The 115,343-nt window shown below is 62.1% G+C and carries 79 protein-coding genes and 1 pseudogene (2 of these 80 only partly in view); 35 read left to right on the plus strand and 45 right to left on the minus strand.

Annotated features, from left to right (window positions below):
- The 3 genes from HV796_RS04030 to HV796_RS04040 form a co-directional block, all read left to right on the plus strand.
- Nucleotides 1–272, plus strand: partial view of a hypothetical protein gene (locus HV796_RS04030; protein WP_175225164.1) — the 3' portion only. 43 nt of this gene lie to the left of the window's left edge; only the last 272 of its 315 coding nucleotides appear in the window; its start codon lies off the left edge, out of view; the stop codon is at nt 270–272.
- A gap of 129 nt (nt 273–401) precedes the next feature.
- Nucleotides 402–773, plus strand: a complete 372-nt coding sequence (locus HV796_RS04035; protein ID WP_175225165.1) for a YciI family protein — start codon at nt 402–404, stop codon at nt 771–773.
- Nucleotides 770–2,038 carry an RNA polymerase sigma factor gene (locus HV796_RS04040; RefSeq protein WP_175225166.1) on the plus strand — a complete coding sequence of 423 codons (1,269 nt, stop codon included), beginning with the start codon at nt 770–772 and terminating at the stop codon, nt 2,036–2,038. Before HV796_RS04035 ends, HV796_RS04040 begins: the two co-directional genes overlap by 4 nt.
- 167 nt (nt 2,039–2,205) lie before the next feature.
- Here the strand turns inward: HV796_RS04040 and HV796_RS04045 are convergent, their stop codons facing one another.
- From HV796_RS04045 to HV796_RS04065, 5 genes are all read right to left on the minus strand, one after another.
- Entirely contained in the window at nt 2,206–3,594 is a 1,389-nt protein-coding gene (locus HV796_RS04045; protein ID WP_175225167.1) for a PAS domain-containing sensor histidine kinase, read from the minus strand.
- Between the two features lie 468 nt (nt 3,595–4,062).
- Nucleotides 4,063–5,988 (minus strand): potassium transporter Kup, encoded by a 1,926-nt coding sequence (locus HV796_RS04050; protein ID WP_175225168.1) that lies wholly within the window; start codon nt 5,986–5,988, stop codon nt 4,063–4,065.
- A gap of 242 nt (nt 5,989–6,230) precedes the next feature.
- Complete coding sequence (locus tag HV796_RS04055; protein ID WP_175225169.1) at nt 6,231–7,760, minus strand: DHA2 family efflux MFS transporter permease subunit; 1,530 nt, start codon at nt 7,758–7,760, stop codon at nt 6,231–6,233.
- A complete protein-coding gene (locus HV796_RS04060) occupies nt 7,757–8,929 on the minus strand; it encodes an HlyD/EmrA/EmrK family protein (RefSeq protein ID WP_246355674.1) in 1,173 nt (390 codons plus the stop codon). The genes HV796_RS04055 and HV796_RS04060 overlap by 4 nt, the downstream gene beginning before the upstream one ends.
- Nucleotides 8,922–10,388 (minus strand): efflux transporter outer membrane subunit, encoded by a 1,467-nt coding sequence (locus HV796_RS04065; protein WP_175225170.1) that lies wholly within the window; start codon nt 10,386–10,388, stop codon nt 8,922–8,924. Before HV796_RS04065 ends, HV796_RS04060 begins: the two co-directional genes overlap by 8 nt.
- Before the next feature lie 330 nt (nt 10,389–10,718).
- On the opposite strand from HV796_RS04065, the gene HV796_RS04070 reads away from it, so the two are divergent.
- Complete coding sequence (locus HV796_RS04070) at nt 10,719–11,687, plus strand: AraC family transcriptional regulator (protein ID WP_175225171.1); 969 nt, start codon at nt 10,719–10,721, stop codon at nt 11,685–11,687.
- 148 nt (nt 11,688–11,835) lie between these two features.
- Here the strand turns inward: HV796_RS04070 and HV796_RS04075 are convergent, their stop codons facing one another.
- The 6 genes from HV796_RS04075 to HV796_RS04100 form a co-directional block, all read right to left on the minus strand.
- The gene (locus HV796_RS04075) at nt 11,836–12,894 is read right to left on the minus strand and encodes an ABC transporter ATP-binding protein (RefSeq protein ID WP_175225172.1); all 1,059 of its coding nucleotides are present in this window, start codon (nt 12,892–12,894) and stop codon (nt 11,836–11,838) included.
- Nucleotides 12,891–14,549, minus strand: coding sequence for an ABC transporter permease (locus tag HV796_RS04080; protein WP_175225173.1), 1,659 nt, complete (start codon nt 14,547–14,549; stop codon nt 12,891–12,893). Before HV796_RS04080 ends, HV796_RS04075 begins: the two co-directional genes overlap by 4 nt.
- Nucleotides 14,550–14,561: 12 nt before the next feature.
- Complete coding sequence (locus HV796_RS04085; protein WP_246355690.1) at nt 14,562–15,518, minus strand: iron ABC transporter substrate-binding protein; 957 nt, start codon at nt 15,516–15,518, stop codon at nt 14,562–14,564.
- A gap of 129 nt (nt 15,519–15,647) precedes the next feature.
- A complete protein-coding gene (gene efeB, locus HV796_RS04090; RefSeq protein WP_175225175.1) occupies nt 15,648–16,931 on the minus strand; it encodes an iron uptake transporter deferrochelatase/peroxidase subunit in 1,284 nt (427 codons plus the stop codon).
- Between the two features lie 45 nt (nt 16,932–16,976).
- Nucleotides 16,977–18,134 carry an NHL repeat-containing protein gene (locus HV796_RS04095; RefSeq protein WP_175225176.1) on the minus strand — a complete coding sequence of 386 codons (1,158 nt, stop codon included), beginning with the start codon at nt 18,132–18,134 and terminating at the stop codon, nt 16,977–16,979.
- Between the two features lie 111 nt (nt 18,135–18,245).
- Entirely contained in the window at nt 18,246–19,733 is a 1,488-nt protein-coding gene (locus tag HV796_RS04100; RefSeq protein WP_175225177.1) for a carbohydrate porin, read from the minus strand.
- A 534-nt stretch (nt 19,734–20,267) separates the two neighbouring features.
- On the opposite strand from HV796_RS04100, the gene HV796_RS04105 reads away from it, so the two are divergent.
- The 5 genes from HV796_RS04105 (at nt 20,268) to HV796_RS04125 (ending at nt 26,832) form a co-directional block, all read left to right on the plus strand.
- Entirely contained in the window at nt 20,268–20,486 is a 219-nt protein-coding gene (locus HV796_RS04105) for a hypothetical protein (protein WP_175225178.1), read from the plus strand.
- Nucleotides 20,487–21,022: 536 nt separating this feature from the next.
- Nucleotides 21,023–24,670, plus strand: a complete 3,648-nt coding sequence (locus tag HV796_RS04110; protein WP_175225179.1) for an autotransporter outer membrane beta-barrel domain-containing protein — start codon at nt 21,023–21,025, stop codon at nt 24,668–24,670.
- A 246-nt stretch (nt 24,671–24,916) separates the two neighbouring features.
- Nucleotides 24,917–25,171 (plus strand): BufA1 family periplasmic bufferin-type metallophore, encoded by a 255-nt coding sequence (locus HV796_RS04115; RefSeq protein ID WP_175225180.1) that lies wholly within the window; start codon nt 24,917–24,919, stop codon nt 25,169–25,171.
- Between the two features lie 23 nt (nt 25,172–25,194).
- A complete protein-coding gene (gene bufB / locus HV796_RS04120) occupies nt 25,195–26,058 on the plus strand; it encodes an MNIO family bufferin maturase (protein WP_246355675.1) in 864 nt (287 codons plus the stop codon).
- A 3-nt stretch (nt 26,059–26,061) separates the two neighbouring features.
- Nucleotides 26,062–26,832, plus strand: coding sequence for an HvfC/BufC N-terminal domain-containing protein (locus tag HV796_RS04125; RefSeq protein WP_175225181.1), 771 nt, complete (start codon nt 26,062–26,064; stop codon nt 26,830–26,832).
- A 5-nt stretch (nt 26,833–26,837) separates the two neighbouring features.
- Here HV796_RS04125 and HV796_RS04130 read toward each other — a convergent pair whose 3' ends face one another.
- The 4 genes from HV796_RS04130 to HV796_RS04145 form a co-directional block, all read right to left on the minus strand.
- Nucleotides 26,838–28,337, minus strand: coding sequence for a PepSY-associated TM helix domain-containing protein (locus HV796_RS04130; RefSeq protein WP_175225182.1), 1,500 nt, complete (start codon nt 28,335–28,337; stop codon nt 26,838–26,840).
- 76 nt (nt 28,338–28,413) lie between these two features.
- On the minus strand, nt 28,414–30,855 hold the full coding sequence (locus HV796_RS04135) for a TonB-dependent receptor (RefSeq protein ID WP_175225183.1): 2,442 nt from the start codon (nt 30,853–30,855) through the stop codon (nt 28,414–28,416).
- A gap of 91 nt (nt 30,856–30,946) precedes the next feature.
- Entirely contained in the window at nt 30,947–31,324 is a 378-nt protein-coding gene (locus tag HV796_RS04140; RefSeq protein ID WP_175225184.1) for a DUF2946 domain-containing protein, read from the minus strand.
- Nucleotides 31,325–31,627: 303 nt separating this feature from the next.
- Nucleotides 31,628–32,023 carry a nuclear transport factor 2 family protein gene (locus tag HV796_RS04145; RefSeq protein WP_175225185.1) on the minus strand — a complete coding sequence of 132 codons (396 nt, stop codon included), beginning with the start codon at nt 32,021–32,023 and terminating at the stop codon, nt 31,628–31,630.
- A gap of 523 nt (nt 32,024–32,546) precedes the next feature.
- Between HV796_RS04145 and HV796_RS04150 the strand changes: the two genes are divergently transcribed.
- Nucleotides 32,547–33,719, plus strand: a complete 1,173-nt coding sequence (locus HV796_RS04150) for a porin (protein WP_175225186.1) — start codon at nt 32,547–32,549, stop codon at nt 33,717–33,719.
- Nucleotides 33,720–34,708: 989 nt separating this feature from the next.
- Here HV796_RS04150 and HV796_RS04155 read toward each other — a convergent pair.
- Both HV796_RS04155 and HV796_RS43990 read right to left on the minus strand, forming a co-directional pair.
- Nucleotides 34,709–34,996, minus strand: a complete 288-nt coding sequence (locus HV796_RS04155) for a barstar family protein (RefSeq protein WP_175225187.1) — start codon at nt 34,994–34,996, stop codon at nt 34,709–34,711.
- Nucleotides 34,997–34,999: 3 nt separating this feature from the next.
- Nucleotides 35,000–36,553, minus strand: a complete 1,554-nt coding sequence (locus HV796_RS43990) for a ribonuclease domain-containing protein (protein ID WP_246355676.1) — start codon at nt 36,551–36,553, stop codon at nt 35,000–35,002.
- A gap of 45 nt (nt 36,554–36,598) precedes the next feature.
- Between HV796_RS43990 and HV796_RS04170 the strand changes: the two genes are divergently transcribed.
- Nucleotides 36,599–36,694, plus strand: a complete 96-nt coding sequence (locus HV796_RS04170) for a SymE family type I addiction module toxin (protein ID WP_281369757.1) — start codon at nt 36,599–36,601, stop codon at nt 36,692–36,694.
- 862 nt (nt 36,695–37,556) lie between these two features.
- On the opposite strand, the gene HV796_RS45360 is transcribed toward HV796_RS04170, so the two are convergent.
- The 5 genes from HV796_RS45360 to HV796_RS04195 all read right to left on the minus strand — a co-directional run bounded on the left by HV796_RS45360 (nt 37,557) and on the right by HV796_RS04195 (nt 51,031).
- Nucleotides 37,557–37,766: a hemagglutinin repeat-containing protein gene (locus HV796_RS45360; RefSeq protein ID WP_175225289.1), complete on the minus strand. Its 210-nt coding sequence runs from the start codon at nt 37,764–37,766 to the stop codon at nt 37,557–37,559.
- Between the two features lie 69 nt (nt 37,767–37,835).
- Nucleotides 37,836–38,126: a barstar family protein gene (locus HV796_RS04180; RefSeq protein WP_175225188.1), complete on the minus strand. Its 291-nt coding sequence runs from the start codon at nt 38,124–38,126 to the stop codon at nt 37,836–37,838.
- 1 nt (nt 38,127) lies between these two features.
- A complete protein-coding gene (locus HV796_RS04185; protein WP_175225189.1) occupies nt 38,128–47,949 on the minus strand; it encodes a two-partner secretion domain-containing protein in 9,822 nt (3,273 codons plus the stop codon).
- A complete protein-coding gene (locus tag HV796_RS04190) occupies nt 47,946–49,664 on the minus strand; it encodes a ShlB/FhaC/HecB family hemolysin secretion/activation protein (RefSeq protein WP_377693027.1) in 1,719 nt (572 codons plus the stop codon). The genes HV796_RS04185 and HV796_RS04190 overlap by 4 nt, the downstream gene beginning before the upstream one ends.
- A 437-nt stretch (nt 49,665–50,101) precedes the next feature.
- Nucleotides 50,102–51,031, minus strand: coding sequence for an AraC family transcriptional regulator (locus tag HV796_RS04195; RefSeq protein WP_175225191.1), 930 nt, complete (start codon nt 51,029–51,031; stop codon nt 50,102–50,104).
- A 95-nt stretch (nt 51,032–51,126) separates the two neighbouring features.
- On the opposite strand from HV796_RS04195, the gene HV796_RS04200 reads away from it, so the two are divergent.
- On the plus strand, nt 51,127–51,879 hold the full coding sequence (locus HV796_RS04200; RefSeq protein WP_175225192.1) for an SDR family oxidoreductase: 753 nt from the start codon (nt 51,127–51,129) through the stop codon (nt 51,877–51,879).
- A 168-nt stretch (nt 51,880–52,047) separates the two neighbouring features.
- On the plus strand, nt 52,048–52,662 hold the full coding sequence (locus tag HV796_RS04205; protein ID WP_175225193.1) for a uracil-DNA glycosylase family protein: 615 nt from the start codon (nt 52,048–52,050) through the stop codon (nt 52,660–52,662).
- A gap of 18 nt (nt 52,663–52,680) precedes the next feature.
- Here HV796_RS04205 and HV796_RS04210 read toward each other — a convergent pair whose 3' ends face one another.
- The 4 genes from HV796_RS04210 to HV796_RS04225 all read right to left on the minus strand — a co-directional run bounded on the left by HV796_RS04210 (nt 52,681) and on the right by HV796_RS04225 (nt 57,103).
- A complete protein-coding gene (locus tag HV796_RS04210; protein WP_175225194.1) occupies nt 52,681–53,298 on the minus strand; it encodes a hypothetical protein in 618 nt (205 codons plus the stop codon).
- A gap of 70 nt (nt 53,299–53,368) precedes the next feature.
- Nucleotides 53,369–54,622: a cytochrome-c peroxidase gene (locus tag HV796_RS04215; RefSeq protein WP_175225195.1), complete on the minus strand. Its 1,254-nt coding sequence runs from the start codon at nt 54,620–54,622 to the stop codon at nt 53,369–53,371.
- 97 nt (nt 54,623–54,719) lie between these two features.
- Nucleotides 54,720–56,708: an alkaline phosphatase family protein gene (locus HV796_RS04220; RefSeq protein WP_175225196.1), complete on the minus strand. Its 1,989-nt coding sequence runs from the start codon at nt 56,706–56,708 to the stop codon at nt 54,720–54,722.
- Nucleotides 56,709–56,866: 158 nt separating this feature from the next.
- On the minus strand, nt 56,867–57,103 hold the full coding sequence (locus HV796_RS04225) for a hypothetical protein (RefSeq protein WP_175225197.1): 237 nt from the start codon (nt 57,101–57,103) through the stop codon (nt 56,867–56,869).
- 19 nt (nt 57,104–57,122) lie between these two features.
- On the opposite strand from HV796_RS04225, the gene HV796_RS04230 reads away from it, so the two are divergent.
- Nucleotides 57,123–57,800, plus strand: a complete 678-nt coding sequence (locus tag HV796_RS04230; protein WP_175225198.1) for a hypothetical protein — start codon at nt 57,123–57,125, stop codon at nt 57,798–57,800.
- 79 nt (nt 57,801–57,879) lie between these two features.
- Here the strand turns inward: HV796_RS04230 and HV796_RS04235 are convergent, their stop codons facing one another.
- Nucleotides 57,880–58,785, minus strand: a complete 906-nt coding sequence (locus tag HV796_RS04235; RefSeq protein WP_175225199.1) for a 2OG-Fe(II) oxygenase — start codon at nt 58,783–58,785, stop codon at nt 57,880–57,882.
- Nucleotides 58,786–58,864: 79 nt separating this feature from the next.
- Nucleotides 58,865–60,877, minus strand: coding sequence for an alkaline phosphatase D family protein (locus HV796_RS04240; protein WP_175225200.1), 2,013 nt, complete (start codon nt 60,875–60,877; stop codon nt 58,865–58,867).
- Between the two features lie 489 nt (nt 60,878–61,366).
- On the opposite strand from HV796_RS04240, the gene HV796_RS04245 reads away from it, so the two are divergent.
- The gene (locus HV796_RS04245; RefSeq protein ID WP_175225201.1) at nt 61,367–63,580 is read left to right on the plus strand and encodes a glycoside hydrolase family 31 protein; all 2,214 of its coding nucleotides are present in this window, start codon (nt 61,367–61,369) and stop codon (nt 63,578–63,580) included.
- Nucleotides 63,581–63,661: 81 nt separating this feature from the next.
- Here the strand turns inward: HV796_RS04245 and HV796_RS04250 are convergent, their stop codons facing one another.
- A complete protein-coding gene (locus tag HV796_RS04250; protein ID WP_175225202.1) occupies nt 63,662–64,408 on the minus strand; it encodes a hypothetical protein in 747 nt (248 codons plus the stop codon).
- A gap of 239 nt (nt 64,409–64,647) precedes the next feature.
- Between HV796_RS04250 and HV796_RS04255 the strand changes: the two genes are divergently transcribed.
- Nucleotides 64,648–64,965: a hypothetical protein gene (locus HV796_RS04255; protein ID WP_175225203.1), complete on the plus strand. Its 318-nt coding sequence runs from the start codon at nt 64,648–64,650 to the stop codon at nt 64,963–64,965.
- A gap of 171 nt (nt 64,966–65,136) precedes the next feature.
- On the opposite strand, the gene HV796_RS04260 is transcribed toward HV796_RS04255, so the two are convergent.
- Nucleotides 65,137–65,940, minus strand: coding sequence for an alpha/beta fold hydrolase (locus HV796_RS04260; RefSeq protein WP_175225204.1), 804 nt, complete (start codon nt 65,938–65,940; stop codon nt 65,137–65,139).
- Nucleotides 65,941–66,085: 145 nt separating this feature from the next.
- On the opposite strand from HV796_RS04260, the gene HV796_RS04265 reads away from it, so the two are divergent.
- Nucleotides 66,086–66,979: a LysR family transcriptional regulator gene (locus tag HV796_RS04265; protein ID WP_175225205.1), complete on the plus strand. Its 894-nt coding sequence runs from the start codon at nt 66,086–66,088 to the stop codon at nt 66,977–66,979.
- 100 nt (nt 66,980–67,079) lie between these two features.
- Here HV796_RS04265 and HV796_RS04270 read toward each other — a convergent pair whose 3' ends face one another.
- From HV796_RS04270 to HV796_RS04290, 5 genes and pseudogenes are all read right to left on the minus strand, one after another.
- A complete protein-coding gene (locus HV796_RS04270; protein WP_175225206.1) occupies nt 67,080–67,217 on the minus strand; it encodes a hypothetical protein in 138 nt (45 codons plus the stop codon).
- Between the two features lie 216 nt (nt 67,218–67,433).
- On the minus strand, nt 67,434–67,637 hold the full coding sequence (locus HV796_RS04275; protein WP_010109085.1) for a cold-shock protein: 204 nt from the start codon (nt 67,635–67,637) through the stop codon (nt 67,434–67,436).
- 208 nt (nt 67,638–67,845) lie between these two features.
- Nucleotides 67,846–69,468 (minus strand): NAD(P)/FAD-dependent oxidoreductase, encoded by a 1,623-nt coding sequence (locus HV796_RS04280; RefSeq protein ID WP_175225207.1) that lies wholly within the window; start codon nt 69,466–69,468, stop codon nt 67,846–67,848.
- A 581-nt stretch (nt 69,469–70,049) separates the two neighbouring features.
- Nucleotides 70,050–71,006 carry a glycoside hydrolase family 16 protein gene (locus tag HV796_RS04285; RefSeq protein WP_175225208.1) on the minus strand — a complete coding sequence of 319 codons (957 nt, stop codon included), beginning with the start codon at nt 71,004–71,006 and terminating at the stop codon, nt 70,050–70,052.
- Between the two features lie 88 nt (nt 71,007–71,094).
- Nucleotides 71,095–71,337 (minus strand): annotated as a pseudogene (locus HV796_RS04290) (helix-turn-helix domain-containing protein); the annotation flags it as partial.
- Nucleotides 71,338–71,719: 382 nt separating this feature from the next.
- Here HV796_RS04290 and HV796_RS04300 point away from each other — a divergent pair.
- Together HV796_RS04300 and HV796_RS04305 are read left to right on the plus strand one after the other, a co-directional pair.
- Entirely contained in the window at nt 71,720–77,248 is a 5,529-nt protein-coding gene (locus HV796_RS04300; RefSeq protein ID WP_175225209.1) for a trifunctional serine/threonine-protein kinase/ATP-binding protein/sensor histidine kinase, read from the plus strand.
- 246 nt (nt 77,249–77,494) lie between these two features.
- Complete coding sequence (locus HV796_RS04305) at nt 77,495–83,050, plus strand: AAA family ATPase (RefSeq protein WP_246355679.1); 5,556 nt, start codon at nt 77,495–77,497, stop codon at nt 83,048–83,050.
- 31 nt (nt 83,051–83,081) lie between these two features.
- On the opposite strand, the gene HV796_RS04310 is transcribed toward HV796_RS04305, so the two are convergent.
- Nucleotides 83,082–83,375 (minus strand): ArsR/SmtB family transcription factor, encoded by a 294-nt coding sequence (locus HV796_RS04310; RefSeq protein WP_175225291.1) that lies wholly within the window; start codon nt 83,373–83,375, stop codon nt 83,082–83,084.
- Between the two features lie 124 nt (nt 83,376–83,499).
- Nucleotides 83,500–83,676, minus strand: coding sequence for a hypothetical protein (locus HV796_RS44000; protein WP_246355681.1), 177 nt, complete (start codon nt 83,674–83,676; stop codon nt 83,500–83,502).
- Nucleotides 83,677–83,679: 3 nt separating this feature from the next.
- Between HV796_RS44000 and HV796_RS04315 the strand changes: the two genes are divergently transcribed.
- Nucleotides 83,680–84,555 carry a cation diffusion facilitator family transporter gene (locus HV796_RS04315; protein WP_281369759.1) on the plus strand — a complete coding sequence of 292 codons (876 nt, stop codon included), beginning with the start codon at nt 83,680–83,682 and terminating at the stop codon, nt 84,553–84,555.
- A 97-nt stretch (nt 84,556–84,652) separates the two neighbouring features.
- On the opposite strand, the gene cadR is transcribed toward HV796_RS04315, so the two are convergent.
- Nucleotides 84,653–85,081 (minus strand): Cd(II)/Pb(II)-responsive transcriptional regulator, encoded by a 429-nt coding sequence (gene cadR / locus HV796_RS04320; protein WP_175225211.1) that lies wholly within the window; start codon nt 85,079–85,081, stop codon nt 84,653–84,655.
- A gap of 78 nt (nt 85,082–85,159) precedes the next feature.
- On the opposite strand from cadR, the gene HV796_RS04325 reads away from it, so the two are divergent.
- From HV796_RS04325 to HV796_RS04375, 11 genes are all read left to right on the plus strand, one after another.
- Nucleotides 85,160–87,412, plus strand: a complete 2,253-nt coding sequence (locus HV796_RS04325) for a heavy metal translocating P-type ATPase (protein ID WP_175225212.1) — start codon at nt 85,160–85,162, stop codon at nt 87,410–87,412.
- Between the two features lie 96 nt (nt 87,413–87,508).
- On the plus strand, nt 87,509–88,831 hold the full coding sequence (locus HV796_RS04330; protein ID WP_175225213.1) for a TolC family protein: 1,323 nt from the start codon (nt 87,509–87,511) through the stop codon (nt 88,829–88,831).
- Nucleotides 88,832–88,842: 11 nt separating this feature from the next.
- Complete coding sequence (locus HV796_RS04335; protein WP_175225214.1) at nt 88,843–90,315, plus strand: efflux RND transporter periplasmic adaptor subunit; 1,473 nt, start codon at nt 88,843–88,845, stop codon at nt 90,313–90,315.
- Nucleotides 90,316–90,378: 63 nt separating this feature from the next.
- Nucleotides 90,379–93,618, plus strand: a complete 3,240-nt coding sequence (locus HV796_RS04340; RefSeq protein WP_175225215.1) for an efflux RND transporter permease subunit — start codon at nt 90,379–90,381, stop codon at nt 93,616–93,618.
- Nucleotides 93,606–94,292: a heavy metal response regulator transcription factor IrlR gene (gene irlR, locus HV796_RS04345; protein ID WP_175225216.1), complete on the plus strand. Its 687-nt coding sequence runs from the start codon at nt 93,606–93,608 to the stop codon at nt 94,290–94,292. The genes HV796_RS04340 and irlR overlap by 13 nt, the downstream gene beginning before the upstream one ends.
- On the plus strand, nt 94,286–95,692 hold the full coding sequence (locus HV796_RS04350; protein ID WP_175225217.1) for a heavy metal sensor histidine kinase: 1,407 nt from the start codon (nt 94,286–94,288) through the stop codon (nt 95,690–95,692). The genes irlR and HV796_RS04350 overlap by 7 nt, the downstream gene beginning before the upstream one ends.
- Before the next feature lie 124 nt (nt 95,693–95,816).
- Nucleotides 95,817–96,539, plus strand: coding sequence for a hypothetical protein (locus HV796_RS04355; protein WP_175225218.1), 723 nt, complete (start codon nt 95,817–95,819; stop codon nt 96,537–96,539).
- A 173-nt stretch (nt 96,540–96,712) separates the two neighbouring features.
- Nucleotides 96,713–97,507, plus strand: coding sequence for a DUF3348 domain-containing protein (locus HV796_RS04360; RefSeq protein WP_281369756.1), 795 nt, complete (start codon nt 96,713–96,715; stop codon nt 97,505–97,507).
- A gap of 23 nt (nt 97,508–97,530) precedes the next feature.
- On the plus strand, nt 97,531–99,642 hold the full coding sequence (locus HV796_RS04365; protein ID WP_175225219.1) for a DUF802 domain-containing protein: 2,112 nt from the start codon (nt 97,531–97,533) through the stop codon (nt 99,640–99,642).
- Entirely contained in the window at nt 99,639–100,286 is a 648-nt protein-coding gene (locus HV796_RS04370; RefSeq protein ID WP_175225220.1) for an OmpA family protein, read from the plus strand. Before HV796_RS04365 ends, HV796_RS04370 begins: the two co-directional genes overlap by 4 nt.
- On the plus strand, nt 100,279–100,989 hold the full coding sequence (locus tag HV796_RS04375; RefSeq protein ID WP_175225221.1) for a DUF2894 domain-containing protein: 711 nt from the start codon (nt 100,279–100,281) through the stop codon (nt 100,987–100,989). Before HV796_RS04370 ends, HV796_RS04375 begins: the two co-directional genes overlap by 8 nt.
- Nucleotides 100,990–101,100: 111 nt before the next feature.
- Here the strand turns inward: HV796_RS04375 and HV796_RS04380 are convergent, their stop codons facing one another.
- Complete coding sequence (locus HV796_RS04380; RefSeq protein ID WP_175225222.1) at nt 101,101–105,867, minus strand: chemotaxis protein CheB; 4,767 nt, start codon at nt 105,865–105,867, stop codon at nt 101,101–101,103.
- A gap of 282 nt (nt 105,868–106,149) precedes the next feature.
- Here HV796_RS04380 and HV796_RS04385 point away from each other — a divergent pair, with 282 nt between their 5' ends.
- Nucleotides 106,150–108,048: an ABC transporter ATP-binding protein gene (locus tag HV796_RS04385; RefSeq protein WP_175225223.1), complete on the plus strand. Its 1,899-nt coding sequence runs from the start codon at nt 106,150–106,152 to the stop codon at nt 108,046–108,048.
- Nucleotides 108,049–108,119: 71 nt separating this feature from the next.
- Here HV796_RS04385 and HV796_RS04390 read toward each other — a convergent pair whose 3' ends face one another.
- The 5 genes from HV796_RS04390 to HV796_RS04410 all read right to left on the minus strand — a co-directional run bounded on the left by HV796_RS04390 (nt 108,120) and on the right by HV796_RS04410 (nt 113,160).
- A complete protein-coding gene (locus tag HV796_RS04390; protein WP_175225224.1) occupies nt 108,120–108,992 on the minus strand; it encodes a phosphoribulokinase in 873 nt (290 codons plus the stop codon).
- Nucleotides 108,993–109,062: 70 nt separating this feature from the next.
- Entirely contained in the window at nt 109,063–110,166 is a 1,104-nt protein-coding gene (locus HV796_RS04395; protein ID WP_175225225.1) for a class 1 fructose-bisphosphatase, read from the minus strand.
- Between the two features lie 9 nt (nt 110,167–110,175).
- Nucleotides 110,176–111,171, minus strand: coding sequence for a CbbX protein (gene cbbX / locus HV796_RS04400; protein WP_175225226.1), 996 nt, complete (start codon nt 111,169–111,171; stop codon nt 110,176–110,178).
- A 44-nt stretch (nt 111,172–111,215) separates the two neighbouring features.
- A complete protein-coding gene (locus HV796_RS04405; protein WP_175225227.1) occupies nt 111,216–111,632 on the minus strand; it encodes a ribulose bisphosphate carboxylase small subunit in 417 nt (138 codons plus the stop codon).
- Between the two features lie 34 nt (nt 111,633–111,666).
- Nucleotides 111,667–113,160 (minus strand): form I ribulose bisphosphate carboxylase large subunit, encoded by a 1,494-nt coding sequence (locus tag HV796_RS04410; protein WP_175225228.1) that lies wholly within the window; start codon nt 113,158–113,160, stop codon nt 111,667–111,669.
- Between the two features lie 362 nt (nt 113,161–113,522).
- Here HV796_RS04410 and pqqA point away from each other — a divergent pair, with 362 nt between their 5' ends.
- The 3 genes from pqqA to HV796_RS04425 all read left to right on the plus strand — a co-directional run bounded on the left by pqqA (nt 113,523) and on the right by HV796_RS04425 (nt 115,203).
- Nucleotides 113,523–113,597 (plus strand): pyrroloquinoline quinone precursor peptide PqqA, encoded by a 75-nt coding sequence (gene pqqA / locus HV796_RS04415; protein ID WP_075161304.1) that lies wholly within the window; start codon nt 113,523–113,525, stop codon nt 113,595–113,597.
- 146 nt (nt 113,598–113,743) lie between these two features.
- Nucleotides 113,744–114,391 carry a DUF447 domain-containing protein gene (locus HV796_RS04420; protein ID WP_175225229.1) on the plus strand — a complete coding sequence of 216 codons (648 nt, stop codon included), beginning with the start codon at nt 113,744–113,746 and terminating at the stop codon, nt 114,389–114,391.
- Between the two features lie 113 nt (nt 114,392–114,504).
- Nucleotides 114,505–115,203, plus strand: a complete 699-nt coding sequence (locus HV796_RS04425) for a (5-formylfuran-3-yl)methyl phosphate synthase (RefSeq protein WP_175225230.1) — start codon at nt 114,505–114,507, stop codon at nt 115,201–115,203.
- A gap of 44 nt (nt 115,204–115,247) precedes the next feature.
- Here HV796_RS04425 and HV796_RS04430 read toward each other — a convergent pair whose 3' ends face one another.
- Nucleotides 115,248–115,343, minus strand: partial view of an amino acid kinase family protein gene (locus HV796_RS04430; RefSeq protein WP_175225231.1) — the 3' portion only. 495 nt of this gene lie beyond the right edge of the window; 96 of the gene's 591 nt are visible here — the last part of the coding sequence; the start codon falls outside the window, past its right edge; the stop codon is at nt 115,248–115,250.

Below are 115,343 nucleotides of genomic sequence, written 5' to 3' on the forward strand. Positions count from 1 at the left end.
CGCTCCCGCTTGCTGGCTGTGCGACTGGCGGCGGCACGCAGACCGGCGCGCACACGCATCTGAGCGCCACGCAATGCAGCGACCTCACAGCGGTCAGGAACGGCGCACCGACCACACGCGAGCTCAACAAGAGCGAATTGGCGGCGCTCGGGGAAGCGGGTTACCACCCGGCATTGGGCTTCGATCCGTACTATCCGGCTAATCTGCAGGCGGCGCAGCGCCAGGTCGATCTCTGGTATCAGGCAGAATGCCCGCAGGCGCAGTCCCATTGATGCGCACTGCGTACGCCCGCCCGTGCGCGACTTTATTTGACGCCACCTGTCCGTCCGCATACGGCCCGCGCGTCATTGTGATGGCGGTCCGATTTCATCACCCGCCTCAACCTTATGACGGAGGCTCATATGCAATACCTTTTGATGATCTATTCGGAAGAAAACGGCTGGAACAAGATGACCGACAGCGAGCGGCAGCAAGGCGTCGCCGCGTACCAGGCGTACACCGAATCGTTGAAAAAGGCAGGCGCGCTAGTGGGCGCCGACCGGCTGCAGCACACCAGCACGGCCACCACGGTGCGGCTCGTCGACGGCAAGCCGCAGGTGCTTGACGGACCGTATTCCGATTCGAAGGAGCAGCTTGCCGGCTACTACCTGATCGACGTGCCCAATCTGGATGCGGCGATCGCGTGGGCGGCGCGTTGTCCCGGCGCGGGGCACGGCATCATGGAAGTGCGCCCGGTCTGGACCGCCCCGTACGATGCGCCATCCGTTGCATGAGTCGGTCCGGCGGCGGCCGTGATGCGGACGGCGCCGCGCATTCGATAGCCGAGGCAGTCGCGCGCCGCAGTTACGGCAAGCTCGTCGCGCTGCTGGCGATGCGCACGCGCGACCTGGCCGCGGCCGAGGATGCGCTCGCCGACGCATTTGCGGCCGCGCTCGCGGACTGGCCGGCGCGCGGCTGCCCCGCGAACCCTGAAGCGTGGCTGATGACGGTTGCGCGCCGCCGCGCGATCGATGGCGCGCGTCATCGCCGTGTCGGCGACGTCGTGGCGAACCAGCTCGCGATCCTCGCCGACGAGATCGACGAGCGTGACGCAGGCGCGTTGCCCGACCGACGGCTTGCGCTGCTATTCGCGTGCACGCACCCGGCGCTCGAAGCCGCGATTCGCACGCCGCTGATGCTGCAGGCGGTGTTGGGACTCGAAGCGAAGACGATCGCATCCGCGTTCCTGATGTCGCCTGCCGCGATGAGCAAACGCCTTGTGCGGGCGAAGAACAAGATTCGCGAAGCGGGCATTCCGTTTAGCGTGCCCGAGCGCGAGGAGTTACCCGGCCGGCTCGCGGCGGTACTGGAAGCGGTCTATGCGGCGTATGCGGAAGGTTGGACCGACCCGGTCGGCAGCGATACCGAGCGCCGCGATCTCGCCGGCGAGGCACTGTTTCTTGCACATATGCTCGCGGAACTGCTGCCCGAGGAGCCAGAGGCGCTGGGTCTGTTGGCGCTGATGCTGTACGCGCAGGCGCGACGCGATGCCCGACGCAATGCGGCCGGCGACTACGTGCCGCTGTCCGCTCAGGATCCGTCGACCTGGAACGCGCCCATGATCGACACAGCCAACGCGCTGCTGCGGCACGCGAACGCCTTCAATGCGATCGGACGCTTTCAGCTCGAGGCCGCGCTGCAGTCGGCGCACGTGCACCGCTGCCAGACGCGTCGCCCGAACTGGGATGAGATCGTGCAGCTGTACGATGCGTTGTTCACGATTGCAGCAACGCCCGTGGTCGCGGTGAACCGCGCGCTCGCGGTAGCGGAACGGGACGGCCCGCAAGCGGCGCTCGACGCGCTCGAGTCGTATGCGGACGATCCACGGCTGGCCGACTACCAACCCTACTGGGCCGCGCGCGCGGATCTGCTGGCGCGTGCAGGCGCGACGGCCAAAGCGCTCGACGCGTACGATCTCGCGATCGGCCTCGAGCGCGACCCGGCCGTGCGCCGGTTCCTGCAGCGCAAGCGTATGGATCTGTCATCGTCGGCCAGATGACCTTTTGCAACATGCAAGGGCTTTAGAACATGTTCTGTTCCGAAGCTTCGAGTCGCAGGAGCCACAGACGGGACCCAGATTCAGATAGTGGCGCATGCAGGCTTGAGCGAGCGACTTCAACGCATCGGCCTCCTTTAACACGGACCTGATGCTTGCGTCCGAGCGTTTTAAAGCGCGCCGTCGTGCGCGCCAATCGCCGGCACACTAAACTCGACTGTCACACCGTGTTCTGTATTGTTCCTGATCCGGATTTCGCCCCCATGCGACTGGACGATTGCCTGACAGATCGACAGCCCCACTCCCATGCCTTCGGGCTTGGTCGTGAAGAACGGTTCGAAGAGCCGCTCTGCATCGTTCGGTGCGATGCCCGCTCCCGAATCGCACACGGCGACGAGCACTTCGCCCGCCTCACCGCGACGCGACTCGATAACCAGTTCTCGTGCGCGGTTGGCTACCGCAGCCATCGCCTGAAGACCGTTCATCACCAGATTGATCGTCACCTGCGCGAGTTGCACCGGGTCGCCAAGCACAGGCGGCAGATCGGGATCGAGCCTTGTCTTCAGCGTTGCCTGATGATTCAGGAGTTCGCGATGGACGAGCGGGATGACGTCCCTGATCACGTCGTTGATCGCGAGGCTCGTCACCTGTAACGGCTTTCGCTTCGTCATTGCGCGGACGTGCCGGATAATCTCGGTTGCGCGCCGACATTCGGCACCAATATGCTGCAACGAAGACAACGCCTCATTGATGTTGGGCGAGTCACGATTCAGCCACCTTAAACCGGCTGAGCTCTCGGCGCCGATCGCGGCGATCGGCTGGCCCAACTCGTGCGCAATTGAGGTCCCCAATTCACCGATCGTCGTGAAGCGGGTCCCATGTCCCACCGCGTCTTCGTTTCGCTTGCGTTCAGTGATATTGGTGCTGGTCTCGAGGATGGCAGTCGGCACGCCCTGCTTGACACACAGTATCGAACAACGCGTCGCGGTTGCGACGACCGAGCCGTTCTTCGTTGCATGAACGACTTCGCCTTCCCAATAGCCGCTTTCAAGCAAAGTCTGCTTGATCTGCTCGAAGTCGATCGGATAGCGCGAGCGCAATAGCGAATGTGACATCTCGCCCAACGCTTCGTCCGCTTTCCATCCAAAGATCGCTTCCGCGCCACGATTCCAGTAGCTAATCGTGTCATCCATGCCGCGCACCATCACACTGTCATGCGTGAGATCGAGTAGCTGTGCTTGCTGTCGATGAATTGCCCCAAGTCGGCGCACGTGGTTCACGAGCCAGCTCACGATTGACGAGCTGGCGAAAAACGCGATCAGCGCCCAGAAGTCCGATGCGATGTCGACACGAAAGCTGAAGACGGGTGTAGCAAAGAAATAATCGAGGCTGCCGATCGCAATCACCGGGAGCAGGATCGTCGAAACGAAGTGGCCAAATAATGACAACAGGACGATTTCGGTCATACAGATCGACGCCGCAACCATCATGTTCGCCCCGAACCGGAAGCTGAGCCATGTAGAAAGCACAAGGAGTGCACCGCCGACGGCGGTCAGCATGAAAGCCGTCCGATACACTCGCACGAGTCGCTCTGCCATCGCACTCGAATTCATCGCGCGAGGCAGAGGGTTCGCCACACGATCATCCATTCGGTCCCCACCCGGTGACGCCGGCGCGACGGCTCGGCGAGATCAGTCAGGATCACACGTGAGGGTATTTAACGTCCATAGGGGTAACGCCAAAACACGCGCGCGGCTCACAGGGTGAGGCCGCCGCGGTCCGCCCCGTCTGGTTCCTCAGAAGAAAAACGTACGACGCCCGGGCTTGCTGCCGGATTTGTTGCCGGCTTGGTTGCCGGATTTGTCGCCTAATCGAAAGCGAGCTTCGGGCATGTGACCTCGCGATTTTATTTTGATTTTGACACTCGTGTCCAATTCGCGTCCGACGCCCGCTGAAACCCAACCGACGTCGCGTGGCGGTCACCACGAATGCGATCGCCCCGCGTTTTGCCGCCCGCACACGACCCGCTAAAGCTCCACCCGCGCGCCGACCTCAAACACCCGGTTAGCCGGCAGCTTGAAGTATGCAGCGATATTACCGACGTTGTGCAGCATCATCGCGAACAGACGTTCGCGCCACAACGCCATCCCGCGGCCCGGCCTCGGCACCACCGTCGCACGACTCAGGAACCACGACGTGGTCGACAGATCGAATGTCAACCCGTCCGCGCTGCACTCGGTGAGCGCGCACGGCAGATCGACTTCGTCCTTGAACCCATAGGTAATCGTCACGTGGTAGCAGCCGGCGCATAGCGGCCGCACCTTCAGGCGCTTGCTGGTGGGCACCCATGGCACTTCGCACGTGACCACCGTCAGGAATAACACGCGTTCATGCAGCACCTGGTTATGGACCAGATTGTTGACAAGCGCATGGGGCACGGCATCCGGGTTCGGCGTCAGGAATATTGCCGTACCGCTCACCCGCAACGGCGCGCGCGCAAGCAGCGACGTCATGTACGATTCGAGGGGGGTCCTGCCGGCGCGCGCGCGTGCTTCGGCCATCATCATGTCCCAGCCGCGCCCCCAGGTCGCCATGATCGTGAACATCACTGCGCCGATCGCGAGGGGAAACCAGCCGCCTGCGGCAATCTTCAGCAGGTTCGCGGAGAAAAACGTCGCGTCGATCACAAAGAAGAACACCGTCGCGCACACCGCCAGCAACCAGTTGTAATGCCATGCGTACCTGACGACAAAGAACGTGAGGAACGTCGTGATCAGCATCGTGCCGGTGACCGCGATGCCGTATGCGGCGCCGAGCGCGGTCGACGAGCCGAAGCCGAGCACCGCAGCGACCACCGCCGCGAGCAGCCCCCAGTTGATGCCCGGCAGGTAGATCTGGCCAATTTCGTGCTCGGACGTGTGAACGACATTCATCCGCGGCAGAAAAGACAACTGCATCGCCTGCTTCGCCATCGAGTACGTACCGGAAATCACGGCCTGCGATGCGATGACCGTGGCGACCGTCGCCAGCACGATCATCGGGAACAACGCCCAGTCCGGAAAGAGGTGATAAAACGGGTTCTGCATGGCGCCGGGATGGGCCAGCAAAAGTGCCCCTTGACCGAAGTAATTGAAAACGAGCGACGGGAACACAATGCCGAACCATGTGAGGCGAATCGGCCGTTTGCCAAAGTGACCCATGTCCGCATAGAGCGCTTCGGCACCGGTCAACGACAGCACGACCGCGCCGAGCGCAACAAAGGCGAGCAAGCGGTGATGCAGACAAAAGCCGAGCCCTTGCAGCGGATTAAGTGCAACCAGAATGACGGGTGCCGCAGCGATATTGACGAGCCCTGCGACGCCGATCACCACGAACCACAACACCATCACGGGCCCAAACGCCGCGCCGATACCGCTCGTGCCACGTCGCTGCATGATGAACAGCACGATCAGCGCCGCCAGCGTCACGGGAATCACGTAGGTTTTTAGCGCGGGGGCCGCGACCTCGAGACCTTCGACGGCACTCAGCACCGAAATCGCCGGCGTGATCACGCTGTCCCCGAAGAAGAGCGCCGCCCCCATCACACCGACCACAAGCAGCGTGCGACGCAGCCGCGGCCGTCCCGCGACCGACGAAGCCGCCAGTGCGAGCAGCGCCATGATGCCGCCTTCGCCGTGATTGTTCGCACGCAGGACCAGCGTCACGTACTTGAGCGAGACGAGCACCATCAGCGACCAGAAGATCAGCGAGACGATGCCGACGATATTGAATGCGTTAAGCGGCAGCCCATTGTCAGGATCGAACACCGTCGACAGCGTGTAGAGCGGGCTCGTGCCGATGTCGCCGTAGACTACGCCGAGCGCAGCCAGCGCAAGCGCGGGCAGCGCAGGGCGGCGCGGGCCGGGTACGCCGACGTGGTGAGCGCCGGGGGCCGCGGATGCGAAATGTCCCATGTCTCGCTCCTGATTCTGTCGCAACGCAGCAAAGCGACCGCAATGGGCCATGGCGCCGCTGCGCGCGGTCTTTCGTCTCTTATCGGGGCGCGATCCGGGAATCGCCAGCTTGCCGGTCGATCGCGTCTTTGCACCTGGCGTCTATGAGAGTATAGGAAGTGCCGGCCGAAAAAGCCGTTTAAAGACATGCGCACTGGGCCAGTAGCGAAAGACTCTTCGATTCGCAACGCCCACCGATCGGCTTAACGCGTCATTTGCGGCGATCTGGCAAGCCACACGATAACGATGGTCAGCGCAAAGCCGATAGACGAGAGGAAAAAGAAGTCATTGAGCGAAAGCATGTCGGCCTGCACCACCAGTTGATGCCAGATCAACGCACTCGACTCGGCATCGCTAAAGCCGCCTTGATGGAGCGTGCCGACTGCGGCGCTAAGCCCGTCGTGGAAAGGCGTCAACGTATCGACGAGCTTGTTCTGATAGAAACGCGAGCGCTGATCCCAGAACGTTTGCGCGAGTGATGCGATGACACTGCCCGACAGCATCCGGATCGCGGTCTGCAATCCCGATGCCGCGGCGACCCGTTCCGGCGGAAGTCCCGCGAGTGACAGCGTGACGAGCGGCGTCAGAAAGAATCCGATGCCGATTCCTTGCACGAGACAGGTGAGTGCGATCGTGTTCGCGCCTACCTCGGTTGTCATCGACGCGCGCCACCACGCGACAAGCGCCCATGCGATGAACGCGAGAGTCGCGAACAGACGGGCGTCGCGCTTTTGCACCCACTTGCCGAGCAGTGGCGCGAGCAGGATGCCGAACAGGCCCATCGGCGCGGTAACGAGTCCGGCCCATATCGCGTTGTAGCCCATATCCGTCTGCAGCCAGAGCGGAATGAGCACAAGCGCGCCGAAAAAGAGGCCGAAGCCGACCGCGACCGCGATCGTGCCCATCGTGAAGTTCCGGTATGCGAACAAACGCAGATCGACGATCGGATGCTTCTCGCCCAGCTCCCAGACGACGAGAAAGATGAAGCCGAACAAAGACAGGATTGCAGTCGCGCAAATCACGGGCGACGAGAACCAGTCGAGAACGCGCCCACGGTCCACCGTGATCTGCAGACAGCCGATCGCAATCGCGAGAAAGATCAACCCGATGAAATCGACCGGCAGCTTCATTGACGGCGTATCGCGTCCCTTGAACAGCGCGGCGGTCGCGACGACGACGAACAGACCGACCGGCGCATTCACAAGGAAGATCCAGCGCCAGTTGTAATCGTCGGTCAACCAGCCGCCGAGAACGGGGCCGGCAACCGGACCCGCCATAATCGTCATCGCCCACACGGAAACGGCTAGCGCGCGCCTGTTGGCAGGAAACATCGCGACCAGCAACGCCTGACTAAGCGGCACGATCGGCCCCGACACCATGCCCTGCAGAACGCGCGCGGCAAGCAACGATTCGAAGTTTGGCGCAACACCGCACATCACGGACGCGACCGTAAACGCCGCGACGGACATGACAAAGAGGCGCAACTGTCCGAACCGGCGCGACAGCCAGCCGGTCAGCGGAATGCAGATCGAATTGGCGACCGCGAAAAAGGTAATGGCCCATTCGCCGATTTCCGCGCTCACGCCGAGATTCCCGGAGATCGTCGGAATCGACACGTTGGCGATCGTTACGTCGACGACCGCCATAAACGAGCCCAGGCTAACCGCGACCGAGCTGATAACGAGCGCTGGACCTTTTAGCGGCTCGATCGGCTGCAGGCCAGCGCGCGTCATCTTTGTGCTCCCGTGCTGTCGGCCAAGGCGCTCGCCGCGCGCTGATCGGCGGTTCTTTGCTCGTCCTCATAGAGGGACGTGCGCTCGACTGTGAGCGGGCGCCCGAGGTCCTTGCCGGAAGGACAGGTGCGGGTATCGACTTCGACTTCGGTCGACATGCCGATGCGCAACGGGTGCTTCGCAATCTCGTGGGGATCGAGCAGGATGCGCACCGGCACGCGTTGCACCACCTTGATCCAGTTGCCGGTCGCGTTTTGCGCGGGCAGCAGCGAGAATGCGGCGCCGCTGCCCGCCTCGATATCGACCACGGTTCCGTGATACGTCGCGCGACTGCCGTACACGTCCGCGGTGACGATTGCGGTCTGGCCCGGGCACATGCCGTCGAGCTCGACCTCCTTGAAGTTCGCCTCCACCCACAGCTGATCGAGCGGAACGACGGCCATCAGCCGGTCGCCGACCGCGACACGCTTGCCCAGCTGCACACTGCGCTGCGCGACCATGCCGGACACCGGCGAGCGGATCGTGGTCCGTTCGAGCGCCAGCGAAGCCGCGCGAACGCGCGCGAGCGCCGCTTGCACATCCGGATGATGATCGACATCCGTTCCGCGGACCTGCGCCAGCGCGTCGGCATGCGTCTGCAGTGCGGCATCGTAGGCCGCCTGCGCTGCCTTCACCGCATCGCCGGCGTGGCGTGCCTCCTCTTCCGTCACCGCCCCCTGTGCGGCAATGCCCTGACGCGCGCGCAGGTCCGCTTTCGCGCGGTCCAGTTCCGTCCGGCGCAGTTCGACTAACGCCGCGGTTTGCGCCTCCAGCGCGAACAGGCCGCGTACATGCCGCACAGTCCGCGCCAATTCGGCTTGCGCGGCGTCGAGTGCGATGCGCGCATCGTTCGGATCGATTTCGACAAGCGTCTGGCCGGCCTGCACGCGATCCGGGTTGTCGGCAAAGATGGCCGTGACCGAGCCGGCCGTCTGCGGTGTGATCGACACGACGTGTCCATTCACATAGGCGTCGTCCGTCGAGCGGATCGTCGCGGGATAGAGCACGCGCGACGCGCCCCATGCGGCGGCCGCGACGATCAACGCACCGCTGAGCGCCATCATCCGGCGGCGGCGCGTCGGCTTGGCGGGCGCGGCGCGCGCCGCAGTCAAAGTCGTGTCATCAGTCATGGTTAGGCTGTACAGAAGCGACAGAAAGAGAGGGCACCCATGCGCCACCGAGCGCGCGAATCAGCGCAATCTGGGCCACGGCGACTTCGCCATCGGCGTCAGTTGCACGTCGTTGCGCGACGAGCCGTGCCGTCTCGGCCGCGAGCAGATCGCCGGTGTCCGACAGGCCGCTGTGCTGCCGCACTTGCTGCAGATCGACGATATGCGCCCAATGGCGAGCCGCCGTTTGCGCTTCCTGCTGATGCTCGCGCGCGGCCTTGACCACAGCGATACCATCCGCGACCTGTTGAAGCGCAGTGACAATCGTCGCGTTGTAGGCGCTCACCGCCTCGTCATAGTCGGCGACGCGGCCTTTGAGGTTGGCCCGCAAGCGCCCGCCTTCGAAAATCGGCAGCGTGACGGCAGGACCCGCGCCCGCCGCCGTGCTGCTCGCGCGCAGCAGGTAGCCGATGCCGAGACTCTGGAGGCCGGCAAAGGCGACGAGATTCACGTCCGGATAAAACGCGGCCTTCGCCACGCCGATTTCATTTGCCGCAGCTTCGACGGCACGGCGGCGCGCGGCCACATCGGGTCGATAGCCGAGCAGCGTCGCCGGCACCGCCGAGAGCGGCGCGGGATCGGCCAGCGCGTGAAGCGCCGGGCGTGCGAGCGTATCGGCGAAAGCGGGCGTCTTGCCGAGCAGCGCCGCGATCTCGTGACGCTGCTGCGCGATCTGAGCGTCGTAGCGCGCAATGTCGGCGCGCGTCTGCGTCAGCGCATCGCGGGCGGCGACAGCGTCCATGTCGGTCGAGAGTCCAGCCGTGCGGCGCACCTGCAGCCGATGCACGACGCCGTTGCGCTGGGCGAGTCCCTGTAGGGCGACGTCGCGCAAACGGTACGCGGTATCGAGCTTGAGCCACGCCGACGCGATCGCGATCCGGAGCACGAGCTTTGCGTCGTCTGCCTCGAATACGGCGACGTCGACCCGCAGCCGCGCGGCATCAGCGGACTGGCGCCACTTCCTCCAGAAGTCGAGGTGGTAGACAAGGCTGGCGTCGATCAATCCTTCGCTGCCGTAATTGCCGGCATAGGGCGCGGGGTACAGGTAATGCGCCGGAAAGTGGTCGACCTCGGCCGATGCGGCGCCGTCGATGCTGGGCAGAAGATTCGAAGCCGCGACAGCGCTTGCGGCGCTCGCTTCGCGCACGCGCGATTCGACGATCTGAAGCGAGAGTGCATCCTGATCGGCAAGATCCATCAATGCTTCGAGCTGCTCATCGCCAAAAACGGACCACCACTGTTGTGCGACCGTACCGGCATGGGCTGCATCCGCGGCATGGGTGATTTCCTGGCCGGGGTCGAGGGTGGCGAGATCGTACATTGCGTGTGACGGTTGCATGTCATTGCCACTCGCGCAGCCGGCGAGCACCGTGACGATCGTCGCGCTCAGCATGATGGCCGCCAGCGGGCGGTGAAGCATGGCCCGTTTCCATGGCGACGGTAAAAATGAGGGATTGATTTCGGGCTTGCGGAGCACGACGGTTGGTTCAGTGAAGGAGAGGAAAGCGCTAGTTAGTCGAGCGCTTGTTTTGCACGGGCGCGATGCTGCTTCGAGGACTTGAAAACTTACGATCGAACCTGACTGGAGTGTACAAACCAGGTTGCCGCGTGCGTTGACCGTACCGTGCGAGCAGATATGCCGCGGGTTGCAGGTACAAGCCGATTCTTGCGATGTTTCGCGTGCCGGTCAGGGAATAAACCAGTCTTGCCGCGTGTTTCTATATATTGGGTATCAACCAGAGAACCGATCATGCAGACTCATTGCATCAAGAGCACCGGCAACAGCGCGCTCGACAATCTTCGATGGTCCGACGCGATGTCGAACCGCTTCGGCCTGCATTGCGAAACGAATGGCGCGCAGGCAAGCCATGGTTTCGTCACGCAATGGCGCGCGGGGCAGCTGAAGGTCAGCGACGTCCAACTCGCGTGGCAAAGCGTGTCGCCGGTCATGCAACGCAGCCCTGCATGGAACGGCGACTATCTGCTGTTCAAGCAGGTCGAAACCGGCTCCCTGACCATCGAGCAGAACGGCAACACGCGGCACGTCGACGCCGGGGGCGTCGTACTCGTCGATCCCGCGCGTGCGTTCAGCGAGCATTTTCGCGAAGCGACCCGTTTGATCGTACTTCGTATTCCGAAGAAAGCGCTGCGCGAGCGTGGCGCACGCTATACGCTGCATGACGTGCATGTGCCTGATCGCTCATCGGCCGACGTCCAGGCAGTGCGCGACTACATATCGGTTGCCGCGCGTCACGCCGGCACGGTCAGCACGCGAATGCTCAACCGTTTCGGCGAGCAGTGCCTCGACTTCGTCGACATCGTGACAGGCGAGACGCCGGATATCGCAGAGGCCCGCCGCGCCACGCTGATGTTGCGCGCGCGACAGACCATTACGCGGTTGATCGGCGACGTCGATCTGGATGTCGCGAAGATCGCGGAACAGCTCAACGTATCCGCGAATTACCTGAGCCGTGTGTTTCGTGCAGAAGGTTTGACGCCGATGGGCTACGTATGGTCGCGGCGTCTCGAACTCGCGGCGCGGCTGCTCGCCGAAACGCCGAACGGTCAGCTATTGTCGAAGGAAATCGCGTTCCGCTGCGGTTTCTCGAACGCGTCACACTTTTGCCGCGCGTTCAAGCGGCGCTATGGCGTCGCGCCGTTCGCGTTCGCGCAGCATGCGAGTAACGGCGCATCGTCCGCCCCGTCATCGCTCAATTGAGCAGGACTCCGCTAGCTTTGCTGGGCCGCACGGACAAGCAATAGGGTTAATGCGGGGCTAATGCGGGGTTAATGCGGGGCTAATGCGAGCGGACGAACTGCCTGCTGGCAGGCGCACCAATCGGTTTTTCCGCCAGCGCGGACGCACACTAGCCGGCCGAATACGCCAACGCGTCACCGTCGACGATCACCCTCAATTGTTCGCCTAAACGCGGCGCCCGGTGCCCGGGCACGCTCGACGAAATACTGACCGGCGTCGCGCCGTTCGTCCGAAGATGGACGCTCGCATAGGGCCCATTGAATTTGACATCGGTGACGAGCGCTTCATGTGCGCAGCCGGGTCGATCGCGCATGTCGTCGGCAGCGCAGATGCGGATTTGCTCCGGTCGAAGCATCACATCGACAGGCCCGTCGGCAACCGGATGCAGCAGTTTCAACGCGCCCAGCGCACAGTCCGCGAAGCCTCGGCGCGCGACCCCTGGCAGCAGCACCGCATCGCCCACGAACATCGCCAGTTCGCGAGTCGCAGGTTCACGATAGATCGTCTGCGGCGAGGCGGTTTGCACGAGTCTGCCTTGCCACAGTACCGCCACTTCGTGTCCGAGCGAGAGCGCCTCCCTCTGGTCATGCGTGACCAGCACGGCCGTCGCGCCCGCCGCGCGCAGCGCGTTGGCTACCGCTTCGCGCGTTTCGACCCGCAGTGCCGCGTCGAGCGACGAGAACGGCTCGTCGAGCATCACGAGGTTTGGCGCCGGCGCCAGCGCGCGGGCGAGCGCAACGCGCTGCTGTTGACCGCCGGACAGTTGCTGCGGCGCGCGTTGTGCATAGTCGGCAGGCAAGCCGACGAGGTCAAGCAGTTCCTCGACGCGCCGGTGCGCGCGCCGCTCGCCGCGCGGCAACCCGAACACGATGTTATCGGCAACCGACAGATGCGGGAACAGTGCGCCCTCCTGCGGCACATAGCCGATTCTGCGCTGCTCGGTCGGCAGGTGCAGACTGTCGCTCGCCGCGCGCCGACCGTCGATTTCAACGGTGCCGCGATCGGCGCGTTCAAAGCCGCATAACACGCGCAACAGGGTTGTCTTGCCGCTGCCGGACGGCCCAAGCAGCGCGAGCAGCGTGCCGCGTTCGACGGTCAGGTCGATGCCGTGCAGCACCGGCTGGCCGTCGAAGGATTTACAGAGCCCACGAATCAGCAGTTTGCTCATGACGGCCGGTGAGTCGGTCGAAAAGCGACAGGGCTTCGATATCGGCCGTTTTCAAGCAGTGCCGAGCGCCCAAGAAAGGCGAACAGCAGACCGGACGCGCACAGCGAAATGCCCGTCATCGTCAGCGCATAAGGGGCGGCTGCCGCGAACGCGAGTGTTGACGTGTTAGCCCAGACCTGCGTCGCGAGCGTGCGCGTGTCGATCGGCGAAAGCAACAGCGTCGCGTTCAGCTCGGTGACGACGGAAATGAAGACCAGCGCCGCCGCCGCGCCGAGTCCGGGCGCGGCGAGCGGCAGTTGCACGCGCAACAGCGTCTGCGCAGGCCCGAGTCCGAGCGCGCGCGCGGTCTCCCCGAGGCGTTCCTGTGATTGCATCAGCGCGGCACGAACGCTAACGAGCGCAAGCGGCAGAAACAGAATCGCATACGCGAGGATCAGTAACGTCAAGCCTTGGTAGAGCGGCCGCAACGCATGGACGGCAAGCGATACGATCGCGAGCGCGACGACCAGACCCGGTACGCCCTGCGCGAGAAAAACCGTCCGCTCGAGCGTGGTCGCGAGCCGCCCAGGATAGCGCGCAAGCAGGAACGCGAGCGGCAGCGCGATCAGTGTCGTCACCAGCGCAGCAGCAAGACCGAAGCCAACCGACGACAACGTCGCGCCGAACAGCCGCTGCGGCGATACCTCGGCAGGCGTGACCGCCGCCGCGCCGTGCTGGGTCAGCCAGTAGCCGATCATGCCGAGCGGCACGCCCAGTGTAACGATCGTCAACGCGATGAAGCCGGCCGCAACAACCCAGCGCCAACGCCCCAGTTCGTAGCGCAGCGCGGAGCGGCGCGCGCCGCGATCGACACGGTCGTAGCGCGCGCTACCTCGGACACGAAACTCGAGCGCGAGACACACGAGGCACAGCCCGATCAGCAGACAGGCGAGCAGCGACGCACCGCCGTTGTCGAAGCTCGTGCGGTATTCCGCGTAGATCTCAGTCGTGAAGGTGCGAAAGCGCAGCATCTGGAATGCGCCGAATTCCGACAGCACGCCTAGCGCGACCAATAGCATTCCGCCTAGCAGCGCGGGACGCAATTGCGGCAGCACGACGCGCCCGAACGTGGCCCAGCGGCCGCAACCGAGCGCGCGTGCGCTTTCCTCGAGCGCGGGATCCATCCCGCGCAGCGCAGCCGCAACAGGCAAATAGACAAGGGGGAAATACGCGGACGTGATGACGAGCAATGCGCCCGCGAAATCCTGCAGATCGAGACTGATCGATACCCACGCGTAGCTCGACACGAAGGCGGGCATCGCGAGCGGCGCGGCCGTGAGCACCGCCCACGCACCGCGCCCGGGCAGATGCGTGCGTTCGACGAACCACGCGGCCGCGGTGCCGACAATCGCTGATGCGAGCGTTACGCTGACCGTGATCAGCAACGTATTGCACAGCAGTTCGCCGACCAGCGGCCGGAACACCAGTTCGACCGCATCGGCGAACCCGAACGTCGCAGCGCGATAGAACGTGAACGCGAGCGGCAGCAGCACGAGCAGCGCGCTCACGCTAGCGGCGGCCAGCAGGCCGCGCGGCGCGTGCCGCGCGGCACGCGCCGGCGGGTTCGCGGGCGGCGCAGCAGCCATTGCATCGACGATGTCGGTCGCGTCACTCATCTCGGTCTTGCGCTAAAGCAGTCCTGCCTGGCGCAGCAGTTTGCCGGCTTTGCTGTCGTCGCCCAACTGTTCGACGCCGATCGACGGCGGCTGCAATTCGTTGAACGGTTTGAGCAGCGGGTCGGGCGCCACGCCCGCGTGCAGCGGATATTCATAGCTGATGTGGCTGTTCGCGATCAAGGTTTGTGCACGTTCGCTAACGAGGTATTTCAGAAACTGTTGTGCACCGTCCGCATTGTGCGCGCTCTTCATGACCGCCGCGCCCGACACGTTCACGAGTGCACCGAGATCGCCGTTGCCGAAGTGATAGATCGCACTGCGCGTCGCGCTGTCGCCGAGCTGCGTGTGCAGACGCGCCCAGTAATAGTTGTTGATCACGCCGGTCGCGACACCGCCGCGATTGACCGCCGCCACCACGCCCTCGTCGTCGTCGAAGATCTGCGCGTTCGCTTTGAGGCCCTTGAGCCAGTCGAGTGTTTGCGCCTCGCCCTTGACCGCAATCAACGCGCTGACCAGCGGCAGAAAATCCGCATCGCTTGGCGCGATGCCGACGCGGCCCTTCCACGCGGGGCTGGCCAGATCGAGGATCGATTGCGGAAGCTGCGCCGGCCGAAGCTTGGCCGTGTTGTACGCGAGCACGCTTTCTCGCGCGGTCACGCCGACCCAGTCGCCGGACGGAGAGTTATAGCGCGCGGGAATCGCGGCGAGCGTCGCGGCGTCCACTTTGCCGAGCAGCCCTTTTTCTTCGAGCAGCATCAGTTCCGGCGAATTTTCGGTGAAGTACACGTCGGCCGGCGATGCGGTACCTTCCGCGATCAGTTGCGCGGCAAGCGCCGGGCCTTCGCCGTTGCGGACCTTCACCGAGATGCCGGTCTGCTTTTCAAAATCCTTGGCGAGCAGGTCGACTACCTGCTCGTGCTGGGCGTTGTAAACCGTAATCGACGCCGCATGGACACTCATCGAAACCATCGCCACGACCAGCGTCAGCGCCTGCGGCAACCGACGCAGCGCTCTTTGCCACGCACGCTCCATGAGCCCTGCTCCCCTTGAGGTTGTGTGAATGTGCGTTCGCGCATGCGGCGCGAACGCGAACCGGCGTTATGCGTCGAACAGCCCCGCGCCGACGAACGAACCTTCGCGCACGCCAGGCGGAACCGCGAAGATCGCGCTGCCGATATGCGTCGTGAACTGGTTCATCATGTCGAACTTCGCCAGCCTTGCGTTGATCGGGATAAAGCCGGTACGCGGGTCCGACTGATGCGCGATAAAGATCAGCCCCGCGTCGTACTCGGTTTCCTGGCGCCACGGCGGCCAGCGTTCGACGTAGAAGTTCGTGCCGTCGTTGTACGAATACGAGCGGCGCAGAATCTGTGCGCCGTCATTCGTCGCCTGATTGGACAGGCGCACGTGCGCATTTTCGGCGACAACCGGGTTGCCGTCCTTGTCCTGCGCGCCCAGATCGAGCGCGTCGAATTCGTTTTTCCGGCCGATCGGCGCACCGCTATATTTGTGCCGGCCGAATACCTGCTCCTGGAAGCCGAGTTCCATCCGGTCCCAATGCTCGAGCGTGATGCGGATGCGGCGAACCACCGTGTAGGTCCCGCCGTGCATCCACGCTGCGTCGTCGCCGTTTGCCCAGACGAACTGGTTCATCTGCGCTGCGCTCCTGGTTGACGGGTTGTTCGTGCCGTCCTTGAAACCCATCAGATTGCGCGGCGTCTGCCCCTTCTGTCCGGACAGAAAGCCCGCTTGCCCCCAGCGCATCTGGATCGCGCCGTAGCCCATGCGCGCCAGTTGACGCACCGCATGAAACGCGACTTGCGGATCGTTCGCGCAGGCCTGAATAAAGAGGTCGCCACCGGTTTTCTCGGCGACCAGCTGCTCGCCGTTAAAGCGCGGCAGATCGACGAGCGCGGCGGGCCGTTTGCTCGCAAGGCCGTAGCGGTCCTTACCGTCCTGGGTCGCGAACAGACCCGGTCCAAAGCCGAACGTGACGGTAAGCGCGGCCGGGCCGACGCCTAGCGTATCGGCGGAATCGACCGCGGTCTTGTCATCCGGCGTGTCCAGCATGCCGGCCGGCTTGCCTTGCGTCATCTGCGCGGCGGCGCGCGTCCAATCGCGCAACAGCGCGATCACATCGTCGCGTTGCTCGGTCTTCAGGTCGAACGCGGCGACATACGTGTGGCTCTGCTGCGGCGTGACGACGCCCGCCTGATGCGCGCCATAGAAAGGCTCGATCTGCGCCAGCGGATCGTCGGTATGGGGGCGCGTCAGCGCCGCCTGCGCGCCGCCGGTCGCCGCAAAGCCCGCAGCCGCGACGCCGCCCGCTTTCAGGAAACCGCGCCGGCCCGGACTCGAAGGCTGGGATGGGTCATTTTTCATGTTGCCTCCTGCTTTTTTCCATTGCTTCGACGACGTATCGCTTGATCACTTTGCGAGCACCAGCGTATTCACGTCGTCCTGCACGTAATAGAAGCCGTCGCCTTCCGGCGTCATCGCGATACCGAACAGATCGCCATTGCCAGGCGGCGTCTGCGCCTTGTCGGTATCGATCCAGCGCGCGTAGAGCTGCTTGCCGGTTTCGGGAATGACTTCGACGACCTGGCCGTTCAGTGCGTTCGTCACCAGCAGATGACCGTTGGGGCCGGTCGTCATCGCGAGCGGACGATGCAACAACCCGTCCGCAGTGAGCTGCCGGCCGACGCCGGCACTCGTATCGCGCGTCAGCGGCTCGTCGATTTCGTTGATCCGATTGCCGATCGCGTCGGACACGTACAGCAGCTTCTGGTCCGCGGACAGCGCAAGTCCGGTCGGCCCGATCAGGAACACGCCCTTGTCCGCCTGCGCGCCGAAGCCGCTGCCCACCACGGTTTCCTTTTTGACGGCCGGCGGCTGGCCCTGCGGGATGTCGAGGTCGAGCCGCAATACGGTTGCCTGCTTGAACACCGGCGGCGGATTGCCGTCCGGACCGCCGACGCCGAAGCCCGCCATGCTGATGAACAGGGTCGCGCTGCTGCCGTTGTCCACGACGGCCATATTGCCCCATGGGTCGTTGATGTTCGGGCTGCTGATCGTCTTTACGATCTTGCCTTGCGGATCGAGCACGACGAGACAGCCGGCGCCTTTCGTGGTGGTGGTGCCGTCGTTGCTCGGCGTGCTGCCCACGATTACCCAACCCGATTTCAGCATCGTCATCGCGGTCGACAGGCCCACACCGCCCGGGCACTCCTTCAGGTCGCGCGGGATCTGCGCGAACAGCGTCATCTGTTTCGTATCCGGGTGATAGTCGACGATCGTGCTGCCTGTCCCCTGAAGGTTGGCCGCGTTGTTGAAGTTGTCGACCAGCACGTCGCCTTGTTTGATCGTGCCGGCCGATACCGGCGCAACCGAGATCGCATACGGATTCTGGTCGCCATTGTCGGGCACGGTATTGATCAGCGTCGTATTACGATGCAGCGTCTCGAGAAAACCCTGCGGCTCGGCGTAAGCCGAGCACGCGACGGTGAGCGCGATCGCCCCCGCCACAAGCGCGCCGAATGTGCGCGGGCGCTGTTTCGGTCCGCTCGCGTGACCTTTGAAGGCCATCCTTTCCAGCAGGGACGCAGTGCGCGGAGCTTGGTTTGACGTCATGATGGGGTGCTTCCATGTAATCGGTAAATGGCGCGCAGGCTGATGGGACCCAAGTGGCGTATCGACTCAGAACGTGATGTTGGTCCGCACGCCGATCACGAACGTGTTGCGCAGCGGCTGTGTCGGATCGACCGGATTCTGCCCCGCGCCGGCATTGAACGTGTACTGCGCGTCGGCCTGCATTTGCCACCATGGCGTCACCTGGTAGATGTAGGTCGCTTCCAGCGCGGTTTCGCTCGTGCGTACGCCGTAAGGGCTGTCGAGAAACGCACGCGTGTCCAGATCGAGGTCGTGCACGTGACTGCCGATCTTGATGTAGGTCGCGGCAATGCCGACGCTGTCGTTATCGCGCCCCTTGAACGGTGCCTTGAGCACGACACCAAGGTTGGCGGAAACGCTGACCAGGTTGCGGTCCCCCGGCGCCCCCATCACGCGCGCGAACACGCCAACGCTACGCGGCTCGTCCGGATCAGGACGCCACACCATCTGATCGGCGACTGCGTAGAAGCTGTAGTTGCCGGCATGTGTCTCCGGAATGCCAGTGGAATTCGGATTCGCGAGCGACAGCCCCGTGTTGTCGAAGCGCTGATCGTTGAAGTGCTCGTTGTTGTACCAGACACCGATCTTGTAAGTACCCGGCAACCGGTTGCTGTCCGCGGTCACCATTTCACCCTCGGCGGGCTGATTCAGTGCGTACTGCAGTTCGCCGATAAAAAGCGTGCCGTTATGCAGATTGAAGTTCGTGCCACTGTTGTTAAGCGCGTTGTTACCGATCGGATCGCCGTCGAAGACGCCGGCCAACGCGGTCAGCGTGGGCGTGATCTGACCGCGCACGCGCACGCCCAGCGCGGACAGCGGATACGCGGGGCCGCCCCCCGGCATGTCGTACGTCGGCAACGCGGGCCAGCCGAACATCGTGTTGATGAACGTCGCCCCGTACTGGGTGGTCATGAACTCCTGGTCGAGACTCTGCTGGCCGACCTTCACGTCGACGCGCTTGTTCAGGAACGACTGCTGATACCACAGTTCCCATAGCCGCGTTGCACCCTCAGCCTCAATGCCGCTCGCGGTATTCAGCGTGCCCAGGCGATCCGCGCTCAGGTTGCGTCCGTGAATCTGCAGCGCACTGATGTTGAACTGGCCGCCGGGCAAGCCGAAGGCTTTTTGCGTATCGATTCCGACTGTGGCGGTCGTGAGGCCGTCGTAGGCGCCGCCACGCGACAGCCCACCTCGCAGGTTCGCCAGGTATTCGCTGGTCTCAGTCAGTTGAAATGTCACGCCGTACTTGCCAAGCCACGGACGGAGTCCACCCATATCGCCGAGCATATTTTGCCGTGTCCAGAGACCGGTCCAGAATCCCGTCGGTTCGGCCTGAATACTCAAGTCGGCCTCGGGCGCTTCCGGTTGCGCGTCGACATTGACCGGGGGCGTTGCACGCGCCTGGTTCGCGCCAAGCGCCGCAGCGGCGATGCAGATTGCTATCGCTGCCTTGTACGCGCACAGAACCTGTTGCCTCAAACGCGCAGCAACGTCGACCGGTCGAATGGCTCCCATTCAGTTTCCTTAGTTATTCTATGAATCGGCAATGTGAACCGTCTGCGGACTTGCACCTTCCCGCACGTCCGCAGGTCGACGTCATCCATGCTTCCCATGACGCGGATATTACGCGTTCGTCATTTTTCGATCAAGAGAATGCGAATGATTCGCATAATCCTTACTGAAAAAAAGCCATTTATTACGTACACCTTTCTATTAATTCGTCGGCGTAATTGTCGTGAATGCTTTTCTGTGCAACGGGGGAGCGGCCAGTCAACCCTGCGAGCGGATACCGCGATAGAAATCGCGCGAGTGCCCTGCAGGCAACCATCGGCTCATGGTGGGAGGGCCATACGTGCTAATCCTTCAGAAGCGCACGGGGGCAAATGCGAAGCGGCAGAGGCTGCGCCGCTAATCGTCGTTGGGACGAAGCTGGAACGTGTTTCGAATCGCACAGAGACCTGATGTCCTTAACGCCTACGGCGATGCACATGCAGGTGTCTGCCTCAAGTACAAAACCCGGATCAAGCGTCGACGATATTGTGTTCAGCCTTGGCGTACTGGCAGGATGCTCGATACGGCATTTCGATCAACATTCGCGCGTGGAGACTCGAAGGCGAATTCCGACTTGTGTACCAGTCGGATAGTTTTAATCCCGACCTCGATACAAACCCCAGCGCGATGAAATACGACTTTGCGGCGTTGGACGGCATCCTATTCCGCATCCCCATGCCCGCGACAAACCACATCAAGATCATCGAGTGGAAGTGAAAAAACGAGCGTCGCGCCAAGAGTTTCAGCGCGGGACGGCTCGTGACCGGTCACTACATCATGCAGGAGGCATGTACCCTGATCCAATGGAACATCTATCCGCATAAATGCGATTGATTTTGAGGAATACACCCCACTGCTTTGCTTATTGCAATAAAAAATCCCATAGTGCCAGAGAATCAACTCTTCTCATTTCATTATATTTTTGTTTTGGCAACACATAATACAAGAAAGCGCCTATTTATGTGATTGTTTGCTGACCGTGGGTATGATCAGTATGCTCGATGAACGTATTTTCATTTGCATGCGTTTAAACATCCGTACTCTGTGTCGGGCATCCCACGATCACCACCCGTCCCAAACTGTCCGGATGCATCGCCGCGGGATATGTCGCGATGCGTTCAGCATATCGAGCATCATCAATGCATCACGCCCGGCTTGACAGCGATGCAACCGGGCGTAGCGGCGTCAAGGCAAAACTGCATCAGTTGTCCTGAATACATATCGCGTAGTTTCTTCTTGTGGGAGCTACAGCAATGCAAACGACCCAAAGCCGTCTGTACTCGCCGCACGCCCAGCCCCATTTCGCAAAGCTACGGACGATGCCACCCGGCAGCGTCCGCCCGTTCCACGCGCTAGCGCTGATTCTTCCCGCAACCGACGCCATAGCCAATTCGACAGTTGACCCAAACCCGGCGGACAGCGCCATCGTTGCTGAAGCGGGGGTAACTGCAGGGGTCAGCGGTGCAACGCGCGCCCCACACAGGGGGCGCGGCACGACGATCAGCAACGCTGTCTGGACGGTGCTATTCGACCCAAGCCTCGAACCGACATCAGGCGCCCTTAACCTGCGGCTCACGACAGCCAATCCATGCGTACGCATCCTGTCGACCAGTTCGTTGGCCGCGTCACTGTTGCTCGGCTCCGGCAGCAATTCTGCGTTTGCGGCCGATGAATGCGGTGCGGCGAGCGGCAATCCGCCAAGCGTAACGTGCACCAGCGCGGGCAACCCATACGGAAGCGGGATTCTTTATAACGTTGGTGCTCCGGGCCTTACGCTGAATGCCCAGGGTATAGCGATGGACAGCATGAGCAACGTGGGACCGGGCGGGCTCGTCGTGACAGAGACCGGTACGAGCACCGGCCCGGTCACGATCAACCTCACCGGGACCAATAGCATCAAGGCACTCACCTCGCTTGCAACTTATGGAATCGGCGTTACGCAGGCGATCGGGGTCGCTTCGGTCAGCGACGTCACTGTCAATGCGACGGCAAACATCAACGTAACCGGTCTGGAGGATGTCAGAGGGGTCTTCGTCAACAACGGAGTGCCGAACAGCGCCGCTAATCTAAGCATTGTCTTTAAAGGTGACGTCCAGATCCAGGCTAATACAACAGCGGCAGGAGTACATGCGAGATCAGCTTCAGGCGCCGGCAACGTCAGTGTTGATGTGAGCGGTAATGTCACGGGCGCGATCCAGATTGCCAGAGGAGGGCTAGTCGGAATTTTTGCCGAGCCCAACGTTCTCGGTGGCACCGGCAATGCGACGGTCAACTATCACAGTGGCACCCTCACCATCACGGGACCAGGAAGCAACGGCATTTACGCGTTTAACCGGGGATCGGGCTCCGCGGATCTGACCACTGATCCAGGCACAGTGGTGGTCGTTACTGGCGGACCCGGCGAGAGCCCGGGGTCGGCAATCTCGGCGCAATCCTGGGAAGGTCTTGCCGCCGACGGCGCATCGGTTGTGGCGACCGTCGCTTCGCAAATCCTGCACATCGGAGAAACCGGCGACCCTCGCGCCGCTATCAAAGCCTACAGCGGCCAGGATGCACCGATCACGGTGACGTACACGGGGCCGGGCATGACCACCGAGGGTGACAATGGCATGGGCATTTTCGCGCAGTCCGGTCGTGGCACGGTGTTGATCAACTCCTCCGGTCCGATTACGACCAGCGGCGCGACATCATTCGGAATCCGGGCTGACAGCGGCACCTTGTCAAGGGCTGTCCTGCCGGCGAACCCGCAACAGGACCCGCCGGACGTGACCGGTGGGCTAACCGGGCCGTCCGGCATCGGCGGCACGGTGACGGTGAATGCGACCGCGCCGATCAAAACATCAGGTATCGAATCCCACGGCATCTGGGCGACCTCGGCGACCGGTGCGGTGAATGTCACCGCAACAAGCGTGACGACAACGGGCGAGTTTACTTCCGGCATCGCGGCAAACGGTGCGTCGACCACGGTGACCGTCGCTTCCGGCGGAACCGTGATGGGCGGCTGGCAACCGGGCATGAGCGGCGTCGGTCCTTCGACGGGTCTGCCCGCGGCCGGCGTTGTGCTCGGTTCGAGCGTTGGCCCCGCGGTGCTGATTAATAACGGCACCATCGGGGCGCTTTCCGACCGCGTGGTGTCTGGTGATCCGCAGATTGTCAACAACGGCAGCATGACGGGATTTGTTCAACTGACGACCGGCGTGAACAGCTTCGTCAACAATGGCACCTTCAATCTGCGTAACTTCGCCGACACCAACGGCGATGGCGTACGGGACACCTTACGGGTAGCCGGCTCCGACCTGGGTTCAGGGACCAACAACGCGTTCACGAACAACGGCATCGTCGCGCTGCAGCCCAATCCCTCTGGTGCGACGACATTCGACACCACCGGGCAATATCTGCCTCTCGGCAACACCGCCAACGCAATGGCCGTCAACGGGCCGGTGCAGGGCCAGATTCTCGGCGTGAAGACCTTTATCAATAGCGGCACGATTGATCTACAGGCGAATCCCGTTGCGGGCGATGTACTCGTGATCTCGGGCGGACATACGCCGGGAACGAATGGCGGTGGCCAGTTCGTTTCCAACGGCGGACTGCTTCGGGTCGACACGGTTCTGAATGCGGGCGGCGCGGCCACCCGGTCGGATACGCTGGTTGTGGACGGTACAGCGGTCGGCGCCAACGGGGCAACGAAGATTGCCGTGCAGAATGTCGGCGGCCAAGGCGCCCTCACCGCCAACAACGGGATCATGGTTGTGCAGGTGCTGGATCCATCGCGCTCGGCAAACGGCGCATTTTCTCTGGCTGGGCGCGCTGTGGCGGGCGCGTACGAATATCAACTGCTCCAGGGGGGCGTACAGGATCCGGACGGCAATTGGTATCTGCGCTCGGAGCAGACTCCACCGCCTAACCCTGAGCCCGGCCCCGAGCCCACTCCGCCCGAACCGCTGTACCGGCCGGAAGTTGCGGCTTACCTGGCCAACCAGCACCTGGCCGGCCAGATGTTCGTGGAAAGCCTGCACGACCGGCTGGGCGAACCGCAGTATGTCGAAGGACAAGGCTTCGACCCGCAACAGGACAAACCTCGTTCAGTCTGGCTGCGCGTGGTGGGGAACTGGGAAGGAAGCCACAGTCAGGACAACAACTTCCAGATCAGCAGCGACACCTTTCTGCTCGAGGGCGGCGCCGAACTCGCCAAATGGAAGGTGCTGAGCGAAGCCGACCGGATTCACGCGGGCTTAACGTTCACCTACGGTTATTCCCACAGCGACGCGAGTGCAGCGGGTAACCCCGCAAGCGCGCGTGGCATCGTGGAAGGGTACATCGTGGGCGCATACGGCACCTGGTTCCAGAATGACAAGGACAAGCTCGGTGCCTATGTCGACACCTGGGTCAAGTACGGTTGGTTCAACAACCAGGTGCAGGGCGACGAGTTGCCCACCGTGAAGTACGATGCCCATGGTTGGGCGATTTCCGGTGAACTGGGTTACGCGGTGCTGTTGCCCCATGATTGGGTGGTCGAACCGCAAGGACAGATCATCTACGTGGGCTACAACGAAAACAACATCACCGAGCAGAATGGCACCAATGTTACCGGTGCGAACTCAAACGGTGTGATTACGCGGCTGGGCGTGCGGACCGACCGAACGTTCATCCGCGACGATGGCCGCAAGGTGCAGCCTTATGTCACGCTGAACTGGTGGCATACGACCGCCAATAGCAGCGTCTCATTCAACCAGTTACCGATTGGCAGTCTCTATCCGGCCAACCGGTATGAGGTGAAACTGGGACTTAACACGGATCTCGGCAAAGGCTGGACCGGCTGGGCCAATGTGGCCGGGGCATGGGGTGAGCAAAGCTACCACGACTACACTGCCCGCGTCGGCGCGAAATACACCTGGTAGCGCGCGAGTACACCCGTTTCCCTGGGTCAACCTCGACTCGCCGAAAAGGGAACACTGGACTCACAGCGACGATGGCTTCGATGTAAAGTAAATAGGCTGGTGCTGTTCAAAAGCCACATTCGGTTGAATGCATGGGTAGCGAATGGGCCAGCATGAAGCTATGTTGTTGCATGTCGGACAGGAAGCCCGTTGATGCCGTTGCCTATCGACGGCTTCGGGATGTCCGCACAAACCGGAGACCGCAGCATGAAACAGGACATCGCACGCCAGGTACTCGTCGCAGCCGCCCTGGCAAGCCTTTCCGTCGTAACGACGCAAACCGCGCACGCCGAAAAGAAGGTTCAATGCTATGGCATCGCCAAAGCAGGACAGAACGATTGCGCGAGCAAGACGGGCGTACATGGCTGCGCAGGAGAAGCGAAGGTCGACTACGACAAGGGCGATTTCAGGAACGTGCCTGAAGGCACCTGCAAGAAGCTGGGCGGCACGGTGGGCGATTGACTCGCATTCGACACGTTGCAACCGTGAAAGCGCTTCTGAATGAACGCAACGTATTCGCTGAACCGGCGGGTGTCGGCGTCGGACTGCGGCACACGCACTACGCCGATTTTCTTGCAGCCGTGCCCGCGGTCGATTGGGTCGAAGTGCATAGCGAAAACTACTTCGGCGACGGCGGATACGATCTTCATGTGCTGGAGACGGTCAGGCATGATCTTCCCGTCAGCCTTCATGGTGTCGGGCTGGGCCTCGGTTCGGCGACGCCGCTGGACACCGTGCATGTCGGCAAGCTCAAGCGCCTTGCCGACCGTATCTGTCCGGCGCTGGTGTCCGAGCACCTTTGCTGGAACGAAGCGACGTCCGGCTATCTCAACGACCTGCTGCCGTTGCCTCTGACCGACGGGGCGCTCGATCATCTGCGCGTGCGGGTCGATACACTTCAGGAAGCGCTCGCACGCCCCATCCTGCTTGAAAACGTGTCGGCCTATGTTCGATTCGAATCCGACCAGTACGGCGAAACGGCCTTTCTCGCCGAGCTTGCGCGTCGCACGGGCTGTGGCGTGCTGCTGGATATCAACAACCTCTACGTCAATCAACGCAATCACGGAGAGGATGCGATCAGCGCGATGAATGCGCTCCCACCACATGTTGTCGGTGAAATTCATCTTGCAGGACATAGCGTGACCGATATCGCGGTCATCGACGATCATGGTTCCCGCGTGACAGCGGACGTCTGGACACTGTACGAATACGCGCTGCGGCGTTTCGGTCATCGTCCCACCCTGATTGAATGGGACACCCACATACCGCCGTTTGCGGACTTGCTGGGTGAAGCGAACAAGGCGCGCGAGCATCAAGCTCGCCTTATGGACTTGAATCAGGGACCGTGATCGGTGAAGGCGCCACTCGACGACATTCAACAGCGTTTCGCCGATGCGATGCGCGACCCGGACAACGAGTCTTCAGTAGTCGGGCAGCTTTCGACAAGCGCGGACATCGCAGCGCGGCGCCTGGACGTGTACCGCGGTAACGCCCAGGCACATTGGCGCGTCGCGCTGGCAGACGCCTATCCTGTGTTGCGGGCGCTGACGGGCGAAACGTATTTTTCGGCACTTGCGCGCGCCTATGTCCGCGTATTTCCATCGCGTAGCGGCGATCTGAACCAGTTCGGAGCAAAACTGGCTGCATTCATTTCGGACTGGGAACGGAATTCACGCTACGACTATTTCGGGGACGTAGCGCGGCTCGAGTGGGCCGTTCATACCGCGTGGTACGCCGCCGACGCGATGGCGCTCAGCGCGCAACAGTGGCAGCAAACCAGCAGCGAAAGACTGCTCGCCAACAGGCTCGCAGTGCATCCGGCCTGCGCCGCGATGCACTCGCGTCACGCCATTGCGGACATCTGGCGTGCGCACCAGGCTAACGGAACCCCTCCCGAACGTATCGATAGGCCGGTGTGGATACTCGTCGTGCGGCCACACTGGCGGCCTTTCGTAGTCGATCAAAGCCGCGCGGCACACGAGGCATTCATCGCGTTGCAAGGCGGCCGGACATTGAACGAGGCAATCGACATCGCCTTGGGTGTTGATCCCTGTTTCGATATCTCAACGCAACTGAAAAGCTGGATCGAGGTTAGCGCAATCACCGGCTTAGCGACACGATAAAAAGCTCACGGTGGCGAAGTGCGGCGGCATCTGACGCACAGTGTGCGGTCGACTAGCCAGACTGCGACGAGCGTGACGCCCATCAGCGGAAACACCATACCGAGCACCACGAGGCCGAGCGCCCAGCCGCGCATCGGCACAGTGGCGCGCTCGCGCGTGGGCGCGCCGAGCGTACCGGCTGGCCGGCGCTTCCACCACATCACGCAGCCGGTGACAGCGAGCGTCGCGAGTCCGAGCGAAATCGCCGTACAGATGAGCTGATTCGCAAGACCGGCGTAGCGGCCCATATGCAGCGACGTGCCGTAAGACACTGCCTTTGACACTGCGCCGTAATCACCGTAACGGATGTCTTTCAGAACCGCGCCGCTGTACTGGTCGATATAGAGCGTGCGTTCGAGCTTCGGATCGGCCGGGAAATACGACACCGTGTATACGCCGGTGGCGGACGCCGGTAATGCGATGTCATAGCCATCTGTCAGGCCGAGTGCGCGCACCCGCGCGACGACACGGCCGAGCGTCCACGCCGAATTGCCGGCGTCGCGCGACTGCGGCACCGGCGCGGCACCGACAGCCCATGGCACTTGCGGCAGCGGTAGATCGTCCATCGTCATGCCCGGCATCGCATTCATATCCGACTCATGCGATGGGTGCGTCGCCTGATCGCCAATCACATGGGGAGGATTCACGGCCGTCCGCATGTGCTGTCGAGCGGCGTCTCGCGGCAACGTCGACTGCAGCGGCAGCCCACCCCACGAGCCCGGCGGTGAACCCAGACCGGCGCTCGTCGCGAGCGACTTGAACTGCTTGCCCCATGAACCGGTCCACGGCAGGCCCGTGATCACGAACGCAAGCGCACCGAGCGCAAGCCAGACGCCGAGCGCGGCGTGCACACTCTTCCACAGCGGTCGGCCTCGCAGCGTAAAGTGCGGCGCCAGTGCGGCGCGCAGCGTCGTGCCTGCGCGCGGCCACCACAACGCCACACCGGTGCCGACCATCACGAGCGTCCAGCACGCGACCAGTTCCATCAGCAGTTCGCCAGGCTTGCCGAGCAGCAGCTTGCGGTGAATCATCCGGTCGACCTGCATGAAGCGGTCGTCAACGCTCAGCGTGCCAAGCACCGCGCCGTCGTATGGATTCAGGTACACGCTCTGCCTGTCGCCGCCCGGTAGCCGGAAGATGAACTCCGCACTACGGTCCGGGCGAGACGAGATACGGGCCGTCGTGGCGACCGATCCCACGGGCAGCGCGCGGCGCGCATTCGCGAGCAACGCATCTTCGTCGACGGGCGCTACGACACGCGGCGTGACGACCAGCCGGTGCGGATATAGCAGCGGCTCGATCTGAGGCTGGAAGCAATACAGCGTGCCGGTCAACGCCAGCACTACGAGCAACGGCATCACGAACAGACCGGCATAGAAATGCCAGCGCCACAGCGTGCGGTAGCCTCGGCTCGCCGACGGCGCGACAGCCGATGTTGAACGCGCGTCGGTTGCAGTACTGGACATGGAACACCTCTCTTTCAGGTTAACCACGCGCCGGCCGGCTTGATTTCCGGGCACGGCGCGATCCGCGACCGGTCGATCAAAGGTCATATTTCAGCTCTGCATAGAACGTGCGCTGCGGAAACGGGTGGAACAGGAAGTACTTGCGGTTGTTCAGGTTGTCGACGCCGAGCGCGGCGCCCCAGTGCCTGTCCAGTTGCAGATGCACGCGCGCATCCATCACGAAGTAGCTCTGGAAGCCCTGATACGTCGCAGGATTGCTGTCGCTGTTGTCGACGGTCGCAAAGAGGCGCGAACTGTAACGTGCGGCAAGCGTAAAGGCCCAGCGGTTATCCGGCCGGTACGTCGCCGCGAGCATCGCACGCCATGTCGGCACGTAGGGCACCTGCTTGCCGACCGCCGTACTGCCGGAGGACGACACGAAGCCGTCGTCCTCCAGGATGCGCGCGTTGACATAGGTGAGGTTGCCGGACAGCGAAAGCCCCTTGATCAGCACGTTGTCCTGCGTGCCGGCGATCTCGGCACCCGTCTCGCGTGTCCTGCCGACGTTCTGCGTGACCGATACCGGTGTCGCGAAGCCCGGCACCGTCGATGTCTGCGAGATCAGCGCGTCGGATACGTATTCGTCGAATACGGACAACCGCAGCTGGCCGTCGCTGACGTCGCGCTCGAGCGCGAGTTCGCCGGACAGCACGCTTTCGGGCTTCAGGAACGGGTTAGCCTGCACGAACGTCGTGCCGGTCTGCACGGTCTGGTACAGCTCGCCGACGGTCGGGAAGCGCAGCGCCTTGCCGAACGAGCCAGTGATCGACCAGATGTCGGACAGGTCCCAGCGCAGCGACGCCTTCGGCGAGAAGCCATTGCGGCTCAGGCTCGGCTGATTGATCGATATGCCGCCGTTGCTGCTGGTCGCGAAGTTGAAGCCGTCATACGCACGCCACGTTTCGAAGCGGCCGCCCAGCGTCGCCTGCAACGAGGGCGCGATGCGCCAGACGTCCTGCGCCCATAACGCAGCGGTCTGCGTCTTGCCGAGTGAATTGCTGAAGAGCGACCCATCTTCGCCTTCGGATGCCCAGTTGGTCGTGTTGAAAGTCGGGCTCACCAGCTTGAACTGATCGTAGTGCGCGCCGAAGCTCACGATGTTCGCGCCGGCGATGCCTTGCGGCCGCCACGTGCCCTTCAGGTCGACGGTCGTCCAGCCGGTGCCGCCCATATCGGTGGTGCGGCCCGGGCCGCCTGCGAGCGCCGCCGGATAAACGCCGCTCGACAGCGCGCTCAGGTCCTGCAGGTAATAGAAGTTGCTGACAATCAACTGCCAGTCGAACGGCCCCTGTGTGTGGCTATCGACGGTCAGGCTTTGCATCAGATGTTCCTGCTCGACATTGTTCGCCGTGAACTGTCCGGCGATCGTTGCCGCGTTGTACGCGAACCCGCCGAGGTTCACGCTGCCGCTTGTCGCGCCGTAGAACGGCGTACCGTCGGCGGTTTGCAGATAGGTCTGCGCGCGCGCCTTCTGGTTGTTCTGCCAGTAGCCGAGTGCGTACGTCGCGCTGAGCGTCGGCGTGAAGTCGTATGCGACTTTTAGCGCCGCGTTATCCTGGATCGTGTGAATGAAGTTGCCCGCACCAATCACTTGAATCGGCTGCCCGGTACGGTTACGGTCGGCAAACGCGCCGTTCACGACAGGCAGATTCGCTGCGGCCGGCGTGGTCGACTGCGGGACCGTTCCGAACGTGATCGGCTGGCTGAAACTGTCCAGATGGCTCGCGGAGAGTAGCCACGACAGCTTGCCGACCTTGTCGCCGAGCGTCGCGCTGTATTGCTGGGACGGTTCGGTCTCGTGAGTGCCGTACAGGTCGAACTGCTGGATCGCGCCGGTCACCGCGACGCTCGCCTCGAACTGCTTCGGCATTCTGGTTGTGATTTCGGTGACGGCGCCGTACGAATTCCCCGGGAACTGCGCGGCGAACGGCCCGTATAGCACGTCGACCCGCTCGATCTGATCCGGCGACACCATGAACCATTGTGGCGAGCCATTCTGGTTGTTGTTGTTGATCAGCGCGCTCAACAGCACGCCGTCCGCGTAGACCAGACTGCGCGCGCTCGCATTGATGCCGGTGGTGCGCGTCGACATCGGTGCCTGCGTGTCGCCGATAAAGCGCTTGCGCACCAGCACGTCCGGCATGTATTTCAGTGCATCGGACGCGTCCGTTGCATTGATCGTCTCGTCTATCTGTTTTGCGGTAATGCTCTGCGTGGTTTGCGGAAGCTGGTTCTTTTCCGCGAAGGAACGCTGACCGGTGACCTGGACGGCCGGCAAGGCTTTGGTGTCACCGGGCGTTCCAGTTGCGTGATTGTCCGCTCCGGGCGAACTGTCGTTGTCCGCGGCGGGTGTGGGTGGGGTGTCGCCGGCGGCGACGGCGAATCCGTGGGTCACGCCCACGGCAGCAAACAGCAGCAGTGCACGAGTGAGTACACGCGGCACAACGCATACCGTGCCTGAATGGCGCGGAATGGACATGTGAAGAAATCCCGTCAAGGCAAGGCTGGCCGCGTTCTCCCTATGAAGGCGCGGCAGGGTCGCAATGCGCCGTCAAGGCGTTGCGATTCTTTTACAGACTCGACAGAACGGGGCGCGGAGGGGCGCGTGGGCGGCCCGACGGGAAGGCGCCAAGCGGCGTGAAGCGGGTGGATAGCACGGGCGCCAACGCGATCGCGACGAGCACGATCAGCACCGGCATCATCGGCGGCACGGTTGGCGCCGCGACGTGGTCCGCGAGGAGATCACAGTAGCCGCACGCGGCGAGCGGATCGCCGTTCATCCGATGGGTATCGCCCCCGTCCGGCTGGAGCGCCGAGCAAAGCACGGCACCCGGCGCGTCCGCATAAGCCGACACGATGAGCTGACTGACGAGCGGCACGAGCATGACGAGGCACATGGCAATGATGCCAAGCCATGCGGTCAACCGTTTGCGTGCGCGATAAGTCATGGTGCGGGAGCGGATAAAAACCGTGCGGAGTTTAACATCTCGCATTGAGTGAAACCAGCGAGATAGGCGTGCTGGCTTCGGCGCTAAAGTGCATCGCGAAGTTGGCCGCTTCGATGAATGCCCAGCACAGGTATGGATTGCCGTTTGGGGCCGCCCGTTATGCAAACCGCAGTCGGCTCCGCTTCATCGGGGCAGCCCCGCATTCCGCCTACAGTAGAGGGCCGAGCGGCTTGGGTTAGCGAAGGAAAAGGTCCTGGCCGAGGACATCATTTATTTCGACGCTGCCACCCATGACTAAGGCCGTCAGTTTAGGCGAGAAGCGTGGGTCTCATTGAAATCCGCTCTTAGCGGTGCCGTGTCATAGATGATGGTCAATTCGGTGAACCGGTCGCGCGCCAGCGTCAGGTTAAAGACATCGACACATTCAAAATTCACCACCTTGCCGCTTTTCAGGGTCCACTTATAGTGGAAATGAAGGGCTACGGACGAGCCGTCGTTCGTTGTATCGAAGATATGCAGCAGAGTCGTGTCGGAACGGTTTGTGTCGACGAACAACTCACGGTAGAAGGCTTCAGCGGACATGGTGCCGTACAACGGGGAGACGACAGTGGCACCCGGCACAAATAGCGCCAATACCCTATCGGCATTACCCTCGTTCATCGCGGCGAGGTAGCTTTTGCACAGTTGTTCAGGGTTCATTCGATTTAACTTGGGAATCTGGAAAGAAAACGCTCTGTGGCCGAGATGACCATAGAGCAGAATAAGCCCGCTCCACCCGCCCCAAAAACAACACCTTTAGGGGGCAGTCTTTGCCGGCGAGGCTTCGTAGCGAGTTGCTGCGAATTTCCGCCGTATGCACCTCTCCATTGGCAATCCTCAGTGGGTAATGCGCATGATGGCGGATCGCAATCACGAAGGACGTGAAGGCTTGCATGTGCAGTTGTACCTTCAGTTTCTGAACTCGTCAACGAAAGGTTATTGTCGGTCTGTTTCCAGTTAGGACGATAAAGCATTTATTTCCCGGAAATCCAAGTAAATTCCGAATTTCGAAATAGTGCATTCCCGAAACGATTATTGGCGGCGGCGACGCGCGCGGACAATACGCGTGCTGGATCAACGCAGTGCTCACGATACCGATGACGTTCGTAAAAACAGTAAGGAATCCAGATTCTTCTGGTTACCCGACTCAATCAAAATACCCGTTCTCTTGTGGACTACTATCATGAAAAGGATGATTCTGACCGCCGCGTCGCTCGTCGCCATGACCTCGGTCGCTCATGCGCAGAGTAGCGTCACGCTCTTCGGCACGCTCGACACGGGCGTGGCCTTCTTCAGCAACCAGCATGGCGCGCAGGGCTCGGGCAACACGTTCCAGCTCACCTCGGGCAACCAGTCGGGGGACCGATGGGGCCTACAGGGCAATGAAGATCTCGGTGCTGGCCTGTCGGCGGTGTTCAAGCTCGAAAGCGGCTTTAATATCAACAATGGCGCACTCGGCCAGGGGCAGCGGATCTTCGGACGCACCGCGATGGTGGGCTTGAGCAGCGCGGCCTATGGTTCGGTGACGCTCGGACGCCAGTACGATCCGTTGGTGGATCTGCTCCAGCCTCTGACGGACGACGATACATTCGGCTCGGCGTTTGCGACGCCGGGTGACATCGATAACTACGACGACAGTTACCGCACGAACAACTCGATCAAATATACAAGCCCCAACTACGCGGGCTTCCAGTGGTCGTCGATGTATGCATTGGGCGGTGTGCCAGGCAGCCCGAGCGCGGGCCAGACCTACGCGGTCGCAGCAGCCTACAATCATGGCCCGTTCGGCTTCGGCGTCGGCTATTTCCACGCCAACAGCGACAACGGCAGTGCCGCGACGTTCGACGGTCTCAATCCGAGCGCAGACAGTTTCGCAATCGATTCGCCGGCTATCAGCGGCGGCTTCGTGTCGGCCAACTCGATGCAGATCATCCGTGCAACCGGCGACTATGCGTTCGGTCCGTTCACCGTGGGTCTCGCCTATAGCAACGTGGCCTACCATGACTACGCCACCGCGGAGGGCCGGGACAACAGCACAAAGTTCAACACCGGTCAGGCCTTTCTGAACTATCAGGTCACGCCGGCCGTCACGCTTGGCGCGGGCTACAACTATACGAAGGGCAGCGGCAACGACGTGACGGCGAGTTACAACCAGTTCACCGTCGGAGCCGACTACTATCTTTCGAGGCGCACCGACCTCTATGCGCTTGCCGGTTATCAGAAAGCGTCCGGCGACACATTTAGCGCGTCGACAGGCGAACTCGTCACCGCGGTCGCATCGATGGGCGACTTCGGCAACGACGCGAGTACCGACAAGCAGGCGATGGCGATGATCGGTGTCCGTCACAAGTTCTGAATGGTGCGTGCGGGCAATCCGCGCAGGGCGGATCGGTGCTTCAAGAGCTTCTTCCAAGCTATCGGCAGTTTCGCGACTAAGGTCGAATGAACAGCTTCGCGGTTCACGATGCAACGAACTCTCCCCCTTCTCCGACCCAAATGATTCCAGGCATGCTGTAAAAATAGGTCAGCAAGTCCAAATCATCTTCGTCATGCACGCGCCCCGGCCACTGAGAACGAAATTCGGAAACGATCTTCTCAGGGGCTTCGTGCCAGTGAGCTTCGTCGTCATTAATCGTAAGGCGGGGATATGGATTTTCGGGTGAGACATAACAATCCGCACCCGGAGCATTAAATTTAATTTATCCAGCACGGAATAACATCTCCAAGAGGCAGAAGAATGCCTCTTTATGCTCTTCGAAAGACAACGAAGGATTCCAGCCACCGATAGCACTGAACAGACCCGGAATCGATAGTCCAAATGAGCCACGAACGATGTCGTCGATATGTTCAATAGAGGTCACTTGTAGCTCACTTCGGTAATACAGGATCCGTCGCTCGTGGCAATGAAACAGGCTGCCGCGAGCAATTAAGGCTGTGCTACGTCAAGCTCGTGTCCTGCGAGCACAACGGTCGCTCTCGTCGTACCATCAGGATTCGAAAGTTCCAACCTCGAAGTCCCCGCCATCATAGTCTTCAATGACGTATCCAATACCGCCGGGTTTGAATTGTTCGTTAACGATTCTGGTCCAAGATATCGCACTCGGTTAGACATTGAAATGCTCATCGGCGGCTCCTCGTAAGCCCAGCGAATGCGTATTTAACTTCAACGATCCGTCCGGTTGAATCATCCATTCACACTGTAGATAACCGGTCTGCCCTGACGCTGAGCCTATACATGGCAGTGCAATCTCAGGTGTTGATGCGCTGACCGTATTGATCCGTCTTCCCTAATGTGAATTCGCCGCTTGCGTATCGCTGCGCTTCTTGAAGAGTGGACTTGTCCGTTTAGCAAAGCTCATACGAAAATTTCTCTTCCCACCCGAACTTCTCGTCCTGTTGTTTTACACGTTCGAGAATCGCTCGAATTTTTTCAAATGGGGCACCCATAGCTTCTTTCGAAACTTGAGAGTTTCTCCAAACCAACATAACTGGTCGCTCCACTCCAGAGCTGAGCAAGTCCCACAGGGCGTCCAAATTGCAGCCGTAAAACGCTTTCACGCCAAGAGCCGACGCCAACTCCTGATGGAAATCCGCTTCAGTCAACACGCTCTGGCCATCAAGCTCGATTTTCATAGCCTACTTCCAATTTCCAATAGGGGTTACAGTTTTGTAATGATCAGTCGTTATATACAGCAATCCATCGCTCGAATACAACAACCTCGTGCCAGGCTGGTTACTCCGAGACATGGTGTTCTGTAGGCCAATATCGGCCTCGTACCATGTTCTATTAGGCGCTGATGGCAATATATTGGTGGTGTTGTTAAACACGTCACCGCCCATCTGCCCACCGGGAACACTGTTGTTCAGCGCCTTTCCTGGCTTCCATCCCTGCAGAGCCGCTTCTGTTTGGGTCACGTAGTTGCTCGGAAGTTGCCCCGTAGTCCTCAAGCTCTCGACCACTTCGTTCGCAGCCTCTGTAGTCTTCAGATCAAGCTTCAATCCGGCATAGGCAAGTGCACTTTCAGCCCCTGTACTCACCCCTTTGGTGCCCGTGACCTCAACCACCACCCCCGGCGTAATCGAATTCGTCGCAATCGCCGCCGCCGTCTCCACCGTAATGATGCCAGCATTCACCGCCGCGGCCGGATTCGACAATGCCAGCGCCAACGCTTCCGGTCCAAGCGTCGCCAGCGCAGGTATCGCTGCCACGATCGCGACCGATCCAGCCACAACCATCGCGTTGTTGCCGCTCGCCTCATTCATCTGGTTCTGCACCTGAACCAGCAGCTTCACCTGCTCATCCGTGCACGTGCCCGTCGCACAGTACGTTTTCACCAGCTCAACCGACAGCGGATTCTTCTTGGGCCCAAGCATCCCAACCTGATTGTTCTGCGCCTCGATCTGCCCCGCACCTGCCGCTGCGGCCGTGTTCGCACCACTTGCGCCCATGCCCGTTGCCACACCCGCGATCAGGTTATTGACGAGATTTTCGCGAGCCAGCCGTTGCTCGGCCGTCATGTCGTCCGTGGGCTTGAGCAAACTGCCGATCACTGAACTGGCCGCCGCCCCCATCGCACCCGCACCACAGCTCGCACCCGAGCCCGCCGCCCCCGCGCACCCCACAATCGCATGCAAGGCCGCGCGCGCCGCTTCGCCTTGCGGCGTCTGGTCAAGGTCCAGCGTCCTGATCAGGTCCTTGACCTGAACCGCCCCAAGCTCCTGCAAATACGCGACCGTCGCGGCCTGCGCGTACTGCCCCATGCCACCGGTCACATTGCCGCCTGTCGCAACCGTCAATGCCGTCAGTACCTGACGATATTCACCGCCCGGGCCCCACTCCTTGTTGAGCTCATCCGCGCGTTGCTGCGCTTCGGCTCTTTGCTCTGGCGTCAGATTCGGATCCTTCGCAGCCTGCGTCGCCGCATCCGCCTCCTTCGCCCGGTTACTGACGAACGTCCCCACCTGGTTGATGAACTGGCTGGTGATATCAAACCCCGCCTCGATCTTGTCCTTGTCGAAGATCGGCGCAAGGGTCGCCTGCGTGTCCGTCGTATCGCGATTGATACCGGCCACCGCCTCCTCAGCCGTCTGCCCGGTCAGCTGCTGTTGCTTGACGCCATCGGTGATGGTGATCACACCGCCGCTGATCGCGCTTTTGGTCGTTGAACCCGCATCGCCTGATGCGCTCATCACCATTGGACCTAGCGAACACCAAGGTTTCTTCCGTGGCTGTGCATCGCCGGCATGTGGCTACAGCAGGCCGGATTCTCGCCGGGTCAGCGCGTGAGAATCCAAGTCGAGCGCGGCAGGCTCGTCATCACCCCCGCCTGATCGACTCTCACAAATGATCAACCCGGCAGCAGCCGGGTTGAACGCTTACCACCATACCCGGAATTGTTCGATTTGGCTCTTTATATGTGCCATTGTGTCTTCATCGATTCGCGAGCTGAAGGCCGCTGACAGAGTCACGCCATCTAAACTACTTCGCTTGATTTCCCAAGACATTTCAGGCGTCCCATTCGGTTTGCCAAGTCGAAAAACGAAATAGTTAACTGGTTTGCCCTGACGCTGAGCCTTTACCTTGCAGTACAATCTTAGTGTTGATACGCTGGCCGTATTGATCCGCCTTCCTTAACGTGAATTCGCCGCTTGCGTATCGCTGCGCTGTTTGAAGAGCGGGCTTGTCCGTTTAGCAAAGGTCATATGCAAATTTCTCTTCCCACCCGAACTTCTCGTCCTGGTGTTGTACACGTTCGAGATATACTTTTCACCACCGCATGCATTAGTCATTTCTCATTGATGGTCGATCTTCCCTATACCACTCACATCGACGCAATGACAGGCTTGTTATTACGCCCGCTTCAATGAAGCTACAATCAAGAACCTCGTCCGCAACTACGTTTCTTGTCTATCCATATAAGTCCCAGCAACCTTAGATCTTGTTGCAATTCTTCTGACTCACCATCAGGAAGTGCATTAAGAATATTTTCCAACGATTCCTCAGCGGTAAGCTCACCGATTTTTTCGATGAAACTCTTCAATGCCACCACGACCGGTGGCTAGAACAAGCGTAAGCACTTCAAGCATTAGTCGTTCTGTAACAGAATCAAACGCATTGGAAAACTCATTGTACGCGAAACCAAACTCGTATTCACCGTCCATCCATCGCTGCCGATCAACCATTCACGCCGAATCAGTCTGGGCTGACGAAGATGTGAAATACTGCACCTATCAGGTTGGTATCGCCATCCGATAGGAGTGTCAGCGTGTTCCCCGCATTGATATGCGTATTCGTCCACGTCATACCACTTCCTACTCTGACAGATATTTGAGCGCCAGCTCTTCTGCGAAATTGAAATCCAGTTTCATGAAATGCGCAAAAGCCGGAAATCTCAAAATTTATCGAAGATTAATAGCCTCACGCTTCGAAACCGATCATCGATATTTCGACTTTAAAGGAATCCTGAAAATCCTAATTCTCCACAATTCTAAGGACAAATACTTCTTCTCGACCCGATTCATGATCCATTTTTTCGACATCCTTCAACAAAGAAACAATTTTTTCATATCTAGGCAATTTTCTCTTCGACCGTTCCGCATGTATCCAGACCAATTCAACGGGTCGATCAACCATACCGGTAAGTGCATCCCATAATGCATCCAGATTTTTCCCATACCACGCGGGTAAAGCAAGGCCTTTTGCAATCGCGTCATGAAAATCCTCTTCACTTGATATTTGTAATCCATCGATAATCAGCTTCATATCACTTCCACAATCCAATTGAAATTGCAGTTTTATAATGATCCGCCGTGACATATAACAACCCATCTGACGAATAAAGCAAACGAGAAGCAGGCTGCACCGGATTACTACGAGACATTGTGTTGTTTAGCCCGATATCGGCTTCATACCATATTCGACCGTCCGCGCTCGGAAGCAAACCATCTGAGTTTCTAAATATGTCGCCACCTATCTGACCACCGGGCACATAATTGTTCACGGCTTTTCCTTCCTGCCAGCCTTGTTGATATGCGTCGCTCTTTGTTACATAGTTGCTGGGAAGTTGGCCTGTGGTGCGCAGACTATCGACCAATTCATTAGCTGCTTGAGTTGTTTTCAGATCGAGCTTCAATCCTGCGTAACTAACAGCACTTTCAGCACCCGTACTCACCGCTTTGGTGCCCGTGACCTCAACCACCACCCCCGGCGTCATCGAATTCGTCGCAATCGCCGCCGCCGTCTCCACCGTAATAATGCCAGCATTCACCGCCGCGGCCGGATTCGACAATGCCAGCGCCAACGCTTCCGGTCCAAGCGTCGCTAGCGCAGGTATCGCTGCCACGATCGCGACCGATCCAGCCACAACCATCGCGTTGTTGCCGCTCGCCTCATTCATCTGGTTCTGCACCTGAACCAGCAGCTTCACCTGCTCATCCGTGCACGTGCCCGTCGCACAGTACGTTTTCACCAGCTCAACCGACAGCGGATTCTTCTTGGGCCCAAGCATCCCAACCTGATTGTTCTGCGCCTCGATCTGCCCCGCACCTGCCGCTGCGGCCGTGTTCGCACCACTTGCGCCCATGCCCGTTGCCACACCCGCGATCAGGTTATTGACGAGATTTTCGCGAGCCAGCCGTTGCTCGGCCGTCATGTCGTCCGTGGGCTTGAGCAAACTGCCGATCACTGAACTGGCCGCCGCCCCCATCGCACCCGCACCACAGCTCGCACCCGAGCCCGCCGCCCCCGCGCACCCCACAATCGCATGCAAGGCCGCGCGCGCCGCTTCGCCTTGCGGCGTCTGGTCAAGGTCCAGCGTCCTGATCAGGTCCTTGACCTGAACCGCCCCAAGCTCCTGCAAATACGCGACCGTCGCGGCCTGCGCGTACTGCCCCATGCCACCGGTCACATTGCCGCCTGTCGCAACCGTCAATGCCGTCAGTACCTGACGATATTCACCGCCCGGGCCCCACTCCTTGTTGAGCTCATCCGCGCGTTGCTGCGCTTCGGCTCTTTGCTCTGGCGTCAGATTCGGATCCTTCGCAGCCTGCGTCGCCGCATCCGCCTCCTTCGCCCGGTTACTGACGAACGTCCCCACCTGATTGACGAACTGGCTGGTGATATCAAACCCCGCCTGAATCTTGTCCTTGTCGAAGATCGGCGCAATCGTGTTGGCCGTCGCAGTCGTATCGCGGCTGATGCCTGCGACGGCTTCCTCCGCGGTCTGCCCCGTCAGCTGCTGCTGTTTCACGCCATCGGTAATGGTGATCACACCGCCGCTGATCGCGCTTCTGGTCGTTGAACCCGCATCGCCTGATGCGCTCAATGCAACCGGCGGCGCGGCAGCGAAGCCCCCTCCTGTGCCGCCACCGGTATTGGCCAACGTCGTCCCCGGCACCGGATTGACGTTGGTTGCCACACCCGTCTGGGTCTTGCCGAGATCGACGCCATACCCGCCGCTGACCCCGACAGACGATGCATCATACGCAGCGTGATTCGCGATATCACTATGCGTCAGCGTCCCCGTCGTCAGACTGTTCAGATCGTCCAGCACCGCCTGGTCGCTACTCGAGATCACCGCACCCTTGAGGTCGGTGTTGCCCTTCACATCGATCTGAAACCCACCATCCCCGGCATGAATACCCGACTGCTCCGTCACGCTCGCATAGTCGCTGTTCATCTTCTCCTGACTGAAATTCGCCGCCACGCTCGACCCGCCGCCATAGCAGATCGGCGGCACGCAGACACTGATCGACACCCCACCGCCAGTCTGCTTCGAGTCATAGTGGCTCACGTCCTGCAGGCTCGCGATGTTCAGGTCTCCCCCCACATTCGCGACCACGTGCTGCGCATCCGCCACCGCACCGATCAGATTGGTATCTCCCCCCGACTGCAACGTCAGCGTGTTGCCCGCCGTGACATGCGTATTGGTCCACGTCGTGTCGCTGCCATTGCCGTTACCCTTCGTGCCCGACACACCCAGCTGGAACGACAGACCGGTCTGCTCTCCAAGGGCGAGCGTCGCACCGATACTTGCGCTCGAGCCGCTGTTCGTACCCGACACGCTATCGGCGCTCTGCGCCGCATGAAGGTTGATATCGCCCGCGGCAATCAGCGTCGTGTTATTGGCCGCCGAGAGATTGCTGCCGATCACGTTGATATCGCTGTCCGCTCCCGCACCAGCGGCCGCAATCGTCAGGTTGTGCCCAGCGGTAACCGAACTGCCGACCGCGGTGCTCGACGACGCGTTTGAATTGCTGTTGCTGTGACTCGTACCCAGCGACACACTGATGCCGATGCCGCCGGCCGCCGACGGATTGCTTGCCACCGCATCGATCGCATTCTTCACCGCCAGCCCGGTGGTCGCTGCCGCCAGTGCATCGAGCCGCGCGTCGCCGTTGGTATGTTTCACATCCTGGCGCATCTGGTTCGCCGTCATCGCGGCGGCCAGCACCGGGTTGCTGATGCCCGCGGTAATCGCCGTCTGGCTGAGCGACTGCTGCTCGCTCTGACTGAACGTGTTCTGCGCGGCGTCGATCGTCACGGTCCTGCCGGCAAGACCCATGTCGTTCGCCGCATACAGGATCGCGTCCGTCGCATGCAGATCGTTACCGGCCACCACTGTCAGATTGCCGTTCACCGAACCGATCATGCTGCTGTTGTTCGTCACCTGCGTCGTCTGCTGCGCGTCGGTCGTCTTGCGCACGCCGACGCTGTAGCCCTGCAGGCCGCCGTCCAGCTGGTTCAGCGCGGTCATCCCCGACAGGAAACCCCATTCCTGCTTGCTGTAATCGGTCTGCGTGCTTTGCGTATCCTGCGATGTCGTGATGGTGACGTCGTGCACCGCCTTCAGCGTCACGTCGTTCGTGCCAACGATATTGCTGCCGATCACGTTGATATCGTTGCCGCTCACGATCTTCACGCTATCGGCCGAAATCATGCTGCCCTGATTCAGTGTCATCGACTGATCGATGCTGCTCGACACTTTCGTGCCGCTCACGATCTCACTGTGGCTGTGCGTTTCGTGCGCATTGAACTCATGGGTCTCGCTCGCCGCGCCGATGGTCACATTACCGGTCGCCACCAGGTTCGCGCTGCCCTTATCGAGGCTGATCGCGCTACCGCTAACCGTAATGTCCTTGCCCGAGACGATATTCAGCGTATTACCGCTTTCGAGCATCGTGCCGGTCAGCGTCTGATCGGACCTATGCAACGTCTCCGCATAGCTGCGCGTGCCTTCGTCCCCCGAACTGCTGCTGTTCACGGTGGAGGTCGCGCTCGCCGTGCCGAGCGTGACGTTACCCTTCGCCGCAAGCGTGCCGCCCTGACCAAGATTGATGTCCGCGCCGGCCGCCGTCAGGTCGCCATTAATCGCGATGTTCGATTGCCCACCCACCTTCACCGAACTACCGACCACCTGATTCATATCGGTATCCGACACGCCGTTCGCCCGTTCGACGACCTTGTGTTCACCGGTCTGTTGCACGCCGAGATTCCAGTCGCCGCCGATGCTCATCCCAAGCGCGCCCCCCACATTCAGGTTGCCCGCGTTCTGCTCGAAGTCACCGCCCGTCACGATCACCGCATTGCCCGTCACGTTGATGCTGGCCGCAGGACCGAGTGTCGTCGTGACACGTGTCGCACCGTTATCGCTGACCTGGCTCAGCGTCTTCACTGCCGTATCCAGAATCAGATCCCCGCCTGTTTGCAAGGCGAGGCTGCCTGCATTCAAGGTCGCCGACGTCAGATTGATATCCCCCGCCGACACCAGCGCCATCGGGCCGCCCGCCTGCAACGTGCCGAACGAGCTATCGATGCTCTGCGCACCGATCGAGAAGCTGTTCGTCGCGCTGATCGTGCCGCTATTGGTAACCGACTTCGCGTTTTGCAGATCGATGTTCGTCGCCGCGATGACCGGGCCGTTGCCCATATTTTCCTGGCTCGCCTTCGCCAGATAGACGACCGGCACAAGCACGGTCTGACCATCGATCACTTCGCTTTGCATGATGACGACGTTACTCGTCAACTGCGCGACCTGTTCCGCGGAAAGCCCCGTACCGGGCGCGAGATTGAGAGACTGCGCGAGTTGAGCGCCGGACGTCATCAGCGCCTTGTACTCGTCCTGTGCATCGGCATAATTCGTCAGCACGGACTTCCCGGTCATCGACATGATCTGGTCCTGCACGAGCTTCTGCTCGTAGAACCCGTCGCCAAGCCGCAACTGGATCTGCCCGGGGTTCATGCCCATCTGCTGGAAGTAGTAGTCGCTCGACAGCCACTGCTGCTGACTCGTGAACGCAGGATTCGTCTCGACGAGGTACGGCGCATTCGGCGCGGTATTGACGCTGAACAGCCCGCCTCGCGGCAACGTGATGTTGCTCAGCACCGACACAGCCGTGGCGGCTGCGATGATCGGATTGTTGAAATTCGCCAGGCTGCTGTTCGCGATATGGCCGCCTTGTACCGCCGCGGTTCCCGCACTCACGCCGCCAACCGCGCTGATCGTTCCGCTCACGGCACCCGCGCCGGTGCCGGACACGCTTTGCCCCGGCAGCAGTCCGAGCGGCGTCACGGACGCATTGCCGGCCGTGTTGTTGATGATCACGCCGGTGCCGCTCAGCGTCCCGCCCGCGGTGAAGGTCGATTCATAGGCCGGCAGCGCATACGTGCGAATATCAGCCGGCGCGGCTTGCGAGTAACCACCCGGGTGATTCCCGATGAACGGCGCGTCACCGAATGGCAACTGCCAGTTGTGCTCGCTGTTGTCATAGTTGTTGTAGTGATACTGGCCCGAGTACGTGACTTGCACCTGCGGCGCGGTCTGGCCTTGCCAGCTGTTCTGGTCAAGCACGGCGGGCGCGGCAATGTTGCCTGCGGCGGCCACCTGGCTCCAGTAGTTCTGGAACATGCCGACCGACCCCAGGTTCAGGTTACGGCCAGCGATAATCTGCGACCCCGGGCTGACGGTCGTCACCGTATTCGCAACCGCGACGCCCGCATACGTCGTGTACTGATACCCGCTGTTCCACTGGCCGCCGTGCGGCGGTTCGATGTACGCACCGCCGATCATCGTCGGATCACCACCGTCGGCCCAGCCGACGTTTTGACCGCTACAGGCCTCCATGTGGAAGGCGACACAGCCGGACAGGCTGATGCCGAGGCTCGACAACAGGTCCGGATCGACCGACGACGTGAATCCCGACGTGCTCATCGCACGTCGCGTGTTGGTCACCTGATTCGCGGCAATCTGCATATCGCCGCCCGACTGGATCAGGCCAGACTGATTGCGGACAAGGTTAGCGTTGAGGTAATTCCCGTTCGCGTCCTTGCCGCCGGCGAGGATCACCTGGCCGAGACCGTAGATCGCGGTCATCGCCGGCGCGTCGGTGGCGGTCGTGTCGTCGCGGTTCTCGATGTCCGCTGACAGCAGTTCAAGCTTGCCCGCGCTATCGGTCGCGCCAATCAATGCGCTCGTGCCAAGATTCGACAGGATTTGCGCGGCACTCAGCGACACGCTGCCGCCCACTATCGTGCCGGTGTTAGTCAGCGTATTCGAGCGTGTGCTTAGCAGGCCACCCGCCGCGAGCGTGCCGGAGTTCGCGATGTCGCCCGCGTTGATCCTCAGGCCATTCACCGCAACGAATGCCCCGGCGTTGCTGAACGTGCCCGGCAGCGTGAACGTGAGGTTGCGGCCCGCGTTGAAGCTGTAGTTCGGGTCGCTCGCGAAGCTCCCTCGCAGGTTCAGCGTGAGGTCGTTGACTGCGCTGTACCTGCCGCCACCCAGCAGCGTGTTCGCGGCCACCGACAGATTGCGCGACGCGTTGATCTGGCCGTTCGTCACCTTCAGCGTGCCCGTCGTAATGCCGACGTCGCCTGCTGTGTTGGCAACGTTGCCGATCGCGCCGCCGCTGTTATCCAGATTGCCGGTGTCGATCTGCAAATTCGCGCCGCTCAGTTGCCCGCCTTGCGTATTCGACACCGATGACGCGCTCACCGTCACGTTGCCGTTGCCGCTGATCGAGCCCATGCCGGACACGCCGCCCACGTTGCTGTTGGCGATCTGGCTGCCGCCGCTAACGGTCGTTGCACCTGTCCCGACGTTGGTAATCGCGCCGCCCGAGTTGTCGATCGACGCGGCCGTCAGGTTCAGCGTGCTGCCGGTCACGGCCCCGCCCGCGCCGATCACGCCGCCTGCATTGAGCAACGCGCCGATGCTTGAAACCGTCAACGCCGAGCCGGACGACAGCCGGCCGTTCGTGTTGTTCAACACGGCCTGAACGATGGCCGACATCGCGCCCTGCGAAGCGAGCGTCCCGCCTGAGTTGTTGAGGCTAGCGACCCGCATCGACGCCTGCCCATTGCTTACGATGCGGCCGCCGACGTTGGTTAGCGCTCCCGCTCCGTTGCCCGGATCGATCGTCAACGTGCCCGTGCCGGCATGGGTGATCGTGCCGCCGTTGTTGTTGATCGACGCGGACGCCAGACTCAGGTCCGTGCTGTTCGTCTGAATCACGCCGCCGTTCGAGTTGTCGAGCGTGTTGCTAACATCAAGACTCACCGCGCCAGAGCCTAGCTGGGTCAACGACCCGCGCCCGTTGGTCAGGTTCGTCGCAGTCACGGCAAGCCGATCCGCGATGATCCGGCCGTTGCTGTTATCGAGTTGAGGCGCCGCCATCGACACGGTGTTGCCGCTGACCACCCCAACCGCGTTCGTGAACGAAGCGGAACGGGTTGTCACGGTCTGCGCGCTGAACGTACCGCCGCTGTTGTCGAGCGCACCCGCGACAGTGGTGTCAAGATTCTTTCCTGCAGTCAGGGTGCCGCTGTTCGCAAGCGACGCGGCCTGTACCGACACGTTGCCGGTCGCTGCGATCGTGCCGCTGGTGTTGGTAAGCGAACCGTCACTGGAGAGGCTCAAATCGCCGTTCGATTCCAGTTGACCGCGCGAGTTGTTCAACGGACCGGCGAGTGTCGCGTCAAGCCCTGTCTGACCGCCGATCGTGCCGCCAGTGTTATCGACACTCGCTGCGGACAGCGCCGTGCGGCCATTGCTGACGATCGTGCCGTCCACGTTCGTCACTGCGCCTGCGCCGTTGGCGGAATCGATCGTCAACGTGCCGGTGCCCGCATGCGTGAGCGTGCCGCCGTTGTTGTTCAGCAAAGCAGGCGCGAGCGTCAGGTCCGTGCTGTTGGTCTGGATCACACCGCCGTTCGAATTGTCGAGCGTCCCGCTGACACCGAGCCCCATCGCGCCCGATCCGAGCTGGGTCAGCTTGCCGTGTTCGTTCGTCAGATTCGACGCGTTCACGGCGAGCTGGTTTGCAGTAATCTGCCCGCCGCTGTTATCGAACTGCGGCACGGTGATGGAAACGGTATTGGCGCTGATTGCCCCGTTCGCGTTTTTGAGCGAAGCGGCATTGGCCGCGAGCATGGCGCCGCTCAGCGTGCCGCTGCTGTTGTCGAGTGTGCCGGAAGCCGTCAAGGCGAGATTGTGCGCGGCCGTGACGGTCCCGCTGTTGGTCAGTGACGCCGCTTTGATGGTCGCGTCGCCGTTACCGCCGATCACGCCCCCCGTCGCGGCTTGCGCGGTGGTCCCCGCCGCATTCGTGAGCTGGCCGCTCGCCGACAGCGTCAGGCCATCGGCGTTCTCCGAGACGATGCGCCCCGCTGTGTTCTGCACGTTTGCGGCCGATACGTTCACTGCACCAGCCGCTTCCAGTTGGCCCGCCGTATTGTCGATGTCGCCGCGGGACTCAACGTCAAGCGACCGTGCCGACGTGATCGCACCAGCACCGTTCTTGAGGCTGGCACTCGCTACCGTCAGCGCGCCATTTGTGGACAGATTCCCGCGGCCGTTGTCGAACGCGTCTGTCTGGATGTCGAACGACCCGGTGCCGGCCTGGCTGATCTTACCGTTCGCATTGGACAGACTGGCGGACCGAACCGCGACGTTCTGAGCGTTCGTCGTGACCGTGCCCCCGGTATTGTCGAAAGCGCCCGATGCGGCGACGCTCATGTCGCCTGCTCCGGTTTGCGACAGCGTACCGCTGCGATTGGTTACGCTGCCCGCTGTCACATTCAATTGCGCGGCGCTCACCTGCCCCTGGTCGTTTGCAAACGCACCCGACGCGTTGGCGGTCAGACTGCCGCCTGCCTGCAACGCGCCGCCTGCATGCGCGATGTTGCCGGTGTCGCCACCGGCGCCCGTCGCCGTCAACGACACATTGCCCTTTGCCAGCGTCTGCGCGGCAGCCATGTTCAGGCTGCTGCCCGACATCGCGAGATTGCCGCCCGCGATCTGTTGGCCTGTGGTGCTGACCGACCCCGCACCCGACACGGCGAGACTGCCGGACCCGGTGATGTTGCCGTTCGCGTCCACGCCCGCACCGAGCGCACCGGTCGAATTCACGCTCGCGCCGGTTAGGGTGGTATTGCCAAGCGCCGCGACCGTGCCGCTGCTTGTCAGCTGGCTTTGGCTGTTTAGCGTCGTGTTCTGCGTCGCGTAGATGGAGCCGCTGTTCGACACGTCGCCGGCGCCCGTAATCGTCACGTTGCCGGTCGCGCTCGTGGTGCCCGACAAGGTCACCTTGCCCTGACTGCTGAGTTGAACGTCGCCCGCTTGTGACGCGATGGTGCCGGCGCTATTGACACCCACGCCCGTCTCAGTCCCGACAAGGCGAATTTTGCCGGCATACATGCCGCCCAGTTGCGCGACGTCGATCGCAACACCCTGACTGTTGCCATCCTGACCAAGCGATTGCGCGCTCAGATCGTCGTGGCGAACCTCATTGTTGCCGGTCACGACATTCAGCGACTGGCCTGCCCAAACCTTGCCGTTGATCGCGACACTGCGGGCAATCAGGTCAACCTGGTCGACATTGCTGCCGTTCAGACCCGCCGCGCCGATCTGGATCTGACCGCCCGTCACGTGAAACGCATCCAGGCTACCCGTTCCGCCGAAAACCGGCGTGCCCGTCGTCAGAATGCCTCGGCTTGTATTGATGAAGCCGCAACCATTGCAGTAAATTCCAGCAGGATTCGCAATCACCACTTCGGCTCTCTGGCCGGCCACCTCGGTATACCCGAGCAACTGGCTCGGACTTCCGCCTACCACCTGGTTCACGATCACCCGTGCGCTACCCGATGCGAGGTTCGGGTTGCCGGTCACGTAACCCGCCTGTTGCGTGAGCGCGTTGCCTTGGGCATTGTTCAGGATCAGGCCTTGCGGGCTGACGTTGTACTGCGTATACCCATTGTTTGACACGCCTGCCGAATTCGGCGTCGCGATCTGAACGATCGGCAAACCGTTGGCTGTCACACCGACAATCGGTTTGCTGCCGGCCGACCCGGGCGCCGCCACCACCTGCGCATCGACCGGCATCGGCTGCATACCGAGTGCACACAGTGCAGCGAACGCGATATGCCGCATCGACAGCAGGTCCACCAGGTCCCAGCGCGCAACAGGAATGGCCGACCCGCGCGCCGTGCCGACCGGGCGGCCGCGACCATTCGCTGTCGCAGTTTCCTGCACCGCTGTCCACAAACCACGAGCCGCATTGAAAATGACGCGATAGGTATTCTTGTTCATAGCAGGAAACTCACGCTGAAGCCCGCCACTGGCCAGTGGTTGGGGAAACCGGCGGGCTGGTACAGCGGACCGCCAATGAAGACGTCGTAATTGACGCGCTGGAATGCGCTGCCGCGCGCGCCGACCACCGCTCCGACGAGGCGCCGGCCAAGCAGGCTGCTCGCTGACGGACCGAACACTTCACCGGCGTCGACGCCGACATATAGCGCCAGTCCGAAACGCGACAAGGGAATCTCAAGGTCGTTGCGCATGAATACGCCCTTCTCGGCAGCCAGCATGGTGTTGCCGTCGAAGCCGCGGACCGTATAGCGGCTGCCAATCGAGATGTACTCGGTGGGAAACAGCACGTCAGGCGTGTTCTGCGCACGCACGGTGCCCGTATAACGCAATGGAAAACCGGCGATCGCGAGCGGCACGCTCAACGTCGCATCGAGCGTTTCCATCTGGTAGTAGGACGTCGGCGCGCCGTTAGTCACGCCCGGCAAGTCGGGCTGTGCGCCGAACCACGGCACGCCCCAGCGATATGCGATGGTGCTGTCGAATTGCGCGGCACCGAGGTAGTGCTTATGTTCCCAGCCGATTTCCGCGTACGTGTTGTCGCGGTGCTGGACGCCGATTTCCGTGCCGTCGATAAACGCTTCGCTGAAGCGCTTGCCGACGCGGAATTCGAGCATGTTCTTCTGCACCTGATTGCGGAAGAACTGGTATTCGGTCTTGACGTCGAAGGTTGCTGAGTTGCCGCTCGACACCAGTGTCGAGAACGCGCCCGCGATCTGCTGGTGATAGTCGTACTGGCTCGCCATTGCGGTGAACGTCCAGTTTCCCCATGGAATCGAGTACCAGGCGCTGCTGCCGTGCGTGCCGTATCGGTTTGCATGGCCATCGAGGTCGTGGTTGTAGCCGATGTTCAGGAGGTCGGATAATCCGAGCGGATTGTCGATGGTCAGACTCACGCCGCCCTGCAACTGACCGGTCGACTTAAGCCCGCTGTCGTCGACGCTTAACGCAAGCGACCACGGTTTCTGCCGCTTGACCGCGATCACGACGTCGCTTTCGCCGGTCGACGGACCCGGCACGATCTGCATATCGACATCCTGATTCGGCACGCGCTTCATCTGCTCGAGGCCCTGCTCGAGATTGCGCAGATTCAGCAGATCGCCCTTTCGGGTTGGAAACGCGTTGCGCCACGTGCCGTACGTCGATGGATCGGCAAAGCGGATCTCGCTGATCACGCCGGGAATCAGTTCAAGTTTCAGCTGGCCAGTGGACAGGTCCTGCGAGGGGATCACCACGCGTGTGGTCGAGTAACCCTTCTCGATGATTCGCGCCATCATGCGATGCACGATCAAATTGAGTCCTTCACGCCCGACGCATTGACCGCGATAGCGTTGCAGGTAGTCGCGAGCGAACGTCAGTTCACCTGGAAACAGCGGGTTTGGCGACAGCGCGCGCGCACCGGCCGCCCGCACGATTTCGCTCAGGCCGAGCGGGACTTCCAGCGTCAATTCATCGATCTTGAAGCATGGCGTTTCGACAGGCACTTTGCCGTCGTCAACTTCTGGACGCGCGGCGGGTTGAAGCTCGACAGTGGGCGCCTGTAGCGCGCGCTCGCGCTCGATCGCCTGCTCTTGCGCGCGGCGCCGCTGTTCCTGCTCGCCGAGCGTGTCCGGCACCTGCGCATGGGCAATGTGCGCACACGTCGCCGCGAACAGCACGCCACAAAGTCGAGCCAGTTGGAGTCCTTTCGGCTGCAATGCAGACGGCGTGGCATTCGTATTCGCCACGCGAGCGCGCGTGCCGGGTCGGGCGATCCGACCAGGATGGTAGTTCGTCATGGGGGCGAGCTACTGTGGCGCTCGTGGCTGCACGGGCAGCTGCGTGCCGGGGGGCGCGACTGCCCTTCCAATCTGATTCTGTTCGCCGGTTGCTGTGACCGTTATGTCGTCAGTACCGCGCACGCCCCGGAATCGGCTCGATACAAGCCGGCATACATACCCGTTCATTTTTATTCATCTGACAATATGAAAGCGGGCGTAAAGTAACAGAAACCTTTTTTGGCGAGTGTCAAATTGCGTAAAGCTGATGCCGCGCCGCAACGTTAAATGCAAAACGCATCAACCTTTTTGAGCAGGAAGCGCCATTCCAAACAGGGTTAGCCCTTTACGTCATCCGGCTCACGCTTCGCATAGTGTCCCGGAGGCATGCCGGCTTGCCGCGTGAAGGCCACGCCAAAAGCACTGACCGAGCTATAGCCGACGCGCTCGGCAATCTCGGCCGTAGTGAGTTGCCGTTGGCGCAGCCATTGCTTCGCAAGTGCCATGCGCCACGCCAGCAGGTATTCCATCGGCGCCACGCCAACGGCATGCCTGAAACGCTCGAAGAACGCTGAACGGGACATCGCGGCCTCGCGCGCCAACTGCATCACATTCCACTGGACTTCGGGGCGCTCGTGCATGCGCCGAAGCGCCTGCGCCAGCCTCGGATCGGCCAAAGCACGCACCAGCCCCTGCGATGTGCCTGTACTGGCGGTCGACCGGAACGCCTCGATTAGCAACACTTCGAGCAGGCGAGCCATCACGATCTCGCGCGCGGGCCGGTCCGCACGCGATTCGTCGCCCACCAGTTGAACCAGCGTCGACAGGCGGCGCTCACCGCGCACATGCACCCACTGCGGCAGCAGGGGCACCAGCATCGCCGAGTCGGGCGACCTGAACATGCAGTTGCCAACCAGCATGCGGACGTCGACCGCGCCGTCCGGATCGCCGACGCGCGCCCCGCCAGGCATCGGCGCGATCGGTGTAGCGACGGTCTCTTCTTCGCGAGGCGGCTGCCGGTCGAGGCTGGACGTGGAAAAGCTGCGCGCCGTAGGGATCAGTGCGAAATCACCCTCTTGCAGCGTGATGGTTTCGCTGTGCGTCGGGCCGTCCACCGTCAGATGGCAGCCCCCTTCCAGAATCACGAAGTAGAACGGACGACCTGTCTCGGTGCGGCGCACCGCCCACGGCGCCGACGCGACAACGAGCTTTGAGAACGGCGCGGCTGGCTGCAACAACGACACGACTTCCGCCAATGGGTCGACCATTCTGGACGATCTCAACAAAATAATGGACATCGTAGTATAGCCAGTCCTGGAACCGGACTCTATCGTAGAGCCATCGTCAACCGATGGAGTTTCTGATGTCCTTCACTTCCACTGTGCTTATCTCGGGCTGTTCGTCCGGTTTTGGTCTCGAGACCGCGCGGCTCTTCCTCGACAGAGGCTGGCGTGTCGTCGCGACCATGCGCACGCCGAGTGACGACCTGCTGCCGCGTTCAGAACGGCTTCGCGTGCTGCCACTCGATGTCACCGATATCGGAAGCATCCACCGCTGCATCGACGCGGCCGGGCCGATCGACGCACTCGTCAACAACGCCGGCGTCGGCCTGCTGGCGCCGCTGGAGGGCGTCGAGCTGGTCAACGCGCGCGAGGTCTTCGAGACCAACACACTCGGTACGATCGCGATGACGCAGGCCGTGCTGCGTCAGTTCCGTGAACGGCGGGCAGGAGTGGTCGTGAATGTCACGTCGAGCGTGACGCTGAGGCCGCTGCCACTGTTGTCGGTCTATACGGGCAGCAAGGCGGCGGTCAATGCGTTCACCGAATCGCTCGCATTGGAACTCGCCCCGTTCGACGTCCGCGTGCGGCTGGTGCTGCCGGGACGCGCACCAGGCACGAGCTTCGGCGATAACGCGCGCCGCTTGATGGAACACAGCGTACCCGAGGCCTATATGGACTTCAGGGAACGCGTGTTCGCCGCAACGCGAGACACGGTCACTCAGATCACGCACGCGCAAGACGTCGCCGAGGCCGTGTGGCGCGCAGTCACCGATCCGTCGACGCCGATGCACCTACCTGCGGGCGCGGATGCGGTCGATCTGGCACTGGCATGAGCGCGCATCGAATGGTCTAGCGCGGCATCGGAACGGGCAGCCGCTGATCGACCAGATAGATCGGTATCGGTTGTGAGAATCCGCCGCGCGGCGGGAGAACCGGGTGCCACCGGCGTATCATCGCGAACGGTCGTCTATCCGGCCACACCCTCACCCAGCAAGGCAGTTATGAAGCCAGTCCCTCTGCATGCGTTGCTGCGCGACATCCGCGCCTGCACGATCTGCGCGCCCGTGTTACCGCACGCCCCACGCCCGGTCCTGGCGGCATCCGAATGCGCGCGGATTCTGATCATCGGCCAGGCGCCCGGCGCGAAAGTGCATGCCTCCGGTATTCCATGGAGCGATGCGAGCGGTGCTCGCCTGCGCAGTTGGCTCGGTGTCGACGATGCGGCCTTTTACGACGAAGAAAAGTTTGCTCTCGTGCCGATGGGTTTCTGTTTCCCCGGGCGTGGCCCAAGCGGCGACTTGCCACCCCGACCCGAATGTGCCGCCCGTTGGCACCACGATTTGCTGGCCCAGCTGCGCTCGGTCCGGCTCACCTTGCTCATCGGACACTATGCACTGCGGTTTGGACTCGGCGCAGCATCGGGTAAGACATTGACCGATACCCTGCTGCGATGGCGGGACTTCGGCCCCCAGGTGATTCCATTGCCGCATCCATCACCGCGCAACATCGCGTGGTTCAAACGCAATCCGTGGTTCGAAGCCGATGTGTTGCCGACACTGCGTGAGCGCGTCGCGCAGGCGTTGTCTGCCCCTGCTGAGGATATAAAAGCAGGCTGAAGGTCAATCCGGACTGGCTCAGATAAAACCGATCTCGCCTTTCCAGCCGTCTTTTGTCAGTACAACGACCTGTTTCAGCTGCAGCGTGCCGCCGCTTCGCACGATCATCGCAACGACCGGAAACACGCGCTGCACGTCCGAGTCCTTGGTCCACGGCGCAGGATCGATCATGTACGTGTACGTGATCACCGTGCGCTCGCTACCGTTCACTTCATGCGGCGGCTCCCAGCCGATGATCTTGTCGACGTGCAGCTTGCCGTAGCAGACGTCGCCGTCGTGCATCGTGACCGTCCCATTCGCGGCCATGCTCGGCAGCGGTTTGTGCAGGTAGTACTTCTTGCCCTCGTCGCTAAGCGTATACCGCATCGTCGAATCGGAGATCTGCTGCTTGCGCACGAGACCGATTTTCTCCATCACCGGCAATTGCAGCGAATTCGCGGTGCGCTGCCGCGCTTCGTCCTTCGTGATATCGATCGGCCACTTCACCTTGCCGATACACATGTCGCCATGCTCATCGAGAAAATTCGACACAGCGACCGTGAAGTTCTCGCGATTCGGCTCGTCGCTGTGCGTACTGCATCCGGCGACCAGACACACGGGCAACCACCACACCTTCAACCAGTTCAATTTCTTCATGTTCTGCTTGCTACTCCAACCCGGGTTGCAATCCTGATTCCGCGCGATAGTTCGAATAGGTGTTTCCACGTCACTTCGACGGCGGCTGGAAGTCATCGGTCAGCGCGCCGAGGAATGCGACGAGGTCATCCACTTCCTGTTCCGTCATCGATGGCGCAGCGCCGCGCGTATGCACGACCGGCACGGTCATATCGATGTTCGGTTGATATTGCACCGGCAGATCGTCGTAAACATTGACACTGCCATCTGCGGCCTTCGAGTAGAAGAGTTCAGGGTTCGTGTCACGCTTGTTATAGAACTCGACGACATCGCGCAGCGTATGAAACACACCGTTGTGGAAGAACGACTGGCGGGTCGCGACGTTGCGCAGCGTCGGCGTTTTGAACATGCCGCAAAATTTCGCGGAATTGGCAGGCGTGTGTCCCGTTGCGGCGGCCTGGCATAGGCCCATGTCGACGTGCGTCGGGTCGGCGTTCGCGGGAATCTCCATGTTTCGCGGCGGCGCCACGGCTTCGAACGAATAGTCGGTGAACGGCGCTACGCTGCCGCCTTGCGCGTTGCCACTCAGGTGGCAGGCAATGCAATTGCCCTTGTTTTCATCATTGAAAAGCTGCAAGCCGTGCATTTCCTGCGGCGTCAGGTAATTGCCGCGATTGTGGCGCAGCAGATCGAACTTGCTTGTATAAGGATGGAAGCTGGGGTCTTCCTGCTGATAGCTCTGCAATGCGGACATCGCCATGGTGAAGGCCTTCGCGGAATCGGCGAACGCATTCTCGCCGAACGCCTGCTTGAAGAGCGCCGCGTAAGGACCAGCCTTCAGCGTATTGACGACAGCATCCGGGCTACGGTTCGCCATTTCGTAAGTGGACAGCAGCGGAATCTTCGCCTGGTCCGCGAGCGAGTTCGCGCGGCCGTCCCATGTGAAGCCGCCGCCGGGACCCGGCGGCGTGACGCCATCGGGATTGTCGAGCAGATCGGAATACGGCGGCGTGAACTCCTTATAGCGCAGCGACGGCACCGCGCGCACGCCGGGCGTGTTGTCGTCGACGCCGCCGAGCTGAACCGCGAGGCCGTTCGGCGGGCCATAAGCGAAATCCGGGTTGTGACAGGTCGCGCACGAGATTTTGCCGGAACCCGACAGCGTCTTGTCGAAGAACATTTTCGCGCCGACCTGGGCCGCGAGGCTCAGTTGCGGCGTGGCGGACGGCGCGGACGCGGCGCCCGGCGCCGAGGCCGATTGCTGCTGGCCGTTGTTGTTATCGCCGCCGCATGCCGCGACGACCAGCGCCGCGGCGACGACGCCGGCAAGCAACGCTATGCGCATAGCTGTTCCAATGAGTACGCGCGCGGCCCGGCCGGGCCGCGCGCAAAACGTCGCGCGGAACTGGACATCCGCGCGAACCGCGTCGCATTCGCTGCCTTCACTTCTTCAGCGTGAACACGCTCGACATCGGGCGCACCGCGTCGTAGTGCGGGTCGATGCTGCCCTGGAACTCGGGCAGCGACACGAGATTGGCGGCAATGAACGATTGCGTGTACTTCGACCGGTTCATGTAGCTCGTCGGCACGCCCGGGTCGGAGAGACCGAACATGTCCTGCATCGTGCGCACGAACGAGAAGTGGCTGTACTGGTCGGCATCCTTCAGGCCAGTCGGTGCATTCTGCTGATTCGTCAGCACGCCGAAGATGATCGGCCCGTTGCCCTGGTTGCCCGCGCTATATTCCGCGACCGGCTGCGTAATCGTGGCCGACTCGCCGACCTGCGCGTTAACCGCGGTTCCGGCCGCATTCCAGCCGCAGCACGACGCCGTGCCCTGGAAGTTGCCGTTGCCTTCGTCGAACGTGATGACGATGGCGACCTTCTTGTTGCGGTTCGCCCACAACGGCGATGCCTGGATTTTCTGCACGAGCGTGGCCGTGTAGTTATCGCCGCGCGTGATGTTGGCGTTGCCGCCCGAGCAGTCGGTTGCCGTTTTGGTCCCCGTCACGTCCTTCGGCGTCACCGCGTGCATGTCGTCGCACTGATCGGGGACCAGATAGTTCAGGGTGCCGACGTCGCCCGTCTGCAGGTCGGTGCCCAGCTGGTCGAAATTCCAGCCGGCCGGAGCCTTCGAAGCCGCCGCCGCGTCCCACTGGCCGCCGCCCATCGTGCGAATTTCCTTCTGGAACTCGCCGTCGTTGCGCACGTCGTCGAAGGTCACCGCGTTGTTGTGCTTGAGCGCATACAGGCTGCCCGGCCTCGGCAGCATGATCGTCGGATCGTTGTTGTCGGCCGCGATCATCGTGGCGTCGGCGGAACTGTTCAGGCGCACATCCTGGCCCGGCGTCATCGACTCGTTGTAGACCCGCCATGTCATGCCGGCATTGCGCATCGTCGTGAACATGTTGCGCGCCGTCTTGATGTTGTGCACCGCGCCGTTGTTGCACGCGCCCTGGCCGGCGGGAATGCCGTCCGTCGGTGCATCACGCGTGTCGCCCGTGGGCATGCACCACCATGCCGAGTCGTCGGTGACGCCGAAGTCGTCGGCCGAGCCGAGCGCCATGTAGTTCGGCTGCGACGGCTGGCCGGTCGAGTAATAGTTGGTCGCGCGATTGCCTTCGTTGAGCAGCGCGGTAATTTTCGGTGCGAACGGCGAACCGTCGATCGCGCTGTTCGTATGGTTCTCGAGAATGATCACGAAGAGGTTGTCGAAGCGCGGCACACCCTCGAGATTCATCGCGGTCTGCTCGGCTTCCGCGATCGCGATCGGCTTGCCGGTGGTGGGCGACACATCACCGCGCGCGACCATCGTCGATGCGAGCTCGAAGCGGTTCGTGAGAATCGTCGTCTCGGTTGCGAGCGCCTGCTTCTTCGTCGCGTCGGTGATCGTCGAAGGATCGGCCAGCACGTCGGCGGGCGCGACGCCCAGGCGCCCCGCGATGTTCGCAACAGCAGTCGGTTCATCGATATTGTCCGCCGCCATCTCGCGCACCACTTCCGTCGAGAGCGGGCTCAATATCTGATTCGCGGCGGCCGGCGCGCGCAACACCATGGCTTTCGCCGTGGTCATCGCAGCACCCGTCGCCGGATCGATAAACGCGGTGTTCGCGGGAATCACCGCGGCGACCGGTACATTCGCCGCGGTCGTAGTCAGCGTGAAGTTGCCGTGTGCATCGGTGGTGGTGGTCGCCTCGTTGCTGTCGCACGCGCCGTTGTTGTTGTTGTCGCTGCAGACCGTGACGTTCGGGTACTGCGCGACCATCCTGCCTTGCACCTTCTGGGTCGCGGCGAGTGCCGACGGGGTCGTTCCGCCCGAATCGCCACCACACGCCGCAATCAATACGGGGGCGACGGCCATAACGAACAGCGTTGATGCGGATATCGCGGTTGCGCGCAACTTCGGCGGCGCGGCTTCAATGCGGGGGCTCATTCTTTTTCTGCTCCGTAGGGAATCGGGGGATGGTTCGGCATACACAGCCGATAGCGGGCGGATTATCCCTACATGACGATTAATTTTTTATGACTTTTTAAATTGATTGTCGGCTGATGTCATTGACTTGCTATCGACTTGTAATTGAAGTTGCTCTGTCACAAATCGATCCTAAACTTCGGGCCGATTTCATTACCTTCCCCCCAAAGAAAAATCGATACGAAATCTGGCATTTCATGTCGATCGGTATTAAAAAGGACAGAGATGCAGTCAATAAAAAAAGCAGCCGTGGTTGTGCCGGCTCTTGCAGTGATGCTTTCTCTCGCGGCATGTGGCGGAAGCAATTCGCCTTCTACTTCGACGGCTTCCGCGCCGGCGAGCGCGAGCGCGCCCACCCCGGCGAGTACGCCGGCGGTGGATCAGTCGCAGGTTTTCACCGCGGTGCGCGATACCGATTCCGGTCTCGATGGCGTGCCGGCCCAAGTGAGCTTCGCGGCGGGGTCGAGCACGGGCACGCTGTCGATCAACTCGGTCGACTATGCGACGCTCACACCGGATGCAGCAAACGACGGGATGATGACCGTAAGCGGAACGCCGACGCTCGGCGTGACACTTGGCGTCATTCCGCCGCAGCAGCCTGTTCTGTTCCCCGGCATCATTGAAGCGTGTGAACCGGATGCGACCGGTGCGCCGAATCCGGCTGCCGGCAACATGCCGCTCAAGTCGAAAGTGGTCGCGATTGCAGGCTTGCCGATCAAGAACGTGGCATTGCTCCTGGGCACCACGTTCCCGACATACTACGAAAACTGTCTGCGCGATGGCTTGCCGACGCCGCAGGCACAGCATTCGCTGTTGACGATCGATGGCAACGCCATCCTGTCGGTCACCGACGTGCGCAACAGCCCCAATCCGGTCGTCACGCCGCCCCCGGCGTCACTGCTGGAAACGCAGGAAGCGGGAAACAACGGCGACTGGCTGATACCGTTCCTGTACATCACCCCGGACGGCCAGCGTCATATCGCGCTGGTGCAGCATGGCACCGTGGCAGGGGGTCATGATCACAACTTCGTCGGCGTCTGGCTCGATCAGTAAGCAGGCGAATACGGCACCGCGCGTCGGTTTCGCGCGGTGCCGCACGGTGTGCGTAGGGCTACATGCGTTTGGTTCGTCGCTAGGGCCGCGCCGCAGCTGTACCGCTCGCGATGAAACGGCGCGGATGCAGCCACTTCGTTGCGATCCATTTCTCTCCAGCGACGACCGGCCGACCCGCATGGGCGGATGCGGGGTCGGTCTGACCCAGCCGATTGCCATATTGAAAATAAAGCGCATTGCCTTTACGGGGTAAAACGGAAAATCCTGATTCGATGAATAACGTTTCTCCACCCGAATCGACGTTATTCAAATACATGATCAAAGTGGCAATTCTCTGACCGCTGCGTTCAATCGATTGACGATTGTCTTCAATAGCAGAGGATAAAAAATCGAAATGCGGCGTGTGTTGCGCACCGGGCCGGTAGCGCAGTACCTGAATGCCCTCTCCGTTTTCGGCCGGTATTCCCGTAAGCCGTTCGATGCGCGTTTCAATGCGAGCGATCAGCGGCGTCTGCGCGAGATGGAAAAACACCCCCTCGCTGTTGCGAAGCGCGTCGATCACGTCCTTGCCGCTTTCCGGATCGACCACGCGCACCGGCTCCAGGCGCGGCGCGCCGAACGCGATGAGTTCTGCGCATTCGTCGTCGTCGAGCAGATTGCCGAGCAACGCGAGCGTCGGGCGTTCGAGACGCGCGAGCACCTCGACACGTCGGTCGCCGCCATCGAGGATAGGCGCCGTGCCAAGGTGCGACGGTTCAGGCTGGTAAGGAAGCGCGGCGAATGGTGCGTCATCGATTTCCAGACGGCCGGCTGCGGGCGGCGCGCCAGCGGCGACAGCGTGCGCGACCGTGCTCACGAGCGCATCGGCAAGCTGCGCGGGTACGTTTTGCGCCTGCAGCTGCGCGCTAATAGCCTGTGCCGATGTGCCGCGCGTCAGTTCGGCGATCAGCCAGTTACGCACATCGGCGGGAAAATTGACGAGCATGATGGAGCGGCCATTGCAAGATGATCCGCGGATCGTACAGACCGATCACAACAGCTGCGTGTCAGCGACCTCCTGTCGCTCACGGAGTCGCGACCGTGACCGCAGCGGTGCCCGCATTGACGACGACAACCTGCGTGCCGGCGATCGCATTGTTTGCCGCCGGCACTGCGCCGCCGACAATCGGGTTCATCTTCGTGTACGTGCAAGTGAGCGTGCCCGGCGTGAGCGTCACGACGGCGTACCCTTGCGCATCGGGATCCACATAGGTGAGCCACGGGTTGTTCGTCTTCAGCGAATCGCCGAACGGCGCGAGGCCGCCGCCCGATAGTAGCGGATTCAGCCACGGCTGCGTTTGCGCGGTGCTGTTGAGAAACGCCTCATATTGCATGGACAGCGACGTGGCCGAAATGCCCGCGGTCACGAGATCCACCATGACCGGCTGCGGCGTGGCTGCATCGAAGTCGTCCATCACCGTGCCGGCGATAAACGCGCCGAGATTGCCGCTGAGCGCAACCACGTTGCGCACGCCGCTGCTCGCGAGAAATTGCATCAAGCTCTTGCGTTCCGCATCGTAGCCATCCCATATGTCGGCGTTGATCAGCAGCAGCGTCATCAACGAGTACGGCGGCAACATCTGGTTGAGCGCCGCGATGGTAGTGAGAATATCGGACTCGCTAAACCCGCCTTGCTGGCCGAGCTGGTGTAGACGCGAAAACGGCGCCGGGCGCAGATTCTGCGCGAGCGCGTCGGATAGATCCGCCTGTATCGCGCTGTGGAAGATCGATTCCAGCGGCGGCAAGCTCGCGTCCACACTGATCACCGCTTGGGTGACAGCGTCCACCACCGTCTTGAAGCCATCCATCTGCATGCGCATCAACGGCACTTCGTTACCCCATAGTTTCCAGACCGTTTTCGCGTTGCTCATCTGGTTTTGCCACCACTGACGCTGCGTGTCGCCAAGCATCGATACGGGTGTGAGCGCATTGGCCGCCGCCGTGCGGCGTGCCTGCTCCGCGCTGTCCACCGCGCTCTTACTGACCACATAGCGGCTGCCGATCGCACCGCCCGTGGTTTGCTCGGCGATCTCATGGTCCGCGCGATAAAGCCGCTCGTCAGTCATCACAAAGGTCGCGAGATCGCCGAATGCGAACGCGCGATAGACCTGAATATTCTGAAACGATGGATTGTTTTGATCGAACGGCACGTCCGCAGGCATAAACTCGAACCAGGCCTGGTTCGCATTGCGCCGCCGCGCGGTTTGCGGCATCGAGTCGTCGGCGGTGTACGTTTGGTGGTCCTGCCACGCGTCGTCCGAGAATTCGTGGTCGCCCCACGTCGCAATCACCGGCCATCGCGCATGGACGCGTTGAAGACGCGGATCGGAGCGATACGTCTTGTACAGCATCCGGTAGTCGGCGAGCGACGTCGCATAGATCGAACCGTCCGCGAGCTTCGCGCCATCGGGCAAGACAAACTCGCCGTGCTGCGGGTCGCGTACCGGCGTGACGAACGAAGGGCGATTCAACTGCTCGTAGACATAGTCGCCAACATGCAGGATGAAATCGATATCTTCGTTTTGCAGCGTATCGAACGCGGCCCAGTGATTAACGCTCCAGTCCTGACAGCATAGATACGCAAACTTGAGCTGCGCGAGCGATTGCCCCGTGACGGGCGCGGTCCACGTGCGGCCCGTCATGCTCGTCGCCGCGCCGGCGCCGAAGCGGTAGTAGTAGACCGTGTTCGCGGCGAGGCCGGTCACCTTGCTGCGCACCGTGTAGTCCCATTGCGGCTCTGCGCTGACCATCGTATTGAGCACGAGCGACTTGAAGTCCGGATCGAGTGCAACCTGCAACGACACATTGACCGGCGCCACGCCGTCGCCGCCGTCCACGCGCGTCCACAAGACGATGCTGTCCGGTTTGGGATCGCCCGATGCAACGCCGAGCGAGAACGACTGCGCGACACTGCCCGCGTCCGACTCCCCGCTGCTGCTGCCGTCGCCCCCTCCTCCTCCGCACGCGGTAAGCACCGTCGTGCTGGCGGCCGATACGGTGATGAAGCTGCTCCATCTGAGGAATTTGCGGCGATCCATGGTCGGCTTGTCCAGGGTAAGACGATGAAGAGAAGGCAACCAGGTGCTGGCGATTGCGCATCGCAAAGCATGAATGCCGCTGTATCAGGAACAGGTACTGGTGCGCAATTACGTCATCGTGAAGTGTCAGCCGAATGACAGCACTGTCAAATAAAAAAACAGGCATGGCTTTTTTCCGATCTTGTATAAAAAAACGATTCACATTGCGAATTCATTTTTCCGTTTACGAACCTTCTGCATTGCGAACACATCGAGTAGCGCGTCGTCATGTAGATGAAATTCAGCACGACTAGGATGGGCCGCTTGACTGCTACGGGCAGCTCAACGTGCCTGAACGTATCGCTGAAATTCCAATGGAACGGCGCTTCCGGAAGGGTATCGATGCCAATGCTTATTCACGCCTGCCTGTGTTTCGTACTGGCGAAATGCAATTCACTGTAACGGAAACAATTGTCTTTGAAGCAGTGCGTGTTTTAACGGAGCTTCGCAATGAATGCGCTAAAAAGCCTGAAGACCTATATGTTGGCATTGAGTGTCCTATGCACATTGAGCGCCTGCGGCAGCTCGAGCGATTCGGGCAATGCGCCGGGCAGCGGCAGCGCCGGCAACTCGAACGGCAGCACCGACGCATTGACTGTCACGCAAAGCGACAGCCAGTTCACGATCAATGATGGCGCAACCCGTTTCACGTTGGACCGCGCGGACTGGCACGCGAACTGGGCCGATGCGAGCGGCAACACGCTCTTCGAAGATGCGACGCCAAGCGCGCAGACGCAGCAGGTGAATCCGGACTTCGCGCAATTCAACGATCGCGAGAACGGCATCGATGAAGCCTATCCCGGCTTGCCGCAAGTCACGTATCGACCGTTCGCTTATCTGAACGGCGCGCAGTGGCACTATGCGACGGGCGTGAGCGCTGTCAACGTGACGGGTAATACCGCGTCGGTGAGCGTAACCACCGACGATGGCCTCGGCGCGACGCTAACGCTGACGTACCCCGGCGACGGCACGGTAAAACTGCACTACGCACCGGCCGCGACCGGTGTAACGGCGGTATCGACCTCATGGCAAAGCCCGGGCACGCAAGCGTATTTCGGCGGCGGGCAGCGCTTTTCGTCGGTGAATCTGCGCGGCACCGCGCTGCCGCTATGGATTAGCCATGGCCCGGGTTCGAACCGGCAGACCTCGACCAATGAAATCGCCGCGTCGTTTTTCTGGTCGCCGTCCGGCTCAGGTGCGGCGATCGATTCCGATGCGCGCGGCGAAATCGTCTTTGCGAAGAACGACGAGCGTCCAGACGCGGTGCGCGCGACCATCGAGAACGATGCGCTCGATCTGGTCTATTACCATGGCACGCCAAAGCAGATCCTCACCGCCTACACTGCGCGCGTTGGCCGGCCGCAATGGACACCGCCCGACTGGATGTGGCGGCCGATGGTCTGGCAGGACGGCGACACGAGCACTGCCTCCGTGATGGCGCTCGTCGACGGCATGCATAGCCGCAACATCCCGCTCGGGGCGGTATGGCTGGACAACCCGTGGGACGCGGGCAAAGGCAGCTTCAATTTCGATCCATCGCGCTTCGCGGACCCGGATGGCTTGATCCAGCAACTGCACGCGCAAAACGTGCGTCTGATGGTCTGGCTCTCGCCGTACTACGACGGCACCTTTCTCACCGACGCCGCAGCAATGGGCTTTACCATCACCGGCACACGGCCTGACAACAATGAAGCAACGTACTTCCCGCCGCGCGGCCTCGACGTGCATGTCGACTTCACCAACCCGGGCGCCTATGCGTCATGGCGCGACGGCTTGCGTGCTCTGATCCGGCGCGGGGTCGACGGCGTGAAAGTGGACCGGGGCGAAGAAGACCTGTCCGACACGTCCGTGTGGCACAACGGCTTGCCCAACCCGCTCAATCACAATGCGTACATCGACGCCTATCACAAGGCAATTTTCGACGCATTCAAGGCCGAGCGCCCGAACGGCGACTTCACGATTCTCGCGCGCGGCGGCTGGAACGGTTCGATGCGCTGGGCCGGGCATTGGGAAGCCGACAATCAGAGCGCGCCCGGCGAAGACGGACTCACGCAGGCGTTGCGCGGTCTCGAGTCGCAGGCGATGAGCGGCTTTTCGTTTACGGGCGGCGACGTCGGCGGGTTCGCGGGTGGCCGTCAAAACGCCGGCGAGGCCGGCGCGAGCAACCCGTTGCTGACGCCGACCGAAGGCACCTACATTCTGTGGACCGAACTGGGCGCGCTGTCGCCGGTTATGCAGACACCGGTCGCGCCGTGGTGGGTCAGCGACAATGCCGTTACCGTCTATCGCCGCTATGCGACGCTGCACGACCGGCTGGTGCCTTACATTGCCGCCGCTGCTCGCCAGAACATCGCCGACGGCACGCCAATCGTGCAGCCGTTACCGTTCGCATTCCCTGGCGATGCGTCGGCCGTTGCCGCGGATGACGAGTATCTGTTCGGCCCCGACCTGCTGGTCGCGCCTGCGACGTCTGTGCTCGCAAGCCTCGGCGTTGGTGCGCGCAAGGTGTACTTCCCGGCGGGCACGTGGCACGACTTCTGGACCGGCGAGACGATTGTCGGACCACAGACGCGAAGCTTCGTGCCGGCGATGGACAAGCTGCCGCTGTATGTGCGCGATGGTGCTGTGCTGCCGGCGGGCGTGTCGGCGGCGCAGTTACCGTAGCGTGTGGGAATGAGCGGTCGGTGATCGACGCGGGACATGTCCTCAATCTGTCCGGGCAACATCGCGGTGTGCTCGCGGCGATCAGTCAACCCGACACCAACGACCGGATTCCGGGCACACAATGACCGGTTCGCCGTTTAGCAGGACTTGCTCTGTATCCGGTTGCAAAGAGGTCGAAGGGGCTATGTCGAAGGCAATCTTCAGTGCGTGCGCAACCTGGGCATGTTCGATGGGCAATTCCCATGTCAGGAATATCTGGACGCAGTCCTGATCCGTCGCGAAGTCGGCCACATCGAAACCGCTGCTGCCGCGTCGAATGACGCCATGAGGCTGGCCCGTATCGAATATCACAACCGTTCCTCGGCACACGGGAATGCGGCGGCCTAAAGAGGGGAAATGCAGATCGAAACCCCTGTCCTCGCTCAGGAGGAGATTGCAAAAGGCCGCTCCGCCATATTGCGCACCATCATGGTGGTACTTCGCACCGCGGCAGGCCATCAGCGCCACGTCACTGTCACCGCTGGCAAGCACCCCGGGTAATCCTAGCGCGCCCGTCCACTCGGACACCGCCCGCACGCAGCGCGTGTAGTCGGGCCAGCGCGCCCGTGCTCGCGCCAACGGCATGGCCTCGACGTCGCCGGGTTCCAGGACCATGCGCGTGGATATCTCCCTGTCCCAATCGGCAAGCAGACGTGTCGGGGGGACAGGCACGTCGACCATGCCCGATAGCACGATGTCGCTCACGCGTCGGCTGCGGAGGGTGTCGCCGCTACGGAAGCAGGACGTCAGTATGTCTCGCACTTGATGCGGTTCAGAGGAGGGAGTCATCTGCGAGATTGTAACGATTTCAACGGATTACTTCGGCGCAAATCGGGCCAGTACCGGTTAGTCAGGATAGCTGTGCAGATCGTCGAAAATCCGCCAGCATCGACACGGCACGCTCGCTGCGACGTACATCATCCTGGCGCGCATAAGAAAGCACGCGGCACGTCGATTGCTCGATTCATGATCAAGCAGGCGGCGATCGCTTGCGTCGAAATTCCAGTCCAATCAAGGAGGAACAGGTCATGAGCAAGACAACCAGCACCGTAGTTGCGGGCATCGTCGCACTCGCGCTGTCGGGCGGCGTTTATGCGCAGACGGCCGGAGGTTCGGCCGGCGGTTCGTCGAGCAATGGCAGCACGGCCGGCCCGGCAAACCAGGCGAACGGTGCAATGAACAGCTACGGTACGCCAGGCGCCACCAACTCGGACAGCGGCAGGGTCACCGGGTTGCCGAACTCGGGCTTGCCGAACGGCACGAACAATAGCCCTGGCACCAGCGCTCCCCCGAGCAACAACACACTGGCGACCCCGAGCACAAAATCACCGTCTGCCGGTCAGTAGTAACACTGAATGATGACAGTCAGGCGTGATTTAGCAAAAGCGCTTCAATCGCCTGGGGCGCAAGGGTAATCTGAAGTTCGAGTCGCTCATCCGTCACGTGTTGCAAGAAAGGCCGCTGCCCGTCACGACAGCGGTCTTTCGTGCTCCTGATTTCTTTATGGACAAATGGCATCAAGCGATGGACGTGCGCAAAAACCGCACGACTTCATCGTTGAATTCCCCTGGAAACTCGATATTAGTAAGGTGTACCGCTGGTAGCACCCGCAACCTCGCGCCTGGAATCGCATTCGCCATTTGCACGCTGTAACTCGCTGTCGTCACCGTATCGTGTTCGCCCGCGATCACCAGCGTCGGCCGCGTGATGCGCGCGATATCCTGCCGCATGTCCGTTTCCTGAACGGCGCCCCACGCACCGGCGAGACCATGGCGATGAGTTGTGAGCAGCATGACCCGGAACTTCTCGACCAGCGGATCTGACGCCTCGAGCATATGCACCGGGAACCAGTTGCGCAGGAAGGTCTCGGCTGTGGCGGTCATGTCGTCGGCCTGCAGAACGGCCGCGATCGGTGCATCCCACCTGTCCGCCGGCCCAAGCCAAGGCGCAGTGTTGCTCAGCACCAACCGGTCGATCCGTGTCGACGCGTGCACGCCAAGCCACTGTCCAACGATGCCGCCCAATGACAGTCCAAGGAAATGCGCTCTTTCCATGTCGAGCGCATGCATCAGTTCGAGCACATCCTGCGCGAGACGTGCAAGCGGATACGGCCCGGCAGGAACGCTCGACGCACCGTGCCCGCGCGCGTCGTAGCGCAACACGCGGAAGTGCTGGCTCAACGCGGGCATTTGCGAATCCCACATGCGTAACGTGGTGCCGATGGAGTTCGACAGCACAATCGCAGGCTTGTCGTCGTCGCCGTCGAGCCGATAGGCGATGTGTGTGCCGTCGGTCGTCGTGAGATACGAGAAGTTGTCCATAAGGTCCTCTGCGGTGAAGCGCCGGAGGGCACGGCGCCCATCGCCGAATGCCGTTGCGCGACGCCAGGTAACGGCACTCATTATGGACAACGAGAATTTCCAATAAAATTACAAAATCTCGACACGCTTTGTCATAAAAACTGAAATGTCAGATTTCACGCTGCGTGACATGCAATGCTTCGACGCTGTCGTTCGGACCGGGGGCTTCCAGGCTGCCGCTGCCGCCCTGCATCGATCCCACCCCGCGGTATTTGCTGCGGTGGCGCGACTGGAGAGCCAGACAGGACTCGTCCTGCTCGATCGCAGTGGCTACCGCGTGAAGCTGAGCGATAGGGGCCGCTCATTTCATGAGCGCATGCAACTCCTGTTGCGCGAAGCCGAAGGCTTGCGCCAGCACGCAACGCAACTGGCCGGCGGAGATGAGAGCGATCTGAACGTGGTTCTGGGCGATCTGTGCCCGCGCCCGGCTACGCTGGAACTGCTCGCACGTTTCTTCGTCGGGTATCCGCACACGCGGTTGAATCTGCATTTTGAAACGGTCGGTGGCCCCATGGAGAGGCTGAAGACCGGAGAGGCCGATCTGATCCTGCATCGTGTCGATATGACCGACTCGTCACTGGAATGGATTACGCTCGGTAAGGTCCGGTTGATTCCGGTGGCGGCGCCGCGCATGCTGCCGACACCGCTGCCAAAGACACTGCGTGCTGAGCATTTGCGCAACTACGCTCAATGTGTCATGCGCGATTCCGCTCGCACGCCGAGTGACGCGCATTTCCTCGTCATGGAAGGATCACGTCAGATAACCGTGCCCGACCAGGTGATGAAAAAAGATGTGATTCTGCAAGCCCTCGCGTGGGGACACTTGCCGGACTTCCTGATCGAGGAGGAGTTGCGCAGCGGCGCTTTGAAGTCCCTTGCGGGCCGGTGGCTCCCCGGCCATACCGAAACGGTCGTCGCAGCCCGGCGCCGCAACGGGCCGGCCGGCCCCGTTGCGCAGCGCTTATGGACCTATCTGCAGGCGAACGCGCCGCTGATCTAATCGGTGCAACGCCGGGCGGCAAGTTTCCTTGCGTCGCGCCATACGGCTGCGACACTGGCGTTCGGGCGGCCGACCCGGTTCGCTATACCGCCTCGGGGATTTACTTCTTTTCGCCCGATTTGACAGGTAGCGGCACCTTCGGCGATGCCCAGTTCAAGGCCGCGCCAGGACTCGGTTTGGCCTTGGCCTGCTTGGGTTTCTTCGCTTCCTTGTTGCTGCGCAATTGACCTTTGGCCATGGTGTCCTCCTTATACGTCGGTCGCGAAGTCGCGACCCCTATCGATTGTGTGACCGGACAATCGCGTAAATAAGCCCCGGGTGTCTGGAAGCGACGCGGTCACCGTCATGGTCCAACGGGACCATCGGGAACAACGTCGCCCGCAACCGGGGCAAGTACTGCACGATGAATCGTTACAGCGTCGGTCCCGCGCACGGGACCAGGTGCCAGCGCGACTTACAGCGGCGTGATGTTCGACGCCTGCAGGCCCTTGGGACCACGCTTTGTTTCGTAGCTGACTTTTTGATTTTCGGCGAGGGTCTTGAAACCATCCCCGCGAATCTCGGAGAAGTGCGCGAACAGATCGTCGCCGCCTTTGTCAGGCGTAATAAAGCCAAAACCCTTGCTATCGTTGAACCACTTGACGGTACCGGTATCCATGAGAATTCCCTAAAACGGTTGAGTATTCTCGCTCCAATGTGGGCGCGAGAAAAAGCATCAAGGAGGGAGAGGACAACGAATACCGCGGGGACGGACAATGATGATCAATCGCGCTTCTTGAAGACTTCAACCGGCCACACTACGCGCTGCCAGCAATACAGTCAAGCTCTTTCGGTTCAACGAGGAGGCCGATCCCCTGTTACGCCCATCAGGACGCGTGCGCCGACATCAGATTGAGTGCCAACGCTTGCGCCACTTCGATGCCGTCGATGGCCGCCGAGTAGATCCCTCCCGCATACCCCGCGCCTTCGCCGGCCGGATACAGACCTTCGATGTTCATGCTCTGGTAATCGTCTCTGCGTCGAATCCGGATCGGTGACGAAGTGCGCGTCTCCACGCCGGTGAGCACGGCATCGTGCATCGCGAAGCCTGCGATCTTCTTATCGATCTCGGGTAGCGCCTCACGGATTGCGTCGATCACGTAATCCGGGAGCGCGGTGCTGAGATCGGTCGGACGCACGCCCGGCTTGTATGACGGCACCACGGAGCCAAGCGACGTCGACGGTCGGCCGGCGATAAAATCGCCGACCAGTTGACCCGGCGCATGGTAATCGCCGCCACCGAGTTCGAATGCGCGCTCCTCCCATTTGCGCTGGAACGCGATACCCGCCAGCGGACCGCCGGGATAGTCTTCCGGCGTAATGCCAACGACGATGCCCGCATTCGCGTTGCGCTCGGCTCGGGAATACTGGCTCATGCCATTGGTGACCACGCGCCCGGGCTCCGACGTCGCCGCGACCACCGTACCGCCAGGGCACATGCAAAAGCTGTAAACGGACCGTCCATTGCTGCAGTGATGGACCACCTTGTAGTCGGCTGCGCCGAGCTGCTTGTGGCCCGCAAATTTGCCGAAGCGGCTGCGATCGATCAGCCCCTGTGGATGTTCAATGCGAAAACCCAGCGAAAACGGCTTGGCTTCGATATAAACCCCGCGCTCGTGCAGCATCTGGAAGGTGTCGCGCGCGCTGTGGCCCACGGCCAGCACCACGTGGTCACAGCGCAGTTCGTCGCCGTTCGAGAGCTTGAGCGAACGCACCCTGCCCTGATCGATTTCGATGTCGTCGACCCGGGTTTCGAAGCGCACTTCGCCGCCCAGTTCGTGGATGGAAGCGCGCATTTTTTCCACCATGCTGACGAGGCGGAAAGTGCCGATGTGGGGTCGGCTCAGAAACAGAATGTCTTCCGGCGCGCCCGCCTTGACGAATTCGTCCAGTACCTTGCGGCCGTAGTGGTTCGGGTCCTTGATCTGGCTGTACAGCTTGCCGTCGGAAAACGTCCCGGCTCCGCCTTCGCCGAACTGCACATTCGATTCAGGATTGAGTACGGCCTTGCGCCACAGGCCGAACGTGTCCTTGGTACGCTCGCGCACGGCTTTGCCACGTTCAAGGATGATGGGCCGGAACCCCATCTGCGCGAGGATAAGTCCCGCGAAGAGGCCGCACGGCCCCATGCCGATCACGACCGGGCGCGGCGAAGCGGTGTGTCCGGCGGCCTTCGCGACAAAGCGGTATGTCATGTCCGGCGTCAACCCGCAATGCGGCTTGCCAGCGAGGCGCGTGAGCGCGGCCGCTTCGTCCTTGACTTCGACATCGACGATATACGTCAGCTTGATGTCGGAGCGCTTGCGTGCATCATGCGCACGGCGGAACACGGTGTAACGGACCAGCCCGTCCGCCGTTACGCCGAGATCCAGGAGGCGCGCACGAATCGCGGCCTCGAGATCGCTTTCGGCATGGTCGAGGGGGAGTTTGACTTCGCTTAGACGTAACATGAATCTCGGGATGCGATCACCACGGAATCGTGGTGGTGTTGAAACGGGCGGATGCCAGCATGCGGGTAGCGGCATTGTTCACCACGTGGGCATCGCGGACGCGGCTCTTCCATCGGTGCAAAAAGCGGTGGCGGCGCCGCATTCTGCTCCGGTCGGACAACTCATGCAACCTCAGAATGAGCGGGCCTTGCGCGGGGGAAGGTTCTGCCCGCACGAAGTCGTCGTCGGGCAAGCCGGGAGCGGGATCAGCGAAGCGGGAGAAGCTCAGTGCATCTTATGACGATGCAAGCGCATGCCTCGCGATGCGATGCGGGCGTGCCACCGTCATTATTCCTGCTCGTGAGCATAAACGCCTCGTTATAAACACCGCGCAAAAATACGGCCGCCAGAGGGAAACGGGGCGTAGCGACGGGCCCGGGCTCCATGGGGTTGGCCGAATCGCAGCGCTCTGCCTTCAATGCGATTCCTCGACCGGCATAATCCGATGCTCCGTTGCGCAGACGCGAGGCGTGAGCGAGCGCGAAGCGCTGTGCGACACTCTATCGGGAACTGAAGGAAATCGGGCAAGAGTCTTAGGCGTTCTATCCGGCCCGGCCGGCTGACGCCGGTAACGCGTAGACGCGGACCCAATCGATATCGAACGTGGAATCTTTGACAACCTTGTCTATAGGCCAGCCGCCGCCTAGCGCATAGTCCAGCATCATGTAATAAGGCCCTGTCATATAAGCCGCGGCATTTGAGGTCGGCATCTGATTGGTCTGAACGCCGTCGATATACCAGGTGATATGCACAGGGTCAATCTGACAGCCGTAGATATGGTAGTCCTTCCAGGGCTTCGCTCCGTTCGGTATCGGCGTGGTCGGTGAGTAGAATTCCGCCCCTTCCCCATGCGCGCCGCCGGCGGCCCAGTTGTGCACCGCTTCCGAAATAACGGCGTAATTATCGGTGTACGTTTTGCCATACCACTCGAAGATATCGATTTCTGAAAATCGTTTCCTCGACGTGTTGTTGATGGTCGTCGAACTCATCAGCCAGAATGCGGGCCAGGAGCCCGTACCCGACTCCGGCATCTTGGCACGCACTTCGAAATACCCATAGAGTTGCGCAAATCCTTGACCAGTTTCGTCCATCGAGGAGATGTTGCCAGAACGCCAGGTGCCGTCAGGGTCCATGTATGCCTTGATCGACAGGATGCCGCCAGCAACACTGAGCGCTTTGCGATCCCACTTCGACGCCGAGTAGTTTCCGGCCGGCCCGTAGGGCGGGAGGAAAAACCAGGTTGCACCGCCTTTTGGCGAGCGGGTAGCAACGCTTAGACGATCGAAATTATCTTCGAAGGTCAGCGTGTAGCCAGTCAAATCGATGTCGCCCGTATGGGCGGCATGGTTCGGAGCAGGCGCGGGTGAAGGCAACGATTCAGCAGTCGCTGCGGGGTCGACCGCGGCGACCAGCATCGACACAACCGATATCGAAGCCACGATTAGCACCTGGCCTAAACGACTCATCGCTTCCCCCTTCGCTTCGTGCGCATCCGTCATATCAATGTCGCAAAAGGCTGCGCAGGGCTCTGTGCGATAGCGTACAGGCGGTGTTGAAACGGCGTTTTAACCCTGGGAACGGGCGGCCTTATGTGTCCAGGGCCGGTGACGGAGCATGAGCACAGCCATCTGCCGCCTGTTCTTCCGGCGCTACACGGCCTTCCCTGCCGAAACGCCGGATGGCTTGCGGCGGCTGGCCCAACGTGCGGAGGAACGCACGCCTCATCCGATCGCGGTCGAAAAAGCCGACTTCATGGGCAATGACATCCATCGAATGACGGCCCTGCTCGAGCATCAGTCTCGCGGCTCCTACGCGCTGGTACGGCAGGGCGGTGTCGTTGTCTCGGCAGTGCAGAAACCCGATCGTGCAAAACTCCCGCAAGGGGTGAGCTCCGACTTTCTGTTGGTCAACGTAGACACCGGAATCCTGGAAAAGCTTGGCCGCCTCGCGGCAGACGGTCAGCTAAAAACCCGACTAGGCGAAGTTCTGTCGCCAGCCTGCTCGATCAACCGGGTGCAAGCCAGATCGCGGTCCGGCCGGGCCGGAATGTCGCTCGCTCGGGTTCGTGCTAGCATCGTCTGCCTCTATTAGCAATCCTTGTAATTAGAGTCTGTCATGTTGCGGGTTGTGCCGACCTGTGGCGCTTGAAGCACCCGCGCATTGCACAATAAGCCTGACGAAACGCACCGGCTCGACTGCAAAGGTTCGGCACATGGACCTGCTTAAGATCGACGGAACCAGCAGCTCCCAAGTCTTGACGGAGGATGGCGAGTGCGTCGTCTGCCGGGAATGGTGCCTGCAACCTGATGGCAAGCGCGGTACCGTACTGGCCGTGCGGCCTACGTCGGAACATCCGGCGTCCGTGACACTCGATCGCCTTGCTCACGAATACAGCCTGAGGGAGGAACTGAACGACAGGTGGGCGCTGCGGCCGGTGGGGCTCGTCGAGGATCGGGGGCAAATCACCCTGGTGCTCGAGGACCCCGGGGGCGAACCGCTCGACCGGCTCCTTGACGCGCCCATCGAGACGGCCCCGTTCCTGCAGCTTGCGATCGGCATCGTCGCGGCGCTCGGCGAGGTCCACAAGCACGGTCTTATCCATAAGGATCTCAAGCCGGCCCATATCCTGGTGAACCAGGCGAGTGGACGTATCTGGCTCACCGGGTTCGGCATCGCCTCTCGCCTGCCGAGCGAGCGGCAGGCGCCTGAGCCGCCCGAGACCATCGCCGGCACGCTGGCCTATATGGCGCCCGAACAGACCGGACGCATGAACCGCTCGGTCGATGCACGCAGCGATCTCTACGCGGTCGGCGTCACCCTCTACCAGATGCTGACCGGTGTGCTGCCTTTTGCAGCTGCCGAACCGATGGAGTGGGTGCACTGCCATATCGCGCGACAGCCGGTGCCGCCCGCCGACCGGCTTGCGTCCGTGCCAGAACCAGTGTCGACCATCGTCATGAAACTGCTCGCCAAAACCGCCGAAGAGCGATATCAGACCGCAGCCGGAGTCGAGCGCGATCTACAGCATTGCCTCGCCGAGTGGAACCGTCAGGGCCGCATCGACAAATTCGCGCCAGGCCAGCAGGACACGCCCGATCGCCTGCTGATTCCGGAAAAACTATACGGCCGGGAGCGTGAGATCGCGGCCTTGCTTGCCGCCTTTGACCGCACCGTCGAAGGCGGGGCACCGGAAATCGTGCTGGTGTCCGGCTATTCCGGCATCGGAAAATCCTCGGTGGTCAACGAACTGCACAAGGTCCTCGTGCCGCCGCGCGGACTGTTCGCCGCTGGCAAGTTCGACCAGTACAGGCGCGACATCCCCTATGCGACGCTCGCGCAGGCGTTCCAGGATCTCGTGCGGCCGCTGCTCGGCAAGAGCGATGCCGAGCTGCTGCCGTGGCGTGCGGCGCTGCGGGAGGCGCTCGGCTCGAACGGCCAGCTCATGGTCGACCTCGTGCCGTCGCTCGCGGCGCTGATCGGCCCGCAGCAGCCGGTCTCCGAGCTGCCGCCGCACGACGCGCAGCGCCGCTTCCAACTGGTGTTCCGGCGCATGCTCAGCGTGTTCGCCCGGCCGGAACATCCGCTGGCGCTCTTTCTCGACGACCTGCAATGGCTCGACATCGCGACGCTGGACCTGCTGGAGCATCTGGCCACCCAGCCTGAGCTGCGCAATCTGCTGCTGGTTGGCGCCTATCGAGACAACGAGGTCACGCCTTCGCACCCTCTGGCGCGAAGGCTGGCAGCGATTCGCAGTGCCGGTGGGCGGGTGCAGGAGATCGTGCTGAGCCCGCTGCGGCTCGCGGATGTCCAGTCGCTGATCTCCGATGCGCTGCACTGCGGCCCGGAGTGCACCACGCTGCTGGCCCGGCTGGTGCAGGAAAAAGCCGCCGGCAACCCCTTCTTCACGATCCAGTTCTTCACCGCGCTGGCCGAGGAAGGGTTGCTCGCCTTCGATCATGGCAAAGGGCAGTGGTCGTGGAATCTCGAGCGCATCCGGGCCAAAGGCTACACCGACAACGTGGTGGACCTCATGCTGGGCAAGCTGCGGCGCCTGCCCACCGCGACTGAACACGCGCTGCGGTTGCTGGCGTGCCTCGGCAGCAGCGCATCGATCAGCACGCTGGCGCTGGTCGGTGGTGAGAGCGACGAAGCGCCGCACAACGCGCTGTGGCCGGCGGCACAGGCTGGGCTGGTCGTGCATGCGCAAGGGCGCTACCGGTTCGCGCACGACCGCATCCAGGAGGCGGCCTATGGGCTCACGCCGATGGACCAGCGAGCGGCGGAGCATCTACGGATCGGGCGCCTGCTCGCGGCGCATACACCGGCGCAGGCGATCGACGAACAGGTGTTCGAGATCGTCGGCCAGCTCAACCGGGGCGCAGGCCTGCTCACGTCAGTTGACGAGCGCGAGCAGGCGGCCGCGCTTAATCTGCTCGCCGGTAAGCGCGCCAGGGCCGCAACGGCCTATACGTCGGCGCTGAACTATTTCGTTGCCGGTGCCGCGCTATTGTCAGAGGACGGCTGGCAGCGCCGGCGCGATCTCGCCTTCCCGCTCGCATTGAACCGGGCCGAATGCGAGTTTCTGACTGGCGCGCTGGCGGATGCCGAAAACCACTTAACCGCGCTGTCGCGCCGCGCCGCAGACCTGCTCGAGCTTGCGGCTGTCACCTGCCTGCAAGAACAGATCTACACGACTCTGGACCGCAGCGACCGCAGCATCGAAGTGGCGCTCGACTACCTGCGACGCGTCGGCGTCACATGGTCCGCGCACCCGACACAGGACGAGGTCCGGCGCGAACACGAGCGCATGTGGCAGCAAATTGGCGAGCGCCCGATCGAAGCGCTGATCGACCTGCCCCGGATGACCGATCCGGTCTGGCGCGCGACCATGGTCGTGCTGACCGAGGTCGTGTCGGCGGCCACCTACACGGACGAGAATCTGTCGTGCGTCGTTCTCGGCCGCATGGCCAATCTCAGCCTGGAGCATGGCAACACGGACGCGTCGAGCAGTTCCTATGCTCACCTCGGCGCCGTGCTGGGCGGGCTGTTCGGCGATTACAAGGCGGGCTTCAGCTTTGGGCAGCTCAGCTTCAACCTCGTGACAAAGCTTGGGCTCGATCGTTTCAAGGCCCGGGTCTACATTGTCTTCGGCCACCAGATCCTGCCCTGGACCAAGCCCATCCGCATCAGCCGCAACCTGATACGGCTCGCTCTCGACGCGGCGCACGAGACCGGCGATCTGATTTATGGGGCCTACGCTCGCACCCACATGGTCACGCATCTTCTTGCGAGCGGCGATCCGCTCGACGAGGTGCAGCGGGAGGCCGTGGCCGCGCTCGACTTTGCGCGGCAGGCGCGCTTCGGCCTGGTCGTCGACCGCGTGACCGGGCAACTCCAGTTGCTCAGGACGCTGCGCGGCATGACCCCGGTCTTTGGCCGCTTCGACGACGCGGCGTTCGACGAAGCGCCGTTCGAGCAGCATCTGCAGGCGGATGAGCGGCTCGCGCTCGCCGCCTGCTGGTACTGGATCCGCAAGCTGCAGGCACGTGTCCTCGCCGGTGACCACGCCGCCGCGTTCGCGGCGGCGGTGCAAGCGGATCGCCTGCTCTGGACGATCCCGTTCTATTTCGAGCGGGCGGAATACCATTTCTATGCCGCGTTGGCGCGCGCCGCGCTTTGCGATACCTCAGACGATGCGCAGCGGACCCTGCATTGGCAGGCATTGGCCGCGCATCACCAGCAGCTTCAGGTATGGGCCGACCATTGCCCGGAGAATTTTGCGAACCGCGCAGCGTTGGTCGGCGCAGAGGTGGCCCGCGTTGACGGCCGCGAGCGTGACGCGATGAATCTCTACGAACAGGCCATCCGCACGGCCCGCGACAATGGCTTTATCCAGAACGAAGCGATCGCCAACGAACTGGCTGCGCGCTTCTACGCGGGGATGGGTTTCGAGACCATTTCCCAGACCTATCTGCGCAACGCTCGCTATGGCTATCTTCGTTGGGGAGCGGAAGGCAAAGTGCGGCAACTCGACGAGCTGCACCCACAGCTCAGGGAGAAAGCGCCCGTAGCCGGCTCAACGAGTACGATCGGGGAGACGGTTGAACACCTGGACCTTGCGACCGTGATGAAAGTGTCGCAGGCCGTCTCGGGCGAGATCGTCGCGGAAAAGCTCATCGAGACACTGATGCGCACCGCCATTGAGCAGGCCGGTGCACAGCGTGGCCTGTTGATCATTCCGCGCGGTCCTGAACCGCGCATCGAGGCGCAAGCCGTGACCGGCGGCGAGACGGTCGTTGTGCAGCTGAGTGACCTGCCCGTGACCGCGGCCATGCTGCCGGAGATCGTGCTGCACTATGTGTTGCGCACGCACGAGAGCGTCATTCTTGACGATGCCGCCGCGCAGTTCCCGTTTGCCACCGATCCCTACATCCGCGAGCGCGACGCGCGGTCCATTCTGTGCCTGCCGCTGATCGCCCAGGCGAAGCTCATAGGGGTGCTGTACCTCGAGAACAACCTGGCCCGCCGGGTCTTCGCGCCGGCCCGCTGCGCGGTGCTGAAGCTGCTCGCGTCACAGGCCGCGGTCGCGCTGGAGGTGGCCCGTTTGTACCGCGATCTCGAACAACGCGAAGCCAAGATCCGGCGGTTGGTCGACGCCAACATCATCGGGATATTCATTTGGGATTTTGCGGGCCGCATTTTCGAAGCGAACGAAGCTTTTCTTCAGATGCTCGGATACAGCCGCGACGATCTCGCTTCGGATCGTGTGCGCTGGACGACGCTCACGCCCTCCGAATGGGCCCGCGTTGATGAAAAGGCTGTTGCAGAGCTTCGAGCGACCGGCAGCTGCAAACCCTACGAGAAGGAGTACATCCGCAAAGACGGCGGTCGTGTGCCGGTGCTTGTCGGTGCGGCGACCTTCGGCGAACTTTCCGACCAGGGCGTGGCCTTCCTGCTCGATCTGACGAGGCGCAAGCAGGCGGAAGCCGAAGCCCGCGAGAGCGAGCGACGCTACCGCGAAGCACAGATGGAGGTTGCGCACGCAAACCGCGTCGCAACGATGGGACAGCTCACGGCGTCGATTGCCCATGAAGTGAACCAGCCGATTGCCGCCACGGCGACCCACGCCGAGGCAGCGCTGCGTTGGCTGGCGCGCCGGCCGCCGCAATTGGACGAGGTCGAACAGGCGTTGACTCACATCGTGAGGAATAGTCATCGCGCGCGGGACGTGATCGGACGGATTCGCGAACTCATCGCCAAAGCGCCGGCCCGGAAGGACTGGGTGGATATCAACGAGGCGATCCGCGAAGTCATTGAATTCACCCATGGAGAAGCGGTGAAAAACGGCGCGTCGGTCAAGATGGCGCTCGGCGCAAGTCTGCCGCTCGTCCACGCGGATCGGGTACAACTGCAGCAGGTTGTTCTCAATCTCGTGCTCAACGCTGTCCAGGCGATGTGCACCGTCGTCGAAGGGCAGCGGGAGCTGCTCATCTCCACCGATCGCGCTGAACCGGACGGCGTTCGGGTCGAAGTCAAGGATTCGGGACCGGGCTTTCCGTCGGAAAGCCTCGAGCATCTCTTCGCCCCCTTCTATACAACGAAGCCGGGTGGCCTGGGGGTGGGGCTGTCGATCTGCCGTTCAATCATCGAAGCGCATGGCGGCCTGTTGTGGGTGAGCGTCAACGTGCCCCAAGGGACTATTTTCTGTTTCACCTTGCCCACTCGCCCATACAGCCCATGACGTTTGAGTCATGCGTGTCATCGAATCCGAAAACAAGCGCGGCCGGCAACACGTGATCAGTGGCTGACCCGACACGCAGCAATAACGTGAAACCGTCAACTCATGAGTGCAGTCAGCGTCAGCCTCAGCCTCAAAAGCCCGACCCTCCGCACCGCGGCCAGCTGTGGCAGACTAGGGCTCGTACAGACCGGCCGATAGGCACTTCTGCCCAGCATCAGCAGCCGGCTTAACGATGCAGGCCCTCAATTGGACTCCTCCCTTCGGTTCGGCGCGCCTGGCGACACCGGCCATCAGGTGTTATGGGAAGACGGCGAGCAAACACTCTGCCGGCGATGGTGCCCAACCGCCGACGGCAGACCGGGCGCCGTCCTGACCGTACAGCTCACCGCCGAGCACCCGACCCCAGCCAGCCTCGACCGTCTGGTTCACGAATACGCCCTCAAGGACTATCTCGACAGTGCATGGGCCGCGCGGCCGCTCGACATCTTGCACGAAGGCGGTCGAACGCTGCTCCTGCTCGAGGACCCCGGCGGCGCGCCGCTTGGCCGGCTGCTCGGCGCACCCATGGGCGTCGGCCGCTTTTTGCGTCTCGCGATCAGCATTACCGCGGCGCTCGGCAAAGCGCACCAGTGCGGGCTGGTTCACAAGGACCTCAAGCCAGCCCATATCCTCGTGAGTGCCGAGCAGGAACAGGCATGGCTGACCGGCTTTGGCATCGCGTCACGTCTGCCACGCGAGCGGCAGGCGCCCGAGCCGCCAGAGACCATCGCCGGCACGCTCGCCTACATGGCTCCGGAACAGACGGGCCGCATGAACCGCTCGATCGACGCGCGCAGCGATCTCTATGCGCTCGGCGTCACGCTATATCAGATGCTCACAGCTTCATTGCCGTTCTACGCCGTCGATCCGATCGAATGGGTGCACTGCCATATCGCACGCAAGCCGGTGCCACCCAGCGAGCGATCCGCGCACGTGCCCGCGCCGATCTCGGCCATCATCATGAAACTGCTCGCCAAGACGGCCGAGGAGCGCTACCAGACTGCGGGCGGCCTCGAGCGCGATTTGCGGCGCTGCCTCGACGAATGGGCAGCGCAAGGCGACATCGAGGACTTCACACCCGGTCAACAGGACACGCCCGATCGACTGCTGATTCCGGAAAAGCTCTACGGGCGGGCGCGCGAAGTTGAAGCGTTGCTGGCCTCGTTCGATCGCATCATCAACAGTGGCACGCCAGAGCTGGTACTCGTCTCCGGTTATGCCGGCATCGGCAAGTCCTCCGTCGTCAACGAATTGCATAGGGTGCTGGTGCCGCCACGAGGGATTTTCGCCGCGGGCAAGTTCGATCAATACAAGCGTGACATCCCATATTCGACGCTGGTTCAGGCATTTCAGGGCCTCGTGCGGCCCCTACTCGGCAAGAGCGACGCGGAGCTCGCCGGCTGGCGCGAGGCCATTCTGGCGGCGCTCGGGCCCAACGGACGGCTGATCGTCGACGTCGTCCCCGAACTGAAGCTCATCATCGGTGAGCAGCCGCCGGTGCCCGAGCTTTCGCCACAGGATGCGCAACGACGCTTTCAGCTGGTCTTGCGAAGCTTTATCGGCGTACTGGCCCGGCCCGAGCATCCGCTCGCGCTCTTTCTCGACGACTTGCAATGGCTCGACGCCGCCACGCTCGATCTGCTCGAGGACCTGTTGAGCGGCTCCGATTTGCAGCATCTGATGCTGATCGGCGCCTATCGCGACAACGAAGTGACCGCTGCCCATCCGCTCATGCGCAAGCTCGACGCCATCCGGGCCGCCGGCGGAAAGGTGGAGAACATTGTGCTTGCGCCGCTGGCCGAAGAGCATCTCGCGCAACTGATTGCCGACGCGCTGCGCTGCGAGCCGGCACGCGCCGCGCCGCTTGCACAACTGGTGCATGACAAGACCGGCGGCAATCCTTTTTTCGCCAATCAGTTCCTGTCGTCGCTAGCCGACACCGGCATGCTCGCCTTCGACCACGATTCGGCGTGCTGGCGATGGGATCTCGCGCGCATGCACGCCAAGGGCTACACCGACAACGTCGTCGACCTGATGGTCGCGAAGCTGAACCGTCTGCCGCCCGAAACGCAGACCGCGTTACAGCAGCTAGCCTGTCTCGGCAACACCGCCGAAACGACGACACTCGCGATCGTCCTCGGCATGTCGGAAGCGCAGGTCCACGAAACGCTAAGGCCCGCCGGCCGCCAGGAAATGGTCGAACGCCACGCGGGCACCTGCCGGTTCGTCCATGATCGCGTTCAGGAAGCCGCGTATTCGCTGATCGAGGAAGAACGGCGGGGCCACATGCATCTTCGCATCGGCAGATTGCTCGCGCAGCAGACCCCTGCCGGCAAGCGCGAGGAGGTGATCTTCGAAATCGTCAACCACCTCAATCGCGCGATTCCGTTAATCGACTCGCAAGCCGAGCGGGACCGGCTCGCCGAATTCAATCTGATCGCCGGACGGCGCGCGAAGGCTTCGACGGCCTATGCTTCCGCGCTCAAGTATCTGGTCACGGGCTCGACGCTACTGGGCAACGACGGTTGGGAGCGATGCCGGGCGCTGGTCTGCGCGCTCGAGTTGAACCGGGCCGAATGCGAGTTCCTGACCGGCGCGCTGGCCGAAGCGGACGAGCGCCTGACCGCGCTGTCGGCTCGCGTGGCCACGACCGACGAACGCGCATCCGTCGCGAGCTTGCGGGTCGAGTTGTACTTGACCATCGATCGCAGCGGCCAGGCGGTCGCCGTCGGTCTCGATTATCTCCGGCATCTTGGCGTCGAGTGGTCACCGCATCCGACCGAAGCGCAAGCGCGCGGCGAATATGAGCGCATCTGGACAACCCTCGGAGACCGCCCGATCGAGACCCTCGTCGATTTGCCGTTGATGAGCGACCCGGCATCCCTCGTCACCTGCGATGTTCTGGTCAAACTCGCCGTGCCTGCGTTGTACACGAATGCCAACCTGTTTTGCCTGATCACCTGCCGGCTGGTGAATCTCAGCCTTGAGCGCGGCAATTCCGATGGGTCGTGCTGCGCTTATGAATGGCTAGGCGGCATGATCGCCGGAGATCGCTTTGGCGACTACCAGACCGGATTTCGCTTCGGCCGACTCGGCTATGACCTCGTCGAGCAGCGCGGGCTGGAGCGCTTCAAGGCGAGAATCTACGTCGGATTCGGCAATGTCGTCCTGCCGTGGACGCAGCATATCCGCACGGGCCGCGACCTCGTGCGGCGCGCGTTCGAGGCCGGCAAACAAAGCGGCGACCTGACTTTTGCGGCGCATTGCTGTAGCCATCTGAACACGAATCTGCTTGCCGCCGGCGATCCGCTTGCTGAGGTTCAACGCGAAGCCGAGCGCGGTCTCGCATTCGCGCAGAAGATGCGATTCGGTCTTGCCATCGACCGCCTCGGCACCCAGTTGGGGTTGATCCGGACGCTCAGGGGACTCACGCCGATCTTTGGCTGCTTCGACGATACGCAGTTTGACGAACAGCAGATCGAGCGGCGCTTCGCGGATAATCCGGACCTGGCGCTTGCTGAGTGCTGGTATTGGATCCGCAAGCTGCAGGCGCGCTACTTGGCGGGCGACTTTGCGGCAGCCACCGAAGCCTCGCTTAAAGCACAACGACTGCTTTGGACATCCCCGTCGCATTTCGAAACGGCCGAATATCACTTCTACGCCGCGCTCAGCCGCGCCGCATCGTGCAACGTTGTTGCGGCTCTTACGGCTGAACGCGAACCGCACATCGAGGCTCTGGTTGGACATCATCAACAACTCGAGCGATGGGCCGCGAATTGCCCGGACAATTTCGCGAATCGCGCTGCGCTGGTTGGCGCGGAGATCGCCCGCCTCGAAGGGCGAGAGCTCGATGCCGAACGTCTGTACGAACAAGCGATCCGCTCAGCCCGCGACAACGGGTTTATCCATCACGAGGCGCTGGCCAACGAGCTCGCCGCGCGCTTTTATGCGGCACGCGGCTTCGAGACCATCGCCTTGGCGTATCTGCGAAACGCTCGTTATGGCTATGTGTGCTGGGGCGCCAACGCCAAGGTAAGACAGCTTGACGAGTCCGAGCCCCGACTCAAGGACGAGCTGCCTGCCACGGGGCCAACCAGCACGATCGGAGCGCCCGTCGAGCATCTCGACCTCGCGACCGTGATCAAGGTGTCACAAGCCGTCTCAGGCGAGATCATCCTCGAAAAGCTCATCGATATGCTGATGCGCACGGCGATGACCCAGGCGGGAGCCGAGCGCAGCCTGTTGCTGTTTCAGCGAGAGGACGCGCTATGGATCGAGGCGGAAGCCACCACCCGTGGCGACGCGGTCGTCGTGCATTTGCGTGGCCAGCCCGTGAACGCCGTCGCGTTGCCGGAGCCGGTTTTACAGTACGTGCTGCGTACCCACGAGAGCGTCATGCTCGGCGATGCGTCTGCCGAAGCTGCGTTTTGCGCCGATCGCTATATTCGCGAGCATCGGGCCCGTTCCATTCTCTGCATGCCTCTGCTCAATCGGGCCAAGCTCATTGGCGTGCTCTACCTCGAAAACAACCTGGTGCCGCACGTCTTTGCGCCCGCCCAGGTCGCGGTGTTGAAGCTGCTCGCATCGCAGGCCGCGATCGCACTGGAGAATAGCCGGTTGTACCGCGAGGCGGCCGAACGTGACGGGAAAATCCGGCATCTGGTCGACGCCAACATCATCGGAATCTTCTTCTGGCGACGCGACGATGAGACACCCGAATTCAGCGACGCGACCCTGTATGAGGTGAATGACGCATTTCTGCGGATGATCGGATACGAACGCGAGGATTTCGCATCCGGTCGCGTACGCCGTTCGAATCTGACGCCACCGGAATGGTGCGACCGAACCGCGCAAGCCAATGCCGAGCTGATCGCGACCGGAACCATCCAGCCCTACGAGAAGGAGTATCTGCGCAAGGACGGCAGTCGCGTGCCGGTGCTGGTCGGGACCACTGCATTCGAAGGCAGGAAGGAAGGCGTCGGTTTCGTGCTCGATCTGACCGAGCGCAAGCAGGCGGAAGCGAAGGCACGCGAGAGCGAGCAGCGATACCGCGAGGTGCAGGCCGAGCTCGCGCACGCGAACCGCGCGACGACCATGGGGCAGCTCACCGCGTCGATTGCCCATGAAATCAAACAGCCGATTGCCGCAACCGCGGCCAACGCCGCGGCCGCCATACACTGGCTCGGCGCGCAGCCGCCGAATCTGGCGGAAGCCATGCAGGCACTGCAGCGCATCGTGAATGACGCGATGCGAGCCGGCGATATCATCAGCCGGATTCGCGATCTCATCAAAAAAGCCCCTCCACGCAAGGACACCGTGGACGTCAACGAAGCCGTCCGCGAGGTGATCGAGCTCACGCGAGCGGAAGCGTCGAAGCACAACGTCTCCGTGAAGGCCGTGCTGGCGGGCGGCCTGCCGTCGATTAGCGGGGACCGCGTGCAGTTGCAGCAGGTGATACTCAATTTAATCGTCAACGCGATCGAAGCGATGAGCGCAACGAGCGACGGGCCACGCGATTTGCTGATCAGCACCACCGCGAATTCACCCAGGGACGTATTGATCCGTGTGTCGGACTCCGGTCCAGGACTGCCTGCGGATGACAGCGAGCGCATCTTCGAGCCGTTCTATACCACGAAGGTTGGCGGCCTCGGCATGGGTCTGTCGATCTGCCGTTCGATCGTCGATGCGCACGGGGGACAACTCGTGGCAAAGCCGAATGGGCGTCGCGGCGCCGTGTTCGAATTTTCGGTGTCCACTCGATAGGACTAAACCGTTGTGCTGTGCGCGGCGAGGCTTACCGGCGCGGCGCATCCTCGATATCGATCACTTCCGGAACGGGTTGCTCGCACACATGCTCAGTCATGTCGCCAATGACACGCTTCACGTGGTCATCGGCCGCCTCGTAGAAAACCTGCTTGCCGCGCCGTTCCGCCCGCAATACTCGAGCGGCGCGCAGCAGGCGCAGATGGTGACTGACAAGCGGCTGCGACATGCCATATTTCGCCGCGATGTCCGATACGCACATCGGCGCATTCAGGCACGCGACAATGATCTTTAGCCGGCTTGGGTCGCCCATTAGCCGGAACATCTCTGCCAGTTCCACCACCCGGTCATCGGTTAGCTCATGTGCGGCCACGCGCCCTCCAAAAAGTTTACATCAACGTATGTTTATGTGTGTATATAATAGGCGATTCTAGCGGTCGAGGACAGTCTCAATGGCGCACATGCACAACCAGCATGGTGGTGACGCCGGTCATCACCATGGGGGCAGCCACTCCCCTACGCACGATGAACACGCGCATGCAGCCCATGGCCACGCACACGCACACGGCCATGGAAAGCACGACCACGCGGGTCACAATCACCTTCACGGCGTCACGGATCAGCATCGTATCGGATGGGCATTCGTTATCATCGCGCTCTTCATGCTGGTGGAAGTGGTAGGCGGCGTCCTGTCGGGGTCGCTTGCGCTGCTGGCCGACGCGGGTCACATGGTTAGCGACGCGGCAGCGCTGGGGTTTAGTTGGGTCGCCATTCACTATGGCCGGCGCCCGGCGACGGCCCAACTGTCCTACGGCTACAAACGGCTGGAAATTCTCGCCGCGTTCGTCAATGGCTGCGCGCTCTTCGTCATTGCGGCATGGATTGTTGTCGAGGCGGCGCGCCGGTTCACGTCGCCGGTTCCGGTCATCGGCAAGACGATGCTCATCATCGCGCTCGCCGGGCTCGCCGCCAACATTGCCGCGTTCGCCGTACTGCACGGCGGTAACCGCGAAAACCTCAATCTTCGCGGCGCCTGGCTGCACGTGCTTGGCGATATGCTCGGTTCGGTAGCAGCGATCGTTGCGGCCGCCGTGATCCTGCTGACGGGCTGGACACCGATTGACCCACTGCTGTCCATTTTTGTCGCAGTTGTCATCCTCAAGAGCGCGTGGGGCATCGTCAGGTCATCCGCGCATATCCTGCTCGAAGGTACGCCAGAAGGAATACACCTGTCCGACATCAAGGCGGACCTCGAACAGAACGTGCCTGAGGTGGATAACGCACATCATATTCACGCGTGGTCAATCACGGGCGAGCAACATATGGTGACCCTTCACGTCCACCCCGCAGTGGGCGCGAAGGCATGCGATGTCGTTAGCGCGGTTCAACAGCGCCTCGCGACGCGCTTCAACATTGACCATGTCACGGTCCAGGTTGAACAGGACGAGTGTTCCGATGCCCGTTCGACAGAGGGCGGCACACAGCATCAAGTGGAAGGTCGCTGACCGCACGCGCGGTTGCGGCCCTATCGGCTCAGCAAGCTGCGCGCCGTCGCATCGGATCGCCTATCCCGCGTTCTCCGCCGCTTAGCGCGGCCCAAAGCTACACGTGACCGTGATGTGCGTGGGCGGCCGACGCTTCCATTGCGCCAAGCTCCTGCATGATGCCGCACTCCAGGACCGCCTTTTCAGTCTGGCAGTGTGCGCGCAGCGTCAGCAACTGCTGCTTGAGCGAAGTCAACTCATCAATGCGCTTCACAACGTGATCGATATGTTCGTCGATCAATTGGTTGATCGCAGCACAGTCCTCGCCTCGTGCGTCGCCGGCATCGAGCAGCCTGCGTATCTCCTCGTGGCTCATGTCCAGCGCGCGACAGTTACGAATAAAGCGCAACCGCTGAAGATGCGCGTCGCTGTAATACCGATAGTTCGCCCCTGTACGGGCCGCAGCCGGCAGTAGGCCTTCCTTCTCGTAAAACCGGATCGTGTCGGTCGTACAGCCCGCCAGTTGCGCCAATTCACCGATTTTCATGATGTCTTCCTCGCACAGCTTGACCTTGGAGTGGCTCCAAGGTGTCCACTAGACCATAAATCAAGCGAGGAATCCACCATGCCAGCATCCACCGCTGTATCCGATAGCAAACGTGCCCGTGAGACTCACGACTGCTGCGATCACGAACATTCCGTCGCCGACGCTCACGCGTGCTGCGCTTCCCCCACGGTGGCTCCGGCCGCCGGCATATCGCCCATTGCGATCGGCGACGCTGTCCGAACTCGAATCGCCATTTTGCAGATGGACTGCCCAACCGAAGAGGCGTTGATTCGCAAGAAGCTCGCCGGCATCGCATCGGTTAAGGGCATGGAATTCAATCTGATGCAACGGGTGTTGACTGTCACGCACGAGCCCAACGCACAGGAAGCGGTGCTTGACGCGATCCGGTCACTCGGATTGACACCTGAAGTTGCGGAAACGGACGCACCCACCGTCACCGCCGCCGAACCGCCGGCGCAGCGCTGGTGGCCGCTCGCCGTCGCGGGCATCGCCGCGATCGCGTCTGAAGCAGCAAGCTGGCTTGGGCAACCTCAGTGGATAGCGGCTGTACTCGCCGTGATTGCGGTCGGCTCGTGCGGTCTGACGACTTATCGCAAAGGCTGGGTCGCCATTCGCAACGGCAATCTGAACATCAACGCATTGATGAGCATCGCCGTGACAGGCGCGTTCCTGCTCGGTCAATGGCCAGAAGCCGCGATGGTCATGGTGCTGTTCACCGTTGCTGAACTGATCGAGGCGAAGTCACTCGATCGTGCGCGCAACGCCATTCACGGCTTGATGCGCCTCGCGCCCGACACCGCGACTGTCAGGCAGCCCGACGGTTCGTGGATGCAGATCGAAGCGAGCAAGGTCATGCCAGGCGCGATCGTGCGCGTACGCCCTGGCGAGCGAATCGGTCTGGACGGTGAGGTGGTAAGCGGCCGATCGGCGGTGAACCAGGCGCCGATCACGGGAGAAAGCCTGCCTGTCGAAAAGGCCGAGGGCGATCAGGTATTCGCAGGCACCATCAACGAAGCGGGGTCACTCGAATACCGCGTGACGGCCGCTGCAAACAACACGACGCTCGCTCGAATCATCCACGCAATCGAAGAGGCGCAGGGAGCCAAAGCGCCGACACAGCGGTTTGTCGATCAGTTTGCACGGGTCTACACGCCAGCTGTATTTGCGATTGCGGTGGGCGTGGCGGTTATCCCTCCCTTGTTTCTGTCCGGAGCCTGGTTGGACTGGATATACAAGGCCCTCGTCCTGCTCGTCATTGCATGCCCTTGCGCGCTGGTGATTTCGACGCCTGTGTCGATCGTCAGCGGACTGGCCGCAGCGGCGCGCCGCGGAATTCTCGTCAAGGGAGGCACGTACCTGGAGCAGGGCCGCAAGCTCGCGTGGCTCGCGCTGGACAAGACCGGCACGATCACGCATGGCAAGCCGGTGCAAACCGATTACGAATTGCGCGCAATCGATCTCAAGCCGCAATCCGCTCGCGCATTGGCCGCGAGTCTTGCAAGCCGCTCGGACCATCCTGTGTCCGTGGCGATTGCCCGCGCGGCTGAGGCCGATCACGTGCCGCTTATGCCGGTCGACGCATTTGAAGCCCTTGCCGGCCGCGGTGTGGCGGGAGAGATCGATGGGCGTCGCTATCTGCTCGGCAACCACAGACTGGTTGAAGAACTCGGGCGCTGTTCAGTGGAGCTTGAGGCGCGTCTCGACACGCTGGAGCGGGACGGAAAAACCGTGGTGATGCTCGTTGACGAATCGCGTGTGCTGGCGCTCTTCGCCGTCGCCGACACCGTCAAGGAAAGCAGCAAACAGGCGATCGCCGAGCTGCACGCGCTGGGTGTGCGCACGGCGATGCTCACCGGAGACAACCCTCATACCGCTGCAGCGATCGCTCGACAGGTGGGCATCGATCGCGCGGAGGGCAACCAGCTGCCTGAAGACAAACTGCGCGCCGTCGAGAACCTCGCAACCGGCTCGACGATGGTCGGAATGGTCGGCGATGGCATCAACGATGCGCCCGCGCTGGCGCGAGCCGATATCGGCTTCGCGATGGGCGCAATGGGCACCGATACAGCCATTGAAACCGCAGACGTTGCGCTGATGGACGATGACTTGCGGAAAATCCCATCGTTTATCCGGCTATCGAAGGCGACGCACACGATTCTCGTGCAGAACATCACGCTGGCACTCGGCATCAAGGCGATCTTCCTCGTGTTGACGCTCGTCGGCCTCGGCACGATGTGGATGGCCGTCTTTGCCGACGTCGGTGCCAGTCTGCTTGTGGTAGGAAACGGCTTGCGCCTGCTTCGCAAATAGTTTCCCGCCGAAGATGACAGAAATCTCATCTTCGCGTCATGTTGGCACTGCAACGGAAACTTAGTATTCCAATACATGCCAACCGACACCACCGCCATGCTCGCACGCTACCTTTACCTGATGACACTCGCGGTGGCGACAAGCTCCGCCAGTGCGCAGTCGTTCTCCGCCTCTGTCGATGGCGATATTCAGCACAGTGTCGCGCCCGGCGCGTTCACCGATACGCGAACGAATGCTCCGCTCACGCTGGACGACGTATTGGGACTGGCGGCGCAGTCCAATCCGGCGTTCAGAGGGGCGCGCGCTGACGCCGATGCATCGACCGGAACATGGATCCAGGCGGGTGCGCGTCCCAACCCGGAAGTGTCGTTCCTGCAGGAAGGCTCGGGCAACACCGAACGCTCGACCACCGCCCTGCTCAATCAGACCATCGAACTGGGCGGCAAGCGTCGTGCGCGACTTGACGTCGCGTCATATGGACGGGAAGTCGCGCTCGCCACACTCGATGGCCGCGCAGCCGCCCTGCGTTCGCAGGTCATCACGGCGTTTTACGGATTGCTCGCCGCGCAACGTCAGCTACAGGTAGCCGAAGAAACGGCTGCCATTGCTGCACGCTCAGCGGACCTTGCGGACAAGCGCGCGCGCGCCGGCAAGGTCTCGCCGGTTGAGGCGACCAAAGCGAAGGTGGCGGCGAGCGGCGCGCAGATCGAGCTTGCCAACGCGAAAACCGACGTCGCGACAGCGACGGAAAAACTTGCAACCGTTACGGGCGACCCGGCGATGCGTGAGCATCCGGTCAGCGGCGATCTCGATTCAATACCGACGGTTGAGCCACTCTCGCAACTGCTCCCACGTTTGGAAAACGCGCCGCTTTCCCGCGCATCAAAAGCCGAAATGCTCAGGAGCAGCGCCGCGATTTCCGTTGAGCGTGCCAAGCGGATTCCTGACGTCACGGTCAGTGCGGGCATGAAACACATCGTCACCGGAGGTACGCCGTTCAATCAGGCTGTGATTGGCGTCTCGATCCCTTTGCCGATCTTCGACACGAACAAGGGTGCGCTACTCGAAGCCGTCCATCGAGCCGAAAAGGCAAGCGCCGATTTCGACGCTGAAAAAGCGACACTCCAGCTCGAACTGACCCAGGCGTACGCCCGCTATCAAACAGCGAAATATGAAGCGGAACGACTCAAATCAGAAGTGTTGCCGAGTGCCCGTGAAGCGCTTGATGCGATGTCGCGGGGCTACGAACTCGGCAAGTTCGCATTTCTGGACGTGCTGGATGCGCAACGCACGTTGTCCCAGGAGCAGGCCCGGTATGTCCGGGCGTTGACCGACGCATATGTTTCCTATGCCGATCTTGGACGGCTCATCGGTACGCCGTTGCCATCGGTCACATCCCCGTTCACCCCCCAACCGTGAAGGACACCATCGTGCCGCGCAAGAAAATTGTTACTGTCATCGCGGCTGCCATCGCCGGAGCCGGCATCGTGCTCGCAGCGTTTGCGCTGACGCGCGGGCCATCGTCAGACCGAACGGTCGCTAGCGCCCAGGTCAACTCCCCGGAAGCATCGCGGGCCGCGCAATATGGCGGAACAGTGTTCAATGCTGACGACCTGACCGTCGAAATTGTCCTGTTCGAAAAGGCCGACGATGCACGCCTGATCGTCTATCCCTACGTCAACGGAAAACCCGTCAGCAACGGTGTATCGATCTCCGGCGTGCTGACAGGCTTCCAGGGGACGAAGGAGGACATCCGGTTTGTCGCTTCAGGCAACCGGTTCACGTCGACGCAGCCCATCGCCAAACCCCATGTCTTCGACGCAACCATTCAGGTGAACCGGAATGGAAAACCGGCGAGCTTCGCCTATTCGCGCGCCGACGGCGCGGTGACATTGAGCCCGCAACAGATCGAGGCAGCCGGCATCGGACTTGCGAAGGCCGGGCCAGCCGAAATCGCATCGACCATTCAGATGCCCGGAGAGATCCGCTTCAACGAAGACAGGACCGCGCATGTGGTGCCCCGTGTCGCCGGGATCGTGGAACGGGTTGCGGTTTCGGTCGGCGAGAACGTGTCGAAGGGCCAGTTGCTGGCGGTGATCGCCAGCACCGACCTCGCGGATCGTCGAAGCGAATGGCTGACGGCCGAGCGCCGGCTCGCGGCAGCGCGAACCCAGTACGAGCGCGAGCGCATGCTCTGGAAGGAGCGCATCTCTGCCGAGCAGGACTATCTGCAAGCGCAGGTACAACTGCGCGAAGCGGAGATTGCCACGCAGAATGCGCGTCAGAAGCTATTGGCCCTCGACGCCCCCGTCACCGGAAGCCCCCTGAACCGGTACGAGTTGCGGGCGCCTTTCGCAGGGACGATTGTCGAGAAACACGCGACCGCCGGTGAAGCCATTGCCGCTGACGCGAACATTTTCACGCTTTCCGATCTGTCGACCGTGTGGGCGGAGATGGCGGTGCCCGCGCAGCGTCTCAACGACGTCCGTATCGGACGCGAAGCGACCGTCAACGCAGCGGCCTTCGATTCGACGTCGGGTGGACGGATCGCGTACGTTGGCGCACTCCTCGGCGAGCAGACGCGCTCCGCTCCGGCCAGAGTCGTGCTGCCGAATCCCGACGGCGCATGGCGTCCGGGGATGTTCGTGAACGTGTCCGTCAATGCCGGTCGACAGTCCGTGCCCGTGGCAGTCCGCAACGACGCGGTGCAGGACATCGAAGGCGCTCCGACCGTTTTTGTCGAATCACCAAAGGGATTTGTCGCACAGGCCGTGAAAACCGGTCGCCGGGATGACAGCGTGGTGGAAGTGCTGAGCGGCTTGCAGGTCGGCCAATCGTACGTCGCGGCCAACAGCTTTGTGCTCAAGGCCGAACTTGGCAAAGGCAGCGCGGAGGAAGAATGATGCAGCGACAGGTTTCGGGCGGCGCCGTGCGCGGTACACCTTCAACGTTCACGGGGCCGATTCATGTTTGAACGACTGATCCGTTTTGCGATCGCCCATCGTTGGCTCGTGATGCTGGCCACGGCCGCTATCGCGGCATTGGGCGTCTTTAGCTACCAGAAGCTGCCTATCGATGCAGTTCCGGACATCACGAATGTCCAGGTTCAAATCAATACCGCAGCGCCGGGCTACTCGCCCCTCGAGGCTGAGCAGCGCATTACCTACCCGATCGAAACGGCGATGGCGGGCCTGCCCAATCTCGACCAGACACGTTCTATCTCGAGGTATGGGCTGTCTCAGGTCACCATGATTTTCAAGGACGGCACCGACATCTATTTTGCGCGCCAGCTGGTCAACGAGCGCATTCAAGAGGCCAAGGAGAAGCTGCCGGAAGGAATCGCCCCGGCAATGGGACCGACGTCGACCGGACTTGGTGAAATCTATCTCTGGACGGTCGAGGCCGACGCGTCGGCACGCAAGCCCGACGCAAGCCGATATACGCCTGCGGACCTGCGTGAACTGCAGGACTGGGTGATCAAACCTCAGTTGCGCAACGTCCCCGGCGTCACCGAAGTCAACTCGATCGGGGGCTACGTCAAGGAGTTTCGGGTTGCGCCTGATCCGACCAGGCTGATGTCGTATGGGCTGACGCTCGCCGACATTGTGCGCGCGCTCGAACGCAACAATGACAATGTCGGCGCGGGCTACATCGAAAAACGTGGCGAACAGTATCTGGTCCGTGTGCCGGGACAGGCGGGCTCGGTCAACGATATTTCAAATATCGTGCTGAGCAATGCAGGCGGAGTTCCGGTCCGGGTGCGCGATGTCGGGCAGGTCGACATCGGCCGGGAACTGCGCACGGGCGCCGCCACGTCGAACGGTCAGGAAGTTGTCCTTGGCACGGTGTTCATGTTGATGGGGGAAAACAGCCGGGCGGTGGCGAAGGCCGTTGCACTCAAGATGGACGACATCAACCGTACGCTGCCAGCGGGCGTCAAGGCGGTGCCCGTGTACGACCGGACCGTGCTCGTCGAGAAAGCCGTCGACACAGTGAAGAGGAACCTGCTGGAGGGAGCGGTGCTGGTCATCGTCATCCTGTTCATTTTCCTCGGCAACATTCGCGCGGCCATCATCACGGCGCTCGTCATCCCACTGTCGATGCTGATGACTTTCACCGGCATGGTGAACGCGAAGGTCAGTGCGAACCTGATGAGCCTCGGCGCACTCGATTTCGGCATCATCGTGGATGGCGCAGTGGTTATCGTCGAAAACTGCGTGCGGCGGTTATCCCACACGCAAACGATACTCGGACGTGCGTTGACGCGCGACGAGCGGTTCTCCGAAGTCTTCGACGCTTCTCAGGAAGCGCGCCGGGCGCTCATCTTCGGCCAGCTCATCATCATGGTGGTCTATCTGCCGATCTTTGCGCTCAGCGGCGTCGAAGGCAAGATGTTTCATCCGATGGCCGTTACCGTGGTGATGGCACTCGCGGCGGCGATGCTACTGACGGTGACGTTTATCCCTGCTGCGGTTGCACTCTTTATCGGGGACCGCGTCGAGGAAAAGGAAAACCGCCTGATGACGTGGGCACGCGGCGCGTATGCGCCGCTGCTGTCCCGGTTCATGCAGCGACCGAAGCGGGTGCTGGTCAGTGCGGTCATCATTGTCGGCGTGACGATCAGCCTGGCACCCCGGCTAGGAAGTGAATTCATTCCGAGCCTCAACGAAGGTGACCTCGCCGTGGCGGCGCTGCGAATCCCCGGCACCAGTCTGTCGCAATCCATTGAGATGCAGAAGGTGATCGAGCGAACGTTAAAGCAGCGTATTCCGGAGATTGACCGCGTTTTCGCACGAACCGGCACGGCGGAGATCGCTGCGGACCCCATGCCACCGAATCTTTCGGATGGCTACGTGATGCTCAAGCCCAAAAAACAGTGGTCCGACCCGGACAAATCGCGCGAGCAGCTCGTTGCCGAAATCGAGACCGCGCTCGCTGGTCTGCCAGGCAATGCATACGAATTCTCACAGCCCATCCAGTTGCGCTTCAATGAACTCATTTCGGGCGTGCGCAGTGACGTTGCGGTGAAAATCTTCGGCGATGACATGGCCGTTCTCAACGGCACGGGAGAGAAGATCGCAGCGGCACTGCAGAAGGTCCCCGGAGCATCCGAAGTGAAGATCGAGCAGACGACGGGGCTACCGGTGCTGTCTATCCATCTCGATCGGGAGAAGCTTGCAAGGTACGGCGTCACAGTGATGGAGGTGCAGGACACCGTGGCGGCCGCTGTCGGCGGTCGAAAGGCGGGCACCTTGTTCCAGGGCGATCGCCGTTTCGATATCGTCGTTCGCTTGCCTGACGAACTGCGTTCGGATATTGAAGCGATCAAGCGGCTTCCGATCGCACTTCCCGTTGCGGCGCCGGCGGCAGCAAGTGGCCCGATGGCACGGGCACCCTACGTGCCCCTGGCGGAACTGGCGACAGTGGAGGTAGGGCCGGGGCCGAACCAGATCAGTCGTGAAGACGGCAAGCGTCGCGTGGTGGTATCGGCGAATGTGCGCGGTCGCGATGTGGGCTCGTTCGTCGCCGATGCAAGACAGATGATCGAGCAGGACGTGCAGGTGCCGCCAGGCTACTGGCTATCATGGGGTGGGCAGTTTGAACAGTTACAAAGCGCCACCGATCGCCTTAAGCTTGTCGTTCCGCTCGCCCTGTTCATGGTGTTTGTTCTGCTGTTCATCATGTTTAACAATCTTAAGGATGGCTTACTCGTTTTCACCGGCATCCCCTTTGCATTGAGCGGAGGGGTGGTGTCGCTCTGGATGCGCGGCATCCCGTTATCGATTACCGCCGCCGTCGGCTTCATCGCGTTGTCCGGTGTGGCCGTGCTCAATGGCCTCGTGATGATTTCCTTTATCAGGAGTCTGCGCGAGCGTGGCGCGGAACTCGACGTCGCCGTGCGTGAAGGCGCACTCACCCGGCTAAGGCCGGTTCTGATGACTGCCCTCGTCGCATCGCTGGGCTTCCTGCCCATGGCATTCGCCACGGGCACAGGCTCCGAAGTGCAGCGCCCCCTCGCGACGGTGGTGATCGGCGGCGTTCTGTCGTCGACCGCGCTAACGCTGCTGGTGCTTCCCGTGCTTTACAAAGTTTGTCATTCGGTGTCCCTCCGGCAAGGCTTCAGAATGGCTTTGGGTAACATGGCCCCACGTTGGGTGTTGCAACGGTTGGGCCTGGATCGAAGGAATGCATCATGCGAATCCTGATCGTGGAAGATGAGCTCAAGACCGGGTCGTATCTCCGCAAAGGGCTGAAAGAGGCGGGTTATGTAGTCGACTGGGTTGAGGACGGCATCTCGGGCCAGCATCAGGCTGAGACGGAAGAGTACGACCTGGTGATACTCGACGTGATGCTGCCGGGGCAGAACGGATGGACGCTTTTGCAAAACCTGCGGCGCAAGAAATCCACACCGGTGCTCTTTCTTACTGCACGCGATGATGTCGGTGATCGCATCAAAGGGCTTGAGCTTGGCGCGGACGACTACCTCGCAAAGCCTTTTGATTTTGTCGAACTGACCGCGCGCGTGAAATCGATTTTGCGTCGTGGACGGCCGCGGGAATCCGATACGCTTCGCGTGTCAGACCTCGAACTCGACCTGATCCGTCGCAAGGCCACCCGACAGGGCGACACAATCATCCTGACGGCGAAGGAGTTTGCGCTTCTGTGGTTGCTGATGAGGCGGGAGGGCGAGATCCTCCCGCGGGCCACGATCGCGTCCCACGTATGGGACATGAACTTCAATAGCGACACAAACGTCGTCGATTCCGCGATCCGGCGGCTGAGGTCCAAGGTGGACGATGCCTACGAGCCCAAACTCATTCACACGGTCAGGGGCATGGGGTACGTGCTCGAAGAGCGGCAAATGGAAAACGCATGCTGACTCGTTTCGCGCCGCGGACGTTGCGCTCGCGACTCACCGCGCTCATCACACTGTGCACGTCGATCGTTCTTGCGTTAAGTGGGTTTGCACTCTTTGGGGCGTTGCAGGGACGGATTGACACGAACGCCAGCGACCAGATGGCCAATACGATGATGGCACTGCAGGTTCATCTGGCGGACATGCCGGCCACTCGCGACGTGCCACAGAGTGCCGAGCTGTGGACCGACCTGTTGCACGGCCACCGGAATATGGATCTGGGTATTTTCGACATGGCGGGAACGCCGCTTTTCCGCTCAAGCGGATTTCGACCGCTTTCACCCCACGTTTGGGAGCAGACAGGACATAAACCGGTTTCCGTCGCATCGACTGATTCGACGCTGCGTTACGTTGCCGCAACCGTGCGGCTCGATGGCGTTGATGTCCGTGTGGCCGTTCAATACAACCGGAATGATGACATCGCATTGTTACGGGCCTACGCGTATGCCATCGCCGTTATTCAGGTATCGGGCGTACTGCTGGCAGCGGCATTCGCGTACGGCATTGCGATGCTGGCATTGAGCCCGCTACGACGTCTGATCGCGCGCGCCGAAGAAATTTCATCGAGCCGGCTGACGCTGCCGCTTCTTGAGCTTGATGCTGCCGGTGAACTGAAGGAGTTGCAGCATGCGTTCAATGGCATGCAGCAACGGTTGAACGACTCATTCACCCGATTGAGCCAGTTTTCTTCGAACCTTGCGCACGATATGCGCACACCGCTCACCAACCTGCAAGCAGCGGCACAAGTCGCGCTTTCCAAACCGAGGCAAGCCGCTGAATACCGGGACGTCATCGAGTCGAGTATCGACGAATACCAGCGCCTTTCGAGAATGATCGAGGACATGCTATTTATCGCTCGCGCCGAGCGGGCCGATACCGCTCTCGACATTCGTGCACTGGATGCGGTTGAAGAAGCAGCACGCGTAGCGGGCTATTACGAACCAATGGCAGACGATGCGGAGGTGACCATCCGGGTCTCGGGGCAAGCGCAGGTCTCAGCCGATCTGCTGCTTTATCAGCGGGCCTTGAGCAACCTGATCTCCAATGCGCTCGCACACGCTCCGAAAGGAAGCACGGTCACCATCGACTGCAAGGAGACCGACACGATCACCCTACTCGCCGTTTCAGATAACGGCCCCGGTATCGGGCCGGAGCATGTACACAGGATATTCGAACGGTTTTACAGGGTCGATCCTTCACGCCATGATTCAGCTTCCGGCACGGGCTTGGGGCTGGCGATCGTGAAATCGATCATGGACAGTCATGGCGGCCAATGCCGCGTGGAAAGCCACCCCGGGGTCATGACAACATTTTTCCTGATGTTCCCACGGCATCGCGCCGATGGCCGGGACCGCTCTCACTGAACGGGCGCTGCATTGGCGTCCTACTGACCGTGCTTCCTTGCAAGTTGCGCGATCTCGCGTTCAAGTGCGCCGAGGAACACGTTGACACGGTTAGGCACATAGCGTCGGAGGGAAGTGAACATCGATGGTTTATAGCAAGGAGTTCTTCGCGCTCCAGATCGACCTTGCCAAGGCCGTAGCGGCGCTTGTTGGATTGCCTATCGATCAGGCTTTGCGCGATTACACGAATATCTACATTCGCTTCGGGCTAGGTCGGCATTTCGACCACGGTCATCCTGTCTGGCGTCGCTATATCGACGGACTAACCCGCGCGGCGGATGTTTGCGACTGGACCTATCGCTTCTATCTTGCACAACGAGCAGATTCACGGCAGCCCGAAACATCCACGTGCTTTTCATACGTCATGCAAGACGCAACGTGCGTGCGAATCCATTTCCGAAATGCGGAGTCCGCCACGACCGCCCCTTTGAGCAGCGAGCGCCTGCCTGCACGGCTTGCTGAGCTTCGGACGATCTTCGATGAGATCAAGCGTGACGGACCACACGTGACACGCGTGGTCGGCACCTCCTGGCTCTATAACCTGCCGGCCTATCGGCGGTGCTTTCCCGCACCGTACGTCGCCAGCGGCAGGATCGCGGAGCGACGGTATCGGCACATCTCGCTATGGGGACAATTTCTCGACCGTACCGGCTCGCTTAGACCCAACGTGACGCAGGATTTCAAGAGTCGGCTCGCGGGGCTCACAAAACCTGGAGACCTGGGGCGCGTGTTCCCATTGCAGGCGCTTGCCGTCGAAGCGCCGATCGAAGCGTTTTACAGGTTTTACGGAATATCGGCCGATGGCTGACTAACACCAAAGCGACTGCGCCCCAGTCGACGCGCGTCTCGCCCTTGGTTGCGCGTGACCTGTTCCAACAGCGCTCGAACGTCTTTTCCCTTCGCGCCCTTTTTGCCGTGCCACATTCGTCCGGTCTGCGGCCGCCGCCGTGTAAACTATGCGGTTTTTGCGCGAGGAAATCCGTGCAGCTTCCGCAGCGCATGCCATACAGCGGCGCGTCGCTCGTTCGCGTGCTGGCGCGCGTGACGCAGACCGGCGTCCCCGCTTCCGATGTGTCTTTGCCGGACCGCCTGAGCCAGTGGCTCGGCTGGACCGACGCGATCGCGCTGTCCAGTGCGCTCGATGCCGCCGCGCCCGCGCCCGTCACCGGTGCGCAGACGACACGCGGCGATGCAACCGTGGTCACGCTCGAGGCGGCGCGGTGCGCGCGCACGCGCGCCACGCTGACCGCCGCGATCGACGCGTGGCGGCGCGGCGACGCTGCCACGGCCAGACGGAGTCGCGGGACGCCTCTACGCGCCGAAGCGAGCATCGAAGCGAACGACGCAACCATCGATTTCGCGCTGTTCCGTCAGCACTATCAGGCACAGCAGCAGTCGATGGAAACCGCCATCGGCGAATTGCGCACCCGACTGCAGGCGACGCTCGCGACGCGCGGCGAGCGCCACGCGCGCCTCGCGCTCGTCGATGCGACCATGGAGCGCGCGCTCGACGGCCGCGAGCGCAGCCTGCTCGCCGCCGTGCCGACACTGCTCGAAACACACTTCACGCGACTGCGCGACACCGCACTCGCGATAGCAACAGCAACAACGACAGCGGCAGCCGCAACGCCGCAAGCGCAACACGCGGTCGCCGCGCCGCCTGCCGGCGCCTGGCTCGACGCGTTCCGAGAAGATATGCACGCCGTGCTGCTCGCGGAACTCGACCTTCGTTTTCAACCGGTCGAAGGGCTGCTCGCCGCCCTTCGCGCCAGCTAACCCGGAAATCCGCAGGACACACCATGTCCAGATACCGAATCCATCTTGCCGTCTTTGTGATTGGCCTTGCCGCCGTGTTGTGGGTCGCGATCGGTTATGCGACGACCAACCCGCTCGCGCTCGTCGTCGCACTGTTGATCGGCGCGTGCTACGTCACGGGCGCGATTGAGCTGTACCGCTATCAGCAAGCGACCGACACGCTGGTCGTGGCCGTCAATTCGCTGACCGCGACGCCCCCGCAACTCGGCGCGTGGCTCGACCGCCTGCATCCGAGCCTGCACGGCGCGGTGCGTCTACGCGTGGAAGGCGAACGCGCGGGCTTGCCGGGTCCGTCGCTCACGCCGTATCTGGTCGGCCTGCTGGTGCTGCTCGGAATGCTCGGAACGCTGCTCGGCATGGCCGCGACGTTGCGCGGCACCGGCGCCGCGCTCGATGCAGCCACCGATCTGCAAGCCGTGCGTGCTTCGCTCGCTGCGCCGGTGCGTGGCCTCGGCTTCGCGTTCGGCACATCGATCGCGGGCGTCGCCACCTCCGCGATGCTCGGCCTGCTGTCGGCGCTGTGCCGTCGCGAGCGCATCAAGGTCGCGCAGCAGCTCGACGCGAAGATCGCAACGGTGCTGCGCGTGTTTTCGCCCGCGCATCAACGCGAGGAAACGTTCCGGCTGATGCAGCGCCAGGCTGACGCGATGCCCGCGTTGATCGACGGCCTGCGCACGCTGATGGCCGCTCTCGAACAGCACAGCGCGACCACCCGCGAACAACAGCTGGCGAACCAGCAAACATTTCATGCGAAGACCGAGCTCGCGTATGCGCGGCTGGCGAACTCGGTCGAGCAGTCGTTGCGGCAGAGTGTCGGCGAACATGCGCGCGCCGTCGGCGCGGCGATCCAGCCCGTCGTCGAGACAACGCTCGCGAGTGTCGCGCGCGACACGACGGCGCTGCACGAGCGCGTGGCGCAATCCGTGCATCAGCAGATGGAAAGCCTGTCGCGCGGTTTCGCGTCGACCGCCGAGCAGGTCGCGAGCACCTGGACCGGTGCACTCGACGCGCAGCGCGCATCGAGCGACGCGCTCGCCGGGCGCATGAGTGCGACGCTCGACCGTTTCGCCGCGAGCGCCGACACGCGCGCATCGAAACTACTCGACGATGTCGCCGCGCAACTCGGGACATCGGCAGCGCAGCTCTCGCAGACGTGGAGCGACGCGCTCGCGCGGCACGCGCAAACGCACGACGCGCTCGCCGCTCGTCACGAAGCAGCGCTGACGTCGGCCGCCGTACGTTATGAGGCGGCCACCACCGCTGCGGCGGCAAGCATCGAGTCGCGTGCGACTTCGCTGGTCGAGCGGGTCGATGCTTCGCATGCCGCGCTGCAGGAGAGCCTTGCCAGCGCCGACGACCAACGCCTCGCCGCGTGGGCAACGACGCTCGAACAGACTGCCTCGGCGCTGTCACGCGAATGGGCCGAGACCGGCGCGCAACACGCGGCGCGCCAGCAGCAGATCTGCGACACACTCGCCGATACCGCACGCCAGATCGCCGAGCGCGCGCAAGCCGAGGCGCGCGGCACGCTCGATGAGATTGGACGGCTCGTGACGGCGGCGTCGGAAGCACCGAAGGCCGCCGCCGATGTGATCGCGGCGTTGCGCAAGAGCCTGTCGGAAAGCATGGTCCGCGATACGGCGATGCTCGAGGAGCGCACGCGTCTGCTGCAAACGCTGGAGACGCTGCTCGATGCCGTCAATCTCGCGTCGACCGAACAGCGCGCGGCCATCGACGGACTGGTGTCGACGTCGGCGAATCTCCTCGAGCGCGTCGGCGAGCAGTTCTCCGGCAAGGTCGAATCCGAAACGCACAAGCTCGATACCGCCGCCGCGCAGGTCGCCACCAGCGCGATCGAACTGGCGAGCATGGGCGATGCGTTCGGCGCGGCCGTTGCGTCGTTCGGCGAATCGAACGGCAAGCTGATCACTCATCTTGAGCACATCGAACGCGCGCTCGAACGGTCGCTCGCGCGTAGCGACGAACAGCTCGCGTATTACGTCGCGCAGGCGCGCGAGGTCATCGACCTGAGCGTGATGTCGCAGAAACAGATCATGGAAGACCTGCAGCAGTTAGCCGGAGCACGCGCGTCATGAGCGACGAGATCGATGTCGGCGTCGAGCCGGGCGCGCCGATCTGGGCCGCGTTCGGCGATCTGATGTCGGTGCTGGTCGGCGCATTCGTGCTGATTCTCGTGAGCATCATCGGCGTGCAGTTCGAACTGTCGAGCCGGCTGGACAAGGAGACGCAGCAGCACAAGGCCGAGGCACAGCGGCGTCAGGCGCTGGAGCAGGCGCTCGCCGCGCCGCTCGCAGCCGGGCGCGTGACGCTCGTAAACGGGCGCATCGGCATCAGCGGCAATGTGCTGTTCGCGCTGAACTCGGACCAGTTGCAGCCGCAGGGGCGCGAGTTGCTCAAGGCGCTGGCGGGACCGCTCGCCGCCTATTTGCGCGTGAACGACGAGATCCTGATGGTCAGCGGTTTTGCGGACGATCAGCAGGTGCGCGCGGGCAACCGGCGTTTCGCGGATAACTGGGAACTGTCGGCGCAACGCGCGCTAACCGTGACGCGCGCGTTTATCGACGAAGGCGTGCCCGCGTCTTCGGTGTTCGCGGCGGCGTTCGGCTCCGAGCAGCCGGTAGGTTCGAACGCTGATGCCGAAGGCCGCGCGAAGAACCGCCGCGTCGAGATCGCGCCAGTGCCGCGCCAGTCGGCGAGCAATGGCGGCAAGCATGAGTGACGCGCGCGAGGCGCAGCCTGTCGCGCAGGCTGCATCAGACGAGGCAGCCTGCGCTGACGCGCGCGCAACGCTCGAACGGTGGCGCGAAGCGGGCATGGATCGCATCGATCCGCTGCGCTTTGCGACGATCGCCGCGCTCGCGCGGCGCATGGCAATGCTGCCAGCGGATGGCGAGTTCGGTCGCCATCTCAACGCGAGGCTCGCGGCATGGATGACCGCGTATGAGCGCGAAATCAAACGCCAGCGCGAGTCGGGTCAACCTCGGCTCGAATCGCCGATATCGGCGCCGGCACCGGCATCGGCACCTGCGCCGGCGAATACACCCCGCGGCACTTCGCTCGCGGCCTTGGCCGCTTCATTGAGCCAGCGCCCCGACCGCGCGCAGACGCTCGCCGACACGCTGCAATACTTCCATACCGTGTGGTCGAAACTAAGCACGGGCCGGCAATTGCGCCAGTCGCTCGCGCACGTGCCGGGCAATGCGGGGCCGCTGAATTCGAGCCGCCTCGTGTATCGCGCGCTGTCGCTGATGAATGAGCTGTCGCCCGAGTACTTGCAGCATTTCCTGTCGTATGTGGAAACGCTGTCGGCACTTGGGGAACCGGGTGGCGGCACTCAGGCGTCGAGTGTAGAAAGTGCGCCGCCGGGCGGGAAAGAGACGAAAGCCGTGAAGCAATCGGTCAGGCGCAAGCCGAAGGCTTGACACGCTGGATGGCGCATACGCCCATCCGCACGACGGACGAATTGCCAATGCAACCCGAACACCGCGCCGTCGTCCAAAATGCCACCGCGAACGCCGCAGAGGGGCGGTTTATCAGCGCACCGGCGACTCATTTCCTGCGGTCTCACCAGCAGGTCTACCGCCAGACAACCGGACGAACAGCGCTTCGACGTCTTCAAGCGAAACAGGTTTGACCAGGTGAGCGTCGAAACCCGCTTCGATGGAGCGGCGTCGGTCCTCTTCCTGCGACCACCCGGTGAGCGCCACCAGCAGAAAGCGCCCGTCAACCCGCTGCGCACGGATCCGGCGGGCGGCCTCGTAGCCGTTCAACCGGGGCAAACCGATGTCGAGCACGATCACGTCTGGCAGCAGCGCAGCCGCGTGCTCAACGGCCTGTGGCCCATCGTACGCAATATGCACATCATGACCTCGCGTTCGCAAGAGCGTGGCGAGCGAATCGGCCGAGTCACGGTTATCGTCAACGATCAGTATGCGGCGGGCCTGCGCCGTCAACGGTTCGCGCCCAACGCGTGCCGGCGGCTTCGGTTGCGCCCTTTGCGCGTCGGTCAGGATCGGCAAGCGCACCACGAATTCGCTGCCCTGGCCCGCGCCGTCACTACGGACGACCACATTGCCGCCATGCATTTCCACCAGCGTCTTGACCAGGGTCAGGCCAATCCCCAAGCCGCTACGCGTGCGTTCCAGCGAATTGTCAGCCTGCGCAAACATGTCAAAAATGCGCGACAGCTGCGCCTCCTTGATGCCGATGCCGTTGTCCCGGACAAGGACGAGCGCATGGTTCCCGTCGCGCTCGACGCACAATTCGATCCGGCCGCCGCCCTCGGTAAACTTGCTCGCGTTGCTCAGCAGATTTCCGATCACCTGCAGCAGCCGCACGGGATCGCCGTCGACGTAGATCGGCTCGGATGGCACGCTCACCACCAGTTCCTGCCGCATCGCATCGCACTCGCTGCGGGCGGCCTCGGCAGCATGATGGGCCAGCGAGTTCAGTTCGACCTCGTCCCTGCGCAGTTCGATCTTGCCGCGACTGACGCGACTCACATCGAGCAGTTCGTCGACCAGGCGCACCATTTGAGCCATCTGGCGCTGCATGATGTCGATCGCGGATCGATCCGCAAGCGTGCGTGTGGTGGACTGCTGCAGTATCTGCACCGCGTTGCGGATCGGCGCGAGCGGATTGCGCAGTTCGTGTGCGAGTATCGCCAGAAATTCATTCTTCCGCTGATCGGTTTCGGCAAGTCCGGCGGCAAAGGCTTTCAGCTCTTCCTGCATGCGCCTGCTCTCGCTAATATCGCGCGCCACTCTCGATATACCGATCACCACGCCGTCTGCATTGCGCAGCGGTGACATCGCGACTGACAGGTGCACCGGCCGCCCTTCCCCGCCGATGATCATCGTCTCGGCATGCGCAATGCGCTCGCCTCTCTGCATCCGTGCCTGAACGTCGGCGTCCCCGTACTCCTGTGCAAGTGGCAACACGCGGGCGAGTGGCGTGCCGATCGCTTCAGCGGCGCGCAGCCCGAAAATATGCTCCGCGCCTGCGTTCCATGTCGTGATGATGTCGTCAAGGGTCGTGCTAATGATTCCATCGTCGGAGCACTCGACAATCTCAGCGAGGCGCGCCTGAACTTCTCCCACACGAGCGCGGTCGGTCACGTCCTCAAGCGCGAGCAGGATCAGTCCGGTTTCTTCATTGTTGCGAAGGATGCGGCGGGCATTGAGCAGCATGATCCTACGGCCGATGTGCTCGAAGCTCGCCTTGACCTCATAGTCCTCGAAAGGCTTGCTCTCGGTGAGCACCTGCGCGAGCAGCGCGTGCAGCTCGGGCGTGTCCCACTGACCGTTGCCCAGTTCAAAGAGACGGTGCCCCACCGTATCGGATGGCCTCTGCCTGAAAGTGCGATAGAAGGCCCGACTCGCGAGCTGGACACGTAACTCGCTGTCAAGGACCAGCAGCGGGTCGCGCGCGGTTTCGATAATCGCCTGGGCGTAGTCGCGTGCGTCTCGCAGGGCCGTCTGCGCGAGCTTCGCGCCTTGAATGTCCTCAAGCGCGAGCATGGCGCCATCGATCCGGTTGTCGGCGGTGCGATAGGGCAGCACCCGGAACGCATACCAGTGACCGGCTTCGTCCTGTACCTCGTGTTCGCGCATCTGCACGGTCTCGATGACCTCGCGCAGCAGCGCTTCGAGGCCGGCCGTCGGCACGGGAAGCCGGAGATGGCTGGCCGGGCGGCCAACGTCGCTGGCGCGCAGGTGCAGCAGTTTCGTCGCGGGCGCGGTGAACCGGCGTATGCACAGGTCACTGCCGAACACGACAATCGGAACATTGACACTGCCGAGCAGGTTGGTCATGTCGTCGTTGAGGCGCACGAGCTCGGCGTTGCGCACCTGCAGCTGTTCGTTGACCGTCGTCAGCTCTTCGTTGAGCGATTGCAGTTCTTCCTTGGCGGACTCGAGTTCTTCGTTGGTGCTCTGCAGTTCCTCGTTCGATGAAAGGACCTCCTCGTTGCCCGCCTTCAGCTCCTCATTGGCGGCGTCCTGCTGCTCGATCACCGATTGCAGGTATTCACGCGTGGAGGCCAGTTCCTGGCGCAGCAATTCCAGCTCATCACCAGGCAGTTTCGCTATTGCGCCGCTGGGGGATGCGCTCGGCACTGGACCATCGGAATGCGCAGGCTCGGCAAACGAAATCAGGTAGCAGCGCTCCGGCCAATTCGGTAATTTGACCGGGATGACGTGCAGGTCGATCTGCCGCTCGGTCGCTTCGCCCCGCACGCGTACACCCTGCCGGTGCACCGGCACGCCCTGCTGTTGGGATTCGGCGAGCGCCGCGCGCAATCCGACGAATAGCCCCTCGCGCGCCATCTTCAACAGGTTGTGGCTCGGCTCCCCGGGCGCCGGGGCAAGGAATGGGCCGGTCTGGCCGCGAAACTGCAGGATCTCCAGATTCTCGTTGACGAGCACGCCGGGCGGCGCGTACCGGGCAAGCGCGACACGATCGGCCTCGCGCTGCCAGTCTGTCACAGACATTGCCGGTGCCGGCGCGGCGCTTCGCCCGGGGTCGACGACCGTTCGTTCAGCATGAAAATGCGGATAGGACCGGGTTGCCGTTGCCTTTTTCGCATAGATGCGGTTGGGTGGGTCGACAGCGGCGAAAAGCGTGCTGAATGACCCTACGGTCTCAGACGCACCGAGTACCAGAAAGCCACCCGGGTTGAGCGCGTAATGGAACGTCGGGATCACGCGCTTTTGCAGCGACGGCGACAGGTAGATCAGCAGATTGCGGCAGCTGATCAGGTCGACCCGGGAATAGGGCGGATCGGCTGCCACGTTTTGCCGGGCGAAGACGATCATGTCGCGCAGCGATGGGGACACGCGGTAGTGGCTGTCCTCTCTGCTGAAAAAGCGGTTTAACCGTCCGGTCGACATCTCCGCCTCGATGCTGCCCGGATACAGCCCCTGACGGGCCTGCTGCAGCGACAGGGTGTCGCTCAGATCGGTGGCGAAAATCTGGACCGGCAATGGTGCGCCCTGCGTCGCTTCGAGAAATTCAGTGACGACGATGGCGAGCGAGTAGGCCTCCTGGCCGGTCGAGCATCCAGGGACCCAGATGCGCAGCGGCGTACCCGGGTCCTTGTGCTTCATGATGGCGGGCAGCACGTGCTGCCTGATCCCATCGAACGCGTCCGGATCGCGGAAGAAGCTTGTAACGTTAATCAGGATGTCGTGATACAGCGCCTCAAGCTCGGTGCGGTCATCTTTGAGTCGCGCCGCATAATCGGCGAGGCTCCCGAGCGAGTGCAGAACCATCCTGCGTGTCATGCGCCGTTTGACAGTCGTATCGCGATAGCTGCCGAAGTCGACCTTGAATGCAACCTGCAGCCGGCTCAGAATCTCGCGGTAGTCCCGGTCTTCCGCGATCGTGTCGGTGTCGGTCTCGGTTTCGGTTTCGGTTTCGGCCTGCGCCGCCCGGGACGAGGCGACATAGGGATGACGGCCGATGCGCGCCAGTTCGCGAGCCATGTCCGCAGGCGGCAGAACCATGTCGATGCAGCCCGAACGAATGGCATTCAGGGGCATGCCGGTGTGGGCCGCGCTCTGTTCGTCCTGGGCGAGCGTGATGCCGCCGGCCGCCTTGATCTCCTCCACACCCAGGGTCCCATCCGTGCCGGTGCCTGAGAGGATCACGCCAATCGCGCGGGCCTGGCAGTCTTCGGCCAGTGACTTCAGGAAATGGTCAACCGGCAGATGCACACCGCGCGCGTCGCCGCGCGGGCTGACCCGGCAGACGCCATCGGCAATCGCCAGCGTCGTGTTGGGCACAATCACATAGACGTGGTCCGGTTCGACCGGCAGACCGTCGCGGGCCTCGAGCACGGGCATCGGCGTGACTTCGCCCAGCAGGTCGCGCAATCTGCTTTTGTGCTGGGGATCCAGGTGCTGGATGACGACAAAGGCCATGCCGGTATCGGCGGGCAAATGTCCGAGCAGTTTGTTTAACGCATCCAGGCCGCCGGCCGACGCGCCAATACCGACCACCGGCACCGGCTTTGCCTCGACGCGCCCAACCAGGCTTGCGGCAGACATGGCGTCGGGCCGAGGCGGAGAGACACCGGACGGCCGAGAAGTTTTCCGGTTCACACAATGCTCCATCAAGGGAATCGTTGCTGCTGCCCGGCGACATCCGATATATAGCGTTCGACGAGTTAAATCGTGCAGGTGGCACGCACCGGGACCCGCACGCGTAGCAACGCGGCGAATTCTCGCATTAACGGGGCGGATGTGGGGGAGCCGGCACACGGCCTCGGAGGTCGCCAATCGCGCGCTGCGCTCGAACACGGACACTCGCACTGAAAGCGTACTCGATAGAGGGGCCTGTGACGAGGTCTGTAAGCTTCCCGATAACGCCCGTTCGCGCAGGCACGCCAAACGCAAAGACAACAAACCGTCGACATGGCGTTGGCCCATCGGTCGCCATGCCGAAGTCCATGCACGTCACTGCGACAAGCCGATGCCGGGAACAGGTTATGCGCGTCCTCCGGCGCTAACGCGGCATCGCCCCGATGCCGCGCACACACGCGGACGGACCCCAACCGGGCCCCGTGACCCGGAGTCTGATGAATGAAAGGCGCCAGTCCAAAGGCTGCAGGCAACCCGAGCGTCGCGCGCACGCGTGGACGGCGCGCGAAAGCGCTCGTCCACTACGCCGACAAGCCCATTCTGCTGATCATGCGGTACATTGGCCGGCGTCCCCTTGCACACGCGTTTGTCCTGCTTGGCATTGTTGCGGCCGTCGGCTGCGCGCTCGGGTCGCAGTTTGCGATCAAAAATCTGATCGACGAATTGCCCGCGGGGCGCCATCATCCCGCCGCCATCGTCACCGCGTTTCTGATCATCGTCGTGCTGCTGTTCGCCGATAACCTGTTCTGGCGGTTATCCGGCTGGGTCAGCGTGCGTACGTTCGTCGCCGTGACGGGCGATGTGCGCCGTCACCTCTTCGGTTATCTGCTTAGCCATTCGACCGGGTATTTCTCCAACGTTCAGCCCGGCACGCTAGCGAGCCGGGTGTCGGCAACCGCGAACGCCATCTTCACGATCGAGAACACCGTCGCGTGGACCGCGCTGCCGCCTCTGCTCTCGGTACTCGGCGCGATTGGCATCATCGGCACGCTGAGTCCATTGATGTCGCTTGCGCTGCTGCTGGTGTCCGGTTGTATGGCTGCCGTCCTGTTCTGGCTCGGCAGCAAGGGCAGGAGCCGGCACATGCGCTTCGCTTCCGATGCGGCATCGGTTGACGGCGAACTTGTCGACGTCATCAGCAACATGACGACGGTCCGGATGTTCGATGCGACACGTCGCGAGAGCGCCCGGCTGCACTCGTTTCTCACTCATGAAATGACATCGCGCGAGGCGAGCGTGCGCTACCTCGAAAAACTGCGACTGTTGCATGCGGTCGCGACATGGCTTCTTTCTTCGGGGCTGCTCGGCTGGGTGCTGTGGCTCTGGACTCGCGGGCGGGCGACGACGGGTGACGTCGTGCTCGTCAGCTCATTGGGATTCGCGATCCTGCATGGCACGCGCGATCTCGCCGTCGCGCTCGTCGACCTGACACAGCATATCTCGAGGCTGGCGGAAGCCGCACAGACGCTACTGGTGCCACGCGACATGGAGGAAATGGTGGGCGTGCCCGCGCTGCAGGTACGCGACGCAAACATCGATTTCGAGAACATCACGTTTGCCTATCCGGGCCGCCGTCCTGTGCTGGATCATTTCAGTTTGCATATCGACGCGGGTCAGAAAGTCGGCCTCGTGGGGCCATCAGGCGCGGGAAAGAGCACCGTGCTCGCGCTGCTGCAACGTCTGTTCGAGCCGCCGCGCGGCTCGGGAGCGGTCACCATCTCGGGCCAGTGTCTTTCCGACGTGAGCCTTGCCAGTCTGCGTAGCGCGATTGCTATCGTGCCTCAGGACATCTCGCTGTTTAACCGCACGCTGCTCGACAACGTGCGATACGGCCGGCCCGATGCCACTGAAGAGGAAGTCTTGCGGGCCTGCGCACACGCGAACTGCCTGGATCTGGTCCGCTCGTTACCGGAGGGCCTTGGGACCGTCGTGGGCGACCGCGGCACGCGCCTGTCCGGGGGGCAGCGTCAGCGCATCGCGATTGCGCGCGCGTTTCTGAAGGACGCACCGATCCTGCTGCTCGATGAAGCGACCTCGGCCCTTGACAGCGTATCGGAAGCGGCCATCCAGCTTGCGCTAGACAGGTTGATGGAAGGACGCACGGTCGTCGCCATCGCGCACCGGCTATCGACGCTGCAGAGCTTTGACCGGATTGTCGTCATCCATCACGGGCGCCTGGTCGACGACGGCGCACCGAACGAGCTATCCAGGCGCGCCGGCATCTATCGCGATGTATTGCTGCGTCAGGAGCGGCGTGCAGCGACGGGCAACCGACAGCCCGAGGTCGTTGCTCACGCCCGCATGGCGAAGGCCAGTTCAGCTTTCGATGAGCCAGCATAAGTTAGCAAAGAAAAAGGGCTGACACGCACACGAGGAGGGACAGACGGCCAGCCGCGGAAACAGTCGTCAAGTCAGGCGCGCGCGCAACGATCCCTCAATTGCAGAATCATCGGTGTGAAGATTAATTGCATCGCCAGCCCCATCTTCCCGCCCGGTACGACGATCACATTCGGCCGCGACATGAACGAATCGTGCAGCATCGTCAGCAGATACGGGAAATCGATGCCCTTGGGCCGCGCAAAGCGAATCACCACAAAACTTTCATCCGGCTGCGGAATCTCACGCGCGGTAAACGGGTTCGACGTATCCACTGTCGGCACGCGCTGGAAGTTCACATGCGTGCGGGAAAACTGCGGGCAGATATAGTTCACGTAATCAGGCATCCGCCGCAGGATCGTGTCGACGATCGCCTCATGCGAATAGCCGCGCATATTCTGATCGCGATGCAGCTTCTGAATCCATTCGAGGTTGATAATCGGCACGACGCCAACCAGCAAATCCGCGTGCTGCGCGACATCGACACGGTCGGTCACCGCCGCGCCATGCAGTCCTTCATAGAACAACAGGTCGGTGCCCGGCTCGACCTCTTCCCATGGCGTAAACGTCCCGGACGCCTGCTTGAACTTCGCCGCATCCGCCTCGTCGTGCACGTAGCGGCGAAACTGACCGGTGCCCGACTTCGCATAGTTCGCGAACAACCGCTCAAGCTCTTCGAGCATATTCGCATCCGGACCGAAGTGACTGAAGTTATGCACGCCGTCGCGCTCGGCCTGCTTCAGCGCCTCGCGCATGCCGAGCCGGTCGAAGCGATGAAACGCGTCGCCCTCGACAATCTGCGCGTTGATCTTCTCGCGCCTGAAGATATGCTGAAAACTCTTCATCACGGTGGTTGTGCCGGCGCCGCTCGATCCGGTCACGGCAATGATCGGGTGCTTGACTGACATGCGCGTTTCTCCGTTGCGAGAGTCCGTGGCCATGACGTTGATCGGTACGCGTGTCCGATCGACGCACGCTTCATGCCGGCGTTTCAGGCAGAAAGAGTGAGCGCTCATTGAAGAGCGGCGACGAAAACGGCCGGTCGGTACCGAGATCATTTTCGCGGTGATAGCGGCCGATGCGCATCACTTCGTTCTTCGAACCGAGAATCACCGGCACGCGCTCATGCAGGTCGCCGGGCACGACGTCCAGAATCCGCTCACGCCCGGTGATCGCGTCGCCGCCCGCCTGCTCGATCAGGAAACTCATCGGGTTCGCTTCGTAGAGCAGGCGCAGCCGGCCCTGCATCGTGGTCGCCGTGCGATAGTCGCGCGGATACATAAACACGCCGCCACGCATCAGAATGCGATGCACCTCGGCGACCATCGCCGCAATCCAGCGCATATTGAAGTCACGCTCGCGGCAACCGCTCTTGCCGTCCTTGCATTCCTGCACATAGCGGCGCACCGGCGGCTCCCAGAAACGCTCGTTCGACGCGTTGATCGCGAACTCACTGGTGTCTTCGGGAATGCGGATGTCCGAATGGGTGAGTACGAAGTTGCCCACTTCCCGTTCGAGCGTAAAGCCGTGCGTGCCGTTGCCGATCGACAGCACAAGCATGGTCGCGGGGCCGTAGATCGCGTAGCCGGCCGCGACCTGTTCGTGGCCCGGCCGCAGAAACGCGGAGCGTTCCATCGTCGATGCCTTGGCTGTGCCCTGCGGCGCGTGCAGCACCGAGAAGATCGACCCGAGCGCACCGTTGATGTCGATGTTCGACGAGCCGTCGAGCGGATCGAACGCGAGCAGATATTCACCACGCGGAAAACAGCGCGGAATCTGGTACACATGCTCGATTTCCTCGGACACCATCCCGGCCAGCAAGCCGTCCCACTCACAGTGCTGCAGGAAGATATCGTTGGTCAGCACATCGAGCTTCTTCTGCTCTTCGCCGTGCACGTTCGCGGAGCGCGCGGAGCCATAGTTGCCGTCGAGCGCGCCGCGCGTGAGCGTCGCGGCGATCGTCTTGACCGATGCCGCGACGTCGATCAACAGCGCCGACAATCCGCTCGCACGGGGTGAAGGGCTCTGCCTGTCGAGCGCATCGATCAGGAACTTCGAGAGTGTCGTTCGTCCGTCTCGCATCACGCGCTCCTAGGAAACCGTGGACTCGGCCCGCGTGGCAGCAGCGGCACGCTGAGGGTCGGGCGTGAGCCGGTCGAACACGCGGCTGGCGCGAATATCGCCTGCGGTAATCAGCGTAAGCGCCGCCGGGTCCGCCGGTTGCGCGCCGTCGAGCGCCGCGGCAAACAGACGATTCGCCTGGCGCAGCCGCGCGCGATCAAGCGCATTGCGCACCGAGCGCGCATTCGCGAAATTCGGCTGCTTCACGCGGCGGTCCAGGTAATCTTCGAATGCGCGGCGCGAATCGCAATCGAACCGGTAGTGCATCGTATCGAGCATCCGTTCGGCAATCGCGAGCAATTCCTCGGCGCCGTAATCGGGAAACGTGATGTGATGCGCGATCCTCGACCGGAAGCCCGGATTGCTCTGGAAAAACGTGTCCATTCTCGCGGCGTAACCCGCGAGAATCACCACCAGGTCATCGCGCTGGTTCTCCATCGCCTGCAACAGGATCTCGATCGACTCCTGCCCGTAGTCGCGTTCGTTTTCCGGACGATACAGGTAATACGCCTCGTCGATAAACAGCACGCCGCCCATCGCGCGCTTCAATACATCGCGTGTTTTCGGCGCTGTGTGGCCGATGTACTGGCCGACCAGATCGTCGCGCGTCACCGACACCAGATGATTGCGCCGGATATAACCGAGCCGGTGCAGCACGTCGGCCATGCGCAGCGCGACCGTCGTCTTGCCGGTGCCGGGGTTGCCGGAAAAACACATATGCAGCGTCGGCGCGCCCGTCGCGATGCCGAGCGTTGCACGCGCCCGTTCGACCAGCAATTGCGCGGCGATCTCGCGAATGCGGGTCTTCACCGGCGCAAGGCCGACGAGATCACGGTCCAGTTCGCCCATCACGCCGGCGATGCCCGACTCGCGGTACAGCGCGAGCAGGTTCACATGAGGCGCGTCGGGTGGCGATTCGGGCTGCGCCTCGCGGCGTGCCGGCAATTCAAGCGTATCGGCAGTCATGGTCGTCTCCGTTTCGATGCAATCCGGTACGAGGCGCTGTGGCTTCACTCGTGCACGTCGGTCCGCGCACCACCGGCGCGGCACCTGAGCGCATAACGCTGCACACGCCCCCGGCTTTCGTCGCGCTCGAGCCATAACGTCGCTTCCACATCCGGCCGGTTCACGATGAACGACAGCCGCATCGTTTCGAAACCACGCACGGAATCGAACGCGTTGACCTTGATGTAGTGCTGCGGATGCGCGGCGCGGCATGCGGTCACTTCCTGCATGACGCCCGCCGCATCGCGCAGATCGAACATCGGCAGCCCCCACATCTCCCAGTATGTGTTGCGCGGATGCGGGTCGTCGGTGAATTCGACCGAGCACGCCCAGCCTTGGCCCAGCGCATAGTCGATTTGCAGGCGGATTTCATCGTCGGTCAGATCAGGCAAAAAAGAAAACGTCCCTTGCGTAATACGCATGGCGGTGCTCCTTCGTGCGAAGCCAGGTGATCGGTTATGCGACGCTTGGCGTCACGGCGAAGTCCGGTGTGTCGGTCGATGCATAGTTAAACGTGACATCGCGCCACGTATCGAGCGCCTGCTTGAGCGGCAGACAGTGGCGCGCGGCGGCTTCGAGCAGGTCGGGTCCCTCGTGCGCGAGATCGCGGCCTTCGTTGCGCGCCTTCACCATCGCTTCGAGCGCGACGCGATTCGCGGTCGCGCCGGCCTGGATGCCGGCCGGGTGCCCGATCGTGCCGCCGCCGAACTGCAGGATCACATCGTCGCCGAACAGGTCGAGCAGCTGGTGCATCTGCCCCGCGTGAATGCCGCCCGACGCGACCGGCATCACTTTGCGCAAACCCGCCCACGGCTGGTCGAAAAAGAGACCGCGCGACAGATCGACCGGATTGCGCGCTTCGCGCAGCACGTTGTAGTAGCCCTGCACCGACAACGGGTCGCCTTCGAGCTTGCCGACCGCGGTGCCCGCATGCGCATGATCGACGCCCGCCATGCGCAGCCACTTCGCGATCACGCGAAACGAGATGCCGTGATTGCGTTGGCGCGTGTAGGTGCCATGCCCGGCGCGATGCAAGTGCAGAATCATGTCGTGCTTGCGGGCCCAGCGCGCCATCGACTGAATCGCGGTCCAGCCGATCACCAGATCGATCATCACGATGCACGAGCCCAGTTCTTTCGCGAATTCCGCGCGCTCGTACATGTCTTCCATCGTCGCGGCCGTCACGTTCAGGTAATGGCCTTTCACTTCGCCGCTTTCCGCCTGCGCGCGATTCACCGCTTCCATCGAGAACAGATAGCGGTCGCGCCAATGCATAAACGCTTGCGAATTGATGTTTTCGTCGTCCTTGAGAAAGTCGAGGCCGCCTTTCAGGCCTTCGTAAACCACGCGTCCGTAGTTCTTGCCGGACAGGCCGAGCTTTGGCTTCACCGTTGCGCCAAGTAATGGCCGTCCATATTTGTCGAGCCTTTCGCGCTCGACGACGATGCCGGTGGCCGGCCCATGAAAGGTCTTCAGATACGCGACCGGGATGCGCATGTCTTCGAGCCGCAATGCCTTCAATGGCTTGAAGCCGAACACGTTGCCGATGATCGACGCAGTCAGGTTCGCGACCGAGCCTTCCTCGAACAGATCCAGTTCGTACGCGATGTACGCGAAGTATTGCGGCTCGCTATGGCCGATGCCCGACGCCGGCACCGGTTCGACGCGATACGCTTTCGCGCGGTACATGTCGCACGCGGTCAGTCGATCGGTCCACACCACCGTCCACGTGGCCGTCGACGATTCGCCCGCCACGGCCGCGGCCGCCTCCTCAGGCTCGACACCGGGTTGCGGTGTGATACGGAACAGCGCGATCACGTCCGTGTCTTTCGGCTCGTAATCCGGCTGCCAGTACCCCATCTCGCGATACTTGAGCACGCCCGCGTCGTAACGCGAGCGCCGTGTCGGCGCGGCTACAGGTGCGATCGCCGCCTGGCTGAAATCGTTCATCACTGCCCTCCGGTGAGGTGGCGCTGCGGGCTTGCTTGCCATGGAGGTCAATGTAGGCGTGCGACGCCGCGAAGTGAATTCACGATTTTCTTCCTCTGCCTTAAGTCATGCGTTAAGACAGGTGACGACACAACCCAATGCGCTCACAATAAGTGACGCGGCTGGTGCAACACTTTGCTGCGATATCGCGACAGTAAGACGTGTAAGCAGAAACCCTGGATGTCGGGTACGCCACTCGCGCACCATTCGTGCATGCATTCGGGCCTGTGGCACGCACCTTGCATCGCGAAACGGGTCGACGCGATCGGCGCGGCAAGCGCCGGCCGCCAAGGCAAATGGCTTTCTTCTGAAGGAGGACGACTATGCAGTGGACAACTCCAAGCTATACTGACATGCGTTTTGGCTTCGAAGTCACGATGTATATCGCGACCCGCTAAAGCGCCGAACCCGCGGGGCCTCCTTCGGGCGGCCCCGTCCTTCTTCCGCAGTACAGCCGCAGTATCGTATTTCCCGGTTTTCTCCCGCGTTTTTCCACCCGCCGACCGCCGGTGTATTGCGCGTCGCACGATCAGCGTTGCTCGCCATGATTCACGAAACGATCATCACGACCGCGGCACGCGATGGCACACCTCACATTGCGCCAATGGGCATACGTTTTGAAAACGGTCTTGCGATTCTCGCGCCGTTCCGCCCGTCGACGACGCTCGACAACATCGTCGCCACGCAAGCCGCGGTCATCAATTTCACGACTGACGTCAGGGTCTTTGCCGGCTGCGTCACGGGCACGCAACACAACTGGCCAACGGTCGGTGCGAGCCGCGTGCCGTCGATACGGCTCGTGCAGTCGCTCGCGCATACCGAACTGACACTGACCGAAACGCTGGAAGACGCGCAGCGCCCGACGCTGAAAATGCGCTGCGTGCACAGCGAAACGCACGCGCCGTTTGGCGGCTTCAATCGCGCGCAGGCGGCGGTGATTGAAGGGGCGATTCTGGTCAGCCGGCTTTTTATGCTGCCGGCCGACAAGGTGGACCGCGAAATCGCGTATCTGCAGATTGCGATCGACAAGACCGCCGGTCCGGACGAACAGACCGCATGGTCATGGATCATCGCGGCGATTGAGCGCTATCGCGCGAACGCCGCGAAGCAGCCGGGCAGCGCACATGCATCCGCGTCTCCGGCGTCGGGATCGCCCGATAACGCGCCGCACACGATGCATGAAACACCCTAGAACGTTACCCATCCTTGCAATGCGGCATGAATCATGCGGCACTGCGCCATAGGTCGCACGACAGCAAGCGCCCATCCTTTCGCCCACCGTCCGCCCCGTTTCTGGAGACCTCGATGACTGCATTGCTAGCAAGCGTCCGCTCGGCTGAAGAAGCGTTCGATGCCGCCCAGGCCGGCGCCGAACTGATTGATCTGAAGGAACCGCGCAGCGGCGCTTTGGGCAGCGTCGCGACCGACGAAATCGCGCGCATCACGCGTGAGTTGCGTGCACGCTACCCGGTCAAACCGATCAGCGCGGCGATCGGCGACATGCCGAGCGACGCGCTCGATGACATCACCGCACGTGTGCTCGAGACGGGCGATACAGGTGTCGATTATGTCAAGGTCGGCGTGCATGCAGGTCCGCACGCGCGTGCGTGCCTCACCCATCTCGCCGGGTTACCCGCGCCGGTGTTGCCGGTATTGCTGTGCGATGACGGCATCGACCCGCAGCTGGTCGAACATGCGCTCAACCTCGGTTTCGCGGGCATCGTATTCGACACCGCTGTGAAAGACGGCCGCACGCTATTCGATTGCATCGACGAGGCGACGCTGACCGCGTGCATCGGCGCGATCCGCGCGAAAGGCGCGATGGTGGGTCTTGCCGGCTCGCTCGGCTGGGGTCAGCTCGATAAAATCCGCGCGCACGCGCCGGACATCGCAGGCTTTCGCGCCGCGCTGTGTGCCGATGGACGCACCGCGCGCCTCGACCCGCAGCGTGTCGCGCAATGGGCGGATGCATTGCATCGGCACCCGCACGCTCAATACGCGTGAGCGCACCGCTTTCGGGAATGCCGACGTAAACCCGCAGCCTGAACCTAAGCCGCCGGCGAATTGAGCAAGCGCTCCCGCATCAACCCGACATCGCCCTTGTTGAATAGCTCGACCACGTAATTCGCGTCATTCACGTATTC

Source organism: Paraburkholderia humisilvae, assembly GCF_902859855.1.
Classification (GTDB): domain Bacteria; phylum Pseudomonadota; class Gammaproteobacteria; order Burkholderiales; family Burkholderiaceae; genus Paraburkholderia; species Paraburkholderia humisilvae.

Bases quoted from the DNA above. Each gene is read 5' to 3' on its own strand.
- HV796_RS04035 (WP_175225165.1), top strand. From the start codon at position 402: ATGCAATACCTTTTGATGATCTATTCGGAAGAAAACGGCTGGAACAAG.
- HV796_RS04040 (WP_175225166.1), top strand. From the start codon at position 770: ATGAGTCGGTCCGGCGGCGGCCGTGATGCGGACGGCGCCGCGCATTCG.
- HV796_RS04045 (WP_175225167.1), bottom strand. From the start codon at position 3,594: ATGCTGACCGCCGTCGGCGGTGCACTCCTTGTGCTTTCTACATGGCTC.
- HV796_RS04050 (WP_175225168.1), bottom strand. From the start codon at position 5,988: ATGGGACATTTCGCATCCGCGGCCCCCGGCGCTCACCACGTCGGCGTA.
- HV796_RS04055 (WP_175225169.1), bottom strand. From the start codon at position 7,760: ATGACGCGCGCTGGCCTGCAGCCGATCGAGCCGCTAAAAGGTCCAGCG.
- HV796_RS04060 (WP_246355674.1), bottom strand. From the start codon at position 8,929: ATGACTGATGACACGACTTTGACTGCGGCGCGCGCCGCGCCCGCCAAG.
- HV796_RS04065 (WP_175225170.1), bottom strand. From the start codon at position 10,388: ATGCTTCACCGCCCGCTGGCGGCCATCATGCTGAGCGCGACGATCGTC.
- HV796_RS04070 (WP_175225171.1), top strand. From the start codon at position 10,719: ATGCAGACTCATTGCATCAAGAGCACCGGCAACAGCGCGCTCGACAAT.
- HV796_RS04075 (WP_175225172.1), bottom strand. From the start codon at position 12,894: ATGAGCAAACTGCTGATTCGTGGGCTCTGTAAATCCTTCGACGGCCAG.
- HV796_RS04080 (WP_175225173.1), bottom strand. From the start codon at position 14,549: ATGAGTGACGCGACCGACATCGTCGATGCAATGGCTGCTGCGCCGCCC.
- HV796_RS04085 (WP_246355690.1), bottom strand. From the start codon at position 15,518: ATGGTTTCGATGAGTGTCCATGCGGCGTCGATTACGGTTTACAACGCC.
- efeB (WP_175225175.1), bottom strand. From the start codon at position 16,931: ATGAAAAATGACCCATCCCAGCCTTCGAGTCCGGGCCGGCGCGGTTTC.
- HV796_RS04095 (WP_175225176.1), bottom strand. From the start codon at position 18,134: ATGGCCTTCAAAGGTCACGCGAGCGGACCGAAACAGCGCCCGCGCACA.
- HV796_RS04100 (WP_175225177.1), bottom strand. From the start codon at position 19,733: ATGGGAGCCATTCGACCGGTCGACGTTGCTGCGCGTTTGAGGCAACAG.
- HV796_RS04110 (WP_175225179.1), top strand. From the start codon at position 21,023: ATGCAAACGACCCAAAGCCGTCTGTACTCGCCGCACGCCCAGCCCCAT.
- HV796_RS04115 (WP_175225180.1), top strand. From the start codon at position 24,917: ATGAAACAGGACATCGCACGCCAGGTACTCGTCGCAGCCGCCCTGGCA.
- HV796_RS04130 (WP_175225182.1), bottom strand. From the start codon at position 28,337: ATGTCCAGTACTGCAACCGACGCGCGTTCAACATCGGCTGTCGCGCCG.
- HV796_RS04135 (WP_175225183.1), bottom strand. From the start codon at position 30,855: ATGTCCATTCCGCGCCATTCAGGCACGGTATGCGTTGTGCCGCGTGTA.
- HV796_RS04140 (WP_175225184.1), bottom strand. From the start codon at position 31,324: ATGACTTATCGCGCACGCAAACGGTTGACCGCATGGCTTGGCATCATT.
- HV796_RS04145 (WP_175225185.1), bottom strand. From the start codon at position 32,023: ATGAACCCTGAACAACTGTGCAAAAGCTACCTCGCCGCGATGAACGAG.
- HV796_RS04150 (WP_175225186.1), top strand. From the start codon at position 32,547: ATGAAAAGGATGATTCTGACCGCCGCGTCGCTCGTCGCCATGACCTCG.
- HV796_RS04155 (WP_175225187.1), bottom strand. From the start codon at position 34,996: ATGAAAATCGAGCTTGATGGCCAGAGCGTGTTGACTGAAGCGGATTTC.
- HV796_RS43990 (WP_246355676.1), bottom strand. From the start codon at position 36,553: ATGAGCGCATCAGGCGATGCGGGTTCAACGACCAAAAGCGCGATCAGC.
- HV796_RS04180 (WP_175225188.1), bottom strand. From the start codon at position 38,126: ATGAAGCTGATTATCGATGGATTACAAATATCAAGTGAAGAGGATTTT.
- HV796_RS04185 (WP_175225189.1), bottom strand. From the start codon at position 47,949: ATGAACAAGAATACCTATCGCGTCATTTTCAATGCGGCTCGTGGTTTG.
- HV796_RS04195 (WP_175225191.1), bottom strand. From the start codon at position 51,031: ATGGTCGACCCATTGGCGGAAGTCGTGTCGTTGTTGCAGCCAGCCGCG.
- HV796_RS04200 (WP_175225192.1), top strand. From the start codon at position 51,127: ATGTCCTTCACTTCCACTGTGCTTATCTCGGGCTGTTCGTCCGGTTTT.
- HV796_RS04205 (WP_175225193.1), top strand. From the start codon at position 52,048: ATGAAGCCAGTCCCTCTGCATGCGTTGCTGCGCGACATCCGCGCCTGC.
- HV796_RS04210 (WP_175225194.1), bottom strand. From the start codon at position 53,298: ATGAAGAAATTGAACTGGTTGAAGGTGTGGTGGTTGCCCGTGTGTCTG.
- HV796_RS04215 (WP_175225195.1), bottom strand. From the start codon at position 54,622: ATGCGCATAGCGTTGCTTGCCGGCGTCGTCGCCGCGGCGCTGGTCGTC.
- HV796_RS04220 (WP_175225196.1), bottom strand. From the start codon at position 56,708: ATGAGCCCCCGCATTGAAGCCGCGCCGCCGAAGTTGCGCGCAACCGCG.
- HV796_RS04235 (WP_175225199.1), bottom strand. From the start codon at position 58,785: ATGCTCGTCAATTTTCCCGCCGATGTGCGTAACTGGCTGATCGCCGAA.
- HV796_RS04240 (WP_175225200.1), bottom strand. From the start codon at position 60,877: ATGGATCGCCGCAAATTCCTCAGATGGAGCAGCTTCATCACCGTATCG.
- HV796_RS04245 (WP_175225201.1), top strand. From the start codon at position 61,367: ATGAATGCGCTAAAAAGCCTGAAGACCTATATGTTGGCATTGAGTGTC.
- HV796_RS04250 (WP_175225202.1), bottom strand. From the start codon at position 64,408: ATGACTCCCTCCTCTGAACCGCATCAAGTGCGAGACATACTGACGTCC.
- HV796_RS04255 (WP_175225203.1), top strand. From the start codon at position 64,648: ATGAGCAAGACAACCAGCACCGTAGTTGCGGGCATCGTCGCACTCGCG.
- HV796_RS04260 (WP_175225204.1), bottom strand. From the start codon at position 65,940: ATGGACAACTTCTCGTATCTCACGACGACCGACGGCACACACATCGCC.
- HV796_RS04265 (WP_175225205.1), top strand. From the start codon at position 66,086: ATGTCAGATTTCACGCTGCGTGACATGCAATGCTTCGACGCTGTCGTT.
- HV796_RS04270 (WP_175225206.1), bottom strand. From the start codon at position 67,217: ATGGCCAAAGGTCAATTGCGCAGCAACAAGGAAGCGAAGAAACCCAAG.
- HV796_RS04275 (WP_010109085.1), bottom strand. From the start codon at position 67,637: ATGGATACCGGTACCGTCAAGTGGTTCAACGATAGCAAGGGTTTTGGC.
- HV796_RS04280 (WP_175225207.1), bottom strand. From the start codon at position 69,468: ATGTTACGTCTAAGCGAAGTCAAACTCCCCCTCGACCATGCCGAAAGC.
- HV796_RS04285 (WP_175225208.1), bottom strand. From the start codon at position 71,006: ATGACGGATGCGCACGAAGCGAAGGGGGAAGCGATGAGTCGTTTAGGC.
- HV796_RS04300 (WP_175225209.1), top strand. From the start codon at position 71,720: ATGGACCTGCTTAAGATCGACGGAACCAGCAGCTCCCAAGTCTTGACG.
- HV796_RS04310 (WP_175225291.1), bottom strand. From the start codon at position 83,375: ATGTTCCGGCTAATGGGCGACCCAAGCCGGCTAAAGATCATTGTCGCG.
- HV796_RS44000 (WP_246355681.1), bottom strand. From the start codon at position 83,676: ATGCTGATCCGTGACGCCGTGAAGGTGATTGTGACCCGCGTGGTCGTG.
- cadR (WP_175225211.1), bottom strand. From the start codon at position 85,081: ATGAAAATCGGTGAATTGGCGCAACTGGCGGGCTGTACGACCGACACG.
- HV796_RS04325 (WP_175225212.1), top strand. From the start codon at position 85,160: ATGCCAGCATCCACCGCTGTATCCGATAGCAAACGTGCCCGTGAGACT.
- HV796_RS04330 (WP_175225213.1), top strand. From the start codon at position 87,509: ATGCTCGCACGCTACCTTTACCTGATGACACTCGCGGTGGCGACAAGC.
- HV796_RS04340 (WP_175225215.1), top strand. From the start codon at position 90,379: ATGTTTGAACGACTGATCCGTTTTGCGATCGCCCATCGTTGGCTCGTG.
- irlR (WP_175225216.1), top strand. From the start codon at position 93,606: ATGCGAATCCTGATCGTGGAAGATGAGCTCAAGACCGGGTCGTATCTC.
- HV796_RS04350 (WP_175225217.1), top strand. From the start codon at position 94,286: ATGCTGACTCGTTTCGCGCCGCGGACGTTGCGCTCGCGACTCACCGCG.
- HV796_RS04355 (WP_175225218.1), top strand. From the start codon at position 95,817: ATGGTTTATAGCAAGGAGTTCTTCGCGCTCCAGATCGACCTTGCCAAG.
- HV796_RS04365 (WP_175225219.1), top strand. From the start codon at position 97,531: ATGTCCAGATACCGAATCCATCTTGCCGTCTTTGTGATTGGCCTTGCC.
- HV796_RS04370 (WP_175225220.1), top strand. From the start codon at position 99,639: ATGAGCGACGAGATCGATGTCGGCGTCGAGCCGGGCGCGCCGATCTGG.
- HV796_RS04375 (WP_175225221.1), top strand. From the start codon at position 100,279: ATGAGTGACGCGCGCGAGGCGCAGCCTGTCGCGCAGGCTGCATCAGAC.
- HV796_RS04385 (WP_175225223.1), top strand. From the start codon at position 106,150: ATGAAAGGCGCCAGTCCAAAGGCTGCAGGCAACCCGAGCGTCGCGCGC.
- HV796_RS04390 (WP_175225224.1), bottom strand. From the start codon at position 108,992: ATGTCAGTCAAGCACCCGATCATTGCCGTGACCGGATCGAGCGGCGCC.
- HV796_RS04395 (WP_175225225.1), bottom strand. From the start codon at position 110,166: ATGCGAGACGGACGAACGACACTCTCGAAGTTCCTGATCGATGCGCTC.
- cbbX (WP_175225226.1), bottom strand. From the start codon at position 111,171: ATGACTGCCGATACGCTTGAATTGCCGGCACGCCGCGAGGCGCAGCCC.
- HV796_RS04405 (WP_175225227.1), bottom strand. From the start codon at position 111,632: ATGCGTATTACGCAAGGGACGTTTTCTTTTTTGCCTGATCTGACCGAC.
- HV796_RS04410 (WP_175225228.1), bottom strand. From the start codon at position 113,160: ATGAACGATTTCAGCCAGGCGGCGATCGCACCTGTAGCCGCGCCGACA.
- HV796_RS04420 (WP_175225229.1), top strand. From the start codon at position 113,744: ATGATTCACGAAACGATCATCACGACCGCGGCACGCGATGGCACACCT.
- HV796_RS04425 (WP_175225230.1), top strand. From the start codon at position 114,505: ATGACTGCATTGCTAGCAAGCGTCCGCTCGGCTGAAGAAGCGTTCGAT.